Annotated in this window: 99 protein-coding genes, 1 tRNA gene and 1 pseudogene (2 of these 101 running past the window's edge); 50 read left to right on the top strand and 51 right to left on the bottom strand. The window is 68.6% G+C overall.

What is annotated here, in order from left to right; translation table 11 throughout:
- The 4 genes in view from ACQPYK_RS40060 to ACQPYK_RS40045 are tightly spaced (at most 1 nt apart) and all read left to right on the top strand, a layout consistent with a single transcriptional unit that may run on beyond the window.
- Positions 1 to 1,511, top strand: partial view of an APC family permease gene (locus ACQPYK_RS40060; protein WP_433243569.1) — the 3' portion only. The gene continues 34 nt to the left of window position 1, outside the view; the window shows 1,511 of its 1,545 coding nt (coding positions 35–1,545); its start codon lies beyond the left edge, outside the window; the stop codon is at positions 1,509 to 1,511.
- On the top strand, positions 1,508 to 2,875 hold the full coding sequence (locus ACQPYK_RS40055) for a glutamine synthetase family protein (RefSeq protein WP_433243566.1): 1,368 nt from the start codon (positions 1,508 to 1,510) through the stop codon (positions 2,873 to 2,875). The genes ACQPYK_RS40060 and ACQPYK_RS40055 overlap by 4 nt, the downstream gene beginning before the upstream one ends.
- 1 nt (position 2,876) lies before the next feature.
- Positions 2,877 to 4,160: an amidohydrolase family protein gene (locus ACQPYK_RS40050; protein WP_433243563.1), complete on the top strand. Its 1,284-nt coding sequence runs from the start codon at positions 2,877 to 2,879 to the stop codon at positions 4,158 to 4,160.
- Positions 4,157 to 5,518 carry a M20 metallopeptidase family protein gene (locus ACQPYK_RS40045; RefSeq protein WP_433243560.1) on the top strand — a complete coding sequence of 454 codons (1,362 nt, stop codon included), beginning with the start codon at positions 4,157 to 4,159 and terminating at the stop codon, positions 5,516 to 5,518. The genes ACQPYK_RS40050 and ACQPYK_RS40045 overlap by 4 nt, the downstream gene beginning before the upstream one ends.
- Positions 5,519 to 5,533: 15 nt before the next feature.
- Here ACQPYK_RS40045 and ACQPYK_RS40040 read toward each other — a convergent pair whose 3' ends face one another.
- A complete protein-coding gene (locus ACQPYK_RS40040; protein WP_433243557.1) occupies positions 5,534 to 6,073 on the bottom strand; it encodes an ATP-binding protein in 540 nt (179 codons plus the stop codon).
- Between the two features lie 189 nt (positions 6,074 to 6,262).
- Here ACQPYK_RS40040 and ACQPYK_RS40035 point away from each other — a divergent pair, with 189 nt between their 5' ends.
- Positions 6,263 to 7,117, top strand: a complete 855-nt coding sequence (locus ACQPYK_RS40035) for a PHP domain-containing protein (RefSeq protein ID WP_433243554.1) — start codon at positions 6,263 to 6,265, stop codon at positions 7,115 to 7,117.
- A 19-nt stretch (positions 7,118 to 7,136) separates the two neighbouring features.
- Here the strand turns inward: ACQPYK_RS40035 and ACQPYK_RS40030 are convergent, their stop codons facing one another.
- The 5 genes from ACQPYK_RS40030 to ACQPYK_RS40010 form a co-directional block, all read right to left on the bottom strand.
- Positions 7,137 to 8,102, bottom strand: a complete 966-nt coding sequence (locus ACQPYK_RS40030) for a D-isomer specific 2-hydroxyacid dehydrogenase family protein (RefSeq protein WP_433243551.1) — start codon at positions 8,100 to 8,102, stop codon at positions 7,137 to 7,139.
- Positions 8,103 to 8,348: 246 nt separating this feature from the next.
- Positions 8,349 to 10,595, bottom strand: coding sequence for a penicillin acylase family protein (locus tag ACQPYK_RS40025; RefSeq protein ID WP_433243548.1), 2,247 nt, complete (start codon positions 10,593 to 10,595; stop codon positions 8,349 to 8,351).
- Positions 10,596 to 10,841: 246 nt separating this feature from the next.
- Positions 10,842 to 11,501 (bottom strand): hypothetical protein, encoded by a 660-nt coding sequence (locus ACQPYK_RS40020; RefSeq protein WP_433243545.1) that lies wholly within the window; start codon positions 11,499 to 11,501, stop codon positions 10,842 to 10,844.
- A gap of 231 nt (positions 11,502 to 11,732) precedes the next feature.
- Positions 11,733 to 11,882: a hypothetical protein gene (locus ACQPYK_RS40015; RefSeq protein ID WP_433243542.1), complete on the bottom strand. Its 150-nt coding sequence runs from the start codon at positions 11,880 to 11,882 to the stop codon at positions 11,733 to 11,735.
- A gap of 135 nt (positions 11,883 to 12,017) precedes the next feature.
- On the bottom strand, positions 12,018 to 12,959 hold the full coding sequence (locus ACQPYK_RS40010; protein WP_433243540.1) for an alpha/beta fold hydrolase: 942 nt from the start codon (positions 12,957 to 12,959) through the stop codon (positions 12,018 to 12,020).
- Positions 12,960 to 13,033: 74 nt separating this feature from the next.
- Here ACQPYK_RS40010 and ACQPYK_RS40005 point away from each other — a divergent pair, with 74 nt between their 5' ends.
- Positions 13,034 to 13,723, top strand: a complete 690-nt coding sequence (locus tag ACQPYK_RS40005; protein ID WP_433243538.1) for a winged helix-turn-helix transcriptional regulator — start codon at positions 13,034 to 13,036, stop codon at positions 13,721 to 13,723.
- Positions 13,724 to 13,931: 208 nt separating this feature from the next.
- Complete coding sequence (locus ACQPYK_RS40000) at positions 13,932 to 14,246, top strand: DUF4132 domain-containing protein (RefSeq protein WP_433243536.1); 315 nt, start codon at positions 13,932 to 13,934, stop codon at positions 14,244 to 14,246.
- Positions 14,247 to 14,336: 90 nt separating this feature from the next.
- Here ACQPYK_RS40000 and ACQPYK_RS39995 read toward each other — a convergent pair whose 3' ends face one another.
- The gene (locus ACQPYK_RS39995) at positions 14,337 to 14,933 is read right to left on the bottom strand and encodes a hypothetical protein (protein ID WP_433243533.1); all 597 of its coding nucleotides are present in this window, start codon (positions 14,931 to 14,933) and stop codon (positions 14,337 to 14,339) included.
- On the bottom strand, positions 14,930 to 15,445 hold the full coding sequence (locus ACQPYK_RS39990; protein ID WP_433243530.1) for a hypothetical protein: 516 nt from the start codon (positions 15,443 to 15,445) through the stop codon (positions 14,930 to 14,932). Before ACQPYK_RS39990 ends, ACQPYK_RS39995 begins: the two co-directional genes overlap by 4 nt.
- Before the next feature lie 114 nt (positions 15,446 to 15,559).
- Between ACQPYK_RS39990 and ACQPYK_RS39985 the strand changes: the two genes are divergently transcribed.
- Positions 15,560 to 15,709, top strand: coding sequence for a hypothetical protein (locus ACQPYK_RS39985; RefSeq protein WP_433243527.1), 150 nt, complete (start codon positions 15,560 to 15,562; stop codon positions 15,707 to 15,709).
- A 193-nt stretch (positions 15,710 to 15,902) separates the two neighbouring features.
- On the opposite strand, the gene ACQPYK_RS39980 is transcribed toward ACQPYK_RS39985, so the two are convergent.
- From ACQPYK_RS39980 to ACQPYK_RS39965, 4 genes are all read right to left on the bottom strand, one after another.
- Positions 15,903 to 18,968 carry a pPIWI_RE module domain-containing protein gene (locus ACQPYK_RS39980; RefSeq protein ID WP_433243524.1) on the bottom strand — a complete coding sequence of 1,022 codons (3,066 nt, stop codon included), beginning with the start codon at positions 18,966 to 18,968 and terminating at the stop codon, positions 15,903 to 15,905.
- A gap of 26 nt (positions 18,969 to 18,994) precedes the next feature.
- Positions 18,995 to 22,711: a hypothetical protein gene (locus ACQPYK_RS39975; RefSeq protein ID WP_433243521.1), complete on the bottom strand. Its 3,717-nt coding sequence runs from the start codon at positions 22,709 to 22,711 to the stop codon at positions 18,995 to 18,997.
- A complete protein-coding gene (locus tag ACQPYK_RS39970; protein ID WP_433243518.1) occupies positions 22,704 to 23,900 on the bottom strand; it encodes a hypothetical protein in 1,197 nt (398 codons plus the stop codon). Before ACQPYK_RS39970 ends, ACQPYK_RS39975 begins: the two co-directional genes overlap by 8 nt.
- A gap of 99 nt (positions 23,901 to 23,999) precedes the next feature.
- Complete coding sequence (locus tag ACQPYK_RS39965; protein WP_433243515.1) at positions 24,000 to 25,700, bottom strand: PD-(D/E)XK nuclease family protein; 1,701 nt, start codon at positions 25,698 to 25,700, stop codon at positions 24,000 to 24,002.
- A gap of 201 nt (positions 25,701 to 25,901) precedes the next feature.
- Here ACQPYK_RS39965 and ACQPYK_RS39960 point away from each other — a divergent pair, with 201 nt between their 5' ends.
- Positions 25,902 to 27,407 carry a serine/threonine protein kinase gene (locus ACQPYK_RS39960; RefSeq protein ID WP_433243512.1) on the top strand — a complete coding sequence of 502 codons (1,506 nt, stop codon included), beginning with the start codon at positions 25,902 to 25,904 and terminating at the stop codon, positions 27,405 to 27,407.
- A gap of 92 nt (positions 27,408 to 27,499) precedes the next feature.
- Here ACQPYK_RS39960 and ACQPYK_RS39955 read toward each other — a convergent pair whose 3' ends face one another.
- Positions 27,500 to 29,581: an N-6 DNA methylase gene (locus ACQPYK_RS39955; protein ID WP_433243509.1), complete on the bottom strand. Its 2,082-nt coding sequence runs from the start codon at positions 29,579 to 29,581 to the stop codon at positions 27,500 to 27,502.
- 960 nt (positions 29,582 to 30,541) lie between these two features.
- Here ACQPYK_RS39955 and ACQPYK_RS39950 point away from each other — a divergent pair.
- The 5 genes from ACQPYK_RS39950 (at position 30,542) to ACQPYK_RS39930 (ending at position 44,540) form a co-directional block, all read left to right on the top strand.
- Entirely contained in the window at positions 30,542 to 32,098 is a 1,557-nt protein-coding gene (locus ACQPYK_RS39950) for a protein kinase domain-containing protein (RefSeq protein WP_433243506.1), read from the top strand.
- A 360-nt stretch (positions 32,099 to 32,458) separates the two neighbouring features.
- Positions 32,459 to 35,971, top strand: a complete 3,513-nt coding sequence (locus tag ACQPYK_RS39945; protein ID WP_433243503.1) for a helicase-related protein — start codon at positions 32,459 to 32,461, stop codon at positions 35,969 to 35,971.
- Positions 35,968 to 38,754 (top strand): DUF1156 domain-containing protein, encoded by a 2,787-nt coding sequence (locus tag ACQPYK_RS39940; RefSeq protein WP_433243500.1) that lies wholly within the window; start codon positions 35,968 to 35,970, stop codon positions 38,752 to 38,754. Before ACQPYK_RS39945 ends, ACQPYK_RS39940 begins: the two co-directional genes overlap by 4 nt.
- Positions 38,755 to 38,758: 4 nt before the next feature.
- Positions 38,759 to 42,139: a Swt1 family HEPN domain-containing protein gene (locus tag ACQPYK_RS39935; protein WP_433243497.1), complete on the top strand. Its 3,381-nt coding sequence runs from the start codon at positions 38,759 to 38,761 to the stop codon at positions 42,137 to 42,139.
- Between the two features lie 688 nt (positions 42,140 to 42,827).
- Entirely contained in the window at positions 42,828 to 44,540 is a 1,713-nt protein-coding gene (locus tag ACQPYK_RS39930) for a hypothetical protein (RefSeq protein WP_433243494.1), read from the top strand.
- 8 nt (positions 44,541 to 44,548) lie between these two features.
- Here ACQPYK_RS39930 and ACQPYK_RS39925 read toward each other — a convergent pair whose 3' ends face one another.
- The 6 genes from ACQPYK_RS39925 to ACQPYK_RS39900 all read right to left on the bottom strand — a co-directional run bounded on the left by ACQPYK_RS39925 (position 44,549) and on the right by ACQPYK_RS39900 (position 50,155).
- Positions 44,549 to 44,749 carry a hypothetical protein gene (locus ACQPYK_RS39925; protein ID WP_433243491.1) on the bottom strand — a complete coding sequence of 67 codons (201 nt, stop codon included), beginning with the start codon at positions 44,747 to 44,749 and terminating at the stop codon, positions 44,549 to 44,551.
- Between the two features lie 108 nt (positions 44,750 to 44,857).
- Positions 44,858 to 47,584, bottom strand: a complete 2,727-nt coding sequence (locus ACQPYK_RS39920; RefSeq protein WP_433243488.1) for a KGGVGR-motif variant AAA ATPase — start codon at positions 47,582 to 47,584, stop codon at positions 44,858 to 44,860.
- A gap of 2 nt (positions 47,585 to 47,586) precedes the next feature.
- Positions 47,587 to 48,000 (bottom strand): hypothetical protein, encoded by a 414-nt coding sequence (locus tag ACQPYK_RS39915; protein WP_433243485.1) that lies wholly within the window; start codon positions 47,998 to 48,000, stop codon positions 47,587 to 47,589.
- Between the two features lie 413 nt (positions 48,001 to 48,413).
- Positions 48,414 to 48,833 (bottom strand): PPOX class F420-dependent oxidoreductase, encoded by a 420-nt coding sequence (locus tag ACQPYK_RS39910; RefSeq protein ID WP_433243482.1) that lies wholly within the window; start codon positions 48,831 to 48,833, stop codon positions 48,414 to 48,416.
- Positions 48,834 to 49,040: 207 nt separating this feature from the next.
- Positions 49,041 to 49,247: a DUF397 domain-containing protein gene (locus tag ACQPYK_RS39905; RefSeq protein ID WP_433243479.1), complete on the bottom strand. Its 207-nt coding sequence runs from the start codon at positions 49,245 to 49,247 to the stop codon at positions 49,041 to 49,043.
- Between the two features lie 14 nt (positions 49,248 to 49,261).
- Positions 49,262 to 50,155, bottom strand: coding sequence for a helix-turn-helix domain-containing protein (locus ACQPYK_RS39900; RefSeq protein WP_433243476.1), 894 nt, complete (start codon positions 50,153 to 50,155; stop codon positions 49,262 to 49,264).
- A 359-nt stretch (positions 50,156 to 50,514) separates the two neighbouring features.
- On the opposite strand from ACQPYK_RS39900, the gene ACQPYK_RS39895 reads away from it, so the two are divergent.
- The 4 genes from ACQPYK_RS39895 to ACQPYK_RS39880 all read left to right on the top strand — a co-directional run bounded on the left by ACQPYK_RS39895 (position 50,515) and on the right by ACQPYK_RS39880 (position 54,281).
- Entirely contained in the window at positions 50,515 to 50,952 is a 438-nt protein-coding gene (locus ACQPYK_RS39895) for an ATP-binding protein (RefSeq protein WP_433243473.1), read from the top strand.
- Positions 50,953 to 51,149: 197 nt separating this feature from the next.
- Entirely contained in the window at positions 51,150 to 53,153 is a 2,004-nt protein-coding gene (locus tag ACQPYK_RS39890) for a GmrSD restriction endonuclease domain-containing protein (RefSeq protein WP_433243470.1), read from the top strand.
- 283 nt (positions 53,154 to 53,436) lie between these two features.
- Positions 53,437 to 54,162, top strand: a complete 726-nt coding sequence (locus ACQPYK_RS39885) for a hypothetical protein (RefSeq protein ID WP_433243467.1) — start codon at positions 53,437 to 53,439, stop codon at positions 54,160 to 54,162.
- Positions 54,135 to 54,281, top strand: a complete 147-nt coding sequence (locus tag ACQPYK_RS39880; protein WP_433243464.1) for a hypothetical protein — start codon at positions 54,135 to 54,137, stop codon at positions 54,279 to 54,281. The genes ACQPYK_RS39885 and ACQPYK_RS39880 overlap by 28 nt, the downstream gene beginning before the upstream one ends.
- Positions 54,282 to 54,427: 146 nt before the next feature.
- On the opposite strand, the gene ACQPYK_RS39875 is transcribed toward ACQPYK_RS39880, so the two are convergent.
- The 5 genes from ACQPYK_RS39875 to ACQPYK_RS39855 form a co-directional block, all read right to left on the bottom strand.
- Entirely contained in the window at positions 54,428 to 56,308 is a 1,881-nt protein-coding gene (locus tag ACQPYK_RS39875) for a DNA/RNA helicase domain-containing protein (RefSeq protein ID WP_433243461.1), read from the bottom strand.
- A 202-nt stretch (positions 56,309 to 56,510) separates the two neighbouring features.
- Complete coding sequence (locus ACQPYK_RS39870; RefSeq protein ID WP_433243458.1) at positions 56,511 to 58,394, bottom strand: DNA/RNA helicase domain-containing protein; 1,884 nt, start codon at positions 58,392 to 58,394, stop codon at positions 56,511 to 56,513.
- 126 nt (positions 58,395 to 58,520) lie between these two features.
- Entirely contained in the window at positions 58,521 to 58,877 is a 357-nt protein-coding gene (locus ACQPYK_RS39865; RefSeq protein ID WP_433243455.1) for a nucleotide pyrophosphohydrolase, read from the bottom strand.
- Positions 58,878 to 59,020: 143 nt separating this feature from the next.
- Positions 59,021 to 59,248: a DUF397 domain-containing protein gene (locus ACQPYK_RS39860; RefSeq protein WP_433243452.1), complete on the bottom strand. Its 228-nt coding sequence runs from the start codon at positions 59,246 to 59,248 to the stop codon at positions 59,021 to 59,023.
- A gap of 14 nt (positions 59,249 to 59,262) precedes the next feature.
- Positions 59,263 to 60,156, bottom strand: a complete 894-nt coding sequence (locus ACQPYK_RS39855; RefSeq protein WP_433243449.1) for a helix-turn-helix domain-containing protein — start codon at positions 60,154 to 60,156, stop codon at positions 59,263 to 59,265.
- Between the two features lie 362 nt (positions 60,157 to 60,518).
- On the opposite strand from ACQPYK_RS39855, the gene ACQPYK_RS39850 reads away from it, so the two are divergent.
- The 4 genes from ACQPYK_RS39850 to ACQPYK_RS39835 all read left to right on the top strand — a co-directional run bounded on the left by ACQPYK_RS39850 (position 60,519) and on the right by ACQPYK_RS39835 (position 63,799).
- Positions 60,519 to 60,959, top strand: coding sequence for an ATP-binding protein (locus ACQPYK_RS39850; RefSeq protein ID WP_433243446.1), 441 nt, complete (start codon positions 60,519 to 60,521; stop codon positions 60,957 to 60,959).
- Positions 60,960 to 61,015: 56 nt separating this feature from the next.
- On the top strand, positions 61,016 to 61,585 hold the full coding sequence (locus ACQPYK_RS39845; RefSeq protein WP_433243443.1) for a hypothetical protein: 570 nt from the start codon (positions 61,016 to 61,018) through the stop codon (positions 61,583 to 61,585).
- Between the two features lie 372 nt (positions 61,586 to 61,957).
- Positions 61,958 to 62,608: a DUF433 domain-containing protein gene (locus ACQPYK_RS39840; protein WP_433243441.1), complete on the top strand. Its 651-nt coding sequence runs from the start codon at positions 61,958 to 61,960 to the stop codon at positions 62,606 to 62,608.
- Positions 62,609 to 62,767: 159 nt separating this feature from the next.
- Positions 62,768 to 63,799, top strand: coding sequence for an endonuclease/exonuclease/phosphatase family protein (locus tag ACQPYK_RS39835; protein ID WP_433243438.1), 1,032 nt, complete (start codon positions 62,768 to 62,770; stop codon positions 63,797 to 63,799).
- An 88-nt stretch (positions 63,800 to 63,887) separates the two neighbouring features.
- Here ACQPYK_RS39835 and ACQPYK_RS39830 read toward each other — a convergent pair whose 3' ends face one another.
- Entirely contained in the window at positions 63,888 to 64,172 is a 285-nt protein-coding gene (locus tag ACQPYK_RS39830; RefSeq protein ID WP_433243435.1) for a hypothetical protein, read from the bottom strand.
- Between the two features lie 307 nt (positions 64,173 to 64,479).
- On the opposite strand from ACQPYK_RS39830, the pseudogene ACQPYK_RS39825 reads away from it, so the two are divergent.
- Positions 64,480 to 64,599, top strand: a pseudogene (locus ACQPYK_RS39825) (zinc-binding dehydrogenase); the annotation flags it as partial.
- A 6-nt stretch (positions 64,600 to 64,605) separates the two neighbouring features.
- On the opposite strand, the gene ACQPYK_RS39820 reads toward ACQPYK_RS39825, so the two are convergent.
- Complete coding sequence (locus ACQPYK_RS39820) at positions 64,606 to 65,157, bottom strand: TetR/AcrR family transcriptional regulator (RefSeq protein WP_433243432.1); 552 nt, start codon at positions 65,155 to 65,157, stop codon at positions 64,606 to 64,608.
- Between the two features lie 259 nt (positions 65,158 to 65,416).
- Positions 65,417 to 65,995 carry a sugar O-acetyltransferase gene (locus tag ACQPYK_RS39815; protein WP_433243429.1) on the bottom strand — a complete coding sequence of 193 codons (579 nt, stop codon included), beginning with the start codon at positions 65,993 to 65,995 and terminating at the stop codon, positions 65,417 to 65,419.
- A gap of 652 nt (positions 65,996 to 66,647) precedes the next feature.
- Here ACQPYK_RS39815 and ACQPYK_RS39810 point away from each other — a divergent pair.
- From ACQPYK_RS39810 to ACQPYK_RS39780, 7 genes are all read left to right on the top strand, one after another.
- Positions 66,648 to 67,688: an NrtA/SsuA/CpmA family ABC transporter substrate-binding protein gene (locus ACQPYK_RS39810; RefSeq protein WP_433243426.1), complete on the top strand. Its 1,041-nt coding sequence runs from the start codon at positions 66,648 to 66,650 to the stop codon at positions 67,686 to 67,688.
- Positions 67,685 to 68,725, top strand: a complete 1,041-nt coding sequence (locus ACQPYK_RS39805) for an ABC transporter permease subunit (RefSeq protein WP_433243423.1) — start codon at positions 67,685 to 67,687, stop codon at positions 68,723 to 68,725. Before ACQPYK_RS39810 ends, ACQPYK_RS39805 begins: the two co-directional genes overlap by 4 nt.
- On the top strand, positions 68,722 to 69,435 hold the full coding sequence (locus ACQPYK_RS39800) for an ABC transporter ATP-binding protein (protein ID WP_433243420.1): 714 nt from the start codon (positions 68,722 to 68,724) through the stop codon (positions 69,433 to 69,435). The genes ACQPYK_RS39805 and ACQPYK_RS39800 overlap by 4 nt, the downstream gene beginning before the upstream one ends.
- Before the next feature lie 175 nt (positions 69,436 to 69,610).
- A complete protein-coding gene (locus ACQPYK_RS39795; protein ID WP_433243417.1) occupies positions 69,611 to 70,705 on the top strand; it encodes an ABC transporter substrate-binding protein in 1,095 nt (364 codons plus the stop codon).
- Entirely contained in the window at positions 70,705 to 71,718 is a 1,014-nt protein-coding gene (locus ACQPYK_RS39790) for an LLM class flavin-dependent oxidoreductase (RefSeq protein ID WP_433243415.1), read from the top strand. Before ACQPYK_RS39795 ends, ACQPYK_RS39790 begins: the two co-directional genes overlap by 1 nt.
- Positions 71,708 to 72,859 carry an LLM class flavin-dependent oxidoreductase gene (locus ACQPYK_RS39785; protein WP_433243412.1) on the top strand — a complete coding sequence of 384 codons (1,152 nt, stop codon included), beginning with the start codon at positions 71,708 to 71,710 and terminating at the stop codon, positions 72,857 to 72,859. The genes ACQPYK_RS39790 and ACQPYK_RS39785 overlap by 11 nt, the downstream gene beginning before the upstream one ends.
- Positions 72,856 to 73,758 carry an ABC transporter substrate-binding protein gene (locus tag ACQPYK_RS39780; RefSeq protein WP_433243409.1) on the top strand — a complete coding sequence of 301 codons (903 nt, stop codon included), beginning with the start codon at positions 72,856 to 72,858 and terminating at the stop codon, positions 73,756 to 73,758. Before ACQPYK_RS39785 ends, ACQPYK_RS39780 begins: the two co-directional genes overlap by 4 nt.
- 306 nt (positions 73,759 to 74,064) lie before the next feature.
- On the opposite strand, the gene ACQPYK_RS39775 is transcribed toward ACQPYK_RS39780, so the two are convergent.
- The gene (locus tag ACQPYK_RS39775; protein ID WP_433243406.1) at positions 74,065 to 75,195 is read right to left on the bottom strand and encodes a hypothetical protein; all 1,131 of its coding nucleotides are present in this window, start codon (positions 75,193 to 75,195) and stop codon (positions 74,065 to 74,067) included.
- Between the two features lie 137 nt (positions 75,196 to 75,332).
- Between ACQPYK_RS39775 and ACQPYK_RS39770 the strand changes: the two genes are divergently transcribed.
- Positions 75,333 to 75,908: a hypothetical protein gene (locus tag ACQPYK_RS39770; protein ID WP_433243403.1), complete on the top strand. Its 576-nt coding sequence runs from the start codon at positions 75,333 to 75,335 to the stop codon at positions 75,906 to 75,908.
- A 118-nt stretch (positions 75,909 to 76,026) separates the two neighbouring features.
- Here the strand turns inward: ACQPYK_RS39770 and ACQPYK_RS39765 are convergent, their stop codons facing one another.
- Positions 76,027 to 76,815: an aminotransferase class IV gene (locus tag ACQPYK_RS39765; RefSeq protein WP_433243400.1), complete on the bottom strand. Its 789-nt coding sequence runs from the start codon at positions 76,813 to 76,815 to the stop codon at positions 76,027 to 76,029.
- 224 nt (positions 76,816 to 77,039) lie between these two features.
- The gene (locus ACQPYK_RS39760) at positions 77,040 to 77,831 is read right to left on the bottom strand and encodes an EamA family transporter (protein ID WP_433243397.1); all 792 of its coding nucleotides are present in this window, start codon (positions 77,829 to 77,831) and stop codon (positions 77,040 to 77,042) included.
- A gap of 145 nt (positions 77,832 to 77,976) precedes the next feature.
- On the opposite strand from ACQPYK_RS39760, the gene ACQPYK_RS39755 reads away from it, so the two are divergent.
- Complete coding sequence (locus tag ACQPYK_RS39755) at positions 77,977 to 78,861, top strand: LysR family transcriptional regulator (protein ID WP_433243394.1); 885 nt, start codon at positions 77,977 to 77,979, stop codon at positions 78,859 to 78,861.
- 250 nt (positions 78,862 to 79,111) lie between these two features.
- On the opposite strand, the gene ACQPYK_RS39750 is transcribed toward ACQPYK_RS39755, so the two are convergent.
- Complete coding sequence (locus ACQPYK_RS39750; RefSeq protein WP_433243391.1) at positions 79,112 to 79,873, bottom strand: hypothetical protein; 762 nt, start codon at positions 79,871 to 79,873, stop codon at positions 79,112 to 79,114.
- Positions 79,874 to 80,008: 135 nt separating this feature from the next.
- The gene (locus tag ACQPYK_RS39745) at positions 80,009 to 80,812 is read right to left on the bottom strand and encodes a helix-turn-helix domain-containing protein (RefSeq protein WP_433243388.1); all 804 of its coding nucleotides are present in this window, start codon (positions 80,810 to 80,812) and stop codon (positions 80,009 to 80,011) included.
- Between the two features lie 240 nt (positions 80,813 to 81,052).
- Between ACQPYK_RS39745 and ACQPYK_RS39740 the strand changes: the two genes are divergently transcribed.
- The 3 genes from ACQPYK_RS39740 (at position 81,053) to ACQPYK_RS39730 (ending at position 82,967) form a co-directional block, all read left to right on the top strand.
- Entirely contained in the window at positions 81,053 to 81,661 is a 609-nt protein-coding gene (locus ACQPYK_RS39740; protein ID WP_433243385.1) for a TetR/AcrR family transcriptional regulator, read from the top strand.
- A gap of 70 nt (positions 81,662 to 81,731) precedes the next feature.
- Complete coding sequence (locus ACQPYK_RS39735) at positions 81,732 to 82,226, top strand: cupin domain-containing protein (RefSeq protein ID WP_433243382.1); 495 nt, start codon at positions 81,732 to 81,734, stop codon at positions 82,224 to 82,226.
- 162 nt (positions 82,227 to 82,388) lie between these two features.
- Positions 82,389 to 82,967, top strand: coding sequence for a TetR/AcrR family transcriptional regulator (locus ACQPYK_RS39730; RefSeq protein WP_433243379.1), 579 nt, complete (start codon positions 82,389 to 82,391; stop codon positions 82,965 to 82,967).
- Positions 82,968 to 82,989: 22 nt separating this feature from the next.
- On the opposite strand, the gene ACQPYK_RS39725 is transcribed toward ACQPYK_RS39730, so the two are convergent.
- The 3 genes from ACQPYK_RS39725 to secA2 form a co-directional block, all read right to left on the bottom strand.
- Entirely contained in the window at positions 82,990 to 83,856 is an 867-nt protein-coding gene (locus ACQPYK_RS39725) for a glycoside hydrolase family 16 protein (RefSeq protein WP_433243376.1), read from the bottom strand.
- A 102-nt stretch (positions 83,857 to 83,958) separates the two neighbouring features.
- Positions 83,959 to 84,213, bottom strand: a complete 255-nt coding sequence (locus tag ACQPYK_RS39720; protein WP_433243373.1) for a hypothetical protein — start codon at positions 84,211 to 84,213, stop codon at positions 83,959 to 83,961.
- A 35-nt stretch (positions 84,214 to 84,248) separates the two neighbouring features.
- On the bottom strand, positions 84,249 to 86,462 hold the full coding sequence (gene secA2 / locus ACQPYK_RS39715; protein WP_433243370.1) for an accessory Sec system translocase SecA2: 2,214 nt from the start codon (positions 86,460 to 86,462) through the stop codon (positions 84,249 to 84,251).
- 254 nt (positions 86,463 to 86,716) lie between these two features.
- Between secA2 and ACQPYK_RS39710 the strand changes: the two genes are divergently transcribed.
- Positions 86,717 to 87,508: a class II aldolase/adducin family protein gene (locus ACQPYK_RS39710; protein WP_433243367.1), complete on the top strand. Its 792-nt coding sequence runs from the start codon at positions 86,717 to 86,719 to the stop codon at positions 87,506 to 87,508.
- 98 nt (positions 87,509 to 87,606) lie between these two features.
- On the opposite strand, the gene ACQPYK_RS39705 is transcribed toward ACQPYK_RS39710, so the two are convergent.
- Positions 87,607 to 87,936 carry a hypothetical protein gene (locus ACQPYK_RS39705; protein WP_433243364.1) on the bottom strand — a complete coding sequence of 110 codons (330 nt, stop codon included), beginning with the start codon at positions 87,934 to 87,936 and terminating at the stop codon, positions 87,607 to 87,609.
- 195 nt (positions 87,937 to 88,131) lie between these two features.
- Positions 88,132 to 89,025: a DMT family transporter gene (locus ACQPYK_RS39700; RefSeq protein WP_433243361.1), complete on the bottom strand. Its 894-nt coding sequence runs from the start codon at positions 89,023 to 89,025 to the stop codon at positions 88,132 to 88,134.
- A gap of 263 nt (positions 89,026 to 89,288) precedes the next feature.
- Between ACQPYK_RS39700 and ACQPYK_RS39695 the strand changes: the two genes are divergently transcribed.
- The 3 genes from ACQPYK_RS39695 (at position 89,289) to ACQPYK_RS39685 (ending at position 91,389) form a co-directional block, all read left to right on the top strand.
- A complete protein-coding gene (locus ACQPYK_RS39695) occupies positions 89,289 to 89,651 on the top strand; it encodes a VOC family protein (RefSeq protein WP_433243358.1) in 363 nt (120 codons plus the stop codon).
- A 115-nt stretch (positions 89,652 to 89,766) separates the two neighbouring features.
- On the top strand, positions 89,767 to 90,183 hold the full coding sequence (locus ACQPYK_RS39690; RefSeq protein ID WP_433243355.1) for a spore-associated protein A: 417 nt from the start codon (positions 89,767 to 89,769) through the stop codon (positions 90,181 to 90,183).
- A gap of 315 nt (positions 90,184 to 90,498) precedes the next feature.
- Positions 90,499 to 91,389 (top strand): DMT family transporter, encoded by an 891-nt coding sequence (locus tag ACQPYK_RS39685; RefSeq protein WP_433243352.1) that lies wholly within the window; start codon positions 90,499 to 90,501, stop codon positions 91,387 to 91,389.
- A 39-nt stretch (positions 91,390 to 91,428) separates the two neighbouring features.
- Here the strand turns inward: ACQPYK_RS39685 and ACQPYK_RS39680 are convergent, their stop codons facing one another.
- Positions 91,429 to 92,601, bottom strand: a complete 1,173-nt coding sequence (locus tag ACQPYK_RS39680; protein WP_433243349.1) for an FAD-dependent oxidoreductase — start codon at positions 92,599 to 92,601, stop codon at positions 91,429 to 91,431.
- Between the two features lie 73 nt (positions 92,602 to 92,674).
- Here ACQPYK_RS39680 and ACQPYK_RS39675 point away from each other — a divergent pair, with 73 nt between their 5' ends.
- Positions 92,675 to 93,268 (top strand): TetR/AcrR family transcriptional regulator, encoded by a 594-nt coding sequence (locus ACQPYK_RS39675; protein ID WP_433243346.1) that lies wholly within the window; start codon positions 92,675 to 92,677, stop codon positions 93,266 to 93,268.
- Positions 93,269 to 93,419: 151 nt separating this feature from the next.
- Here the strand turns inward: ACQPYK_RS39675 and ACQPYK_RS39670 are convergent, their stop codons facing one another.
- Positions 93,420 to 94,001, bottom strand: coding sequence for a GNAT family N-acetyltransferase (locus ACQPYK_RS39670; protein WP_433243344.1), 582 nt, complete (start codon positions 93,999 to 94,001; stop codon positions 93,420 to 93,422).
- Positions 94,002 to 94,197: 196 nt separating this feature from the next.
- Here ACQPYK_RS39670 and ACQPYK_RS39665 point away from each other — a divergent pair, with 196 nt between their 5' ends.
- From ACQPYK_RS39665 to ACQPYK_RS39645, 5 genes are all read left to right on the top strand, one after another.
- Positions 94,198 to 94,608, top strand: a complete 411-nt coding sequence (locus ACQPYK_RS39665; protein WP_433243341.1) for a YybH family protein — start codon at positions 94,198 to 94,200, stop codon at positions 94,606 to 94,608.
- A gap of 151 nt (positions 94,609 to 94,759) precedes the next feature.
- Positions 94,760 to 95,965 (top strand): acyl-CoA dehydrogenase family protein, encoded by a 1,206-nt coding sequence (locus tag ACQPYK_RS39660; RefSeq protein ID WP_433243338.1) that lies wholly within the window; start codon positions 94,760 to 94,762, stop codon positions 95,963 to 95,965.
- A gap of 196 nt (positions 95,966 to 96,161) precedes the next feature.
- Positions 96,162 to 97,337 carry an acyl-CoA dehydrogenase family protein gene (locus tag ACQPYK_RS39655; protein ID WP_433243335.1) on the top strand — a complete coding sequence of 392 codons (1,176 nt, stop codon included), beginning with the start codon at positions 96,162 to 96,164 and terminating at the stop codon, positions 97,335 to 97,337.
- Positions 97,334 to 97,486, top strand: coding sequence for a hypothetical protein (locus tag ACQPYK_RS39650; RefSeq protein ID WP_433243332.1), 153 nt, complete (start codon positions 97,334 to 97,336; stop codon positions 97,484 to 97,486). Before ACQPYK_RS39655 ends, ACQPYK_RS39650 begins: the two co-directional genes overlap by 4 nt.
- A complete protein-coding gene (locus ACQPYK_RS39645; protein ID WP_433243329.1) occupies positions 97,483 to 98,580 on the top strand; it encodes an acyl-CoA dehydrogenase family protein in 1,098 nt (365 codons plus the stop codon). Before ACQPYK_RS39650 ends, ACQPYK_RS39645 begins: the two co-directional genes overlap by 4 nt.
- Before the next feature lie 183 nt (positions 98,581 to 98,763).
- On the opposite strand, the gene ACQPYK_RS39640 is transcribed toward ACQPYK_RS39645, so the two are convergent.
- Positions 98,764 to 100,206 carry an MFS transporter gene (locus ACQPYK_RS39640; RefSeq protein ID WP_433243326.1) on the bottom strand — a complete coding sequence of 481 codons (1,443 nt, stop codon included), beginning with the start codon at positions 100,204 to 100,206 and terminating at the stop codon, positions 98,764 to 98,766.
- Positions 100,207 to 100,396: 190 nt separating this feature from the next.
- Positions 100,397 to 100,981, bottom strand: a complete 585-nt coding sequence (locus ACQPYK_RS39635) for a TetR/AcrR family transcriptional regulator (RefSeq protein WP_433243323.1) — start codon at positions 100,979 to 100,981, stop codon at positions 100,397 to 100,399.
- A 209-nt stretch (positions 100,982 to 101,190) separates the two neighbouring features.
- On the opposite strand from ACQPYK_RS39635, the gene ACQPYK_RS39630 reads away from it, so the two are divergent.
- Positions 101,191 to 101,931, top strand: a complete 741-nt coding sequence (locus tag ACQPYK_RS39630; protein WP_433243320.1) for a nuclease-related domain-containing protein — start codon at positions 101,191 to 101,193, stop codon at positions 101,929 to 101,931.
- Between the two features lie 16 nt (positions 101,932 to 101,947).
- On the opposite strand, the gene ACQPYK_RS39625 is transcribed toward ACQPYK_RS39630, so the two are convergent.
- From ACQPYK_RS39625 to ACQPYK_RS39600, 6 genes are all read right to left on the bottom strand, one after another.
- Complete coding sequence (locus ACQPYK_RS39625) at positions 101,948 to 102,802, bottom strand: cytochrome c biogenesis CcdA family protein (protein ID WP_433243317.1); 855 nt, start codon at positions 102,800 to 102,802, stop codon at positions 101,948 to 101,950.
- A gap of 30 nt (positions 102,803 to 102,832) precedes the next feature.
- Entirely contained in the window at positions 102,833 to 103,381 is a 549-nt protein-coding gene (locus ACQPYK_RS39620; RefSeq protein ID WP_433243314.1) for a TlpA family protein disulfide reductase, read from the bottom strand.
- A gap of 79 nt (positions 103,382 to 103,460) precedes the next feature.
- Positions 103,461 to 104,381: a CU044_5270 family protein gene (locus ACQPYK_RS39615; RefSeq protein WP_433243312.1), complete on the bottom strand. Its 921-nt coding sequence runs from the start codon at positions 104,379 to 104,381 to the stop codon at positions 103,461 to 103,463.
- On the bottom strand, positions 104,378 to 104,989 hold the full coding sequence (locus ACQPYK_RS39610; RefSeq protein ID WP_433243309.1) for an RNA polymerase sigma factor: 612 nt from the start codon (positions 104,987 to 104,989) through the stop codon (positions 104,378 to 104,380). Before ACQPYK_RS39610 ends, ACQPYK_RS39615 begins: the two co-directional genes overlap by 4 nt.
- Positions 104,990 to 105,201: 212 nt before the next feature.
- The gene (locus tag ACQPYK_RS39605; RefSeq protein WP_433243306.1) at positions 105,202 to 105,666 is read right to left on the bottom strand and encodes an ATP-binding protein; all 465 of its coding nucleotides are present in this window, start codon (positions 105,664 to 105,666) and stop codon (positions 105,202 to 105,204) included.
- Positions 105,663 to 106,013: a hypothetical protein gene (locus tag ACQPYK_RS39600; protein ID WP_433243303.1), complete on the bottom strand. Its 351-nt coding sequence runs from the start codon at positions 106,011 to 106,013 to the stop codon at positions 105,663 to 105,665. Before ACQPYK_RS39600 ends, ACQPYK_RS39605 begins: the two co-directional genes overlap by 4 nt.
- A 126-nt stretch (positions 106,014 to 106,139) precedes the next feature.
- Here ACQPYK_RS39600 and ACQPYK_RS39595 point away from each other — a divergent pair, with 126 nt between their 5' ends.
- From ACQPYK_RS39595 to ACQPYK_RS39585, 3 genes are all read left to right on the top strand, one after another.
- Positions 106,140 to 107,063 carry a helix-turn-helix domain-containing protein gene (locus tag ACQPYK_RS39595; RefSeq protein ID WP_433243300.1) on the top strand — a complete coding sequence of 308 codons (924 nt, stop codon included), beginning with the start codon at positions 106,140 to 106,142 and terminating at the stop codon, positions 107,061 to 107,063.
- Positions 107,054 to 107,260: a DUF397 domain-containing protein gene (locus ACQPYK_RS39590; RefSeq protein ID WP_433243297.1), complete on the top strand. Its 207-nt coding sequence runs from the start codon at positions 107,054 to 107,056 to the stop codon at positions 107,258 to 107,260. Before ACQPYK_RS39595 ends, ACQPYK_RS39590 begins: the two co-directional genes overlap by 10 nt.
- Positions 107,261 to 107,485: 225 nt before the next feature.
- Entirely contained in the window at positions 107,486 to 109,423 is a 1,938-nt protein-coding gene (locus tag ACQPYK_RS39585) for an ATP-binding protein (RefSeq protein ID WP_433243294.1), read from the top strand.
- Positions 109,424 to 109,443: 20 nt separating this feature from the next.
- Here ACQPYK_RS39585 and ACQPYK_RS39580 read toward each other — a convergent pair whose 3' ends face one another.
- The 3 genes from ACQPYK_RS39580 to ACQPYK_RS39570 form a co-directional block, all read right to left on the bottom strand.
- Positions 109,444 to 109,587 carry a hypothetical protein gene (locus ACQPYK_RS39580; protein WP_433243291.1) on the bottom strand — a complete coding sequence of 48 codons (144 nt, stop codon included), beginning with the start codon at positions 109,585 to 109,587 and terminating at the stop codon, positions 109,444 to 109,446.
- A 96-nt stretch (positions 109,588 to 109,683) separates the two neighbouring features.
- Positions 109,684 to 111,075: a vWA domain-containing protein gene (locus tag ACQPYK_RS39575; RefSeq protein ID WP_433243288.1), complete on the bottom strand. Its 1,392-nt coding sequence runs from the start codon at positions 111,073 to 111,075 to the stop codon at positions 109,684 to 109,686.
- Between the two features lie 115 nt (positions 111,076 to 111,190).
- Positions 111,191 to 112,042, bottom strand: a complete 852-nt coding sequence (locus ACQPYK_RS39570) for an AAA family ATPase (RefSeq protein WP_433243285.1) — start codon at positions 112,040 to 112,042, stop codon at positions 111,191 to 111,193.
- Between the two features lie 101 nt (positions 112,043 to 112,143).
- Here ACQPYK_RS39570 and ACQPYK_RS39565 point away from each other — a divergent pair.
- Positions 112,144 to 112,220 (top strand) — tRNA-Lys (locus ACQPYK_RS39565).
- A 277-nt stretch (positions 112,221 to 112,497) separates the two neighbouring features.
- Here ACQPYK_RS39565 and ACQPYK_RS39560 read toward each other — a convergent pair.
- Positions 112,498 to 112,965, bottom strand: the 3' end of a protein-coding gene (locus ACQPYK_RS39560) for a hypothetical protein (protein ID WP_433243282.1). Its footprint extends 1,815 nt past the window's final position; the window shows 468 of its 2,283 coding nt (coding positions 1,816–2,283); its start codon lies off the right edge, out of view; its stop codon occupies positions 112,498 to 112,500.

The raw sequence follows: 112,965 nt of genomic DNA, 5'->3' as shown, positions 1-112,965 counted from the left end.
GTCTGTGGGAGGCTCTGGCCCTGTCCGTCGGCCTCATGGGCCCCACTCTCGCCATGGCTCTGAACGGAGCCGGCGTCGCCGTCACGGTGGGCAAGGCCGTACCGTTGGTCTTCGTGCTGGGCCTGGTCGGGGTGGCACTGGTCGCCTACGGTTTCGTACGGCTGACGCGGCACTTCAACCACGCCGGATCGGTCTACGCCCTGGCCGGGGTGACCCTGGGTCCCCGGGCCGGATTCTTCGGCGGGTTCGCGCTCCTGGGAACCTACGTCTTCTTCGCCGTGTGCACGCTCGCGGCGACCGCGGTGTTCACCGAGGCGTTCGCCGCCGCGCTGGGCCTGTCCCTGCACGTGCCCTGGTTCGCCGTGGCGGCCCTGGCGTCCGTGGGCGTCTGGGCGGTCAACTCCCGCGAGTCCCGCGTCACCGCGCGGACCCTGCTGGTCGTCGAGGGCGTCGGCATCATCGGCATGCTGGTGCTCAGCGCCATCATCGTCATCCGTACCGGGACCGGGCACGCGCCCGCCGGGCAGAGGCTCGACCTGTCGGTGTTCGGGCTGGGCGGCACCACGATGAGCGCGGTGATGACCGCCACGGTGTTCGCGTTCCTGTCCTGGGCGGGGTTCGAGGCGTGCGCGTCGCTGGGCGAGGAGACCGCCGACCCCCGACGCAACGTCCCGCGCGCCCTGGCCGGAAGCGTGCTGCTCACCGGTGGCCTGTACATCTTCGTGATGTTCGCCCAGACCGTCGGCTTCGGCACCGGGGAGAAGGGGGTCGCAGCCTTCTCCGGCTCCGAGTCCTCCCTGTCGGCGCTGGCGCAGACCTACATCGGCACATGGTTCTCGCTGGTCATCGCCTTCACCGCGGTGGCCTCGGCGTTCGCGGCCTCGATCAGCTCGGCCGCCGCGGCCAGCCGGCTCATGTTCGCGCTCGCCCGGGACGGCTTCGGCCCGAAGGCCCTCGCCCGCACCGACCGCCGTACGGCGAGCCCCACCGTCGCGCTGGTCGCGGCGCTGGTCCTGGCCGTGGCCGGCGACGTGATCCTCGATCTGTCCGGCGTCTCCGCCTTCGACGCCTACTACTGGTTCGCCACACTCGGCGTACTGTGCCTGCTGGTGGCCTACGCGGTCGCCGGGGCGGGCGTGATCGCGTTCATTCTCTCCGGCCGCGGGCGGATCCCCCGGTACGAGATCGTGATCCCGGTGCTGGCGATCGTCTACCTGTGCTTCGTCTTCTACAACCAGTCGGTGGGACAGACCGGCCCGCTCGGCTACTTCCCGTGGATCGCCGCCGCCTGGTGCCTGGCGGGCATGGTGGCCGTGCTCGCCGCGCCGAAACTGGCCCACCGGATCGGCGAGCGCCTGACCGCCGAACTGACCCGGCCCGACGGACCCGCCGACGCGGCGAGCGCTCCCGTCCACGAGACGACCGCCCCGGCCCGTGCCCCCGGTGGCCCGGCCGGCTCCTCCCGCGGCCCCGAACCCGAGATCAACGACAAGGAAGCGGCCCAGGCATGACGTCGTCCCCGACCCAGTTGTCCCCGTCGTCCCCGTCGGCTCCGTCTCCGTCGGTCCCGTCCGGGGAACGGCATTCCGCCACGACCACGGCGCCCACCGTCTTCGTCGCGACCTGCGATCTGGCCGCCCAACTCCGAGGCCGCGCCGTACCCGCCTCCCGAGAGGAGGCGCTGCTGCGGACCGGGACCGGCTGGGTCCCGGCCGACCTGGCCATCACCGGATTCGGGCCGATCGCCGACAACGTGTTCGGCTCCGCGGGAGACCTGCGGCTGCTGCCCGATCCCGCCACCCGCGTCGACATCCCCGCCGACGGCGGCCTGCCGGGCACGCGGCTGTATCTGGCCGACCAGACGCTGCCCGACGGGACGCCCTGGGAGTGCTGCCCCCGCGGATTCCTCACCTCGGCCGTCGAAGAGCTTCGCGCCGAGCTCGGCCTCACCGTGATCGCCTCGTTCGAGCACGAGTTCACCCTGACGGGCCCGCCGTCCTCTCCGCCTTTCTCCTTCGAGCGGTACCGGACCGCCGAGCCGTTCGGCTCGGACCTGGTGACGCTTCTGGAACAGGCCGGGTTCGAGCCGGAGACATGGCTGCCGGAGTACGGCGAGGCCCAGCACGAGATCACGCTCAGCCCGGCCGAGGCGCTCGTCGCCGCCGACCGGGCGGTGCTGCTGCGCGAACTCGTGCGCGACCTCGCCCGGCGGCGCGGACTGAGGGCCAGCTTCGCCCCGCTCCCCGACCCGGCCGGCGCCGGTAACGGCGTGCACATCCACCTGTCGTTCCGCGACGCCGACGGGAAACCCGCCCTGCACGACCCGGCCCGGCCCGGTGGCCTGTCGGAACTGGGCACACGCTTCTCCGCCGGAATCCTGCGCCACGCCTCCGCGCTGACGGCCGTCACGGCCGCGAGCCCGATATCGTTCCTGCGTCTGACCCCGCACCGGTGGAGCGCGGGCGGGGTGTTCCTCGCCGAGCGAAACAGGGAGGCCATGCTCCGCATCTGCCCCGGGACCGGGCCGGACGCAGGCGACCAGCTCAACCTCGAATACCGCGCCGCCGACGCGACCGCCAATCCCTGGCTCGCCCTCGGCGTGCTGCTCCGGGCCGGCCTGGAGGGGATCCGGCGCGGATATCCCGAGCCCGTCGTCTGGCCGGAGTCGGCCACCGAGGCCGAGCTCGCGGCCGTGCCGCCGCTGCCGAAGACGTCGGAGGAAGCGTTGAACGAGTTGGAGAAGGACGAGGTCGTGGGCGGCTTCTTCGCGCCCGACCTGCTGGCCACCTACCTGTCGGTCAAGTGGGCCGAGCTGGCGGCGGTGGCCGGGCAGGACGACGCGGAGCGCTGCCGGAGGGTCGCCGATGTCCACTGAGATGTCCACTGAGACTTTCACCCCGCAGGCGCGTGCCGGATCCGTGGGAGCCGGCGGGTCCCCGGAGCGGGCCACGTCCGCAGACCGCGCCGGTTCCCTGGAACCGGCCGGATCCACCGCAAGGCCCGAGCACGCGGGACGGGCCGAGACGCTGGAGCGGGCGATCGAGGCGATCCCGCTGGTGGACCACCATGTGCACGGGGCCCTGGCCGGTGACGTGTCGCGCCGGGAGTTCGAGGAGCTGATCACCGAATCCGACCGGCCGGTGCCCGGCTGGATGACCCAGTTCGACTCGCAGGTCGGGTTCGCCGTTCTGCGGCACTGCGCGCCCGTGCTCGACCTGGCCCCGCACACGACCCCCGAGGTCTACCTCGCTCGCCGCGCCGAACTCGGAACCGAGGAGGTCAACCGGCGCCTGCTCGCCGCCAGCGGGATCGGCCATTTCCTGATCGAGACCGGCTACCGCGGGGACGAGATCCTCGACCCGGCGAGGATGGCCGCCGTCACCGGCCGGGCCGTCGACGAGGTCGTCCGGCTGGAGGCGGTCGCCGAGCGCGTCGTCGCCGACGGGACCGACGCCGCCGGGTTCGCCGCGGCCTTCGAGAAGGCGCTGTGGGAGCGCAGCCGTACGGCACGCGGCCTGAAGACCATCGTCGCCTACCGCCACAGGCTCGACTTCGACCCCGCCCCGCCCACCCCGGCCGAGGTGACGGCGGCGGCCGGCCGCTGGCTGCGCGCCGCCGAGCGGACCGGGACGATCCGCGTCGACGATCCGGTGCTGCTGCGCCACCTCATCTGGAAGGGGATCGAGCGCGGCCTGCCGCTGCAGTTCCACATCGGTTACGGCGACCCGGACGTCGACCTCCACCGCTCCGACCCGCTGCTGCTGCGCGGCCTCATCGAGCTGGCCGAGCCCTCGGGCGTCCCGATGCTCCTGCTGCACTGCTACCCGTTCCACCGCAACGCCGGCTTCCTCGCCCAGGTGTATCCGAACGTCTACTTCGACGTCGGGCTGGGCGTGAACTACACCGGCGCGCGCAGCGTGGCCGTGGTGGCCGAGAGCCTGGAGCTGGCGCCGTTCGCCAAGATCCTCTTCTCCTCGGACGCCTGGGGCCCCGCGGAGCTGCACCACCTGGGCGCCCTGCTCTGGCGGCGGGCGATGACCCGCGTTCTCGGGGGTTTCGTCGCGGACGGGGAGTGGAGCGAGGAGCAGGCCGTACGGGTCGCCACGATGATCGGCGCCCGCAACGCCCGCCGCGTCTACGGCCTCGGGGAGGACGCGTGACAGGCGTCCACGCCCACGACATCGCAGAGCAGGTGGCCGGCGTCCACGCCCACGACGCCGCAGAGCAAGTGGCCGACGTCCACGAGCGGCTCCGCGCCGCGCTCCACGCCGAACTGCCCGCCGCCTGCGACCTGCGACGCGAGCTGCACGCCGAGCCGTGCGTGTCCGGCAGGGAGGAGCCGACGCTCAAGCGCGTGCTGGACGCGCTGCCCGAGGGCACCACCCTGGAGCCGGTCGCCGAGACCGGCGCGATCCTGCGCATCGGCGGCGAGGGCCCGGCCGTCGGGGTGCGCGGCGAGCTGGACGCCCTGCCGATCACGGAGGAGACGGGCGTCCCCTGGGCCGCGAGCAACGGTGCCATGCACGCCTGCGGCCACGACGTCCACCTCGCCGCGCTGGTCGCGCTGGCCAGGGCGGTCGACCGGGTGGGGGCGCCCGCCCCGATGGTCGCGGTGCTGCAACCACGCGAGGAGACCTATCCCTCCGGCGCGCTCGACATCGTCGAGTCGGGCGCCCTCGACCGCCACCGGATCGGCGCGATGGTCGCGGCGCACGTGCAGCCGGTGCTCGCCGCCGGTGAGACGGCCTGCACGCCCGGCGCGGTCAACGCCTCCGCCGACGAGTTCACGCTCATCGTGCGGGGCCAGGGCGGGCACGCCGCCTACCCCCAGCTGTCCCGCGACCCGGTCCTGGCGCTCGCCCAGATCATCGTGGCCGCCCAGCAGCTCGTCAGCCGCGACTCCGACCCGATGACGCCGACCGTGGTCACCTTCGGCACGGTGTCCGCGGGCACCGCCCCCAACGCCACCCCGGCGGACGCCGTCGCCCGGGGCACGCTCCGCACGATGTCGGAGGCCTGGCGCGAGCAGCTCCACGAACGGTTCCGCGTGATCGCGGACGGTGTCGCCCGCGCCCACGGCTGCGAGGCCGAGGTGCTCATCGCCCGTGGCGAGCCGGTGCTCGTCAACGACGCCCGTCTCGCCGAGGAGACCTCCCGCCTTCTCTCCGGTCCCGGCCACGGCTCTGACCCCGGTTCCCGTTCCGGCCACGGCTCCGGTCACGGCTTCCGTTCCGGTCACGGCTCCGGCTCCGGTCGCGGCCCTGGTCACAACTCTGGTCGCGGGCCCGGTTACCACGCGCCCGCCGTCCTGCGCTCCTGCGGAGCCGACGACTTCGCCTACTACGCGTCGGCCGTGCCGTCACTGATGATGTTCGTGGGCACGGACACGACGTCGGGACTGCACAGCCCGGGATTCCTGCCGGGGGACGAGACGGTGACGGCCGTCGCCGAGAGCCTGCTCGCCGCCTACCTCGCCGCCGCGCACCTGATCGATACCGGCCGGTCATACGAGGCCTGAAGCGGACCGGAGGGGTCAGCGGCGTGCGAGGTCCAGGGCCGAGGCGCCGGGATCGGGGAAACCCGGGACCGTGGCGCCGGCACCGGCGTCGGAGTTTCCGCGCGCCGCCGGTACGGAGTACGCCGAGTGGCCGGAGCGTTCCGGGGCCTCTTTCGCCATCCGGAACCAGACCACGCGTCCCGCCGGGTCGTCGTGCCACCCCCACGCCGACGCCAGCTCCCGCACCAGCCACAACCCCCGGCCTCCACCGCTGCGCGCGTCGACATCCGGCCGGATCCGGGGCGTACGGCTGGCCGACCCCTGGTCGATCACATCGACCTGAAGCGTCCCCGCGCGGTTGGTGACGGTCACCGTCACCTGCCCGTCGGGGCGGCGTCCCGAGTCGGAGTGTCGCACCGCGTTGGTCACCAGCTCGGTGACGAGCAGGAGCGCGTCGTCCACGTAGCCGTCGCCGATGGGGCCCAGCAGATCGCGAACGTACAGCCGGGCCTGCGGAACGGATGCGACGTCTCCGGGGAGCACGACGTGCCCCAGCAGCTCCGATGTCACCGTCATCGCTTCACCGTCCCCGTGATACGCCAGGCCATGCGCTGCACTCGAACCACAGCAATGTGATGTCAGTCACATTTTTTACCGTTCGCCCAGCCTTGGTTGACCGTGTCATCACCGGTCCGTGTTCGATGCGACCCCTGATCCGACGAGGCCCGGGAGACCGGCCGGCCGGATTGCTGGGAGGCTGGCGGTATGCGGATCGACCTGCACGCCCATTCCACCGCCAGTGACGGCACCGACTCTCCCGCGGCGTTGACGGCGGAGGCGGCCGCGACGGGGCTGGACGTGGTGGCGCTCACCGACCACGACACGACCGCCGGATGGGAGGCGGCCACGGCCGCGTTGCCCGCGGGGGTGACGCTGGTGCGCGGGGCCGAGCTGTCGGGCCGGTGGTACGGCGACGAGCCGACGGTGGGGCTGCACCTGCTGGCCTATCTGTTCGATCCCGGTCACGCGCCGCTCGTCGCGGAGCTGGCCCGGGTCCGCCGATCCCGCGAGCACCGGGCGGAGAACACGGTGGCGTTGCTGAACGCCGACGGCATCGACGTCACGGTCCCCGAGATACGCCGATACGCGGCCGGCGGCACGATCGGACGCCCCCATCTCGCCCAGGCGCTCATCCGCCGCGGTCTGGTCGCGACCGTGGACGAGGCCTTCAAGCCCGAATGGCTGGGCCGCCGCTACCGCCTGGCCAAGACCGACATCGACGTGTTCACCGCGGTCCGGCTGGTGAACGATGCCGGTGGCGTCACGGTGCTGGCACACCCGCGGGCGAGCGGCCGGGGCCACATCGTGCCCGACACGCTGATCGCCGAGCTCGCGGCGGCGGGCCTGTGGGGCGTCGAGGCGGACCACACGGACCACTCGGCGGCCGACCGCGCGCGCACCCGCCTGCTCGCTCGCGACCTGGGCCTGCGGGTCACCGGCTCCAGCGACTACCACGGCACCAACAAGACCGTCCGCCTCGGCGCGTTCACCACCGACCCGCTCGTCTACCAGGACATGATCTCCACAGCGACGGGCGCCGCGCCCGTCACCGGATCGTGACGGCCACCCGTCGGGGTGGTCAGTAGCCCGTGGCGGGGTCGATCACACCCTCCAGCGGCAGGCCCGCACGCAACTGCCGTACATTCCGCTCGACCCGCTCGCAGAGCATCCGCATGACGTATTCGGCGGAGTCCGCGCAGTGCGAGGTGATGAGGACCCTGGGGTCGTCCCACAATGGGTGCCCCTCGGCAAGCGGCTCGGGGTCCGTCACGTCCAACCCGGCGGCGGAGATCGTTCCGTCCCGGAGGGCCTCGACGAGCGCGTCCGTCTCGATGTGCGCACCGCGTGCGACGTTGACCACGACGGCGTCCGCGGGCAGCAGCGCCAGCTCGGCGGCGCCGATGACGTGCCGCGTCTCCGGAGTCAGGGCGAGGGCCAGCACCAAGACGTCGGTCTCGGGGAGTACGGCGTGCAGCGCCGTGGGCGGCAGCGTCTCCTCGGCGCCCTCGACCTTCTCGGGCCGGCGGCGGAGCACCCGGATCCGGCAGTCGAACGGTTGCAGGAGACGGACCAGCTCGGTGGCTACGCCGCCGCCGCCGAGGATCGTCACCCGCCGGCCGTGCAGGGACCGGGGATCCACCGGCGACCAGCGCGGCGTCCGGGCCTGCCGTACGACACCGCGCAGACAGGCCAGCGTCAGCATGAGCGCGTGCTCGCCGACCTGCTCGGCGAACGATCCCTTCGCGCAGGTGAAGATCACCGGCCGCTGGAACACCCCGGACGTCGCGAACCTCTCCACCCCCGCCCAGGGGAACTGCACCCACCCGATCCCCGGATGGCCGTCCAGCACCAGCCGCAGCCGCTCCGGCTCCCCGGGGATGAGCCACACCAGCCCGTTGGCCTCGCCCAGCGGGACGTTGGCACCGCCGCCGCCGAACACGGCCTTCTCGATGTTGGTACGAAGGTGGTCGAGATCGGGGGAGTTGGCACGGACGTAGGCCGCTCCCACCTCCGCCGAGGGGGCGATCGCGATACGGGCTTCCATGGACGACATTCTGTCGCGGTCCGCCGGCCGGGGACCGGCCAGGCGCGTCGCTGCCACCCGGTTTCATGCTCACCGCAGCCGTCACCGGACGAAAGGCACGAAGCCGTATGCGGCTTCGCCCGGGGACGCGAGAGCGACACGGCCCCTCGGTGAGGGTGTCAGGCGACAAGCACGAGCAGGAAGGGCCGGTGTCACCGTCTCGGATTTCGAGGAGCGCCTCGCCGAGGGGTTTCCCTTGGTGACTGATCACTCGCCCGGCCTGTAGCTCCGCTCGATATGGCCCTTGAGGTCATCGGGATGGAAGTAGACGGGCCGGAGGTCGCCGCTCGCGTAGCGTTCGGCCTGGTCGTTGAAGTGCGGCGAGCCGGGATGCCCGCTCGCGCCCCCCGCCGTCACCGCCCAGGCGCGCACCCTCGGCCCGAACTCCACGATCGCCACGAAGCTGGTGCCGCCGGTGCCGTAACAGCGCTTCGTTCCCGGCCGGCGGTTCGCCTCGAACGAGGCGAGGGAGCCCCATCGCGCGGAGGTGAAAGGCACCGGGATGCTCGGCTTGGCATCCTCGAACTTCTGGACGATCGCGCCGTCGTTGCGTTGGAAGCGGTTGATCTCGCCCCAGGGCACTTGCCAGCCGCCGAAAATTCGCGTCAGCCGCTCCGCCGCAGTTTCGAGCGCCGCGAGCCGCTGCGCGTCGGTGACGTGGTCGGCCAGGTAATCCCACACCGGCAAGCCCGCATCCTTCGCCGGCCGAGCCGAGGGCGCCCAGAGCGCCTCACCCCAGAACACGGCCAGCGAAGTCGCGGTCGAATTCGCGCCCCAGCGATGGTCCCAGCCGCGCAGCAGGCGGACCGGGCCGACGAGCTTCGCCTTTCGCCGGTCGCCCTCGGGCAGCCTGTCCCACGCCGCGATCAGCCCCGGCACGAGCCGGGCGAAGGCGGTGAGGTAGGGATCGAAGGCGGCTTCGATCAGTGTCCGCGGGGTGAAGTCGCTGCGCGCGTTCAGCACCCGGATCGCCTGCGGCCCGCGCGGGTTCTCGCCGGCCTGGTCGAAATAGCGCGGGTAGGCGGCGGCCTTGGGGCTGTCCGCGCCGGCCGCCGTCCAGGGCCAGTTATTCGTGTTGAACACCCAGCCGTTCCTCGGGTTCACTGCCTGGGGCAGGCTCTCGAGGCGGTGCAGCCCGCGCCAGTCGGTCGCCGGATCGCTGCCGTCGACGGGCTTGCGATAGTCGAAGCGATCGTTGCGGACCGGCACGAACTGTGGCGTCAGGAAGGCGATCTCGCCCTTCGAGTCCGCGAACAGCGTGTTGTTGGAGCTGTTGGCCCTCAATCCCGCCACCTCGATGAAGCCCGCGTAATCCCGCGCCTTGGTGCGCAGGAAGCTCTGCCGCAGCGCCTCGACGGGCCTGTTCATCAGCGCGAACGCGATCCACTTGCCGTCCGCCTCGCGCACGATCGGGCCGTGATGCGTGCCGAAGGTGGTGAAGCGGCGTTGCCCCCGCCGGCCATCCGCGGTGCGATAGGACAACGTGATCGTCTTCGTCCTCACCGGTCGCAGCGCGTTGCCGTAGCGGTAGGAGCGGCTGCCATCGGCCCCGGTCACGATCGTCTCGGCGAACTCATCGACGTTGTCGACGCCGCTCGATGTGTGCATCCAGCCCGCGTTCGCGTTGAAGCCCTGGTAGACGAAGAACTGCCCCCAGGTGGCCGCGCCGTAGACGTTGAGCCCTTCGCCGCTTGTCACCTGCTGCTCGGAGCGGAAGAAGAAGCCGGTGTGCGGGTTGATCAGCAGCAGCGCATGGCCGTTTCGCGTGTGGCCCGGTGCGATCGCCATGCCGTTCGAGCCCTTGAGCTCGTGGAACAGTGGCTCGCGCTCCCCATCGGCCATCGCCACCGCGCGGTTGCCGTAGAAGGCCTCGAGCCGGGTGAGCGGCACCCGCTCGATGTCGCCGCCGATGCTGCCTTCGGAGAAGCTCAGCGCCATCCAGGGCTCGAACCGCTTGATCACGCGCGGATGCGCCTCGGGGTGCGTCGCGAGATAATAGTTCAGCCCGTCCGCCCAGGCCCGCATCAGCTCGCGCAACCAGGCCGGGCTCTTCGCGCAATCCCCCTTCAGCGCTTCGGGATCGACGAACAGCCGCCGGCGCAGGTCCTGCCAGATCGCACTCTCGCCCTCGGCCTCGGCGAGGCGGCCGAGGCCGACCAGATAGTTGGTCTCGATCCGGCCGAAGTCGTCCTCGGCCTGGGCGTAGATCATCCCGAACACCGCATCGGCGTCGGTCTCGCCCACCACGTGCGGGATGCCCCAGTCATCGCGGGTGATCGTCACGTGCGCCGCTTGCTCGCGCCAGCGGGCGAGATCGGGCACGGTTCGCGTGGAAGCGACGGACACGTCACCGGACGGCAGCCCCACCGCGACGGCCGCGGCTCCAGCGGCCAGTCCGGCTGCTCCACCCAGGAAGCGGCGCCGGCTCAGCCCTTCGTCCCGCGGGTGGCCCATGAGCCGGTCCCCCTCTCGGAGGTCAAGGGGCCTTCCTCCTCGGTCAGCCGACGCACCCATACTCGCTTCGCCATCTGCCGCATCTCGCCTTCGGGTTCTCGATCTGATCGATAACCCGAAGGCGAGATCGGCACACCTCACATCGACCGTACCCGGCACCAACCCGGCCAACGTATGCGGAATCCCGGGATGTCCCAGGTCACAGCCTTTCGGTGATGCCGGGCAGAGCCCAGGAAGGCCCGTGGGCTAATTCCACACGGTGATGTCGACCAGAACGCCTTCCTCGGTTTTCTCGACGATTCTTATGTAGGCCACCCGGTCGATGTTCGTGCGCATGCAGAACGCCGTCCCGGGCGCGGCGTCGCCGAAGCGGTGGCCGGGCCGCCAAGTCCCCGCCTCCAGGGCCTTCTCACACTGGGCGTGTGACGGCGCGCTTCCCGCCGTCCACGGGGCGGACGCCGAAGCCGGTCCGACGAACACCCCGGCGCCGGAGCGGTCGTCGTACCGCAGGTCTTCCCAGCTGGGGTCAGGAGTCCGGTGGTCGAGGTCGAACCCGCTCCTGGTGAGCAGCAGTGTGCCGTGGTAGCGCACGGTCCTGTCGCCCTTCGTCCCGTTCGGAGAGCTCGTGACCCCGGTCGGGGAGACGGTGGTCGGCGGGGATGCGGTGGTCCCGGCAGCGGGGGAGGCGGAGAGAGCTCTTGTGGAGGACGCCGGGGTGGCCGCCGGACCGGACTCCCCGCCGTTCTTGCCGGCCTGCGCGCCGATCACGGCTGAGATCACCCCGATCGCGGCGGCGACGATCGTGGCGATCCCGGTGATGATCGCTACGATCACGGCCGTCCGGTGCCCGGCGTCCTTGGTCTTCGACGTGGCCGTCTGCCCCTCGGATTCCTCGTCGCCTGCCACAGTCGGACGTCCTTTCGGGCCTCGGGTCACGTCGATGTTCGGTGAACGGGACATTCGGCAGGCTTTCGCCCGCATGGTCAGGCGCGCTGGGAGGAGGGGTGAACGCATGCGGTTCGGTCTATTCGGATGCGCCAAAAGCGGGACATCCGGTGTTTGAATTTTACATGCTCCGGATTGAGGGGCCAAGAATGTGCGTGGTAAGCATGCTTCGCGAATTTGGCCTTATGTCTACTACGCGTATTTATGTGATTGATAGAGAAGCTCGTAGACGCCGCAGACGGACACCGCGATCGTCGGGCGCGCGTCGTGCGGAGGGAAGTCCGGACTCACCTCGTGGTCCGTCCCGGTCGCGCACCACTCGTAGCCGTCGGGCCGTCGCACGGTTCGGTGTGGAAACCCCGCTGTCCTGGCGTCAGCCCACGGTCCGATTCTCGAGTCCGGTGTGTCACGGCCGCGCGGCGGAAGCGAAGCCCGGGACGCGCGATCCCGCGGTGACCGCGGTGCCGAAGGCCTGGCTCACCGCGCGCCGGGCTCGGTGTGCGCGACGATCGCCGGGATGACCGTGTCCCATACCTGGCGCGGCGGCATCTGGTGGCCCATGCCGGGCAGCGGGACCAGCGAGGCGCCGGGGATCTCGCGGGCCAGGGCCTCGGCGTGGCCGTAGGGGAAGAGCGGGTCCTGGGTGCCGTGCAGGACCAGGGTCGGTGCGGTGATCGCGCCGAGGCGGGAGCGGATCGGCTCGCCGCCCTCGATCATCCAGTGGTTCGACGCGGCGGCCGGGACCGGGCTGCGATCGAAGGCGCGCCCGGCGGTGCGGCGTACACCTTCCTCGTCGACCGGGATCGTGCCGGAGAAGGCGTGCTCGGCGGCGAGGAAGTACGCGATGACCGCGTCGCGGTCGGACCAGTCGGGGCCGGGGGCCGGCTCCTCGAACATCTTGGCCAGCGCCTCGCTCATCGGCGGCAGGTCGGGATTGTCCGGACCGCCGGGCCCGCCGGGGCTGGTGGACATCAGGGTGAGCGACAGGACCCGTTCGGGGTGGTCGAGGCCGAGTCGCTGTGCGAGGCCCCCGCCCATTGAGACGCCCACGATGTGCGCTGCGGCCAGGCCGTACGCGTCGAGCACGCCGACCGCGTCGGCCAGCAGGTCGTCCTGCGTGTAGGTCGGCGCGCCGATCGGGAACGTGGTGGAGCGGCCGGTGTCGCGGGTGTCGTAACGGATCACGTAGCGGCCGGATGCGGCGAGTCGGGCGGCGAAGTCGTCCTCCCACCAGTCCATCGACGCCTCCGCGCCCGAGATGAGCAGGATCGCGGGGGCGGCCGGGTCGCCGAAGGCCTGTACGGCCAGGTCGACACCGTTGGCGTGCACCGTCTCCTGGGGCGAGGCTGGGGACGGGCTCGTGGTGGACGTGCTGTCGTGCATGGTGTCTCCCGGGTAGGGGTGGGTACGTCGCATCATGACTCTACTTCGATTGTCGAAGTAAATGCTACTATTTTCATAGTTAAGGCTGGCCGACGGCGAACGAGGTGGCGATGGCAAGCGCGAAGACCCCCGAGAAGACCCCCGAGAAGACCGGGAAGCGGACGTACGGGCAGGCATGTCCCATCGCCCACGCGCTCGACATGATCGGCGAGCGCTGGGCGCTGCTGGTGGTGCGCGAGCTGCGCCTGGGGCCACGCCGCTATGCCGACCTGCAGGCCGCCCTGCCCGGCCTCGGCCCCAGCGTGCTCGCGCAACGGCTGCGTGATCTCGAGGCGGTCGGCGTGCTGCGCAGGCGTACGCTGCCACCGCCCGCCGCCAGCAGAACGTACGAACTCACCGAATGGGGTGCCGAGTTGGAGCCGGTGTTCGCGGCGCTTCGGACCTGGGGCATGCGCTCACCGGTCGTACCACTGACCGGAGAGATCAGCGCCGACACCGTACTGCTCGGCCTGCGCGCCTTCTTCGTACCGCAGCCTGACGAGCCGTGGACCGCGACGTACCGGATCGCCCTGGAACGCGACGTCTACCGCGTCGAGGTCGTCGACGGCGAACTGGCCGCCGTCGCGCGCGGCCAGGACTCCGGCCCGGCGGACGCCTACCTCGAGAGCGATCACCTCACACTGCAGTCCGTACTGACCCACGAACGCTCACTGGCCTCGGCGATCGACGACGGCGCGCTCACGGTGACCGGCGACGTCGAGGCGGTCGGGCGACTGGTCGGCGCAGTCCCGCCACGCTGACGGCGACCAGCACGCCCCCGGCGGGCTTCGTCTCATCCGCTCCCGAGCCTGCAGGCGAGGCCCGAGCAGCGGGCGTTCCAGCGTCTCGACTCGCCGCGGTCCGACGACTGGACTACGGAGAACGCCGCCGCACCCCGGGGAGACACCACAATGGTTCCTCCGGTATCACCGGCCTGTTCGAGACGCCCCGCACGACCGGCTGGAGGACGTGCTGACCGAACCCGCCGAGCACGGCCCGGCCGGGCTCCCCATCCGAAACGACAGCGGCTGGGAGCTCACCGATCCGCGGGGCCGTAGGATCCAGCCGAACCCCGATACCCCGATCCAGCTGTGGCATCCGATCCGCGAGACGGCCGAGGACGTGCGGGCCTGGCGCGACCATCTGCTGGAGCACGGGATCCCAGCCGTACAAGCAGGCGTTCCGCGAGGTCTACCCGCTGGCCCCGGCCGAGGAACGGGCCGGCACCTTGCCGACCTGGCCGGGGGCGTCGCCGCGGCGTCTTCCTCTCACCCGTCGATATGATCGCCGACCGTTTCGACGTGGTGCCGCCCGTGCGGAACGCGCCTGACCCGGCACTGGTGGCGTACGGGTGGTGACCCGATGAAGGGCTGGTCAGATCGGAATGCGACACAGCAGCCGAGTGGCGTCGAGGTACTGCTCATCGATGAAACGTCCCGAGATGCGGCCCGCCAGGATGAGCCAGTTGTCCAGCCACAGTCCCAGACTGCCCACCGGCCTGGCCGGCCTTCCGGAGAACATGTCGATCAGGCCGGGGTGGTTTGGCGCGAGGCCTTCGGCGTACTCGTGGAGGGGCCAGCCGGGGTCGGCGATGTCGACCGGGCTGTGCTGCCCGGCCGTGATTCCGTCTGAGTAGTACAGATCGTGCACGCCCAAACCGTGGGCGTGCCACACTACCTGGACGAACCTGCGCCCGTCGGCGGCCAGCAGGTCGGTGCGCAGGCGCGGCCCGGCGATGGTGATGGCGTGGGTCCAGCCGGGGGCGTGCTCGCCGAGCCAGACGAGTTCCTTGAACGCATACGGCTCGTACTCCCGCATCGCCTCGTCGAGCCCGCAGCGCACCGCCGTCGCCGGCTCGGAGCCCAGGACGCGGGCGATCTGATCGAGGTCGTCGCCCTCGATCCAGGTTCCGGCGAACATGTCACCGAACCCGCGCGCCGACAGTCGGGTCCACTGTTCCTCGTATGTCATGAGGTCCTCGCTCCGGCCGGGACCCGGCACAGGGTCCGTCGTTCGGCGAGCCAGTCCCGGTCGATGAACCGGCCGGTGACCCGCCCGACGGCGATCAGGTGGGGATCGAGGTCGTCCTCGTCGCCTTGGTCGTCGTTGAGTTCCAGGTCGTCCAGCCCTTCCTCGTCGTAAAGGTTGCCGACGCCATAGAACTCGTCGATCTCCCGCAGGTAGCAGAAGTCGAAGACCCGCCGGTCCGGCAGTCTCAGGTCGGCCGCCGAACCGGCGACCACCAGAGCGAACGTCCAGCCAGGCGCGTGCTCGCCCATCCAGAGGATGGGGGTGCGCGCGCCCGCGCTGCTCCAGCGCAGCGCGGTGGCCAGGTCGCATTCGAGCGTTGTGGTGGGATCGACCTTCAACTCGTCGGCGATCGCGTTGATGTCGTCGCCTTCGATCCACACGGCCTGGAAATCCTCCCGCATTCCTGTGGCGGCCAGCAGCTCCCACTGACTCTCTTCAGGAAACAGCTCCATTTAGCACCTTGATTTAGGAAATAGCGGAAGGAATCGTATACCGATCAAGAAAGGCGGGCGCGACGTAGCGCGAGGGTCTTTCTGTGCAAGGTTTCCCTGGTGGCAGCTTGACGGATGAGGTACTCCGATAGAAGCGGGGGACTGCCCGCAACCGAGTGGGAGCGGCGGCAGCGGCTGCGCGCTTGGGCCGCGGAGATGTTCGCCGGGAATATCGCCCCGCCCCGGATCTCTCACCTGCTGGGCGGCATCCACAAGTCCGCCTAGGAGTGGCATACGCTGCGGCGCCGCGGAGGTAAGGCCGCGCCGGCGTCCAAAGACACCGCCGGGACCGGCCGCAAGTTCACAGACAAGCGGAACGGCTCCCGGCGTGTACGCCGTACCGCGCAGAGGAAGGCACGTTCCTCGATCTCCTGTGATTCGAACTGGAATCGGACGCCTCGGAGTCGCGATCACAAAGTCAGGTGAAAAGCGAGAGTTGTTCTTCATGTTCTGAAGTCCGTACGAGGCTGGAGGCGGCCAGCTCGGGATCTGGATCGGAGGATTCGTCGACAGCCGGAAACGCCTCCACACCCAGCAATCCTGCGATGTCATCGGTGGCAGTCGGATCACCGTCCGTGCCGTCGTCGTCTCCATCGGTGATGGTGGGCAGTACGTACTCCTGGGCGAGTGCCGCCAGGTGCATGGGCAGCGGCAGGGACAGTGAGTCGAGGTAGTCGGGCGCCTGGCGCAGCTGGTGTACGGCCAGGGCCAGGGCTTCGGGACTGTCTCCTTCCTCGTCGGCGGAAGCCGGGTGGCAGCCCAGGACGGTGATTTCCATGAGGGCGGGGTTCCAAGCGGGTATCTCGGTGTCGATGGTCAGCTCGCCTTTGCGTTTTCCTCTCCGGAGGGGGCGTGGGGCGAGCTTGTCTGCCTCCACCGCGGAAGCACGGAAGGTCGCGGCCTTGTCGGTGGTGCTGTAGAAGACTCGCCCGGCGGCTGTGGCAGGGGAGGCGGGTTCGGTCCACAGCCCTGCGGCGAGACCATTGACCCCGGAGGGGTTGCCGACGCCCCACCACTGGGGTGTCTCGCGGCCGTCCGCGCCACGCACCCTGACCAGCCGCAGGTCAGGGCTGAGCCGGGCGGCCGCATGACCGGTCCTGATCAAGTCTGGTACGGCCTGACCGTCCTGGAGCCAGGGCCAGTGCATCCGGCTGTTCTGGGAGTGGGCGAGAAGCAGAGTGGGACGGCCGTGCAGGGAGCGGATCATCTTCTGGAGGTAGCGGGTGGTCGCCGCGCGCTGTTCCTCCATGTTCCGCCGCCGAACCTGGGAGGTGACGCGGGAGCGTGGCCGCCCGTTGTCGGCCGGAGATGACAAGGGCACCTCCGCGTCGGGTGCGGCGTCCACTTCAGTTCCGTCCGATGTTCCGGGGACCTCAGCGATCCGGGTCAACCGGAGCAGGAACTTCGGGTAGGGGATCCAGGTGCTCTGTTTCGGATCCCAGCCGCGGATCACGGCCTGACCCGATCCGGGCTCCATGGGACTGACCAGGACGGTGACCGGGGTGTGCTGGGCCTGCCGGGTGGGACCGTCGGAGCGGCGCTTCACCATCCGCACGGCCGCGTAGTGGAGGTCGGCGGGTAGCCGGTCTCCCAGTGTGTGTTCGGGGACGACCCGCACGCCGAGCTGACGGAGCCCGTCCAGCCACGCGGAATACGCCCGGTAGGCCGCGTTCTTCTCTGAGTTGTAGCCCTTGGCCTTTCTGGGCACGGCGGTGAACTGGGTGACCACCCCGGCATCGGCGCAACCCAGCCGCAGAGCGAACTTGGGATCGTCGAGAGGGGTCTGGAAATCCGCGCGGCGGTCGATCTCCACCAGGGCGAGGGTGGGGATATCCGGATCGCTGCCGTCCCTGGTCAGGAAATCCGCGACGGCGGTCCTGCGGGTCGCGATGGCCCTGGCAAGGGTCTCTCCCCCGGGGTGACGGTCGGAGGCGATGCCGAGCCCGTCGGCGAGACCGCCGGAGAGCACCAGGCATCGCAGCCGGACGCTCAGCTCCGGGGTGCTCCAGCGGAGAATCACAGGATCTCCCGGCTTGGCCGTGTCGAAGACCTCGGATGCGGGGGCGCCACCGTCGCCTTCCAGGGCGAGAACCTCGGTCAGGGCGGTGATGGCGATGTCGCGCATGGCGGCGGTCTGCCACAGCAGGCGGCTTTCCATGACCGGTGTGCCGGCGGAAACCGGTTCCTCGTCCGCAAGGGCGCGTATGGCCGCCGCAAGCGCGGCGCGGCGGGCGCGGGCCGCCCGGATCTCCTCAGCTTTCTTGGCGTCTTCCTGCGGCTTGGGCCGAGGATTGGCGGGAGCGTTGGAAGAGATCTTGCTGCGCTTCAGGTCGGGAGCGCGCACAAGTCCCTCCGGGAGCGCCTGCTCGACCCATTCGATGATCTGGGAGCGCTGATGCGACATTAGGCCAGGCTTGACACCGTGCTGGCCCATGTGGGTGCTGTGGACCACGGCGGCTCGCACGCCGGGGCCGTCGCCGATCCACAGTTCGGGCACGGCGAGTAGCTCCGCCGGGTTAGGGAAGGGCTGGCCGAGAGTGATGTCCCGGAGTATCCCGGCGGGGCCGGCTTCACGCCAGCCATGTGCCCGCTGGGTACGGTCCCAGGTGAGCCGGGCCACCGCGTAACGCTCACTGGCGGGACTCCCGGGAAGCCACGGGACCGGCGGGCGCAGGTAGACCGAAGTGTCACGGCGGAAGGGCAGGTGGAGGCGGCCGTTCGCGCCGGGATGGGTGGCCCATCGCCTTATGCCCGTGTGGATGTGCAATCGGGGCTGCGGCGAGAACGGGACGGTGTGCAATGAGATGTTGACAACGACGGAGAACCACCAGGTGCGGTCCTTGACCTCGTGTGACAGGGGTTGTGACATCAGCTCCGCGCCCTGCTGGCGCGGGCCGCGCGGGACGGCCCGGAACCGCAGGAGATCCGCGCCCGTGTCGTAGAGGGCAAGCGCGAGGATGCGGCGCGCCAGGTGGTCGGTGGCGAGCTGGAACTGCCTGCCGAGGGGGATCGCGGTGCCACCGTCGGTGCTGTCGCAGCCCAGCAGATCCACCTCCACCTCTTTCCACCGTGGTGGATCGGTGTGCAGCTCGGCGAGGGTTTCGGCGACCTGCCGGGGGTGTGCCGGCTCTGGGCGCAGTTTCCGCACCCAGGCGGTGAGCAGCCTCTCGAACACCGCGTCCGGCAGCGGATGAGGGAAGTCCGCAGGAGCGTACAGCCAGAAGTCCTCATCTCCGGGCTTCTCCGAGCCTCGTCCCCGCACGACCAGGTCGGGAGCGAGACTCTGCAGCACGCCGTCCATGCGGTAGGTGGGGACGGTGCAGTACGGCTTCGCGTCGCGGTCCCGGCCGGTGTTGCACAGTGCGAGCAGACTGTCGCGCCAGTGTTCGGGGAAGGGCAGGGCGCGATATCGCGCGGTCAGCGGCGCGGCGCCGGGATCGAGGAGGTAGGCGGCGCGACGGATCTCGTCGTAGGTGAATCCCATTGGGGGCTCCAGTCGTGAGGGCCATGTCAGTGACGGGTGGTGCCGGTTGCCATGCCGCACAATGCGTCGTACAGCGGCTGGTAGAGCATCCGGACGAGAGTGGGGTCAGCGGGGTCGATGAAAAGGGCGGGGTCGGCGTCGGGAGCGAAGTAGGGGGCGAGGACGGCCCGTAGTCCGGCCAGCAGGCCGTCGTCCGGACCGCTGAGACGGGCCGACTGCGCCGTGCCGGCTCCGGGCGCGGTCGCCGCCGCGTACCTGGGGGCGAACCTGGCATCCACGAAGACCACCCTCGCCGGGACGCCACCGCGCACCAGGCGCCCGATGACCTGCCAGATCGTCACCAGCTGATCCCATGCGAAGGACCTTTTCTCTGTGGGGCTCAATCGGGAGTAGACGTAGCGGCGGGAGAGCAGCCGGCGCCACTCACGACGGGCCTCGTGGCGGAAGGCGAGCCCCGCCGCGTCGAGGTCGTCGGCCTTGGCCACCAGCTCGCTGAAGGTGATCCCTCCCGGAACGGGGAGGTCGCGCACGAACCGGGCTGTCCAGTCGTTGACCGCGAAGACCGCCAAGGACAGATCGTCGGGGCGTGGGTGCGGGCGGGCGAGGAACAGCACGGTGCCGAAGGCGGCGGTGCGCTGCGTGTTGAGGATGTTGTGGCCGCGTTCGATCGCCATCAGGGGAGCGACCAGCAGTTCGGCGTCCGGATCCTCGGCGAAGGAGGCCAGGTCTCCCCGGCGTACGGCGGTGGCATGGGTGCGGCCGTCGGCGCCGAGGCCTCCTCCCCGTACGGCCTGCTCCAGGTCGGCGTCGTCGGCGGAGAGCACCCGGACCCGGCCGCGCCAGCGCTCCATCTCCTGCAGGGCGTCGGCGGCGGCGTTCGCCTCCCGGTAGCTGCCCACCAGCAGCAGGGCTCGACGACGGTGATCGTCGCTGATCTGAGCCAGCTCCTGTTCGAGCGGGCTGGGCAGTCCACCCCGGGTGGGACGTCCCAGGCGTGCGATCATTCGGCGCAGCACCGCAGGGCGCACACTCTGATCCTGACCGGACAGGCTCAGCGGCGTGTTGTCGTCGTCGTAGAGGAAGTGCGTGTGGAAGACGGTGTCCCGGATGGCGTCGAGTGCCCGGGCGTCTGGTTTGAGCACCGCTTCGACGGGTGCCAGGACATGAGCGCGCGTGGAGGTGCCCGCCCAGCTGGTGCCTGACATGAGCAGCACGTTGGGGCCCGGACGCCCTGCGGAGGGGCCAGCGCCCAGTCCGGGCAGGGACAGCAGCAGTTCCCGGCCGACCCCGGCGCAGCGGAAGAACCGCAGAGTGCCACTGCGGCGACCTTCGGAGTCGTGTCCGTGTTCCTCGGGAAGATACTGGAAGCCGATGACATTGCCCATAGGGGCTTCGGGGACGACCGGGGCGTAGTCGAGCGGCGGCCGCCTGGAAAGCTCGTTGTCGGTCGAATCGAGGTTGAGGGCGGCCTCGACCTGGGGCCACAGAAAGGTGAGCCGGTCGAGCCGCTGGTGCAGTGCGGCGAGCAGGAGCGTGAATTCGAGCCGTTTGGTGGTGCGGTCGTACCAGGGGACGCTGCCGGGGACGTCGGCCGGGTCGGGCTCGCCGGTGTGCCGGCGAGTGGGCGCCGGCGGGGAGCCGTCCAGGAGAGGTGAGCCTTGGAGGAGTAGATCCAGGACCGCGCGTACTCGCTGCCGTGTGCCTTTTTCGTTCAGAGTGTGCAGCAGGTCGTGAGCGGCTTGGACGAGGCGGTCGGTGTCGGTCCCGTAGGGACCGCGGTCACCGAGCGGATCGTCGCGGAAGGCGTCCAGGACGGCGGTGACCTCCTGTCTGCGGTCGGCCCCGGGGAAGGCTTCATACGAGCAGGACGGTGTCGCGGCCTCGGTCTGCGCGAGTCGCTCCTCGTCTTCGTAGAGAGCTGTTTCGTCGGGTACGCCGTCGGCGAGGTCGGAGGCGGCTGGGGATCCGGAGGCGCTCTGGAAACTCTCGCCGGGAGCCGGATACCAGCCGGCGATCAGCTTCTCCTGCAGGGTCCATGCGCTGAAGTACTCGATGTCGGCCCAGGTACGCAGGTCCTCGTCGCTCATGAGCATCGCGTACAGCCGGTCGGTGGCGACGCTCACCACGTTGAGTGAGACGGCCCAGCGCTCGACGTCACGTTCGGAGAGCGGCAGGCGACCCTGTCGCGCCAGCTCATCGATCTTGTGGGTGTGAAGCTTGTCGAGCCAGGATTCGGGTCCCCGGGTCACCAGGGTCGCCGATGGGGCGAACATGGTGTCCAGCTGCATCTGCACCCGGTCGGCCTCGTCCACGATCACGATGTCGCTGCGCAGGCAGGCCAGTTCCAGATAGCGCAGCCGTTCCTCGTTGAGGTGGTTCGGCACCGGGCTCTGCACGAGGCTGGCCGGATTCGCCACCCAGATCAGGGCGTCGACGAGTTCCCGGGCGGCACTGTGCCGGGGGCAGGCGCTCCAGATCGGGCAGCCGTGCGCCCGGCCCAGGGGTTCCGGCCGCTCCTCGCCCGGGGTCGGCATACCGGCCTGGTAGGGGTCCGGCAACGGCACTCGGCCGGAGGTGGGCTTCGACGTCTTACGGGCGGGATGAAGGCCCGTACACGGGGCGTCCGCGTAGCGCAGCGGCTCACCGGCCTCGGTGCCGCGCAGGGCGTCGACGACGCAGACGGTGCTCAGATCGTCGAAGCCCGGGTCGTCGTGGGTCAGCAGGGACCCGGGGGCGCGGGCGGCCAGACGGCGGTGCAGCCGCTGCACGTGGGTCTCCCGGGTGGTCATGCCCAGCACGGGGGCCGCGGCCAGGCCGAGCCCTCGGAAGAGCGCGGTGAGCGTGAGCTGCTCGGCGACGTCGCCGACCACCAGTGTGGTGCGCAGTCCCCCTCCGGCGGCCCAGACCGCGATCAGTGACATCAGGGTGCTCTTGCCCGCTCCGACCATGCCGACCAGGTGGAGTAGCCCGTCCAGATCGAGCGCTTCGGCGGGCGCGAAGCCGAGGCCGTCGGCCGTGCGGGTGTCCAGCTCCAGGTCGTTGAGGCGCCGTTCCCAGTTGCCGGGACGGCGGCCGAGCCGTTGTTCGGCGTCGAGCCGCTGCTCGGTGTCGTCCATCCGGCGGGCGGTCTCCGCGAGCTCCGCCAGAGGCACATGCAGCGGCCGGCCCTCCCGCATGGCCGTTGTGGTGAGCTCGTGGCCGGGAGCGGGCGCGGGGCGCAGGGACTCGGGCAGGGTGACGGAGGTGATCCGGCGGCGCTCGATGAAACGGCTCGGACCGGGTTCCGCGAGGGGCAGCTCGCGCCGGGCGAAATCCGGTGTGCCCTCCAGGGCGGCGTCGTATGTCGCGAAGCGGTCGGCCGCGACGATGGGCTCCACCCGCTGGGCGGGACCGTCGGCCGAGGGCAGGCGGTAACCGCGCAGCCGCTCGGGAAGGTCCTGGTAGGTCTCCAGGCACTGCAGCCACATACGGCGACGGCGCAGGGTCCACAGCAGGTGCCGGGCCGAGACGAGCAGCCGCTCCTCGTCTTCGGTGGAGGTGAGGCCGCGGGCACGGGCGAACGGGTAGCCGCCGAGGAGCACCCACACGCCGTCGGCGGGACGCTCGGGGTCGAGGCGTTCCAGAAGCCGCAGGCCGAGCTCGACCTGAAACAGCAGGGACGGCTTGGTCCCGGCCTGTTCCGGTGGCCAGAACCCCGAGACGCCGGAGACGAGAGGCCGGTACCAGCTTTCGGCGTCACGCATCGGAGGCTCCGTTCCCAGACGGGTCGTCGCCCGGCTGCACGAGGCGGGCGGCCGAACCGGTGTCGCCGCGCAGCCGGGCACGCGCGGCCGAGACCAGCCGCCGGTCGGTGAGCAGGGGGAGGCCGTTCGCGACGTGTGCACGGTTGCGGGCGTACACCTCCAGATAGTCCTGGCGGGCGTCGACGCGATATTGGGGGACCACCCAGCACGCCTCGTCGTATGGCGGCTCCGGCCGGACCGTGGTGGCGGCCCGGCCGAGAAGACCCGGGTGGGCCCAGTCCTTGACGTCGACGGCCCAGACCCAGCCGTCGGGGAAGGTGATCCGCAGGTCGTAGGCGTCGAAGCCGGGCCACATCTCTACGGACAGGCGCAGGGACCTGAGCTCTCTTTCCAGATCGGCCTCAGCCCGGCCGGGACCGGTGACGAACTGCCGCAGCGGTCGCTTGAGCTGCGACAGCGATCCGACCTCGTCGGCGCGCAGCCTTCGTCCGGGGGGCGGCTGCCCCTGGCGACGGCAGCGGTCGCGCTCGCACCACCAGCCGCCGTCGGTGAGGGGAACGAGCAGCGTCAGGCAACGGGCGCAGGTGACGTACACACCGTCCTGGCAGAAGCTGTCCGGGACGTGGTCGTAGATCTGCCCGATGATCTCGAGGACCGGTCCGAAGGCCAGGTCCGTGACGACCTCGAACATGTCGTTGCCGGTGAGGACGGGCCTTTCCACCAGCAGACGGCGGAAGGCGGTGTAGGACTCGGGGTCCTCGCTCTCCCGGCACAGCCGCATCGCGGCGCGGATCACCGCACGGTCGTACTGCTCCGCCGCGCTGTCACGGGCACGGACCCACCACTCGTGGCACAGCTGGGTGGGTCTGTCGGAGTCGAGGTCGATGAGGAAGTCGTCCGGGCCGAAGGCGTCCCTGGGCAGCTCCAGAGGCCAGTCCTCGATCGGGCGGGTGCGACACCAGATGAGGAGTTCCGGCAGGCTCCCGGGAGGCTCGGCGCCCCGCAGCAGGCAGGCGAGCACCGTGCGGTCCAGGGCACGCTGGGCCTCGGCGGGGTAGGGCAGAGCGAACGCCTCCAGGTCGGTGATCTCGGCGAGCCGGACCACGGCCGTCGCGATCGTGTGCAGGAGCGTGACACCAGTGTGCGTGGACCAGTCCGTGAGGGACGCGGAAGACGGGGGCGACGGCATGGACGGCCTCCTGGCGGGGGTTTCTCGGGAAGGGTTCGGGCGGGTCGGATCCGGGAGGGGCGGTCCGGGGGAAAGGGGGTTTTGCCGGGGCCGGTGCTCTCAGCGGAGCGGGGCAGGCGGCGTGGCGAGGTGCTCGCGGCCGGGGCGGCACCAGTCGAGGGCTTCGCAGTCGCCGCAGCGCCGGCCGGGATTCGGGGCGTAGGAGGTGTCCCGCAGCCAGGGCCCGGCCATCTCGGCGATCACTGTGCGGGCCTCGTCGACGATGGAGGGAAGGCCGGGATCCAGCTCCTCCAAGCCGCCGTCGTCCGGATAGAGCATCTCCAGCTCAATCCGGGATCGGCGGGTGTCTCCGCCGAGCACTCCGGAGGCCATCATGAGGACGGCGAGGGCGAGCTGGGGATAGGTGCGCATCAATGACCTCCCTTCCCGCAGATGGTTGCCCGTGGTCTTCGTCTCCCGCCAGATCCATCCACCCGCGCGGGTGTGGAGCAGATCGGGGGTGGCGATGACGACGACGTCGAGCTCAGGGTCATAGCAGGTCAGCTGAGGCTGCACCCGCACCCGCTCGCTGGGACCGAGCCCGTCGAGCGGGCACAGGGCCGCATGTTCGGCGATCATGCGGGCGCCGGTCCGGGCCTCGTCACCGGTGAGGACATGACCTCCGGCGGACCAGTCGCCCGGATCCTCGGGTCCCGCCGCGTGTCGGCATCCCCGGAGGGGAAGGGCGGCGTGCCGCTCGTTCAGCCAGGCATCGACGGCACGGCCCCGCAGGATCGCGGCACTCTCCGGACGTGAGGATCTCAACTTCAGCTGGCGGGTGAGGTGGAACCGGGCGGGGCACTCGTCGTGAGTTCGCAGGTCGCTGGCGGACACACTACGCCGAGGACGTGGTCTGCCGGGGAGCAGGGCCAGCAGGCCGGGAGCCTCGTGCAAGGCCGTACACCCGCCCAGGGCCTTGCAGTCGACGCAACTGGAGCCGGGGACGTGCGTGGTTCCGTCCACCGCTCGGCCCAGGGCCGGTACGGCATGCTCGGTGTAGCGTCTGCCGACCTCCTCCAGGTCCCAGTCGAGCAGAACGGCGCTGCTGCCGTCGCCGCAGCCGACGCCCACGATCCGAACCTGCCGGGGACGGTTCATGCGAGCGGCGGGCAGCCCCTTCACGGGCCGGTAGGGCTTGCCGTACCGCGCCGTGCTCGGGATGCCGAAGGCGACGGTGTGGGCCGCCGCCGCCAGTTCCGAGTCGGAGCGTTCCTTCTTGACGGCGCCGAAGGACAGCAGCCACAGCTCGCGGACGCTTCCGTCGGAGGAAAGGTATCGGCGTCCCCAGGCGGTCTGCTCATAGCGGGTGGCGCCGCGACGGTCGGGTGATCTGAGGGTTCGTCCCACCACCCATTCGTCCCGGACGGGGTGGGTGCGAGCCGCCCTCCCGGCCTCCTCGGCGGTGCGGGCGGCAAGATAACGGGGCACCGCGGCGGCGGTCCACTCGACCAGCCCGGGATGAGCGGGAGAGCGGCCTTCCCGGTCGAAGGTGCCACGAGTCCGGCGAAGTTCCTCTATCGCCTGCGCGACCGTCAATCTCTGATGTTCAATCAGGTCAAGCGTGTCCATTAGCGGTTTCAGGGTGAAGCCCTGCAGTTCCTCGCGGCGGCGGGGCGGTTCGGGGTCCGCCTGGATCCAGGGACGGCTCTTGACGGCGACGGCGACGGGGCAGTCGCGGGAGTCCTCCCGCGCTATGGGCAGTCCGGTGCGCACGAGCGAACCGTCGCCGGCGGTACCGGGGGGCGGAATCCAGGCGGTCATCGGACCCCCTCTGTTGGGTCGGGTCATATGGGTGGGGCTGATGCGGCAGAGCGGCAGCGGCCAGTCTTAGGAGAGCATCTACTGTGAACTGAGTCAAGAGATGAATAACTTGTCATTAGGTTCACGTACACTGCTCCTGTCGTTACGGAGGCGACATGAGCGATTTGTGGGACATGTGTGAACACCGTCCGGAAGGTGAACATGGAGCCTGGAGACGAGCTGGACGGCCGCTACCGGCTGGTGAGGCTTCTCGGCCAAGGCGGCATGGCCGAGGTGTGGGAGGCCTTCGACATGGGAGGAGACCGTGAGGTCGCCGTCAAGGTCGTCCGCCCCGCCCGGGACCTCGTCGGCCAGTGGTTCGACACCGAGCACATGAACCAGGGCCGGATGGAGCTGCACGGCCGCTTCCGTCGGGAGGGGGTGGTCCTGGCCGGCCTGAGTCACCCCGGCATTCCGGAGCTGTACGGCAGGGGTACCCACGGAGACCGCCCCTACATCGCGATGCGGCTGGTGAGGGGCAAGTCACTCCACCGGTTCCTGGAGACCCAGTGGCCGTTCGCGCGGTCCGTGGTGGTCGCGATAGCCTGCCAGATCGCCGACGCCCTCGCCTGCGCGCACGCGGCCCGGCTGATCCATCGCGACCTCAAGCCGTACAACGTGGTCATCGACCGTGACGGGACCGTCGTCCTCATCGACTTCGGTATCGCCCTGCCTCTGAGTCCCGGTGTCACCCGCTACACGGCGCAGGGGGCGACGCTCGGCAGCAAGGGATACATGGCGCCCGAGCAGATCAGGGAGGAGCCGCTCACCCTGCGCACCGATCTGTATGCCTACGGGTGCGTGATCTTCGAGCTGTTCACCGGACGACGGCCGTTCGGGACCGAGAGGGGGCTGAGCATCGTCCGCCAGCACCTGGAGAGTGCTCCGCCGTCGGTTCAGGAGTTCGCGCCCTGGGTGCCGGACGACATCGCCGAGCTCATCCTTAGGCTTCTCGCCAAGGAGCCGGGCGACAGGCCCCCCGACGTCCAGACCGTCCTGAAGATACTGAGGCCTTACCTTCCCGTCCCCGGCGACCCGGCTCCGGACCCCCGGGTCGACCCCGACCCGACGCGCGGGTTCAGGGAGCCGGACGGATCTCCCGCCGGGGGCGCCGACGCCGCGCGCCACCCCGTGGCGGCTCTGCGGGCCGCCCGCTCACGCCGGGCGGGCACCTGGATCAGCCGCCGGAGCGTCGAGGAGGTTCTGGCCGAGGTCGGCAAGGAACTGGCCGAAGGGCAGGCCGGTCCTGCCACCGAGCGTCTCGCCGAACTCCTGCCCGCCGCGCGGCGTCAGTTCGGCGCCGACCCGCTCGTCCGGAGGGCGCGGACGGCCTGCGCCGACAGCCTGCGCATCGCGGGGGACTGCGTCCGGGCCGGCGACCTCTATCGGCAGCAGGTCGACGACATCGGGGGATCGGCCGATCCGGTGGTCAGGGCCGAGAGACTGACCGCTCTGCTGGGAGTCGCCGAGTGCCGCATCCCGTCCGGGGAGCTCGACGCGGCGTTGGAAGGCCTGCGCGACGTGGTGGGCGCGGCCGGTGCACTGCCCGTCGGGCTCGCCGAGCGGATCGTCGTCCGCTGTGAGGACCTCGGCGTCGAGCTGTCCGAGCTGGGGCGCGACACGGAGGTGAATGAGATCCTCACGCCGCTCAGGCGCCGCAGGCCGTGACCGTCGCCGGGTAGACCGTCACCCTGGCGGGGTGCCCGGGCACGGATGCCGCCCGTGTCCGGTCGCGACGGCCCGGACGGGCGGGTCGTCGTTCACATTCGGTCCCCGGGCAGTCTTCCGGCGGACAGGCCGTCGGTCAGCCCCTTCACCAGTTCCCTGCCCACCGTCCCCGCCTCCCGCAGTGACCGCTCGAAGGCCGACAACCGTCTGAAGGCCTCGCCGTAGAGGCGTTGCTCCTCCAGCGGCAGACGCAGCACCTGGAGCCTGCGGACGTCGATGCGGGAGGAGGTGGAGGCGTGGGTTCCCGCTCTCCGCGCGTTGGCCGGGGCGCGCAGGCAGCCCGCCAGGAACCATGGGTCGAGCAGTGCGGGATCCACCCGCAGGGCGAACAGCTGTGGACCCAGCACTGTGGGGGCGTCGGTGTCCACCCAGGCGTCGAACGCCCGGTAGGCGCCGACGATCACCACCTCGTCCGGAGCGGTCACCGTGAGGGTCCCCGCCGCCTCGCCCGTTGCGGATTCCCGCGCCGGCAGCCAGCCGGCCGGTCTGCCCGCAGCCAGCACGTCCGAAACGGTCAGCACGGGCAGGGCGTCCGCCGGGGCGTCGCCGGTGCGCACCGCGCCGTCCGGTGGTTGCTGTCCGGACCGCAGCGTCAGCGTCCCCGCCCGGATCAGGTCGCCCACGGTCACCGCACCCTGGCCGCCCTGCTCCTCCGCGCTCAGTTCGAGTTTGGACAGTGTGACGGTCAGGTCCCGCAATTCATGAAGAAGGGTGCCGAACCGACTCCACGAGCGCCGCAGGCTCAGGCCCTCCGACGCCGCCCCGGGCACGTGCCGGGCCGGGGTGAGATCCACCTCATCGTCCAGCAGGTCGATCACCGGCACCGAGGCGTAGGCGCACGGCCGATCCTCGCCGTCGTCTCCCGCCTGTACGGCCGACAGCACGCTCCTGCGCAGAAGCGGCCAGTCGATCCCTGCCCGGCCCGTCCGCTGCGCCGAGCCGGTCGTCTCCGGTTGCGTGTCGGCGGCGTCCACCAGTAGGACTTCCGAACTCGGATCGGGTCTTCCCTCGTCGGGTGCCCGCAGCACCCACAGGTGCAACGCGACACTGTGGGGAGGCGCGCAGCCCGGCGGCAGCGCGACGACCGCACGTAGCACGCCCGCGCGCAGCAGTGCGGCCCGGATCCGGCGGCCCGCCTTGCGGGAGGCGACCGCGGGAGGCAGCAGCAACACCGCCGTCCCGCCGGGCGCCAGGCGGGCAAGAGCATGCTGCACCCAGGCCAGCTCGGACTCGGTGCGAGGCGGCAGGCCGTACGTCCAGCGCGGATCGGTTGCGAGCTCTTCGTATCCCCAGTCGCGTTCGTTGAACGGCGGGTTGCACAGCACCACGTCGGCGTGGACGTCCGCGTGCGGGTCGGCGCGCAGCGTGGCCCCGGGCAGGACGTCGCTCTCCCAGGCGACTGCGCGCCCCGAGGCTTGTCCGGCGAGCAGGAGGCGTACGGCGGCCAGAGCCGCCTGAACCGGGTCGGTGTCCTGGCCGAGCAGTCTCAGCGGGCTGTCCGGAGTGCGTGCGCCCACCGGATCACCCCACCGCCGGGCGGCGGCGAGCAGAAGTCCGCCGGTGCCGCACGCCGGGTCCAGCACGGTGTGGGCGTTGCCGTACCCGCCGTCGCGAGCCGCCTCGGCGAGCTCGGCCATCAGGTCCGCCAGCGGGGGCGGGGCGACACCGATCTGCCGCACATGCGTGTCGAGCCAGCGGCCGAGCAGGAAGTCGAAGACGTCGTAGGCGCCGTGTTTCCTCGCCAGTTCCACGGCCCTGTCCACCAGTGACCGCTGGGTGCCGGACAGCCCGGCTTCGATCCGGGGGTCCTCCGCCGCGCCGAGCCTGGCGCCGGTCGCGGCGATCGCCGTTCCCATCGCGTCGCGGTCCCCAAGCGCCTCGAACTCCGGCCACAGCCGTTCCCGGCTGCCGACCTCCTTGAGCTTTCCCTGCCGCCGCAGCCACTCCTCCACCTGCGACAGCGCGAACTGCGGACTGGTGTCCGTGCCGCCGACCGGTGTGGGAAAGCTCTCGTGACGGCGACGCCAGTTGCTGACGGCCGCGCGGCCGACACCGGCGATCCTTGCTATTTCCGCCAGGGTGACGGAGACGGACGGGTCAGCGGAGGGAGGCATGGTGTCTCCGAGTAAGGGACAGGAGGGTGGCGACCTGCCACCGAGAGACGCGGGGCGGAATCCGCCTGCGAAGGCAAGCACCACCGCGGCACCTTTGGCAAGGCCCTCTGGAAGCCTATCCATGGACTGAGTTCACCCAAGGGCCGGCTCTGCCGTCGGCAGGCAACATCACCACTAAAACCAGAGCGAGGTGCCGTAAACGGGCAACTGGGCCAAGGGGTGCGTGTGCATCCCGCTACAGTCTCCTCAGTTTCCTTGATCGAGGAGAAGACCGCATGCGGCATGGGGTGAGTCACGACTCGCGGACGCTATGTGCCATCTTGCTGAATCCCGCACTCCGTCCTGCTGCCGAGACGATCTCATTCCGTAACCTCGGTTGCGTCCTTCCCCTGGTCCAGTGCGGTCGCTTCCATCTGGCCAACCTCTTGGATGTTCCTTCGAAGGATCAGACTCAGCTCGGCGCTACTGTGATCAAAGAATCGGAGATAGCCCGTTCTCGAGCCTTGCTCGCGGAGGCAGTCCTTGGAGCTGACGAGGTCCTGTTCGCGTGGGGTTCGAATCGGGTGTCGGGACAGACGGGTGCCGTGCTGCGGCAGCAGGTGTCCTGGCTGGGTCAGCACCTTAGAGATGCCGGTGTCCGCCAGGTATGGATGGTGGCAGGCGCGCCGCGGCATCCTTCCCGATGGCGGCAATACGTGGGGCCGGAGAAGGCTCGAGTGGAAGGCAGCACCTTTGAGGAGCGCATAGCGAAGGTGCTGGCTGCTCACTCCCTCGAATAGCAATGAGGCGGACAGTGCTTTGGCGCGTGTACCTCACGAGGGAGATTGTCTGGAAATATCTACAAATAGGACATCGGGGCAGCCTCGAGACCTGGCGAACGAACTCCTGTAGCGCGGGTCATAACCGGTGTAACTTTGCCCGGTAATGCAGCTCTTCGGAGGGCTAGTGGAGGCGGGTCGGATGATCATCGGCGACCGCTATGAGCTGGACGATCTCCCGCTCGGCCGAGGCGGCATGGGCGAGGTTTACGGAGGCTACGACCAGAAGCTGGACCGCAGGGTCGCTGTCAAGCTGATCCGTTTTCCCTATGGCCGGTCCGACGAGACTCTGGTGAAGCGCTTCATCCATGAATCGCGAATCATGGCAAAACTGGAGCATCCCGGCGCGCCCGCCCTCTATGAGGCGGACGTCTACGAGGATCCGAGCTTCGGCCCCCGGCCGTTCATGGTGATGCAGTTCGTCGAAGGTGCCACGCTGGATCACATCCTGGGAGAGCATGGCGCGCTTCCCCTCGGTTGGGCTGCGGGAATTGCCGCCCAAGTCGCGGCCGTGCTGTGTGCCGCCCACGAGCGGGGCATATTCCACCGTGACCTCAAGCCGTCGAACCTCATGGTCTGTCATGAGGGCACGGTCAAGGTGCTGGACTTCGGCCTGGCCATGTTCCACGATCCTGAGCTGCCCAGGCTCACTCGGACCGGGGCCATCATGGGCACACCCGCCTACATGTCGCCGGAGCAGGTCCGGGGCGCGGCGGTGGGTCCCCAGAGTGATCTTTATTCCCTCGGACTCGTCCTCCACGAGATGCTCACCGGGCAGCGGGTGTTCGACGGGTCGACGGAGTATCACCTCTTCGAGATGCAGGTCCACGAACCCGCACCTTCGGTGCGGGTTCACCGTTCTGATGTGCCTGAAGAGCTGGACCGGCTCGTGCAGCGACTGCTGGCGAAACGCGCGGAGGACCGACCTGCCCAGGCCAAGGCGGTTCACGACGCTCTGCTGCCCTTTGTGAACGAGGTGAGACCTCTCCTTGGCGTCATGAGCCCTGGCCTCAGCCCGGTGCGCATGTACGCGGAAGTCGTCAGCCGCATCGCAGGCGGGGCGGATGCGCGTTCCGAGCCTGTTCCGCGGACGGCGACCTCGCCAGAACCGTTCCAGCAGGCCACATCCGGGGGCTTCGACTTCAGCCATGGTGACCTCGCCCGGGCCTGCAGCCAGGCCGAGGCGCTGGCGAAGGCGTCGCGTTACGGTCAGGCGGTCGAAGTGCTCAGTGCCGTCGTGGTCCCCGCTGATCGGATGCTGGGTCCTCTCGATGACGAGGTGCTCGCTCTCCGCCTGCGCCTGGCGGAAGTGCTCTTCGAGGGTGGGGACTATCGCCGGGCGGCTCCGGCCTTCGGCGAGTTGCACCGGGACAGGGCGCGTAAGCACGGCCCCTATGACGAGAGGGTGCTCCACTGCCGCCGCCAGGAGGCGACCTGTCAGGCCCTGATGGGGGAGACGGGGAAAGCCCTGAGCATGCTGAAGGGTCTGCTGGCCGATGAACAGGCCGTCTATGGCGGAAACGATCCCCGGCCGCTGGAGTTGAGACGGCAGATCGGGCTCCTCGAGCTCGGCGCGGGCGACACCGAACGCGCCCGTCTGACCTTGTCCGCCCTGCTGGACGATCTAACTCGGCTACACGGACCGGAGCACCCAGACGTGACCAAGGTCCGTAACAGTCTCATCCGACTCACCATGTGACCAGTCCGTCACTATTTGCGGTGACCGCAACTCAAATCGGGTGAGCTTAGTTCACAAATTCTTCTTGTGTGGACTCGTTCTTTGTGTGTACATTTTACGAGCGCTTGAGGAATTCTAGTGCGACCTATGGGCGCACAAAACCTTAGAGCCCTATTAGCAACATGAGTAGTTTGTTAACGCGTGTCCGATTTAAGTAATTATGTCTAATACTCCAGGCTTGTCGCGTGAGGTGCGTCAGGCCTATTAAAGCTGGGTGAAACCCATCAGCATCGTAGATCGGGTATTTGGCTCCGTGCGGACTGACCGAAAAGGCTTTAATGCCGCGACATATCTCCCCTGTCTTGTGGGTGGGGACTCGCGGTGACAGGAGTCAGGCTTGAGGATCTGACTCCTGGGGCCGTCGTCGGTGGGGTGACGCCGAGCGGTGACGTCTCCGTGGTCGCGATCAAATGGTATGGATCCAACGCGGTCAACCTCACCTACAAGTCCGGCGACGGCCAGGTGGCCGACCAGCTCCTCTACAGGGACCACGAATCCCGGCTGAGCCTGCGCAAAGCTTCCGCCGCCTACGGGTTCGACGGCGACGGCGCCTTCTTCAAGCTCGCCGCAGAGGCGCTCCGCATCCGCATGGCCGCCCGATTCGATCCGATGCTGGCGGTGACCACCAGCGATCTAGAGCCACTGCCGCACCAGATTCAGGCGGTGTACGGCGAACTGCTCGACCGCACTCCGCTCCGCTTCGTCCTCGCAGACGACCCCGGCGCCGGAAAGACGATTATGGCTGGGCTCTATATCAAGGAGCTCATGCTCCGTGGCGACTTGGAACGATGCATGATCGTCGCGCCGGGCGGGCTGGTCGAGCAGTGGCAGGAGGAGCTGCTGGAGAAGTTCGGCCTCCGGTTCGAGCAGCTTACCCGCCAGCTCATCGATGCCCAGCTCGACCAGAGTGTCTTCGAACGCTACCCGCTGCTTCTCGTCCGCATGGACCAGCTCTCCCGGAGTGAGGAGCTGCAGGCGCAGCTCCAGCGGAGCGACTGGGACCTCGTCGTGGTCGACGAGGCCCACCGAATGTCCGCTCGCTACTTCGGCGACGAGCTGAAGAAGACCAAGCGCTACCTACTCGGCGAGCTCCTCGGCAGGCACGCCCGCCACCTGTTGCTGATGACCGCGACCCCGCACGCCGGCAACGAGGCCGACTTCCAGCTCTTCATGGGCCTGCTCGACTCCGACCGCTTCGAGGGCAAATACCGAGAGGGCATCAGCTCCGCCGACACCGACGGCCTCATGCGCCGCATGGTGAAGGAAGACCTGCTCACCTTCGAGGGCAAGCCGCTCTTTCCCGAGCGCCGCGCCTACACGGTGCCGTACGACCTGTCACCCGCCGAGCGCGAGCTGTACGAGGTCGTCACCGACTACGTCCGCGAGCAGATGGGCAGGGCCCAGCAGCTCGCCGCCCAGGGCGAAGGCCGCCGCGGCAACACCGTCGGCTTCGCGCTCACCGTCCTCCAGCGCCGCCTCGCCTCCAGTCCCGAGGCGATCCTCCAGTCCCTGGTCCGCCGCCACAAGCGTCTCCAGCAGCTCCGCCACGAGCTGGCCACCGGCGGAAGCCCCCTGGAGACCCGGCTCAGGGAGCGGCTCGCGAGCGCACTCGGCAAGGCCCCCGAAGACCTCGACGCCGAGCTCGACGACCTGTCCAGCACCGAGGTCGAAGAGCTCGAGGACGACGTCGTCGACGCCGCGACCACCGCGCAGACCCTCGCCGAGCTCGACAAGGAGCTCGAGATCCTCGTCGACCTGGTCGAGCTCGCCCGCCGGGTGCGCAACTCCGGCACCGACCGCAAGTGGAGCGAGCTGTCCGAACTGCTGTACGGCAATGTCCTGATCCGCGACACCGACGGCGCTCCGCGCAAGCTCATCGTGTTCACCGAGCACAAGGACACCCTCGACTACCTCGTCGAGCGGATCCGCGGACTGATCGGCCGGGAGGAGGCCGTGGTCGCCATCCACGGCGGCGTCTCCCGCGACCAGCGCCGCCGAATCAAGGAGCTGTTCACCCAGGACAGGGAGTGCCGGGTCCTCGTCGCCACCGACGCGGCGGGCGAAGGCCTGAACCTCCAGCGAGCCCATCTCATGGTCAACTACGACCTGCCGTGGAACCCCAACCGGATCGAGCAGCGCTTCGGCCGCATCCACCGCATCGGCCAGACCGAGGTCTGCCACCTATGGAACCTCGTCGCCGCCGATACCCGCGAAGGCGCCGTCTTCCTGCGTCTGCTCGACAAGATCGACGAGCAGCGCCGTGCCTACAAGGGCAAGGTCTTCGACGTCCTCGGCGAGGCCTTCCATGGCGAGCCGCTGCGCAAACTGCTCATGGAGGCCATCCAGTACGGTGACCGGCCGGAGGTCCGTGACCGGCTCAACCAGGTCATCGACGCCTCGGTCGGCGAGGGCCTCGACAAGTTGATGACCGAGCGCGCGCTGGCCCACCAGAGGCTGGGCGAGACCGACGTCGCCCAGTGGCGGCTGCGTATGGAGGAGGCCCAGGCCCGCCGCCTGCAGCCGCACTACGTCAAGGCGTTCTTCCTCGCCGCGTTCAAGCTGTTCGGCGGGCGCGTCTCCGAGCGTGAGTCCGGCCGCTACGAGATCACCCACGTGCCCGGCGACCTGGTCGAGCACGACCGCCAGATCAGGGTGGGCGTCCCGGTGCTGCGCCGCTACGAGCGCGTCGCCTTCGACCGCGAGCTCGTCCGGCCCGCCGGCCGGCCCCGGGCGGACCTGCTCGCCCCCGGCCACCCGCTGCTCGACACGGTGGTCTCACTGGTCATCGAGCGGTACGGCACGCAGCTCAAGCAGGGCGCGGTGCTGGTCGACCGACGGGACGTGGCCGAGGAGCCGCACGTGCTGGCCGCCGTCTCCCAGGAGATCGCCGACGGCCACGGCCGGGCCGTCAGCAAGCGCTTCGACTTCGTGGAGGTCGGCCGGTCCACGGCCCGCACGGCCGGCGCCGCACCCTACCTCGACTACGCGCCCGCCTCGGAAGAGGAGCGGCGGCTCGTGGCCGGAGTGCTGGAGGAGAGCTGGCTGGCGAGCGGTGTGGAGGACGTCGCCGTCGGCTGGGCGATCGGGAACGGCCTGGCCTCGTTCGTTGACGAGCTCCGGGCGCGGCTGGCGGGGGAGACCGCCCGCACCCGGGCTCTCGTCCGGCAGCGCCTCCTCCAGGAGATCAACTACTGGGACACCCGCCACGCCGACCTGCTGGACGCCGAGCTGACCGGCAAGACGCTGAAGATCCGCCCGGAGACCGCCGCCAAACGGGCCCGGGACCTGGAAGCGCGGCTCAACCGCCGGATGGCGGAGCTCGACCGGGGCGAGCTGCTCCAGGTCCGGCCCCCGCTGGTGGCGGGGGGCGCGCTGGTAGTCCCGCAGGGCCTGCTGGACCGGCTGGCCGGGCTGCGCGACGGCCCGCCGGAGGCGTACGCGCGGGAGACGGCCGAGGTGGAGCGGCGTGCGGTGGATCGCGTGCTGGCCGAGGAACGCAAGCTCGGGCGTCTGCCGGAGGAGATGGCGCACAACAACCCCGGCTACGACATCCGCTCCCGGACGGTGGACGACCACTGGGTCTTCATCGAAGTCAAAGGCCGAGTAGACGGCGCAAGGGACTTCCACGTCACACGTACGGAAGTCCTGACAGGTAAGAACACCGGTCCGAACTTCCGGCTCGCGCTGGTCAGCGTGCACCCGGACGGTACGACACATGACGAGGTCCGCTACCTCGTCGATCCCTTCCGGGATGTGAACTTCGGCGATTTCGCCGCCACCGACCTCGGTGGCGACTGGAACAAGGAATGGGCACGAGGAGGAGCACCGGTATGAGCACTGGTACGGGTTCGGGTGGATACCGGCGCAAGCTGATCGAGGTGGCACTTCCTCTGGAAGCCATCAATGAGCAGTCGGCTCGCGAGAAGTCGATCCGCCACGGTCACCCGTCGACCCTGCACCTGTGGTGGGCCCGCCGACCGCTGGCCGCCTGCCGGGCGGTGCTCTTCGCCCAGCTCGTGGACGACCCGTCCTCGCACCCGGAGGAGTTTCCCACAGAGGAAGACCAGGCGCTGGAGCGTAAGCGCCTCTTCAATATCATCGAGCGGCTCGTCGACTGGGACAACATCAACGACAAGGCCCTCTATGAGGAGGCCAAGACCGAGATCTGGAAGTCCTGCGACGGCAATCCGCCGCCGATCCTCGACCCGTTCGCCGGGGGCGGCTCGATCCCTCTGGAGGCCCAGCGCCTCGGTCTGGAGGCGCATGCCTCGGACCTGAACCCGGTGCCGGTGCTCATCAACAAGGCGCTGATCGAGATCCCGCCGAAGTGGGCGGGGCGCCCTCCAGTCTTTCCCGGTGTGGCCGAGTCCCGAATGGGGGACTGGCCCAGCGCGACCGGCCTTGCTGAGGATGTCCGCCGATACGGCCAGTGGATGCGGGACGAGGCCGAAAAAAAGATCGGCCACCTCTATCCCAAGGCCAAGCTTGAGGATGGTACCGAAGTCAATGTCATCGCGTGGATCTGGGCCCGCACTGTCACCTGCTCCAACCCGGCCTGTGGCGGAACTATGCCGCTGGTCCGGTCTTTCTGGCTCAGTCAGAAGAAGGGAAAAGAGTGCTACGTCGAGCCGATTATTAAAGAAAAGCGCGTCCGTTTCGAAATTCAGAGGGCCAAAGGTCGGCCTCAAGAAGGCACTGTCGGCCGTGCTGGCGCCATCTGCCTAATCTGTAACACTCCTACCCCTCTGTCCTATATTCGTGCGGAGGGGAAAGCCAAACGGATGGGCGCTCAGCTGATGGCTGTCGTTGCGGAGGGTCCGCGGACGCGCTATTACCTCGCCCCTGCGGAGGAACACGAGCAGGCTGCAGACATCCCTCGCCCTGCCGATGCGCCTGAAGGAGAGCTTCCGGAGCAGGCTCTTGGCTTCCGAATCCAGGGTTATGGAATGACCACGTGGGCAGACCTGTTCACCAACCGGCAACTTGTGGCACTCACTACGGTCAGTGATCTAGTGGCCGAGGTGCGAAAACAAGTTCTCGCCGATGCTCTTGCTGCTGGTCTTGTGCAGGGGGCGCCGCTCGCTCAAGGAGACACTGGTGCAGTGGCTTACGCAGATTCAGTTGTAATCTACTTGGCCCTGGCTTTTAGTCGGACTGCGGATCTTAATAATAGAATTGTGACGTGGTCGAGCAGTCGCGATCAGGCGAGAAATCTATTCGCCCGACAGGCGATACCTATGTCCTGGGATTTTGTCGAAGTAAGTCCTTTTGCGGGAGCGGCGGGAGATTTTGGCGTTTCTCTTGAAACTGCTCGCAAGGTGCTTGGAAACGTTCCTGCCCGACTGTCGGGATCGGCGCATCAAATTAGCGCTACTGATCGTTCTTATAAAGAAGTCGTCGTCTCTACCGATCCGCCATACTATGACAACATTGGTTATGCAGATTTGGCGGACTTCTTCTATGTCTGGTTGCGACGATCGCTTGGTCCTACCTTCCCTGATCTGCTCGGTACTCTGTTGACACCCAAAGTTGATGAACTTGTGGCTGATCCGTTCCGCCGTGGCGGCAAGGACGAAGCAACGAAATTCTTCGAAAATGGGTTTCAACGGGTCTTCGCTCTAATTCGGCAAGATGCGCCGGAACACTTTCCGATCGCGGTTTTCTATGCGTTCAAACAGTCTGAGATGGATGAGAGTGGTGAGGCGTCGACCGGTTGGGAAACACTACTCGAAGGCATGATCAGAAGTGGCTGGACGATCACTGCTACATGGCCTATCCGTACCGAGCGTGCAGGTCGATCACGTGAAATCGGCAGCAACGCGCTTGCGTCCTCGGTGGTGCTGGCGTGTAAGCCACGCCGCGAGACCGCTGGGGTGACCGACAGGCGAGGGCTGATCAACGCGCTCAAGGCAAAGCTTCCGGGCGCGCTCCGGGACCTGCAGCAGGGCGGTATCGCTCCGGTGGACTTGGCGCAGGCGGCGATCGGGCCGGGGATGGCGGTGTTCTCTCGGTACGCCCAGGTGGCCGAGGCCAATGGCTCTCCGATGCGGGTCCGGACGGCGCTCATCCTGATCAACCAGATCCTCGCCGACGTGCTCTCGGAGCAGGAGGGCGACTTCGACGCCGACACCCGCTTTTGCATCAAATGGTTCGAGACCTACGGCTTCGACGAGGGGAAATTCGGCCAGGCCGAGACGCTCTCCAGAGCCATGGACACCACTGTGGCCGGTCTCGACCGCTCAGGGGTGCTCAAGTCTCGCGGCGGGATCGTCCAGCTCCTCAGCCCGCATGAGCTTCCTTCGGATTACGACCCGCAAGCCGATGACCGGATCTCGGTCTGGGAGGTGGTCATGCACCTGGCCAGGCGACTGGACGAGAAGGGCATTGGCAAGGCCGGTCAGCTCATGGCCGCCGCGAAGCTCAGGATTGACCTCGACACGGCCAAGGAACTCGCCTACCTGCTCTTCTCGATCTGCGAGCGCCGTAACTGGGCCAAGACGGCGTTGCTGTTCAACGCGCTCGGCTCGGCGTGGTCAGAGATCGAGAAGGTGGCACGCACCGCTTCACCTGCCGCGATGACGCAGGGAACGTTCGACTTCACCCCCGAAGAGGACTGACGAGATGGCGCTGAGCAACAGGGACAGGATTGGCCGCGGTCTCGAGATTCTCGGGGTGGGGCTGGAGCCGTTCGTCGAGATGATGATGAGCATGGCCACGCCCGGGAGCCAGGACTGGGCGAAGGTCATCGAAGCACGGGATGCGGCGAAGCATGGCACCAACAAGGTCTACGAGAAGACCGACGTGCGCTTTCTGCTCAGAATCATCATCGAGGAGTGGCGGGTCTTCAAGGATCGGCTCTCCCGAGTGGAGCAGAACTTCGCCGGCGAGTTGAAGGAGGTCGGCAACAAATGGGCGCACACTAAGCCGTTCTCCGGTGACGACACCTACCGTGCCCTCGACACGATGGAGCGGCTGCTGGTCGCGGTCGGCGCCATGGACCGAGCCGACGAGGTGCGTAAGCTCCGCCTCGACCAGCAGCGGAGCCTCTACGACAGCGAGACTCGCAAGGCCGCCCAGTCGGTGACCTCCATGCCCAGTATCGAGGCCAATGGGCTGAAGCCGTGGCGGGAGGTCATCACCCCGCATCAGGATGTCGCCACGGGCACGCTGGACTCGGCTGAGTTCGCCGCTGACCTGCACATGGTCTCCATCGGGGAGAGCAACAGCGAGGAATACTCCGACCCGGTCCAGTTCTTCCGCCGCACCTATCTCACCGACGGCCTGAAGGACCTGCTGAAGCGGGCCGTCGCCCGGGTCGGTGGGGACATGAACGCCACCCCGGTCTGGAACCTGCAGACCAACTTCGGTGGCGGCAAGACCCACTCCATGCTCGCCCTGTGGCATGTCTTCTCCGGTACCCCCCTGCACGTGTTCCCGCAGGAGGTCGTCGATCTGCTGCAGGGGATCGACACCAACGCGGTTGGTGCGAAGGTCAACCGGGCCGCGCTCGTCGGCAACCACATCGACCCGGCGGCCGGAAAGGTCAAGGAGGACGGCACGCACGTCCGCACGATCTGGGGCGAGCTGGCCTGGCAACTCGGCGGCCGGGAGGCGTACGAGATCGTCAGGGAGGCCGACCAGGCGCACACCAACCCGGGTGACGCGCTGCGTAGGCTTCTGGCGGCGTACTCGCCGTGCCTGGTCCTCATCGACGAGTGGGTCGCCTACGCCCGGCAGCTCTACGGGCGTGACGACCTCGAGGCCGGAACGTTCGACACCCAGTTCACTTTCGCGCAGACCATCACCGAGGCGGTCAGGGCCGTGCCCGGCGCGCTGCTCGTCGTCTCCATCCCCGCTTCCAGCCAGGGCGAGGCGGAGAACGGGATCATGGGCAGCGCGCTGGAGGTCGGCGGCGTCAACGGCCAGGCCGCCCTGGATCGGCTGCAGAACGTGATCCGCCGCATCGCGGAGCAGTGGCAGCCCGCCCAGGCCCACGAGTCCTTCGAGATCGTCCGGCGCCGTCTGTTCGAGGAGCCCGACGCGAAGGCCAAGGCCGAGATCGGGGCCATCGCCAAGCAGTTCTGGAAGTTCTACAACGACCACAAGGGCGAGTTCCCGCGCGAGTGCTCCGAGGTCTCCTACGAGAAGCGGATCATCGACGCCTACCCGATCCATCCGGAGCTCTTCGACCGGCTGTACGAGGACTGGTCCACCCTGGACAGGTTCCAGCGCACCCGTGGTGTGCTGCGGCTGATGAGCGTCGTCATCCAGAAGCTCTGGCAGTCCCAGGACGCCGGACCGCTGATCATGCCGGGTTCGGTGCCGCTCAACAACCCGGCCGTGGTGAGTGAGCTGACGCAATACCTCCAGGACAACTGGAAGGCCATCATCGAGACCGACGTCGACAGCGAGACGGCCACGCCGGTCCAGATCGACAGGGAGCGGACCGTCTTCGGCAAGCGGGCGCTCACCCGCCGGCTGGCCAGGACGCTCTTCTTCGGCGCCGCGCCGACGCTGACCAAGCAGCACAAGGGCATCGAGCACCAGAACATCTGGCTCGGTGTGGCCATCCCCGGCGACGTCGTCGGCAACTTCGGCTCCGCATTGCACGTGCTCACCGACCGGGCCACCTTCCTCTACGTGGACGGTGCCCGCTACTGGTACGACACGCAGGCATCGGTGGCCCGCACGGCCAAGGACTACGCCGAGCGGCTGCACAAGGAGGACGTCTGGCTGGAGATCGTCACGCGGCTGCGGGCCAAGGAGCTCAGATCGCGGGGGGACTTCTCCGCAGTGCACGTTACCGACGACAGCGCGGACGTGCCGGACACAGGCGATGCGCGCCTGGTCATCCTGCACCCGAGCGTCGTCCACTCGAAGAACGACGACGGCTCCTCGGCCCGGGACCTCGCCCAGCGGATCCTCGACAGGAAGAGCAGTGCCCAGCGGATCAACCGCAACATGCTCGTCTTCCTCGCCGGTGACGCCAAGCGGATGGAGGAGTTGGCGGAGGCCGTACGGGAGTATCTCGCCTGGAAGCACATCGCGGGACGCGAGGAGGAGCTGGACCTCACCAAACAGCAGGCGAAGCAGGTCACGACCCGGCTCGCCAACGCCGACCAGGCCGTGGAGCTGCGTATCCGGGAGACCTACTACTGGGCGTTCGTCCCCGCGCAGTTGCCTGGCGGCCACATCACCTGGCAGACCGAGAAGGCCGACGGTGGCAGGGACCGGCTGGCCGAGCGGGTCAGCGCCAAGCTGCGCCAGATCGATGCGCTCCGCATCATCCAGGCCGCCTCCGTCATTCGGGGGAATCTGGACAACGAGCTCGCCAGCGTTTGGCAGAAGGGCCACATCTCCGTCAAGGAGCTGTGGGACTACTACTGCCGCTATCCCTATCTCCCGAGGCTCCGTGGCCGCGAGGTGCTGGACGACGGGATCGCCGCCGGACTCGACGAGATGGACTGGGAGCGCACCGGCTTCGCCCTCGCCACGGGCTTCGACGGCGAGCGGTTCGAGGGACTGGCCATGCCGCCTCGGGGGCACTTCGGGCAGATCACCGACAACACCCTGTTGGTCCGGCCTGACCTCGCCCTGGCCCAGCGCGATGCAGAGGAAAGGGCAAGGACCGAGGCTGAGGCCGCCCAGCGAACCCAGCCGGCTGACGGAGGCGTCAGCGCCGCCGGGGCGGGCACCGGCTCGGGCGAGGTCTCGATCACCATTCCGAAGCCCGGGAAGCCGGCTCCGACCCCGCCGCCCGGCCCCAAGAACGTCAGGTTCTTCGGGGCCGCCAAGCTGGATCCGGAGTTCTACCAGAAGAGCTTCACGAAGATGGTCCAGGAGGTCATCCAGCACCTGGCCGCGGCGGAAGGGGCGGAGCTGGAGCTCAGCATCGAGATCACCGCGCGCAAGGCGGACGGCTTCCCCGAGGACAAGGTCCGCATCGTCTCGGAGAACGCTCGCGTGCTGAAGTTCGACCAGTTCGGCTTCGAGGACCGCTGAGGCGCCTGACGTGCCCGCTCGCCGCAGCCGAGCGGGCACGTCTCCCTATCCGGAGCAGAAATAGCGCTAATTTATCGTATTTGCCCAAATAATACTATTTGCTATCTCGCTGCAAAGTGATCTCAATCTATCTAATCGTTGGAGAAAACAACTTTTCTAACTAAAGTAAAAATTCACGCGGTACCCTCGTCTGATCGCACGGAGCCCGCATGGCGGTGGAGAAAGCAGAGCGCGACGTCCCAGACCCTGGTGGGACGTCTCCTCAGTGGAGAAGTCAAGCTTCCCGAGATCCGACGCGGTTACGTTTGGAAACTCGCCCAGGCCGCCAAGCTGATCGAGTTGCTCTATCAGGGCTGCCCCAGTGGATCGCCCCTCTTCTGGCGCACGCTGGAGAAGCCCACCACGCGAGGCGTCGCGATCGGCAGCACGCAGGCCATGCCGCCGTGCCCATCTGGGTCACGAGCGACACCGCGACGATGCCCGTCAAGCCGCTCCTGCCTCCGCCGCCATCGACGCTTGGCGCGAGACGCTCGAATGCGAGAGGGCCGACCCCTGGCCTGCCCCATCATTGTGCCGCAGCCCTGGGAGAGCGAGCAGATCTCGTTCTCCAACACCAGCGTCGAATAGTGTCCGCTGTTTCCCCGAAGGCTCCCCACATGAAAATTCGGCAATTCTACAGATAGGAGAAATGGTGACATTCGGCCGCTATCGTACCGTCTTCCATGCTGCCCAGGAACCGGCTGACGCATTCACCGATGCCACTAGAGAATTACGTTCCTGGCTGGTCGACAAAGCCAAGCATAAAGATATTGATATCTCCGCTTATGACGCCGGACGGGTGCGGTTGGGTAGCGGAATCATATTTCTTCATAATGCTCGCTCGGATGAAGATGGTGCGCAGACTCGGCAGTGGCAGCTGCGCGAGCATCAGGACGGTGGATATTGGCTCAGCTCATTGGTCGTTCACGCGCCGCCGAAGCCCAAGAACGCGGAACCGCGCACCTGGTTCTGGCTCGACGTCGAGTACGTGCGAACCGCTCACGATACGGATGATGATCGCAAGCCTATACAGGCTGCGATCCCTGGTATCGCTCGTAAACTTTTGGCGGCTGTCCATGCTCGCGATCACTGGGCCGAGCTGTCCCCGACGCCTATTCTCATCAGACCTGACAGAGTTGAAGATCTATTGGAAATCCTCACCGATGAGGAGCGGCGACTTCCCGCCGTGGTGGCGTCACCACACAGTCGAATTCCTTTTGATGTGTGGCGCGGAAAAGTTGAGGAGGTGACGAAATTCCTGCCTGGCCTCGCGAGCCTTTACATCCTCGACCCATTGGCAGAAGCCGATTTCAACAAAGCCATGGGCGGTGCTTTCGGAGTTTGGGGAGGCGCAGTTCGGACCTATCTTCCTGACTTGGATCCGGCGGTTGACGAGGATGCGGTCCGCCACAGGGTGCTGTCCGAACCGCGTATTCAGGCCGACGCTCGCCGGGCCACTCAGCTTCTCGCGGGGCTTCCTCGGAGGTTGGCGGCCGACGGACGTCTACCTGGGCCGCTGAGTAAGTTGTCTCGTACGGTCGTCTCCGTAACCTCCAGCCTGCCCAAGCCGCCTTCCCTGTCGGAGGAGGACACCGGCTCGTCTCTTGTGGCCTTCCAGCGGGAAATCAAAGATCTTCGCCAAGAGAATGGTGAACTCCGAGAACTATTCGAAATGGCAGGACACGAGGAGAAGAAGCTTCGAGAGGAAATCGCTGACTCGCAAAGCGATCTGGTAGACGTCTCGGCAGACCTTGAAGCAGCCAATGAAAAGATCGCCGAACTGGCAGACTGGGTTCGTGTACTGCGAAGGCGACTCAAGGAAGCCGGGCGTGCGGCTGAGGCATACGTACCGGCCGAGGGGCCGACCAACCTTCCTACGCAGTTGCCGGAGGTTCTGGATCGGCTCGATGGTCTCGACCGTGTCGAGTTCACCGGAGACATCGACGTAGTGTGGAAACTTGAAGAGAAGGCACAGTCGTCGACATGGGCCCAGACCGCCTGGCAGGTCGTCCTCGCGTTTCAGGAGTATGCCGACGCTGTGGCTGAAGGAAAATTTAAGGGTGACTTCCGGCACTGGTGTGTCGAGCCACCCTCTGGAGTTGCTGCTATTTCCGCTGGAAAGGTTAAATCAGATGAGTCTGAGACGGTGCGTAACAATATCAAGATGCGTCGTCAGCGAAATCTTCCCGTTCCGCTTGAGGTGAATTTTTTGGGGCGTGTTCATATGTGGGCGCATATTCGTATCGGCGGAGGCGCGGGAATGAGCTCGCCTCGCCTGCATTTCTACGACGACGTGCACGGGACCGGAAAAATATATATCGGATACCTGGGCCCTCACCTGGACGTCAAATCGACCAACTGAGTGGGCTGCTAGAGGAACAGCTCTTTCTCTGCGATCGGCAGCCGCTCCTGCCCGCGCGCGATCCGCACGATGACATTCTCGGTCGTGAGCCGGTAGATGGCGTTCTCTCCCAGCCGTACCAACTTGGCCCCTGCTGGATCCAGCCCCGCCGTACGGCAGGCAGATCTCATGACATCGGTGAGCTTTTCCGGGGTGAAGTCAGCTGCCATGTGATCAGCCTCATCTGCCCCCGCAACGCCGTCAAACCAAGGCGTGATGGCTCTTCTGACCACAGAGGACGAGCTTCAGGCGCGGAACATCAGCCGGTGTGCCGCATATCAGTCGAGGTTGTTCTGCTGACGCACCAGGTTCGCGATCGCCAGGATCTTCGGCCGGCCGGTGGCCTTGAAGGAGAGACCGTGGCGGAAGATCTCGGGGATCCAATATTGATCCTCCTCGCGGAAGACGACGCCGTTGGCCGCGAGGATCTCCAGGTCCTGGTTCGACAGCTCGACCGTCCCGGGGCTGAAGGGGATTCTCTTCTTCTCCGAGGCAAGGCCGTCGAGATGGTTGAGGAGCTCGCCTACCTGGGGGCTTTCTTCCGTGATCGCGCGGATCTTGACCAGACTGCACTGAACGAGGGCCTTCCTCATCGCGGCCGGGGCGAGAAGGCGGGTCGGCCAGCGGCTGTCCTCCACCGAGAAGGTGGCCGACTCCCTAATGAAGATCACGATGTCGCGTGCCTGGATCTGCTCGTTGAAGTCGGAGAGCGCAGCCAGGAACCACCCGTCCGATCGAGCCTCACGGGATTTGGGGGAGCCCATCTTCTCTCCCCAGAGCGGATGGAGCATCGTGCTGAGATCCTGAGGTTTCGTCGCGGCCACCTCCTTGGGGGTGAGGCCCGGAAGGGCTCCGGAACGCTGCGCGACCCACAGGGCCAGCCGCAGGGCTTCGGAATGGTTCCACTTGAGTTCGTAATCTCTGTACCGGGCGAAGAACTGCGCGTAGTTCTGCCGGATGGCCGACTGGACGAGATCGCGCCGGACGAAGATCACCAGACCGAGCGGCCGGCCGCGAAGGCTGCGCAGCCAGTCGAGACAGTCGATGAGCAGGACGCGGAGCGCCTGTCGCTGGACGTCGTTGTCGAGAAGGTCCTGAAGAAGATCCTCAAGCCCGTCGAACAGGAAGATCCGGGTGTTCGTGGAGCCGAAGTCGACCAGTTTCTCCTCGACGTCCTCGGGGGAGGCGTCGATCCCCACGGCCCGGGCCATGCAGGTCAGCCAGATCCGGCGCCACTGCACGTTGGTCAGTTCTGAACGCAGGGCGCCGTCGATCAGGTCGAGCAGTTCGAGTTGCGTCGCGGGCTCGGCATCCGGGGAGGCGGAGGCGTCTCGCTGGATCTTGCTGATCCGTTCACGTGCGGAGTCGCTGAGGTTCTTGGAGACGAGCACCGGCGCCAGGAGGGCGTCCAGGGCCACGCTCTCGACGCCGACGTCTCGCGCGTAGTCACGCCATGTCTTCCGGAAGCACATCTGGAGTTGGGTGAAGGTCTTTCCCGATCCCTTGGCTCCGGTGACCACGCACAGCGGCGGCTCGGTCCGATGGGAGACGAGCATGTTCCGCAGCGACTCGGTAGGCAGGAAGTCCGTGTCATCCGCCGTTTCGGCATACGCCAGCCGACCAGCGAACTCGCTCAGGATTCCGCGCCGGTAGGCGAGGTCGTCGGGTTTCGCCACGGAGATCACCTCCGTGGCAAGTGCTCCGTCGGTGAGGACCACCTCATTCGGAGGGGTGAGCCCTTCGACGAGCGGTGCGAGCGTCTGCGTGAGTTGCTGGCGCCGGACCACGTCCACGACGGCCTCCCAGGAGGCGGGAAGCGCCAGAAGTCGATCCTGGAACACGCTGAAGATGGGCTCCAGCATGACGTCACGGTCAACGATCCGGTCCTCGTCTTCAGGGGTGGCCTGTTCGAGCGTCCCGGAGATCGCGTCGCGGAGCATGGTCGCGGCCGAGGTCGCCAGCTCCCAGTGGCCCTCCTGGCGGAACTGGGTGATGACGGCCACGCTCGCCGGATCGTCGGCCCGCGTCGGCGCACGCCGGCCGAGCTCCTGGATGGTGCGGACGATGCCGTACAACGCCTGGTCGCTGACGGTGGTGACGAAGATCCGCTGAACGCGCGGGTCGAGAAGAACGGGAGCCGCGAGTTCGCTGCTTCCCGCGCGCAGGTCGATCAGAACCGTCTGGGCTCCGAGCCGGTCGGCTAACTCGGCGAGGGATTCGGTCAGGTAGTAGATCGATCGGTCTGGGGTCAGCAGGTCGGTGGGTTCGAGTCGCGGCGGGGCGATGTCCTGTAGCGAGCGCCGGGTAGGCATGACGATCACGTTGCCGATCATCTGGTTCGGCAGGTAGGCCGCGCCCAGTGTCACCGCGTCGCCGGGACGGCCGTCCTCGGAGGAGTGGAGCAGCGCGAGGAAGTCCTCGTAGCCGAAGTCGACACGCCTGCCGTGTGCGCCGAACATCCAGGTGATTCCCGGAGCCTCCAGGTCGGCGTCGACCAGAAGCACCCGATTGCCGCGCTGGGCGACGGCGTCGGCGAGAGCCACCCCGTGGAGGGTCCGTCCTACCCCGCCCTTGAATGAGTGCAGTGCTGCGATCCGTACGTTGCCTGGGAACGGGGCCTCTGGACGGGGAAGCGGCTCGCCGAGGCCGCGGACGATGCGCCGCTCCCTCCACCGCGGCTCCCGCCGGGGCGTTTCGAACTCGCGCTGACGCACCGAGATCGGGAGCAGCCTGGCAGAAGGGTGTCCGGGAACATCGTCGAGTCGGAGAACGGTCTCCCCCTCATGCGACATTGTCGAGCCCACCCCGAACGCGTCGCTCAGCCACGCCAGGGCCTCCTGCGGCAACGCGTGCGGAGCGATCGTCACTTCGAGGCCGTCCCAAAAGGCATCGCACTCGTGGAGCCAGTCCGGCCATTGGCCGTCGGCTGCCATAGCCGCGAGATGGGCGTCGACATCGATCCAGGTGTAGATGTGCTCGGGGGCCTTGATCTCCTGCTCAGGCATGATCACACTCTCAATTCTCGCTGACACCAGCTCAGAAGCTCGCGCAACACGGCAAGAGCTTTCTCCTCACCCTTTTTCTCCAGGGCGCGGCCGTATCTCCAAGCCTGGTGAAGCTCTCCGAAAGCCACCTGTTCCCCCGGATCCTTCCGGCTCGCGCAGTAGGCCATCCGGTCGCAGAGAGGCAAGGGGAGAAGAAGTTCTTTGGCGAGGCCATCCAGGTTGTGGCTTTTGAGATGCTTCGGCAACTGGGAGGTGGACCGCCATCCATGGCGATCGAGGAGCACCGCCTTCAGCCCACACTCGACGCTGTAGAAGAGGAGCAGCGCCGTTGAGGCGCCTTCCTCCAAGGCTTGTGAGGCATCCCGGTGGGTCGTGAAACTTGCGCGGAGCTGGTTTCTGCCAACGTCTACGGACACGGTGCGTGATCGTAACGGAGCTTTCCATTTTTTATCGGCCCTTTAATGGAATCGCCCGTTAATGATCATGATGGGGGATCGTGCGCCTCCACGGTGAAGACCGGCGAGTTCACCATTCGCTCTGAGGGGGCGAGGCCCGGTTCGCCGATCAGGGTCCGCAGATGTGCGCGCTTTCGCAACCCCTTGAATACACCCGCTCTCGCGGTGATCCACCGAGTTCTCGGTGAGGTTCAGCCAGGAGAGGCCGGCCCCGCCGGGTCCTGGATCAGATGATGGCGGCATTTCCGATGATCTGGCGCGCCAGGCGGCCCATGCACTTGTCGACGCCCGTTCTCGGTAGGCAGGTTCTGCCGATCCGGTGATGCCGTCGAAGCCGCCGCTCTTAGATGCCGCCGCCTGGGCGGATGTGGGCGTCAGCCCACCTGGCTGTTGTCCTTGAGCGTGCCCCAGCCGTGCCAGCTGTCGATCTCGATCCAGGCGCTGAGCCGGCCGCGATCCCGCCTTGGGTACGGCTTCCCGAGGTACTGCTGGGCCAGCCTGTCGATGTCGGTCAGGTCCTTGTCGTCGCGCACTTTGGAGATGTGGCCGATGACGCTGATGTGTGTGTACCAGTCGTCCTTGCCGAGCACGGTGAGGGTGATGCGGGGGTCGTCGCGTATGTGGTCCAGCCGCTTGCGGCCCTCATCCATGTTGACCAGAATCCGGCCGTCGTCCCAGAGATACCAGGTGGCCGTGGACGCCGGCTGACCGTCGGAACGGAGCGTCGCGATGACGGCGGGATTCGGCTTCTTCAGCATGGCGACTGCTTCCTCGGGAAGCGGCGGCTTCGACATGATCTCTCCTCTTCGCGTCGGCGTCCCCTGCGGTTCACGAGACGTACGTCCACGGTGTCACACACCAAATGGTGACGGTTCCGCGACTCTCTGTATGTGACTCGCCCCCTGGCCGAGCGCCGGTGGAACGCCTGTCGAGGCGGTCGGAACCCCTGGCCCCGCACAGCCGGCCGCAGGCCCTTGTCCCTGGTGGACAAGCCCTGTCGATCAGGTGAGGTTGTCGAAGTCGCCGTTCTTGATGCCGCCGATGAAGGCCGTCCACTCGTCGCGGCGGAACACGAGTGTGCCGCCGTCGCGGTCCTTGGTGTCGCGGACGGCGACGGCGTCGTCGACGAACGCCACCTCGACGCAGCTCGCCCCGCTTCCGCTGAGGCTGCTCTTGCGCCAGCGCGCATTGGAGAGGTCAGGCTGCATCCTGCTTCCTTCCGCTAGTGATCTCCGCGTAGGGATGTGAGTAGCGCAGCCGTGTCATTGGGACTGAGCGCTATCGCGCGAAGATGCTCACAAATATCGTTATACCGCTGAATGTCTGTCTCCTTCTCAAGGAACAGATCGCCGGCCATGCTGTCGATGTAGATCACGTCAGGGTCGTCCGCAGGGAACTTCAGGAGGATGAAGCTACCGGGCATTCCCGGGTGGGCCCCGGCCGAGAACGGGATGACTTGAATGGTGATGTGCGGGCGCTGGGCCTGCTGGATGAGGTGTGCGAGCTGGGCGCGCATGACGGTGTCGCCGCCGACCGTCCGGCATAGAGCGGCCTGGTCCATGATCGCCCACAGTCTCAGGGGCGCCTCGTTCTCCAAGAGGGCCTGGCGCTGCATCCTGGCGGTGACGAAACTCTCCACCTCCGTATCGGTGGCGGTCGGCAGCACGCCTCGGATCACCGCCCGCGCGTAGTCCTCGGTCTGCAGCAGGCCGGGGATGAACAGCGACTCGTAGTTGATGGCCTGCTGAGCCTCGGCCTCCAGGCTGATGAGAGCGGTGTACTGGTCGGGGAGATCGGCGTCGAAACTCTGCAACCAGCCGCGCTGCTTGGCCTCTTTCTGCAAGGCCATCAGGTCGGTGCGACTGCTGCCGGTGACACCGTAGGCGTCGAGCAGGGCGATGAGCGTCCGGAGCTGCGGCTTGGTCTTGGCCGTCTCGATCCGGTAGAGCGTGACGATGTTGACGTTGGTCTTCTCCGCGACATCTTCCTGGGACAGCCCGGCGGCTTGGCGAAGTTGGCGTAGCTCGGCTGCCAGGCGACGCAGGCGGACTGTTGGGGGTTGACGTCTGATCGACGGCCCAGCCGCATTTTCGCTCATTCCCTGCTTCTCCCGCATTTCGGCACCTTTCCGAATTATGTAGGCGCTACAAATGTAGCCCTTGCATTTACTTAGCGTGATGCTGCATGCTCTGAGAGTCAAGCCCTCCGGGCCGGTTCCCTTCCGGAGGGCGAAACGTGTGATTTCCCAGTCAGCCGGGCGGGCGATCTTCCCCCCTGACACGGCTCACCCCCTGTCGGGTGTCCGTCCGGCGTAAGCGGCACGACCGACGGCACTTCCCTGCCGCTTCCGGGTTGTGCCTCCCGTAGGACCGGCACCGTGCCCCTGTCCCCGTGGGGGAGAGCAGCCGCCCCCGTCTGCGAACGGTGCCGGTCCTATGCCCTGACACCTGATGTGCCGACCAGGATCGAGGGAAAATGGCCGACGTCACCCCCGGAAAGCACCACCTGGAGCTCTCCGTCTTCCCGACCTCGCCCTACTACGCCCGCGTGCACGTCCAGCGCGTGCTGGAGGGCTGGCGGCGAGACGACCTGGTCGAGACGGCCCAACTCGTCATCTCCGAGCTGGTGTCCAACGCGATCAAGGCGCACGTCTCGCCCTTCGCCGTCACGGAGGCGGTGGCACACGCGCGTCCGGACCACATCTGGATGGACCTGTATCCGGCAGGAGGAGGGATCGTGCTACGAGTCTGGGACGCCTGCCGTACCCCGCCCGTCCTCAGAGTCCCCAGCCTGGACGACGAGGGCGGACGCGGCCTCTGTCTCGTCGATCTGCTCGCGAGGAGCTGGGGCTACTACCGGCCGGCGTGGAGCGGGAAGATCGTGTGGTGCACGTTGGCGGCCCCGCCACCGTGATGCCCGGACGTCAATGAACCCGGGAATGGGAAGACATGAGTGGATTAATCAGGAGATAAAGGACGAATCTTTCTGGCTGGACCGATGTGCTGTTCACTCCTGACAGGGACGGTGAATGCGAAACTTCAAAACTGTCGGAATGAAAGGTTAAAGTGATCGACTAGTCCCGTTGCCGCAGCTATCGCCGAGGTCGCCTCATGCCGGTCGAGAAGTTGGAGAACGACATCCAGACGCTGGTCGGGAAGGTCTCCCGGGGAGAGATCAAGCTCCCGGAGATCCAGCGCGGCTACGTCTGGAAGCCAACGCAGGTGGCGAAGCTGATCGAGTCGCTCTATCGGGGATATCCGTCGGGCTCGCTGCTGCTGTGGCGGACGGACGACATGCCGGAGACCCGCCCGATCGCGATCGGCGGGGACGGCGGTGCCCAGCCCGCGGTCCCGCCGCTGTTCCTGCTCGACGGCCAGCAGCGGCTCACGTCCCTCCACCGGGTGATCAGCGATCATCCCGAGGCCCAGATCGTCTTCAACGTCGAGACCGAGGCGTTCCAGAACCAGAGTGCCGCGACGGCGAAGGACGCCCGCTGGATGAAGGTCGCCGACGTGCTCCGGCCGGGCGCCAAGCAGTTCCCGATCATCGCCCGGATGAGCACCGCGCTGCCCGAGATGGACCCGGACCTGATCGGAGAGCGGATCAGCCGCCTGGCCCTGATCCGGGACCGCAGGTTCCACATGGAGGTCCTCACTGAGTTCCCCTACGAGGAGATCGCCCAGATCTTCGTGCGGGTCAACAGCGGGCGGCCGCTCAAGACCAGTGACCTCGCGCTGGCCACCCTCTCCGCCCGTTGGCCGGGAATCGTGGACAAGCTCGAGACCGAGGCCGCGCACTGGGCCAAGAACGACTTCGGCGACCTGGACGCCACCTTCCTCACCCGCGCGCTCACCGGCACGGTCCTAGGCCGGGGCCTGTCCACCTGGTCGCACAGCCGGTTGATCGCCGCGACCGACGAGCAGCTCGAGCAGGGCTGGGCCACGGTGCAGCGGGGGCTGCGGCACCTCGTCCCGCTGCTCAAGGAGAACCTGAAGATCACCAGCAGCGGCCTGCTGCCCTCGCACATGGTCCTGCTGCCGCTGATCGTGCTGCTGGGCGAGCGGCCCGACGAGTCGCTGGACGCCGAGACGACCAGAGGCCTGCTCTACTGGTTCCTCGTCGCGACCATCCGCAACCGCTACAGCACCTCCACCGACACCCGTCTCAGCCAGGACATCCCGGTGACCCGCGAGTCTGAGCCGGTCAGGCGGCTGCTCACCAATCTCGGCATCGTGGGCACCCAGGTCGAGGTGACCTCCCAGGCACTGGCCGGGCGCACGGTCGGCAGCCCCTACTTCTTCCTGAGCTACCTCGCCGCCAAGGAGTCGGGGGCCACCGACTGGTGGTACGGCACGCAGATCAGCGCCACCGCCGAAGGCGGCCAGAAGCTGGAATACCACCACATCCACCCGCAGGCGACGCTGAAGAACCATCCCGCGAAATACACCAAGACCGAGATCAACGACCTGGCCAACCTCGCGTTCATCTCGGCCAAGGCCAATCGGAAGATCAGCGACCGTTCCCCGCGCGAGTATTTCGTCGACGCCAAGTTCTCCCTGCTCACCGAGGCCGAGCTGGCGGCGCACTCCGTCCCCTACGACGAGGCGCTGCGCGAGGCCGGCGCCTACCGGGAGTTCCTCGTGGCCCGCCGTCGGCGGCTGGCCGTGGCGATGACCGAGCTGCTGGACCGGTTCCGGCCCGCTTGGATGGACGAGGCGCCGCCCGCCGCCGATCCGCTCGCCGACTGCTCCCTGGAGTTCGTCCTTTACCACAGCACATGGGACGCCGGTCGGATCGTCGCCGTCGCCCAGCGGGACGGCTCGTCCTGGACCGGCTCTTTCGGTCTGACCGACCTGGTGTCGGCGCTCGGCGCCGCCGACGGAGGGCTGGACAGCGACCTTGAGATCTCCGGCGAGACCTGCCCCCTGCGGGTGGAGGGAGACTCGGTGAACCTGACAATCGGGCCCTTCACGGTCTCGGGAACTTTGGACGAGTGGCGTCAGATGGTCGAGCGGGAGAAGGGCGACGCGCTGCCGCTGTCCCAGTGTCCCCAAGTCGCAGCGGTTTCCTGGGAAGGGGATCAGGCTGTTTTTCCGGTGACAAGCATCGAATAACTATTCATACCTTTCTATTCCGAATGAGATAACCGGTCATTATCTTTTCCGGCATGGAAGGCTCCACAGGTGCGAAGTCCACGAAAAAGGTCGGCCCTCTGGAGCTGCTCGACATTCGTGAAAGCGCCTGGTCCAGACGCTTGCGCGGGTCGTCACTGATCGCGGAGGTCGACGTCAAGGACGTCTACAGCGAGCAGGTGGCGTCGGTCCTCGGCAAGGTCTACGCGAAATGGGTCGCGGCCAGGCGGCGGCCCGGTGACTTCTTCGTGCCTGGCCTTCCTGCGTGGCGGTCGCCCTCACCGGGGTCGCCGCCCGCGGCTACCGCCAGGGGACATTCTGGCCCGAGCTCTGGAAGGCCGTCCGTTACCAGGGCCTTCCGGAGGACCAGACCGTCTGGGGGCAGGGGTTCGTGGCGGCGGTCGACAGCCTCGGCATGCCGACGCTCCCCGACATGCCGATGCCATATCTCGGCCCGATCCTGATGCACACCGGCATCCCGACCTTCTGCCTGGAGGACTACTTCCGGCTGATCACTCAGCGCAGGACGACCGACAGGGGGCTGGACGCCGAGGGTTTCCTCACCTGGGCGACTGCACCGGGGCGGGAGAAGCGCATCCAGGAGCTGGACGTGCCCGCGCGCCGCTTCCTGCAGCACGGCACCGAGTTCGCCCTGGACTTCGTCGAGCGCAGTTTCGACCTGCTCGACCGGCTGCGTGACTCCGCCCCGGATCTCGACGGCGCCGGGCTGCCGGCCCGGGTGCTCGGCCGCGCCCAGGAGCTGGCGGCCGAGGGCCGGCTCGACCTGAGCGTCTCGCGGTCGCCCACCGGAGGCCGCACCCGGACCGAACGGCCCACCTCGACGGCATCGTGGTGTCAGGCCAGCGCATCGATGAGGCGTCTATCCGTCTTCGGAGCGATCTCACCCCCGAGATGTGGAAAGCCGGCACCGCCGACGCCAGCGATCGGCTCTGCCTCCCCGACGTGGACGAGAAGGCTCTGCACGGCCTGAAGTTCAGCGTCGCGCTTCCCGAACGCCTCGCCGTCGCGACCGTGGCCGCCCGCCTGGCCGACCTCGACGGCGCCGCCGCCGTACTCGGCGAACCGGTGCGCTGGACGGCGATGCGATAAGGGCCGCGTCTTGTCGACTCCAGGCGGCCCGCTGGATCTGGATCTCATGTCGGGGTTCGGGCGGCAGGCGGAGCACGTCACCGGTTTCTACGGTGGTGACCGCCTGTGCTCGTCCGCCTCGCAGGAGGCGGACGTCACGCGTGGCCTTACCTCTCGGCGGGGGGACCGTCGATCAGCTCGGACAGGAACCCCTGGGTTTCCGGATCGACGGCGTAGATGACGACGCCCCGAAGGCCGCGGGTGAGCAGGACCTTGTAGGTGTTACGGATCAGGCGGTCGAACCGTTCGTGGGTGACCCCGTTCTTCGTCAGCTCAGCGTCCCCGCATCCTTCGCGTTCGGTCACGAGCTTCCCGCCACGTGCGACGAGGTCACGACCGATGATCACGCCTGCCCAGTCGAACTCCATGCCCTGAGCGGTGTAGATGCAGCCGATCTGCTCGAAACCACCTTCTTCGGTCGCCCACAACGCTTTGGGCGGAGCCTCGCCCACCCAGGCCGCAGAGTTGGCGTTCCAGGGACGGGCCCATTCTCCGATCTTGACGTCAGGGGTGAGGGTCTTGGCATCGGTGTCCGGCTTGGTCCATGGCCAGCAGAATCCTGCAGTCATGCGGGCTGACCATCCATCGGTGATCTTTTCCCGAAGGGTCCGCTCCATCTCCTCGGGGGATGTGGCCAGGACCACTTCGAAGGCGGGGTCCTTCATCCACTGCTCCGGTCCGGCGCCGTCCCATGCGCTATCCTCAGTCCCCAACCCCAGCAACCGCCGAACCCACTCGTCATAGTCGGCACTGCCGCCGCAACGCCACTGCCCCTCCAGTGAGATGTGCGTGAAACGCACGTCGAGCTGCTGAGCCTGTGCCTTGATCGCCGCGATCGTGCCGACTTCTCCGGGACGGACCACCTGGTGCTCGTCCAACAGGAAAACCGGGACCCGGCAGGACTCGATGATGTCCTCGATCTGCGGCCTGTCACTCCCGAGCGCCGGCTGACGCCAGTTGAGTGTCTTGCTCCGCAGGCGATGTGACTCATCGGCGATGATCACGTCGAGATAGCGATGTCTCCGGGTGAAGGCACTGAAGTAGACGAAGAGGTCTTTGATCGCTTTGCTGCGCCATCCGGCGTGGCGGCGCAGCGTCTCTGTGAGAGCTTGGGAGCCCGTGGCGAAGAGCACCTTGTGGTTTTCGCGGCTCAGTGCCGCCAGGAGTTCGATGGCGATGGCGCTCTTGCCGCTGCCCGGGCCGCCGGTGATGACGACGACCCGTTTGGTGTTGGCCCGGTAGGACTGCTCGACTTCGTGCATGACCCGCCTGAAGGCGTCGTTCTGGCGGCCGAGGAGAACGAAGTGGTTGCGGCCTTTGAGGGAGTCGGCGGCCTGGGCGAGGAGATGCCTGCTCGGCCGTGCGGTCCCGCTCAGAAGCCGGTCCGCTGCCTTGGCCCCCGGCTCTTTTGCGAAGCGGCTCCCAAGGTATTCGAGGAACGCGCCGCGCTCGCTGAGGGTGAACAGCTGAACGTCCCTCTCACCGGCGAGGTCGAAAAGCCTCCTGACGTTCTCGCGTGGCGCGTTGTGCAAATAGACCACACCGCTTAAAGCCTGAGGCGTCTCCTGCAGGGCGCCACAGTGGTTCTTTAGGTGTTCGCAGTATCTTTCGGTTTGGAGGACAGGATGGGTTACCGGTTCGCGGTACTGGGTCGAGGGAACGACCATGCCGGGGTCGTCCTCGAAGAGATCGGCGCTTCTCCACTGCTTCAGCTCGATCGCCAGATAGGTGTCCCCGCCCGTGTCGTGATCGACTCCGGCCAGGACGACGTCGGCCTGTGTGATCTTGTTTCCGGGCATCGGAACCTCTATGAGGGCCTCCACCTCCCCAAGCCCTGCCTCCATCAGATCATCGAAGAGCACCGGCAGGCTGTTGCGCCAAGCCGCCCTCTGCCCCGGCGTGCTTCCCCGACCCGTCTCCTTTTTTAGATTCGTGGCGATGGCTTCCAGAAGCCTTTTCTCCATCACCGACCCGGGGGTGGAGAGCATTTCTGCGATTCTTTCGACCGATGCCCGGAAGGCGGGAAGCGGCATTTTGGCCATGAAGTTTCCCCAAGTGACACGAGAGTCTCGTGCGGTGTGGGGGCGTGTCCATGTCCGAGTGAACGGTGGAAGCCCGTCGGGCCGCGTCCTGTGAATTTTTGTCCGGCAATCGGAAGCTGTGTTCGGTGGAGCGCGCTGATCGCCGTGCTCAGGTCCTCAAGCTCAGAAGGCGGGCAAGGAATTCCTGGGTTTCCGGGTCAGTGGAGAAGACGAGGGTGCCGACCATTCCACGGGTGAGCAGAACCTTGTAGGTGTTCCTGATCAACCGGTCGGCCTGTGCGTCGGTGGTTCCGCGGGTGAGCGCGGGGTCCTTGCTGGCGCCTCTGACCGTGGCGAACCTGCCGTTACGGATGACCAGGTCCGGGCCGAGGATCACGCCGTTCCAGTCGTACTCGAAACCCTGCGCGGTGTAGACGCAGCCGACCTGTTCGAAGCCGCCTTCCTGCGTCGCCCACAGGGCGCTCGCCGGGGCATCGCCCACGGCCCGGTCACTCTTGACGTTCCACGGGCGGGACCAGTCGCCGATCCGGATGTCATGGACAAGAGTGTCGTCCTTGCGGGAGTCGCTCCAGGGCCAGCAGAAGCCGGCCGTCATACGGGCGGAGCGGCCCTCGTCCTGCTTGGCTCGCAGGAGCGCTTCGAGCTCATGGGGCGAGTCGGTCAGGGACACGGTGAAGTGGTCGTCGCCCGTCCACGGCTCGGGGGAGCCGCCGTCCAGGCCGAGGAGTCGCAGCACCCACTCCTCGTAGGCGCGGCTGCCGCCGCAGCGGAACTGCCCGTCGAGGGAGACCTCGTGAACACGGAGTCCACGTGCCTCCGCGTGGTTCCTGATCTCGGCGACGGTGCCCATCTCGCCGGGCCGTACGACCTGGTGCTCGTCCAGCAGGAAGACCGGCACCCGCGCGGCGTCGATCAGCTCGTTCACCTGGTGGCGGTCGCTGCGGAGGCGCGCGGGGGTGTAGCGGTTCTGTGAGGTCTCGCGGATGCGATGGGCCTCGTCGCAGATGAGAACGTCGAGGCCGTTCCGCTCGGCCTGCATGAAGCTGTTGAAGTACTTGAAAAGGTTCTTCACCTTGGAGGAACCCTTGCCCGGGACCTTGCGCAGCGTCTCGGTGAACGAGCGGGAGCCTGTGGCGTGCAGGACCTTCCGTCCCTGGCGTGACAGCTCGCCCAGCAAGGACAGTGCGATGACGCTCTTTCCGCTTCCCGGGCCGCCGGAGACGATGACGACCTCCTTCGAGTCCGCTTTGCGCGCACGGTCCACGGTGTTCAGAACGATCTCGTAGGCCAGCCGCTGCTCCGCGAGGAGTACGAACTGCTCGCGGTTCCTGATCTCCTCGGCGGCGAGCTTGAGAAGCTGCTTGGAAGGACGGACGGCGCTGCTCAACAGCCGGTCGGCCACATCCACGCCCGGCTGGGGAGCGAACCGGTCTTTGAGGTAGTCGAGGAAGGCGCCACGTCGTGTCTTGGTGAACAGGCGGGTGCGCTCGTCCTGAACACGGACGTAGAGGTCGTCGACATCGAGATCGGCCGCGTTGTGAAGGTAGGCCACGCCCCTGATCGAGTCGCTCTGACCGTCCAGGACTCCGACGAAGTCGGCGATGTAATCGCAGTAGCCTCGCACCTGGAGCAGCGGGTGCAGCTTCGGCCCTCCCGGAGCGCCCTCCACCAGCACGAGATCAGGATCGTCCTCGAACAGCTCCGCCCGGCTCCACTGCTTGAGCTCCACGACGACATAGGCGTCGCCGGCCGTACGGCGGTCCACACCCGCGAGCACGACGTCGGCGCGCTTGCTGGTCAGCGGGAGCCGGTATTCGACCAGCATCTCGACGCCGCCGAGTCCGGCGTCGACCAGGTCGCGGGCGAGCACGGGAAGGCTGCGGTCCCAGGACCTTCGTTCGGCGAGGGACGGGTTGATGCGCGCGGTCCTTCTGAGATGCTCGGCAATGGCCTCACTGAGCCGGTTTTCGAGGACCGAATCGTCGGTCGCGAGTTTGGCCAGACTTTCGGCGGAATGCCGAAATGCCGTCACGGACCTACCCCCAGGCAGCACGAGAGACTCGTGCGGTATGGGGGCGTGTCCGTGATCAGTCGATCAGCGGAAGCCCGTCGGGCCGCATCACTACGCCAGGCACATTACAGCGATCACCCGACGAAATCAGACGAGTGGGGGTGCCTTTCTGGCCGACCCGCGGTAGGCCTCCACGGTGTAGCGCTTTTCACTCTGATCAAGCTTGGTATGGGCGACGTCGACGAGGTCGACGCCCAACACGTCGGCGAGCCGGGTCAGATAGATCGTGACGTCGGCCAGCTCGGACCTGAGCCGCTTGGCGGCTTCGGGATCGTCCATGACGTTCGCCGTCTCCTCGGGCGTCAGCCACTGGAGCTCGGAGAGCAACTCACCGACCTCGCCGGCCAAGGCCATGGCGAGATTTTTCGGGGTGTGGAACTGCTCCCAGTCCCTGTCCTGAGCGAATCGCCGCAATCTGTCGGCCAATGCTTCAAGCTCCGTCATGGAGGCAAGCTACAAGGGGCGGAAGGCCGATTTCCAAGCGAGCTCCGAGTCGCCCCCCGGCTGCGAGGTCGCCAATGCTGTTTTCCGGGAAGCGCGCGTCTCTCGCGACGCGAAGGCGCGCCTCCCGGAGAGCGACCGCGTTCTCAGTGGGCAGGTTTCGCTGCTCGGGAGGGGCCGTCGAAGTCTCCGCTCTTGATGCCGCCGATGAAGGCGACCCACTCGTCGCGGTGGAAGACGAGCGTGCCGCCCTCGCGGTCCTTGGTGTCGCGGACGGCGACGACGTCGTTGACGAAGGCCACCTCGACGCAGCTCGGGCCGTCACCGCTAAGGCTGCTCTTACGCCACTGCGCGCCGGAGAGGTCAGGCTGCATCCTGCTTCCTTCCGCTAGTGAACTTCGCTATGAGATGTGATGAGCGTGATTGTTTCGGCGGGACTGAGGGCTATCGCGCGGAGATGCTCGCAAATGCCGTTGTATCGCCGTAGATCTGCCTCTTTTTCAAGAAACAGGCCGCGGGCCATGCTGTCAATGTGGATCACGTCCGGGCCGTCCGCATCGAATTTCAGCATGATGAAACTGCCCGGCATCCCAGGGTGAGCCCCAGCCGAGAACGGGATGACCTGGACAGTGATGTGCGGACGCTTTGCCTGTTGAGCGAGGTGGGTGAACTGTTCGTGCATGATGGCGTTGCTACCGACCGTCCGGCATAGGGCGGCCTGATCCAGGATCGCCCACAACCGTAGAGGGCTGTCCCCCTCCAGGAGGGCTTGCCGCTGCATCCTTGCGGTGAAGCGATTCGCGACTTCCTCGTCGGTGGCGGCCGGCAGTACGCCTCGGATCACCGCTCGTGCATAGTCCTCTGTCTGCAGCAGGCCGGGGATGAACAGTGACTCGTAGTTGATGGCCTCGCGAGCCTCCGCTTCCAGACCGATGTACGCGCTGTACGGATCGGGGAGATCCACCTCGAAACCGTGCAGCCAGCCACGCTGCTTGGCTTCCTTCTGTAGAGCCACCAGGTCGGCGCGGCGGTCACCCGTGACGCCGTAGGTGTCGAGCAGAGCGTTGAGGGTTCGGAGCTGTGGCTTGGCCTTGGCTGTCTCGATCCGGTGGAGCGTGGCGAGGTTGACGTCGGTCTTCTCGGTCACCTCGGTCTGGGAAAGTCCAGCCTCCTCGCGGAGGCGACGCAGCTCTGCCGCCAGACGGCGAAGGCGCACCGTGGGTGGCTGGCGCCTGGTCCGTGGCAGGGGCGCGACTGTACCCAAATCGGGCTTGTCCTGCATCTTTAACACCTCTCCGGATTATGCGGGCAGTGTGAACGCCTATATTGCGTTCACCCATTGTGATGATGCATGCTCTCAGCGTAAAGCTTTCCGGAAAGCCTTCTTTCTGGATGGTGAAACGTGTGATTTCCCTAGTCAGCCGGGCGGACGATCTTCCCTCCCGACGCGGCCCACCCCCTGTCGGGTGTTCCGCCCGGCGCAAGCGGTACGACCGACGGCAGCCCCCTGCCGCTTCCCGGTCGTGCCTCCCGTAGGACCGGCATCGTGCCCCCGCCGCCCCCGTGGGGGAGAGCAGCCCCCGTCTGCGAACGGTGCCGGTCCTACGCCCTGACACCTGATGCGCCGACCGGGATCGAGGGAAAATGACCGACGTCACCCCCGGAAAGCACCACCTGGAGCTCTCCGTCTTCCCGACCTCGCCCTACTACGCCCGCGTGCACGTCCAACGCGTGCTGGAGGGCTGGCGGCGAGACGACCTGGTCGAGACGGCCCAACTCGTCATCTCCGAGCTGGTGTCCAACGCGATCAAGGCGCACGCCTCGTCTTCCGCCGCCACGGAGGCGGCGGCGCACGCGAGCCCGGAGCACATCTGGGTGGATCTGTATCCAGTTGAGGAGGCGGTCGTACTGCGGGTCTGGGACGCCAGCCGTACCCCGCCCGTCCTGCGAGTCCCCGACCTGGACGACGAGGGCGGACGCGGCCTCTGCCTCGTCGACCTGCTCGCACGAAGCTGGGGCTACTACCGGCCGGCCTCGGGCGGAAAGATCGTGTGGTGCAAGCTGGTGAGCATTTCCATGGAATAGCGGAATGTAATTACATGAACCCTCAGGGTTAGGAATCATGGGGTGTCGTGCCCCCTGTGACCACTGGCCGTGTTGGCTACATCGACGAGTCGATTCACGACCGTCCCGGTTTGTATCTCATCGCGGTGGTGCTCGCCGAGCCTGATACCTCCGAGCGCGTACGGCGCGAACTATCGGCGCTGATTCCGGTGTCACGCCGGGTGCACTGGCACGCAGAAGATGACCGAACCCGTGCCGGCTTGGCGAAGACGGTCTCCATGCTGCCGGTGAGCGCGCAGGTGTATGCCTGCCCGTTCGACGCTCCTGGCCGTAAGGAGGCGGCTCGGGCGAGGGTGCTGAGATGGATGGTGCTGGAACTGGACGGCGGGGTCCGCCACCTGGTTCTCGACCGCCGCCAGGAGGCGCAGAACGCCGTGGACCGGCGGGTTCTTGGCGGGCTGGCCGGGAGACCACCCCGATTCACCCTGGAGCATCGAGGTTCGGCGGATGAGTCTTTGCTCTGGGTGGCGGACATCGTGGTGGGAGCGGTGGCGGGCCAGGTGCTGGGCCGTACCTCCGCCTATGTGGAGGCGCTGGGGGAGGTTCTGAGGCAGGTGAGCATCGACAGGCCCGAAGAATGCGGCTGAAAACGCGACGGCCGGGTGCCCGTCATGCGGCGGGAAGCCCGGCCTCACTTCGCGGTTCGTACCCGACCGCGCACTACTCATAGTAGTTATGTCGTCGCACATGTCAATCACTATCGCTGTACAACGGCTTCTCATACGCGGTGGCGACCGTGCTTCATCTGTGGGCTGCCGGGCCGTCTTGGTTTCCGGGCGGATTCCGGCCTGATGGGTCAACGCCGCACGGCCGAAGGCGGGACCTTCGCCGGGATGGACCGGATCTCCTCGGTGTCCGAACCGATGGAGGACAAGATCGCGTAGCGCCTGACCAGCACAGAGATTCGCGATGATGACCGGGCAGGGATGCGGATCACAGAGCATGGGAGGGGTGAGGTGATGGCTTATGACTCGAAACTGGCTGCGGCGCTCTCGGGCGCCACACTGCGCCAGCTCGCACATTGGCGCAAGGCCGGCGTGAGTCGTGGCGCGGTGTTGATACCGGAGATCTCCAGCACGCGCCCCGTCCTCTACTCCTTCCGCGACGTGGTGTCGCTGCGGACCTGCGTCAAGTTGCGTAACGACGCCTCACTGCAGAAGATCAGACGGGCGCTCGACACTCTCCGTGATGATCTGAAGGAAAGCGACCATCTGTCGTCCTACACATTGGTCGCCGACGGCAGCAGCATCTACCTGCCCGCGCCTGATCAGGCGGTCGACTTGGTGCGGAAGAAGGCCAACGTGGTCATCCACGAGCTGATCGACGTCCTGCAGCCGTTCTATCGTGACGGCAGGCACATCCCGGCGTTGCTGCAGCCTCGCGCACACGTGACGGTGGACCCGGCGGTTCGCGGCGGGATTCCCGTGATCAAGGGCACCCGCGTCCCCTGTGACGAGGTTGCCGCACTGCTCCGGGACGGGATTCCGGCGGAACGGATCTCCGACTACTACCCGAGCGTCACCGCTACGGCGGCCCTGGATGCCGCCGATTTCGCCGACTACGTCAACAGTTACGATCCCCTGCTCCGCCCAAATACTGGCCGGACCTGAATTAATCCTTCCGCTCGTTTGGACGTCGCCTCTGCCTCGATGGCTTTCAGGAGGCGTGCTGCGTCGTTCATGCCGTGGCTGTACGGCTATCGTCCCGAGCCGCGTCGTGAAGTGTCCGATCGGCCGCCGCAGCCGTCATCCGTACAGCAAGATTGGATCATGCATGACGAGGAGATCACCCGGGTGACGACGATCTCAGCGGTGAGTGCCGAGCCGGCCATCGCCCCGCAGGGCCGGAGGCGGCGTCGGGTGAGCGTGCTCGCCTGGCTGGTGGTGTCGCCGTTCGCGGTGTGGGCGGCGCTCCGGCTGATCCCTGCCGACGTGCACTTCCGGTGGGTGCAGCTCGTGGCGTTCACGCCCTATGTGGCCCTCGCCTCGGCCGTCGCCCCGCTCGTCGCGCTGGCGTCGAGGCGGTGGGCCGCGCTGGCCGCGAGCCTGGTGGTGACCGTGACACTGGCGGCGTGCGTCGTCCCGCGTGCGCTGCCGGACGGCGGCCGGATGCCATCAGGTCCGGCGTTACGGATCCTCTCCTCCAACCTGGAGGTCGGGGCGGTCCCTTCATCGGCTCTCGTCGATCTCGTACGGAGGCTCCGCCCCGATGTCCTCGTCCTCCAGGAGCTGACGCCATCGGCCGCCGAGGGGCTCCAGAAGGCGGGGCTGGCGACGCTCCTGCCGTACAAGGCGGAACTGGCCCTGGAGGGGCCGCGTGGGTCAGGCGTCTACGCCCGGCACGCGATCACGGCGGGGCAGGCCATCAAGTACGGCTTCGGCCAGATGGTGGCCACTGTGGAGCTGCCGGGAGCGGGGCCCGTCGGCATCGTGTCCGTGCATCCCTGCGCCCCGAGTGACGAGACGGGTCTCCCGTGCTGGGCGGACGGCCTGGCGGCGCTGCCCCGGCCTGGCGGTGCCATACAGGTGCTGGCCGGGGACTTCAACGCCACCCTTGACCACGCCCGGATTCGCGACCTGCTGGGCGCGGGCTACCAGGACGCCGCCGATGTGACGGGCGACGGCCTCACGACCACGTGGCCGTTCCGGCTGCGGCAGTTCAACGGCTTCGACATCCCCACCGTGACGATCGACCACATCCTGGCCGACCGGCGCGTGGGCGTCCGCTCATTCGGCGTGCACCGGCTTCCGGAGACCGACCACCGGGCCATCTTCGCTGAACTGGTCCTCCCACGTCGCTGACCCTCTCCCACCGCGGCCTACGCACCAGGCCCGTTGATCCACTTCCAACCCTCGAATGCCGTATCCGCCCCCTTCTGATGGGTCAGGATCATACGGCGGAAGGCGGGACCTTCGGCGGGATGGAGCGGAGCTCGTCTTCGAGTGCGTCGACGAGTGCCCTGGTGGCCTGGCGCAGCCGTACGCGGCGGGCGCTGAGGTCCTCGGCGAAGCGCCGGGCCGTCGGTCCCACCCACACCGGCCGGCCGGTGAACTGGCCGTGGGCGGGGTCGAGCGCCGCCTCTGGGATGGCGACCCGCGCCTTGACCTCCACCAATGTCTGTTCCAACACCTGACGCCGAGGGTTGGGCACCAGGTCCTCCGGATGAGGATTCATACTGAGATCGAGATCGCCCAGCACCGTCTCGGTCAGTTCGATTACCGCTGAGCGCTACCCAGTCATGACACCCGTGAAGTAGTCACCGAAGAGCTGGACGGTCGGAAACGATTGCGTCCGGTTCTGGCCGAGGGGCACCGGAAAAAGGCCTGTAGGCACGCACCGTGCCAGTGGCATACCAGTAATTGAAAACGACAGGTGAAGTTCATTCATGAGCGGGAATGGCGGTCTCGGCCGATATTTATCGTCGTGGCGTGCGTGAACAGAGACGGGCCCGTCTTCATCGGCGGCGAGTGCTGCGCAGGCGGTCGCGGGCCGGATCAGGCCGGTCATCGGGGCGACCTTCCCTCTGGAGCAGACCGCCGACGCCCACCGCCTCAGCGAGGAGGGCCACCTCCGCGGCAAGATCGTGATCACCGTCCCATGAAGGGGGTCAGGTGATCCTGGAGATCGCGGCTCTGACGTCCTCGGTGCTCATGGGGGTGGGGTCAAGAGCACTGTGGATGGCCAGGCCTTCGATGAGGGCGTCGAGGTATCGGGCGGTCGCCGGGTCGAAGTGCCGTTCGAGAGCGCGCCGGCTGCGTGCCATCCAAGCCCGTGTCACCTCGCGCAGGGCCGGGTTGCGGGCGGCGAGCGTGTAGAGCTCGTATGTCAGCACCACCTCCCGCGGCGAGCCGATCAGGTCCTCGGTGATGAGGCGGACGACCGCCTCGCGGGCCTCGCCGGCGTCGGTGGCGGCGCCCATCCGGGCGTCGAACCGGTCGGCGATGCGATCGGCGAGGCGGGTGAAGGCGAGGGTGAGCAGCTCGTCCATGCCCTTGAAGTGGTAGGTCATCGACCCCAGCGGGACGTCCGCGGCTTCGGCGATCCTGCGGTGTGACGTGCCCGCCACACCGTTGGCGGCGATGACGTCGAGGGTGACGTCGATGATCCTGTCCCGGCGTCCCGGGTCGAAGCGGCGAGTCGGCGGTGGCGTCCGGCGCATCGAGGTCGTCTCCCTGAACTGATTGCGGCGCGTGGCGGACCACGCGGAACCGAGTGCGGCGGACCGCGCGAGCGGGCTGGAGGTGGCGGGTCGTCGGAGCGGGTGCATGAGTGGGCTGGAGGTGGCGGGTCGTCGGAGCGGGTGCATGAGTGGGCTGGAGGTGGCGGGTCGTCGGAGCGGGCACACGAGCGGGCTGGAGATGGCGGGTCGCCCGAGTGGGCACACGAGTGGGCTGGAGGCGGCGGGTCGCCGGAGCGGGCTAGATGCGGCGGATCACCCGCGCCGGGTTTCCGACGGCGACGACGTCGGCCGGAATGTCCTTGGTGACGACGGATCCCGCGCCGATGACGCTGTTGTCACCGATGGTGACGCCGGGAAGGACGATCACGCCGCCGCCGAGCCATACGTTGTCGCCGATCACGATCGGCTTGGCCGCCTCCAGCTTGGCGCGCCGCTGTCGCGGGTCGATGGGGTGGGTGGGGGTGAGGAGCTGCACGTTCGGGCCGATCTGCACGTCGTCGCCGATCGTGATGGGGGCGACGTCGAGGGCGGTCAGCCCGTAGTTGACGAACGTGCCGGAGCCGATGGTGATGTGGCCGCCGTAGTCGACGTACAGGGGCGGCCGGATGTGGGCGTCCGCCGCGATCGAGCCGATCAGCTCGTCGAGGATGGGGCGGGCGGCCTCCGGATCGGCCGCGTAGGCCTCGCCGTACCGGTTGGCCAGGCGGACGGCGCGCTTGGCGGCGGCCACCAGGTCCGGGTCATCGGCGATGTAGAGGTCGCCGGCCAGCATGCGCTCCCGGTTGGTACGGGTGTCACCAGGGAAGAGTTCTGCCATGCGTACGATCGTACATTCCAAGTGTACGGTCGTACGCAACACCGTCTTTTCCCTGATCGTCTCGGTCGAGAATCGGGCGCCGGCTCGTCGACCGGTACGTGGGCGGGAGCCGGGGCGGGGCATCGGGCTCGGGTCGGAGTGTCAGGCTCGGGCCAGAGTGCGCTCTGCGGGGCGTCTCGCCGGGCGGGCGGCGCATGCTCGACTCCGCGCCTGCCACGCGGGCCGTACGGAAGATCCTTTGTGTCAGTATGCGAATCAGGGCTTGACTTGGACTAAACCTACCTGAAATATAGGAAATGTGCCGCATGTCCATCTGACCCTCCGGCGGGTCGTCGACTTCATGCGCCTGGACAGCAGCCTCTGTCCGTGAGGGCGCTCCGTCACCGCGCCGAGCCTCCGCTCCCGTTCTCCCACGTTTCCGCACGTGTCCCGCGTTTCCGGCGCGTCATGAACGCGCCGCCTGCGCGTCATGAATGCGCGGTCAACGGGGCGGATGCGTCCGTCGGCGTGCACCCGGCGCGGGTCGCACCCGTCTCCCGGCTGTTCCCGATCCTCTCCCTCTCCTCCGCTCTCTTTCGTATGCCTCGCCACGCCGGCACCGTCCCAGGCGTGCGCGCATCTCCGCTCTCAGATCTGTAAGGGGCCAATCATCATGTGGACATCTCGTCGACGGACGCGTGTCGCCGTCGCGGTCGCGGCACTCTCGCTCGCAGCGCTCACCGCCGCCTGCGGAGGCGCCGACGCCGCCAAGTCGACGGCCGCGGCGGCAGCGGGAGGCAAGGGCGGCGGGGCCGTACTCAAGATCAAGGATCCGGGGAACGCGGGGCCGCTCGCGGTGGCGAAGAAGGAGGGAATCCTCGAGAAGCGGCTGGCCGAGGTGGGAGCCACGGTGGAGTGGGGCGGGTCGTACGCATCGTTCACGGCCACGATCGACGCGGTCCGCTCCGGATCGGTCAACGTGCTGGAGGGGGCCATCTCACCGGTCCTGGGCTACCTCGCCAACAGCAAGGACATCAAGATCTTCGCGTTCACCGACCCGGTGACCGACCCGGCCGCGCCGCAGACCGACGGGCTGGTCGTCAGGCCGGACAGCCCGGTCAAGAGCGTCAAGGACCTGGTCGGCAAGCAGGTCGCGGTCAACAAGGGCGGGCGCGGGGAGTATCTGCTGCTGCTGGCCCTGCAGGAGGCCGGAATCCCCGCCGACCAGGTCAAGCGGGTCTACCTCAACCCCGACCAGGGCGCCTCGGCCTTCGCCACCGGCAAGGTCGACGCCTGGTGGGCGATCGTGCGGGCCTACCCCGAGGCGGTGGCCAAGGGGGCGAGGGTCATCGTGCACGGCCGGGACCTGCCGGACAAGGACCTCAACATGCAGGCCGCCCGGGTCGAGCTGCTCAAGGAGCATCCCGAGGTGGTCCGCGTCTACCTCAAGGTCCTGCAGGAGCTGACCACCGAGGCCAAGCAGAACCCGGAGAGGTTCCAGAACGTCTTCCTCACCCAGGGGCCGACCGCAGTGTCCGGCCCCCGGCTGGCCGAGGAGGTCGCCAAGGCGAAGTACGCCGCCGTGCCGCGCTTCGCCACCGTCGCCGACGGCGCGTTCGTGACCGACGTGGCCGGGATCTTCCAGAAGTACGGCGTGCTGCCCGGCACGGTGAATCCCGACGACGTCATCTTCGACCTCAAGCAGGCGGCATGACGCTCGAAAAGGTCGTCGAGGCGGCCCCCGCCGAACCGCTCGCCTCCGCCGAACCGCTCGCCTCCGCCGAACCGCTCGCCTCCGCCGAACCGCTCGCCTCCGGATCGTCCGCCCCCGGATCGCCGGTCGCCGCGGCGCCGGTTCCCGGATCGTCGTTTCCCGGGCCGTCCGTCCCCGAACCGTCCATCCCCGCCGCACCGCTCGCCTCCGGATCGCCGGTCGCCGCGGCGTCCATCCTCGAACCGCCCCGCTATCTGGGCTCCCGCCGCCGCCACCCCGCCGTCTCCACGGCCGTCAGGCTCGCGGTCCCGCTGATCCTGCTCGCCGCCTGGTGGTACGGCACGGCCAACGGAGCCGTCCCCGCCGACGTGCTCGCCGGTCCCGGTGCCGTCGTCGGCGCCCTCGCCGAGCTGATCGCCACCGGGCAGCTCGGCGACTACCTGCTGGCCTCCGGGCAGCGGGCAGGGCTGGGCGTCCTGGCCGGCGGCGGCGTCGGCCTGCTGCTCGGGGTGGTCGCGGGACTGTCGGCGCTCGGCGAGGAACTGGTCGACCCGACCATGCAGATGAAGCGGGCCGTGCCGTTCCTGGCGCTGGTCCCGCTGTTCATCTCCTGGTTCGGTGTCGAGGAGACGTTCAAGGTCGTCCTGATCGCGGTCGCGGCGGCCAGCCCGATGTACGCCTACTCCTACCTCGGCGTCCGCGGTGTGGACCGCAAGATCATAGAAGCCGCGCGGGGGTTCGGGCTCACCGGTCCCCGGCTGGCTCTCGGGGTGATCATTCCGACCGCGCTGCCGAACATCCTCATGGCCCTGCGGATCTGCCTGTCGGTCTCGCTCACCGGTCTGATCGCGGCCGAGCAGATCGGCGCCACCGAGGGCATCGGCTACCTTGTCACCCTGGCTCAGCAGTACTACCGCAGCGACTACATGGTCCTGTGCATCCTGATCTACGCGGTGCTCGGCCTGGCGATCGACCTGGCCATCCGGGGCGTCGAGCGGCTGGCCATGCCGTGGCGCGGGCATGTGACGGCACGATGAGCACCGTCACCGGCGGCGCCGTCAGCATCAGGGGGCTGCGCAAGGCCTTCGGCCCCAAGACCGTCCTGGACGGGATCGACCTGGAGATCGGGCGCGGGGAGTTCTTCGTCCTGCTCGGTCCGAGCGGCACCGGCAAGACCACGCTGTTGCGGATCCTCGCCGGCCTCGAACTGCCCGACGCGGGAACCGTCCTGGCCCCGCGCCGCCGTACGACCGTCTACCAGGAGCCGCGCCTGGTCCAGGCGCGCCGGGTGCTCGCCAACGTCACCCTCGGGCTGCCCCGGTCGGCCCGTGAGGCGGGTCTCGCCGCGCTGGCCGAGGTCGGTCTCGAAGGGTACGGCGGAGCATGGCCGGCCACGCTCTCCGGTGGGGAGGCCCAGCGGGTCGCCCTGGCCAGGGCGCTGGTGCGGGACCCGGAGCTGCTGCTGCTCGACGAGCCGTTCGCCGCGCTCGACGCGCTGACCCGGCTGCAGATGCAGGAACTGGTCGCCGAGCTGTGCGGACGGCACCGTCCCGCCGTCGTGCTGGTCACCCATGACGTGGACGAGGCCGTACGGCTGGCCGACCGGGTCGTGGTGCTGCGAGAGGGCTCCTTCGCGGTGGAGCAGCCGATCGACCTGCCGCACCCCCGCGACCGTAACGATCCCGCTTTCATCGCCCACCGGCGTCTTTTTCTGTCCCACCTCGGCGTCGCCGCCGCCTCCCACTGAAGCCCCCGATCACTGAAGCCCCCGATCACCGAAGCCCCCGATCACCGAAACACCCGATCACCGAAACACCCGATCACCGAAGTCTCCGATCGACCGAGTTCACCGATCGAGCTCACCGATCACCGAAACACCTCCGAAGCATCGCAACACCTCTCAAGAACGACAGAGGAGTCACGTGTCAGCAATCGACAAGATCTGGTTCACCCGCTGCCCGGTGCCCACCGCCAGCGGTCTGGCCTACAACCTGGGCTGGCTCGACGAGCAGTTCGGCGAGGTCGGGGTCCTGCAGGAGGCCGGTCCCGAGCTGGCCGAGCACCACTTCGACCACGGGCTCCTCGGGCTGTTCCGCGAGGGCGGCAACGTTCCCGCGCTGGCCGCGCGCTCGGAGGGGGCGAAGACCCGGCTGATCGGGCTGACCTGGATCGAGGAGTGGCAGTCCATCCTGGTCCGCCCGGACTCGGGGATCACCGACGCGGCCGGGTTGCGCGGCGCGCGCATCGCGCTGCCCGGCTGGGCGCGGACGCGGGCGCGGAGCTTCCCCCGGGCGATGGCCCTGCACGGGGTCAAGGGGGCGCTGTCGACGGCCGGGCTCACCTTCGACGACGTGAGGTTCGTCGAGGTTGACCAGCCCACCTCCGATGTCGGGCGGGACGGAGCCGGCCGGACCCGGCCCTGGCCGGGAATCCAGGAACTGGCGGACGGCCTGGTCGACGCGGTCTACGTCAAGGGTGCCCGCTCGGCCGAGCAGGCCAGGGAGATCGGCGCCGTGGTCGCGGTGGACCTGGACGCCCATCCGGACCTCCGTACCCGCGTCAACAACGGCACCCCGCGGCCGATCACCGTGCACGAGGACCTCCTCGCCGACCATCCGGACCTGGTCGTGGGCTTCCTGACCCAGACCCTGCGCGCCGCCGACTGGGCGGCCGGCAACCGGGAGGCGGTCCGGGACATCCTGGCGGCGGAGACCCGTTCCGGCGCCGCGGGCGTGAGCACCGCCTACCGAGGCGACTTCCACCGCGACCTCCACCCGGACCTCTCGCCGGAGCGGCTCGACCTGCTGAAGGTCCAGAAGGACTTCCTGCTGATCCACGGGTTCCTCGCGGCCGACGTGGACGTCGATGCCTGGGCGGCGCACGAGCCGCTGGCCGCCGCCCGGGAGCGGTTGGCGCAGCTGCCGCAGGCGCTCCCCGGGGCCGCGCCGGCCGGGCTCGCGAGCGGAAGCGACCGGAGCTCCTCGGCGGCTCCGGAACTCGACGGGGCGGCGGTCTGATGGCCAAGTTCCTGATCACGCTGCCGGGCCGGGCGGACGGCGGGCGCGGTGCGAGGCCGGACTTCCCGGGTTTCGTCACCGACCTCCGGCAGGCCTTCGGCCCGTTCGACCACCTGGCCCAGATCGGCAGGGCCGTGGAGATCGCGGCCTTCCACGGGGCGCTGGTCCCCTTCGACCCCGAGGGGGAGGAGTCCCTGGTCGTCACGGCGGGACTGCTGCGGCAGTCCCGCCGACTGCGGGCGGTGGCCGGGTTCCACCCCGGCATCGCCACACCCGTCTACGCGGCCAAGGTCTCCGCCTCCCTGCAGCGCTTCTCCGGCGACCGCCTCGACTGGCGGCTCGTCGTCGACCTCGATCCGGCGGTGGCCCGCGCGCAGGGCGACTTCCTGGAGGGGGCGGACCGCTATGCGCGGGCCGAGGAGTTCCTCACCGTGGCCAAGGGCGTCTGGTCCGAGGAGGGCTACACCTACGAGGGGCGTTTCTACCAGGTGCTCGCGGGCGGGTTCCAGTCGCCGCTCGCCGGGCGGCCGTTCCCCCGAATCCACCTGTCCGGGACCTCGAAGGAGGCCCTGGAGCTGTCCGCCCGCCACGCCGACGTGCACGTCTTCGATCCCGAGGACGACATCGAGGCCGCCCGGCTGCCCGGCGTCGCCTACGGCCTGCGGCTCCCGGTCCTCGCGCGGGACGACGACGGCGAGGCGTGGGAGGCGGCCCGCCGCCTGTGGGTGCGGGGCGGAGGGACGGCGCAGACCCTGCCGGACCCGGACCCGCGCACCCGGCTGTGGCCGGGGTTCGCGCCGTCCGGGTGGGCGGGTGCCCTCCGGCCGGGCTCCGGTTCCTTCCGGGCGGGGCTGGTGGGGTCGTTCGAGACCGTCGCCGCCGGAATCCGGGACTACATCGACCGGGGTGTCGGCGTCTTCTTCCTGGAGGCCGCGCCGTACATCGAGGAGACCTACCGCCTGGGTGAGCGGCTGCTGCCGCTGCTCGCGAAGGAGACGACCCATGTCCGTTGACGTCTACTGGCGTATCGGGACGCACGGCGACCAGCCCTCGCTCCGGCGCAGGATCGCCAGCCGGGGGGAGTGGGCGCCGGTGGTGCCGGGCAGCCTGGCTCCCGGCGTCCGGGACGGGCGGCGTGACGACTACAGCTACGTCGAGCACATGGGCGACGTCGCCCGGGCCTCGGAACTGTCCGGGTTCGTCGGCGGGCTGCTGCCCTCGTTCCCCAACACCGACGACCCGTGGGCGGCGGCGGCCACCCTGGCCAGGGAGACGACCACCTACCGGTTCATGATCGCTTTTCAGCCCGGGTTCCTCCACCCGGTGCAGGCCGCGCGCATGTCGGCCAGCCTGCAGCGGGCCACCGGGGGGCGGGTCGTCTACAACATCATCTCCGGTGGCGGCGGGCCCGACCAGCTCTGGTGGGGTGACAAGGTCGACCACGACGACCGCTACGCGCGGACCTCGGAATTCCTCGACGTGCTCAAGGGCGTCTGGAACGGCGGGCCGTTCGACTTCGACGGGCGCTTCTACCGGGTCGAGGGCGCGGGGCTGCCGGAGGAACTGGCCGGGCAGCCGTTCCCGGAGATCTACTTCTCCGGCTCGTCCAAGGCGGCCATCGAGGCCGCCGGGCGGCACGCGGACTACTACCTGTCCTGGCTGGAGCCGTTCCACGCGCTGGGCGAGAAGTTCGACCAGGTCAGGGCGAACAGCGACCGCGCACCGAAATTCGCCGTCCGCATCGACGTGCTCGCCCGGGAGACCGAGGAGGAGGCCTGGGACGAGATCCGCCGGGGCTGGGACAACATCGACCCCACCGTGCTCCGCGGCGCCACGGGCGACTCCATCGGCTGGCAGCGCAGCCAGTCGTTCGTCACCGGGGCGATCAACGGCTACCGGGACCTGGAGGTCACGCCCAACGTGTGGGGCGGCTTCCACCTGCTGCGCGGCGGTCCGGCCTTCGGACTGGTCGGCAGCTACGAGCAGGTCGCGGAACGGCTGGACGAGCTGATCAACCTCGGCGTCGACGCCTTCGTCCTCGCGGGCGTGCCGCATCTGGAGGAGGCCTACCGCGTCGGCGAGAACGTGCTTCCGCTGCTGCGCGGCCACGACATCCGTATTGGTTCACCACTTTTGGAAGGAACGTCTTCATGAGCATTCGAGTCGGGTATTTCCCTCACAACAACTCCCTGTGGGTGCTGCGTCACCGCGGCATCCTGGAGCGCGCCATCCCGGACGTGGAGTGGGTGGACCTGCGCAGCCTCCCCGCCGGTGACCGGCCCGCGCCGACCGACGGGCTGCCCTCGGTCCACGGCGACCACCTGTTCGACGGCGGCTACGACTTCATCGGCACCGGTTCCACCCCGCCGGTCACCGCCCAGGGCAAGGGGCACGACATCGTCTACGTCGCGGTCTCCGGCTCCCGGCACGAGAACGGCCGGCTGGTCGTGCTGGAGGACTCGCCGATCGCCTCCCCGCAGGACCTGAAGGGCAGGAGGGTGGCGCTCGGGCACGGCTCCTGGCAGACCACGCTGCTGCTGTTCGCACTCGATAAGGCGGGTCTGAGCTGGAAGGACATCGTTCCCGTGGACGCCGGCACCGACGCGGGAGCCCTGCTCCTCAACGGCGAGGTGGACGCGTGGGTCGGCTCCTACCCGTCGCTCAGCAAGGTCGAGGCGCAAAGGGCCGTCCGGGAGCTGGTCGCCACCGACGGGCTGTTCAGCCACCGCTCGCTCTGGTTCACCCGGCGTGACTTCGCCGCCGAGCACCCCGAGCGGCTCGCCGCGATCGTCGCCGCCCTCCAGGAGTCCGACGCCTGGATCCAGGACAACTACCGCGAGGCGGCGGAGCTGTTCGCGGCCGACGACGGCGGCGACGTCGACCACTGGGAGAACGCCCTGCGCAAGCGCCCCTTCGGGCTCAACCCGGTGACCGAGGAGTTCGTCGCCGAGCAGCAGCGCGCCGCCGACCTCTTCCACGCCAACGGCCTCATCGACCGCAAGGTCACCGTCGCCGACGCCGTCGACCCGGAGCTGGCCAAGCTGATCGAGTGACACGAACAGGCGGATGAGCCGGCGGGGAGGGCGGCGACGGCGGTCATCTCGAAGAGCCTTTCCGGGTGAGCGGACGGAGGGTGGGGGTGCGGGGCAGACCGTCAGAGGGTGGCGGGGACCTGGTCGAGGAAGCCGTGGACGGTCTGGATGTCGAGCGGGCGCCATCGGCGCACACCGTCGCCTTCCCTCCGGCGCGAGACCCCGGGGCGGAAACCACGGCGTCTCGGCCGGTAAGGCTGGCGCAGTGCCGTCTTCGACGGTGATCCGGGCTCTGGTCATGATCCGGGCGCTGGGACTCAGGGGTCGTCAACCGGCCGCGAGGCCGTCCGACGGTCCGCCGATCTCGGTCCACTGGGCGTCGGCGCCGTTCCATTGCCATACGGTGCCGCGGTCTTCGGCGAGGCGGTAGAGGTGGTCGCCGACCGCGAACTCGGCGCCGGGGTCACCGATGCGAATCCAACGATGGCCGATGCCGTCATACCGGAAGATGTCCCCGTTGCCGGAAGCCGTCGCGAAGAGCCCGGCCTCACCGGCGTAGATCCGCCCGACCGGACCGCCGATCCTCGTCCAGCGAGTGCCGGAGCCGCTCCACCGGTCGACACCGTGGTCCTTGGCCAGCCGATACAGGTGGCGTTCGCCGTCTGGTCGAACGGATTCCCGGGAGAGAGCGTGCGCACTCGTCTCCGGTGCGTCCGTCACGGCGCCGGCCTCTGCGACACCGTCCGTCCTGTCGGCGAAGGCGTTGACATCCGTGGTGGAGGCGGTGACCTGTGAGGTCCGATGGTCGATCGTTATCGCGGTGCCACCGGCCGCCACCAGTACGGATATCGCCACGACGAAGAAGACCCGGCGCCTGGACCATCGCCCGTCGGGCGCGCCCCGGCGAGCGATGCCCGATGCGCCGCCGTCGCTTGCGGCGCCGTGAACCTCATCGCCGCTGCCGTCACCGCCTCCCGAATTGTCCGCGCGTCGTGCCGGTCCGCCGCGGACAATTCCCTGACCGGTGGGAATGTGGGCGACCGCGCTGTCCTGCTCGCTGTCCTGCCCGGGGTGCCGTTCGCCGGGCGCGGCACGCACGGGCTTCCCCGGGGCGCCGGAGACCTGCGCCTCTCCTTCCGCCACGCGGGGTTCGGGGGTGGTGCGAAGACCCTTCCCGGCGGTCTCGGCCGCGTCGTGCAGATGCTTGCCTCTGGCCAGGAGAGCAGTGCGGGCGTCGGGGTCGCGTACGTGATCGTTGATTATCCGTTCCAGCAGATGGAAGGGGATGACTTTGGCGCCGGACCGGTATTCACTCCAGCTGGTCTTGCCGGTCCTGTACCGTTCGCCCAGCTGCCGGATGGTGACTCCACCGGTGAGCTCACGAAGAAATTCCGCCAGCGCGTTGGCCTGTTCCGTCTCGCCCTTAAGGCTTCCCTGTGGACGCCCCGGACCACCCATGCGCTTTGCCCCCTTGATCGGCTGCGGAAAATGTATTGTCCGTCATTTGGACGCGATTACGAACGAAATCGTTGATGGACAATCACCCGGGGCGCAGCGTGTTCTCCACAGGTTCCCGAATCCTCCTGGAGGCCGCTGTGAGCTCCCTTTCCCCGAACCGTCGTGTCCCGGCCGGACACCGTGCGCGCATCTGGGCGCACCGCGCCGCGGCCCTGGCCGGCGCCACCGTGCTGGCCGCCACCGGAGTGACCGCGTTCTCCCCGGTGGGAGCGGGCGCCGCTACGGAGCCGAACCACTGCGGAAGCTCCTATGGCCTCGTCAAGTCCTGGCCGATCCGGAGCCAGGGGGCCGAGGTCGGTGCCATCGACGTCTACTACAGCAACTCCACCGGACAGAATTGCATCGTGGTGTATCCGAGCCCCGCCTACCCGCAGGGCACGTTCCACCACATCACCGCGGCACTGAGCAAGAGCGGGTCCGACGACTGGAAGTGGGACGGGACCGGCCGGAACTACACCTACTACGCGGGTCCGGTCTACGTATACGCGAAGGGCAGTTGCATCGACTTCTACGGTGAGATGCGGTCTTCCGGAACGGGGGCGGGGGTAGGAAGGGGTTCCGGCGTCGTGGGCAGGGTCAGCAAGAGCGTGAAGAGATTCCTGGAGAGTGAGGCCCGCGTGTCGGAGTATCAGACCAACCGGCACTGCGGCTGAGGTCCTCCCCGCCGAGATCGCGGCTGCTCGCCGGCGTCGCGGATGTACGGGGGCGAGGATTTCGCGCGGCGGGCCGTCGGTGAGGCGGCCCGCTTTTCCTCGGTGGCCGGCGCAACGCTCAGATCGGATCCCAGGGGACGGACTCGTAGATCCGCGTGACCGTCTTCATGAGCTCCCCCTCGACGGGGAAGGACAGGTCGTCGATGCGGGCGACGGGGGCGATTCCCTGGGAGTTGGTGACGAAGGCGGCGCCGAAGGAGTCCAGGTCGGCCAGGCGCACCGGGCTCCGCCGGGTCGGCAGGCCGCCGCCGGGCAGCCTCGGTTCGAGCAGCTGCATGGTGATCCCCCGCAGGGCGGGCGCGTCGGGCCAGACGACCGCGGACCCGTCGAAGAAGGCGATGTTGGTGATCCCGCCCTCGGACACCACCCCGCCGGGACCGGTCAGCAGCACCTCGTCGAAGCCGTCGCGTCCCGCCAGGAGCCTGTGGTGGGCCTGCCCGAAGCCCCCGACGTGCTTGATATGCGGGACCGGCCGTTGGTAGGGGACGGACCGGAGGCTCTGCGGGGTGCCCGGCATCTCGGCGGGCGGCCGTACGGTGACCATGGCGGAGACCCTGTCCTCCGCCTCCGCCCGGGAGACGTAGACCCGGACCGACGCGTCGGTGACGTCGCCGGCGAGCGCGTGCCGGATGTGGCGGCGGATCCGGTCGCGGTCCAGGCCGGCGTCGAACAGCTCCCGGGTGGCCGTGTCCAGCCTGTCGAGGTGGAGATCCAGGCCGCGGACCTTCCCGCTTCTGACCTGCATGGCGGTGAAGTGCCCGTAGGTGAGGAAGGGGGACAGCAGCAGCTGCTCGGCGGTGGCGGTACGGCCGTCGATCTCGATGCGTAGGACGGGCGGACTGGTCATGATCCCTACCATAGTCATCGATTTCCTCGCCCCGCCGTACCCGTCCGTCCCGCGCGGTGCCGGCGCGTCCGGCGTGAGGTCGGTGTTCGCCTCCGGCGCGTCCGGCGTGAGGTCGGTGTTCGCCTCCGGCGCGTCCGGCGTGAGGTCAGTGTTCGCCCCCGGCGCGGCCGGTGTGAGGTCAGCGTTTCCCTTCTCGGGCGGCGCCGACCGAGGCTGGTGTGAGGTCAGCGCTTCCCCTCCCGGGCGGCGCCGACCGCGGCCAGCGTGACGAGGCCGATCGCCGCCATCTGCGTCGGGCCGGCCGCCTGGCCGAGGAACACCATGCCCATGATGAGCGCCACCACGGGTTCCAGGCTCATGAGGGTCCCGAAGGCGGCGGTCGTCAGCCGCCTCAGGGCCAGCAGTTCCAGCGCGTACGGCAGGACCGGCACCAGCACCGCCAGGCCCGCGCACGCCAGGACCACGCCCCAGGACAGCTCGCCCACGGCCTGCGGCGCGCCGACGACCGTCAGGGCGAGCGCCGAGACCGGCAGGGAGACCGCGAGCCCCCCAAGTCCCTGGAAGCGGTCCCCGATCCGCTGGGTGAGCAGGATGTAGCCGGCCCAGGACGCTCCCGATCCGAACGCGAACACGACGCCCAGGCCGTCGATCGCGCCCTGCCAGGGCTGGGTCAGCAGCAGCACACCGGCCAGGGCCAGCAATGGCCAGACCAGACCCCACCGGCCCGACCTTCGCGCCACCGCGAGGGACAGCGGCCCGAGAAGGCTGATCGCCACCTCGGTGGCCAGCGGGATTCTGGCGATCGCCTCGAAGGTGCACAGGGCCGTTCCCGCGCTCACCAGGCCCAGCGCGCCCGCCGCCGCGAGGTCGCCGAGCGGCCTGCCCCGCAGCCGGGGCCGGGCGATCACCAGGAAGATGAGCGCGGCGAAGGAGTTGCGCAGCCACACCGTCCCCGCCGGTCCGATCACCGCGAACAGCGGCACTGACAGGGCGACGCCGGTGTACAGGCTGGTCATGGAGCCGATCGCGAGAGCCGCCGCACCGTTCTGAAGAACCGGCCGTGATTTTTCCTGGTGAACCGTCACGGTGTCCATCGCACAGGCGATCGACCATCCGCGTCCACCGCGAGATGGCGGACAGAACATCCGCTAATAATGGACTATGGAAACTCGCCTGCTCCGCACCCTGGTCGAGCTGAACCGGCGGGGCACCATGCGGGCCGTCGCGGCGGCCACCGGATACGGCACCTCGGCGATCTCCCAGCAGCTCGCCGCGCTCGAAAGAGAGGTGGGCGCCGCGCTCACCGAGCGGACCGGCCGTACGGTCCGGCTCACCTGGGCGGGGCGCCGCCTGGCCGAGCATGCGGAGCGGATCCTCGCCGCCGAGGCGGAGGCCCGCGCGGCGTTGGACACCGGCACCGAGCCCAGCGGCGTGCTGAAGATCGCGGCCTTCGCCGCCGCCATCTCCGCCGACATCCTCCCGATCGCCAGGCGGCTCGCCGTCTCCCATCCCGGACTCCTGCTGGAGGTGCAGGAGCGCGAGCCGGCCGAGGTGGTGGAGCTGCTGGCCGACGGGCAGGTGGACCTGGGCTTCGGCTACGACTACAGCCTGGTCAGGCGCTTCCAGGACGATGGCGGCGCGGTGCGGTTGATGTGCGAGACCCCGCTCATGCTCGCGGTCCCCGCGGCCATGCGCGCACCCGCCCGCATCACCTCCCCGGACGACCTGCGGGCGTTCGCCGACGCCCCCTGGGTGGTGAACTCGCGGGGGGAGGACGACGGGGAGCTGGTTCGCAGGATGTGCGCGACGGCCAAGGTCGCGCATCGGGCCGACAGCCTGGGACTGGTCCTCGACATCGTCGCCGCCGACTTCGGGGTCGCCCTGGTCCCGATCTTCGCCCCACCGCGCGACGGGGTCGTCTTCGTGCCGATGCCGGGACTGGACGTCCGGCGTCGCATGTTCGCCCTCACCCGCCCCGGTGAGCAGGGGCGGCCGGCGATCGCCCTGGTGAGCGAGCTCGTCTCGGCCCACGTGGGAGTCGACTGATGCTCACGGCTCCGAGGCGGACACCGGTCGCCCGACGTTCGGGGACTGTTCTGCTCCGCGGCGGAGATGTCGGCCAGGGCCGAGTCGGAGTCGCGTTCGATGGCCAGGTCCCCGATGCTCACGATGCCGACGGCCCGATCGTTCTCGACCACCGATGTCCGCCGGACGGCGTTGGCGCGCATCAGCCCCACCACCTGGTCGGATGCCCGTGTCGGGAGCGACCGTGACGATGTCGCCGCTGACGGCGTGTTCACCGGCGGATCGAGGGGCGGCCGGCCACGAAGTTCTGGAAGCCGACCTTGACCCGCTCGATCGGGTCCCGGATCCGCTTCTCCCGCCACTCGGCCCTGCGCAGCTTCCGGGAGCCCGGCCGGTAACGGTGCCGCGCCCAGGGTGAGCCGGGACGGGCCAGCCGGATCGCGCCGATCAGGGCCAGCGGGGTGATGTAGATCCCGAGCAGGCCGGTCCAGATCTTTCCTTTGATCAGGGTGATGAGCGACAGCAGCGTGTTGGTGCCGATGATCAGGGCGATCTCGGTGCGGGACAGGATCTGGCCGTTCGCCCCGGGGTTGAGCGCGTCACCGAGCTCCAGGGGGCTCGCGCCGAGCAGGGCCAGGCCGCACAGCGCGGCGGCGACGAACACGGCGTCCACCGACAGACGCCCCTGCTGCGTCCAGTAGACGTCGTCGAGATGGAGGACCAGCGCGAACTCGTCCAGCACGAGCGAGGTTCCGGCGCCGAAGAGCGCGGCGAGAAGCCCGGCCGAGATCGAGGTGTTGTCCACCACCGCCAGCCCGCTGATCCCGCCCACGCACATGAAGACCAGGCCGAACACGACGTGGTGGATGTGCATGCCGCCCGGGGCGACGTTTCCCGGCCACCATCTCACCTGGGCTCGGATCAGGCGCACGCTGATCCGGATGAACAGGAAGGTGGCGATGAAGGAGACGAAGAAGCAGAACAGCCGGAGCTTTCCCGCCGCCACGATCTCCGTCGTGAACCACGACCCCACACACGCCCCCGCAGTCAGGTGAAAGGGGGATCTCGGCAGGCTATCAACCGCCCCGGCGCCCCGGCTCGACGGAGTCTCAGTGTGCCGGTGAGGGTCTGTCGGCGGCTGATTCCGGACCGGGCGAATCCGGTGTGGTCAGTCCGGGTGATGCTGGTGCTGCAGGTAGGCGGCGGTCTCGGGGTTCGCCGGGAAATAGGCCTCGATGGCCAGTTCGGCGACGGTGATGTCCAGCGGGGTGCCGAAGGTGGTCATCGTGCTGAAGAAGACGAGCTCCCGGTAGCCGCGGCGCAGGCGCAGGGGGATCACTATGTCACTGTGCCCCAGTCGTTCTATTTCGGGTTCCGGTTGGTCACAGGGGTAGTCGTCGAGCTCGCGCCAGAGCTCGGTCAGGCTGGGGGCGGCGGTGAGGCTGATCTGGCGGCGCAGCCGGTGCAGCAGGTGGGCGCGCCACTCGCCCAGGTTGATGATCCGCTGGGCCATCCCCTTGGGATGCAGGCTCAGCCGGAGCACGTTGACCGGCGGGACGAGCAGCTCCGGTGCGACGCCGCGCAGCAGCACACCGGTGGCGGCGTTGCGATCCACCAGGTTCCAGCACTGGTCCACGACCACCGCCGGATGCGGCTCGTGCCCGCTCAGCACCTGTCCGATCGCTTCCCTGACCGACGCCATCTGCGGCGAGTTGAGCGGCGTCTCAGCGTAAACCGGCGCGAATCCACCGGAAAGCAGCAGATGGTTGCGCTCACGAAGGGGAATGTCCAGCTCCTCGGCGAGGCGCAGGATCATGTCCCGGCTCGGCTTGGACCGGCCGGTCTCCACGAAACTCAGATGTCGGGTGGAGATGTCGGCCTGGATGGCGAGGTCCATCTGGCTCATCCGCCTGCGCTCCCGCCACTGGCGCAGAAGTTCGCCGACTGGCCGGGCCGCGCTGGTCGTGGTCACAAATTACACGATAACCGGCAAAGTTTGGTCAAACCATTACTGTCCACGTAATGCGTGTCGTGATGTGTCCCCGGCCCGACACGCCATGGAAAGCGCGTCGAAGGCCGCCGAGCGAGGCTCGGACGGGGGCGGAAGGACGGCATCGGGTCGTGCCGAAGGATTACGAAACATGGGTTGCGTAAATCCATGAGTGACGAGTAATCTCATTTTCGCTACCCAGGTAGCGGAAACGAGGTTCCCATGGCTGACGTCAGACGAGGACGGCCCCGCGACACCGAGGTCGACGAGCGCGTCCTGAGGGCGGCCACCGACATGCTCCTGGAGCGCGGTTATGGCGGGCTGTCCACCGAGGAGGTGGCCGAGCGGGCGGGGGTCGCCAAGACCACGCTCTACCGTCGCTGGCCGACCAAGGATCATCTGGCCATCGCGGTGATAGCCAGGCTGCAGAGCGACGACGCCATCACCGACACCGGCGACATCCGGCGGGATCTGACCGACTACATGGAGAAGATCGCCGACGCGCTCAACCGCATGCGGTCCGCCGGAAGGCCGCCCGGGCACGACGACCCGTCGGCGGGCGTCGTGGCCGAGCTGGTCGCCGCCGCGGCGCGCCACGACGACATCGGGCAGATGGGACGCCTCCTCTTCACCCGGCGCAACGCCCTCGCGCTCGACCTGATCGAACGGGCGCGCCGGCGCGGCGCGCTCCGCCCGGAGCTCGACCCCGGTGTGCTCCTCGACCAGCTCGCCGGAGCCCTCTACTACCGCGTGCTGATCACCGGATCCCCGGTGAACCGCGCCTACGCCGAAACCCTGGTGGCCGCCGCGCTCGCCGGCGCCGAAAACTGAGACCGACCCTGGTGGCCGCCGCGCTCGCCGGCGCCGAGAACCGAGACCCAGAACCGAGACAAGGACGACCATGTCACTGATCACCCCGCAGAGCCCCCAGACCGCCGTCATCCGCTCCGTGGACGCCGAGGTCGTGCTGGGGCCGCCGGCCACGGGACGGCTCCTCCTCGACTCCAGCTCCACCGGCGGCGCGCTGAGCAGCGTCCGCATGACCCTCGGAGAGGGTGCCGACGGAGCCACGCCGCACCATCACACCTCGGCCAGCGAGCTGTTCTACGTCCTCGGCGGCAGGCTGCAGGTGCTCGCCGGGGAGGAGGTCCTCACTCTCGACGAGGGAGACATGGCCGTCGTCCCCCCGAACGTCGCGCACGCCTTCGGCGCCGCTCCCGGCTCCGAGGCCGACCTGCTGATCGTCGTCACTCCCGGGATCGAGCGTTTCGACTACTTCCGGCTGCTGGCGCGGCTGCAGAAGGGCGAGGCGACCCTTGAGGAGCTCCTCGACTCCCAGGAGCTCTACGACAACCACTTCGTGGACAGCCCGAAGTGGAAGCAGACCCGGGGGTGACCGCCGGCCTCGTGAGGCCGTACGAAAATGATGTGCGACGCGGTGGCGGGTAGATGTCCGGAGCGGGCCGTACGCCGAGACCCAGGAGGTCCTGGCCGGCTACCACCTGTAGATTAGGCATATACCTAGGGTGCCTAGGAAGTGTGGTCGTGGAGGTGGTGTATGGCTCGTGCGGGACTGACGACCGACCGGGTGACGAGGGCGGCGGCGGATCTGGCCGACGAGATCGGGTTCGACAAGGTCACGGTGTCCGCGCTGGCGCGGGGCTTCGGAGTCAAGGACGCCAGCCTGTACTCCCACGTCAAGAACGTGTCGGACCTGCGGGCGCGGGTGGCGCTGCTCGCCGCGGGCGAGCTCGCCGACCGCATCGGCGAGGCGGTGGCGGGCCGGGCCGGCAAGGACGCCATGGCCGCGTTCGCCCACGCCTACCGGGATTTCGCGAAGGAGCATCCCGGCCGCTACGCGGCGACCCAGATCCAGCTCGATCCCGAGATCCTCGCCGGGTCCGCGGCCTACCACCGCAACGTCGAGCTCACCTACGCGATGCTGCGCGCCTACGGGCTGGTCGAGCCGGACCTGACCGACGCGGGACGCCTGCTGCGCAGCGCGTTCCACGGCTACATCAGCATCGAGGCCAGCGGCGGGTTCGGCCATCCCCGCGACGTGCAGGCGTCCTGGGAACGGGCGATCGACGCCCTCCACATCCTGCTGGAGCGCTGGCCCTCCTCATCCGCCGGATAGGTCGCCTTCGTGTTCGCCGCGGTCAGTGCGACGCCGCTGACGGTGTGGGCGTGGGTGTCCGGCTGACTTTGAACGCGGAGTAGCGGTAGGTCCGGACGTAGTCGATCAGGAACGCCGACGGCAGATAGGCGTCGTTCGGCTGGCCGAGGTGACCTTCCAGGCTCAACACCATGTGCCGCGCCATGTCGACGTACGCCGGGTCCGGCGGGACCACGTCCCAGGCGAGCTTGCCGTCGGCGAAGAAGCGCAGCCTGCCGTTCCTGCGTTCCAGGCCGTACACGTGGTAACCGGTACTGGTGTCGGCGACTCCGAAGTCGAAACGCTTGTCGCCGTCGACGTGGTGGTTCTCCGCCGAGTACGGCCAGACCCACCTGTGCAGGGTGGACACAATCCGGCTGTAGCTGAACGTCTCATGGATGTCGATCTCAGGGTTGGGGTTGTGCTCCACCGACAGCGGTGAGGACTGCAGCCAGATGGCACTGAGCACGTTCGCGCGAGAGTCGAGGACCTTGGCGCGCACCTCCACATAGCTGTCACCGGGCACGTCGAACTTCGACTCGACGGCCCCGAACGTGTACGGGGAGCCGTTGTAGCTCTCCTTCTTCGCGGTGAGCAGCAGGTTGCCGTCGGCCACGCTCACGTTCGAGGGATTGAACGCCCCCACACCCGACTTGGCGTACCAAAGGCCTGTCCGCCACTTGGCGGCGTCGAGGCCGGTGCCGGTGAACTCGTCGCTGGCCGCGCTGACGAGCGTCCGCTGTAAGATCGGCTTTGACGTTATCGGGCCTGCGGCGTCCGCGGTGCTCGTGGCGCTCATGGCGGCTGTGAGGGCGAGCGCCGCGGCGCCCGTGAAGAGCGCGCGTCGCCGACGGGCTTGCTGTTCGTTCACGTCATGTCCGTTTCATATGCGATCGGCGCGACCTTCATGATCTTGGTCGTGTCGTCAGCTTAGTGGTCATCAATGTCGAGAGGAAACGGCTCCCGCGGTCCTTCACAGCCGCCTGTACGCCACGCGAGAAGGCCGGTCGTCCATCCAGGCCCCGCGATCATTTCCGGTCGCGATGCCAGCCATGTTGATCAGCGGCATCGGCGTCGCCAGCCCGTTGAAGACCCTGTTCCCGACGACCGAGACGATCGTGCGGACGGCGGGGACGACACCGCTCAACGCCAGGGAGGTCGCCACGCCGAGGCCCAGGGCCTGGTGCAGTAGGTAGTAGTAGGCGCCGAGCGGCAGCGCCACGTCCACCAGCAGCGGCTTCAGCGCCGCGCCTAGGCCCGCGGTCAGCGGCGGCTGCGGACCTTGGTGGTCAGGCGGTTGAGGATGCGCTCCCACTCGGTGCCGAAGGGGTTGTCCTGGACGAGGTAGGTCCAGGTGGCGGTGGGACGTTTGAGGCCGGCGCCGGCGAGGTCGAGGCCCTCGGAGGTGATCGTGGCGGTCTCGAACGTGGCGATCGAGCGGGACTCGATCTCGGCCAGCATGCGCTCGTAGGCGGGCTTGGCCTCCTTGTTGAACTCGTCGATCGGGCTGAGGCGACCCAGGGCGCGCAGATGGATGCCTTCACGGAGCTCGCCCAGGTAGGCCAGATGGTCGGCCCAGCAGCGGTCGAGGTGGAACAGGACGATCTGCCGGGCGGCCTCGCCGAGCGTCTCCTCGCCGACGGCCTCCGCCAGCTCCGACCACCGCTCGGGAGCCGCCCCGGCCAGCGCGTCGCCGGCCGAGTCGCCACGCAGGACCTTTTCCCGGAGGCCGAGGATCATGCTCCGGTGGTGTTCGAGGAGACGGGTGTAGCGCCAGGTGTTGCGGTGGATCTCCATGTTGACGCCCTCGGCGACGCGCTGGGCGTGACCCACGAGATCGCGGTCGGGCACGCCCTTGGCGTACTCGTCGGCCACGTAGTGGGTGATCAGGTCGTCCTCGCCGCTCACGTAGAAGACCGAGCCCCCGGGGTCGCCCTGACGGCCCGCCCGGCCGCGGAGCTGGTCGTCCAGGCGGCTGCTGGTGTGCCGGCCGGAGCCGATGACGTACAGCCCGCCGAGCTCGTCCACCCCCTCCCCGAGACGGATGTCGGTGCCGCGCCCGGCCATCTGGGTGGAGACCGTGATCGCGCCGCGCTCCCCGGCCCTGGCGATGATCGACGCCTCTTCGGCGTCGTTCTTGGCGTTGAGGACCACGCACTCCAGGCCGCGCCCGGCCAGCGTCAGGGAGAGCCGCTCGGACTCGGCCACGTCGAGGGTGCCGATCAGGATCGGCCGCCCGGTCGCGTGCACCTCGACGATCGCCTCGACCAGCGCGTGGTCCTTGTCCATCGCGTACTCGAAGAGCCGGTCGGGCTCGTCCGTCCGTACACACGGCCGGTTGGACGGGACCACGGCCACCTTGAGGTCGTAGAACTCGCGGAGCTGGTCCCCGACCGCGACCGCCGTGCCGGTCATGCCGCACTTCTCGGGATAGCGGGTGATCAGACCCTGGACGGTGATCGAGTCGAGGATCTCGCCGGTCTCGGAGGGGGACAGCGCCTCCTTGGCCTCGACCGCGGCCTGTAGGCCGTCCGGCCAGCGCTGCAGCAGGGCCACCCGGCCCCGGGACGGGTTGATCAGGTGGACCTTGCCGTCACGCACGATGTAGTCGACGTCCTTGGTCAGCAGGGCGTGCGCGTGCAGGGCGAGGTTGACCTCGGTCAGCGTGGCGGCGTCGTGGTAGAGCTCCAGGCCCAGCGCCTGCTCGACGGTGTCGATGCCCTTGGTGGTCAGGTGGACGTTGCGTGCCTGGTCGTCGAGCTCGTAGTGGTAGCCCTTGACCAGCTGGCGGACGAGCGCGGCCATCTCCGGCACGGAGCCGCCCGGGTCGGCGGCCCCCGCCAGCACCAGCGGCACCCTGGCCTCGTCCACCAGCACCGAGTCGGCCTCGTCCACCAACGCCACGTTCGGCTCGGGCACGACCAAGTCGGCCACGTCGGTGCGGGTCCGGTCGCGGAGCACGTCGAAGCCGATCTCGCTGACCGATCCGTACGTCACGTCCTTGGCGTAGGCCGCCCGCCGCTCCTGCGGCGTGGAGGTCTCCGCGATCCAGCCGACCGAAACGCCCAACGATTCGTACAGCGGGCCCATCCACTCGGCGTCCCGCTGCGCGAGGTAGTCGTTGACCGAGATCACGTGCACCCGCTTGCCCTGCAGGGCGTATCCGGCGGCGGCCATGGCCCCGGACAGGGTCTTGCCCTCGCCGGTGGCCATCTCGGCGACGTTTCCCGACAGCATGGCGAGCATGCCCACGAGCTGCACGTCGTACGGCCGCAGGCCCAGCGTGCGGTGCGCGGCCTCCCGGAGGATCGCGCAGAACTCGGCCAGGTCGTCCACCGAAGGCCGCGGCAGCTCGGTGAGCGCGCCGATGCGCTTCTCCCGGGCGCCGGCGTCGGCCACGGTCCGTTCGAACGGCGCCAGGTCGATCGAGCCGGGACGCTCCAGGAAGCGCCTGATGAGCTGAGTTATCGAGGCCACGTTCCCTCCAACGCCCGTTTCCGGGTCCACGTTCCCGCTGTCGGATCACCGTACCGACCCGATGGATCCTCCGTCTCCGAAGACGGCGCGGTAATGGGCGGCGCGAGGCGGTCCGGCCGGCCGGACGACCTTGGATCCCTGCCCGCCGGCCGACTCCGGAATCAAATTCTGTTCGATGTGGACACGCCTGTCCGTACGGGACAGGCTTGGTCCGTGGCATCCTCCACCCTCGGCCCTTCCGCTCTGGAGACACGATGAGCCTGTCCGACCTGCAGCCGATCCCCACCGACCAGCTCGTCTTCCGGCTGCCGCAGAAGTTCGACAGCGTGCGGCAGGAGCGCCGGCATCGTCAGGAACGCCTGGTGGCCGCGCTGCGGCTGTTCGGCCGGTTCGGCTTCGAGGAGGGCGTGGCCGGGCACATCACCGCTCGCGACCCCGAGCACACCGACCACTTCTGGGTGAACCCGTTCGGCGTGTCGTTCAAGAGGATCCGCGTCAGCGATCTCATCCTCGTCAACCACCAGGGGCAGGTGGTCGAGGGGCGCTACCACGTCAACCAGGCCGCGTTCGCGATCCATGCGATGGTCCACCAGGCCAGGCCGGACGCGGTCGCCGCCGCGCACAGCCACTCGGTGTACGGCAAGGCCCTGTCGTCGCTGGGCACGCTCCTGGAGCCGCTGACCCAGGACGCCTGCGCGTTCTACGAGGACCACGGGCTGTTCGACGACTACACCGGTGTGGTCGTCGAGACGGAGGAGGGCCGTCGCATCGCCCGGGCGCTCGGCTCCTGCAAAGCGGTCATCCTGCGCAACCACGGCCTGCTCACCGTCGGCGACACCGTGGACGCCGCCGCCTGGTGGTTCATCACGATGGAACGCTCGTGCCAGGCCCAGCTCCTGGCCAAGGCCGCCGGTCCGACCGTGCCGATCGACCATGAGAACGCCAAGCTCACCCACGGCCAGATCGGCAACGACCTGGTCGGCTGGATCAACTTCCAGCCCCTGTACGACCAGATCGTCACCGCCGAGCCCGACATGTTCGACTGACGGTGCAGGCGGAGGGGGTGTCTCCCCGCCGGTGGGGCCCGGAGTCTCCGAAACCCCGGGCCCGCTTTTCTCCGACCGCTTTTCCGGGCGGCGGAGATTCAGCCGGTGTTCTCGCAGAAGGCGACGTGGCCGGCGTTGTATCCGTCGACCCAGCCCTTTCTGTCCCAGTCCGCTGATTCGTCGTAGGAGAAGCTCGTGCCCTTGTCGCAGCCCTTGGCGTCCATGAAGCCCTTGCGGTAGGCCTTCCAGTACGCCTCGGGTTTCGCGCCGGCGGTCGGTTCCGTGGCCGACGCGCCCGGCGGGACGCTCGCCACGATCGTCTGTGCCGAGGCGGGGACGGCGGAGAACTGGGACATCGCGGCCGCTCCGAGGACGGAGGCCGTGAGAAGTGCCGAGCTGATCAGCGTCAAGCGCCGCTTGTCGTTCATGGCGTTCCCCTCTGATCGGGCCGCCGGCGGAGACCGTCCGGCGGCCGGTTCACTATGGCCACGATATGAGCGGAATTGTTAAGAGAAAAGGCGATTATTTGATTGTTGTCTTATCCTTGAATCAAATATGGGCGATGGATTTTCCATTCCCGTTCGGTTTATTTCTGCGACATGAGGAAAGTCATGAATTCGCCGCTATAATGTGGCGGCCGGGTCCGCGCTCCCGCGCTTCTCGTCGAGGGCCGGCAGGGCGACGGCGGCCAGCAGCAGGACCGCGCCCGCGACCGACTGCGCGGTGAGCCGCTCACCGAGGACGAACACCCCGATGACCGCCGCGCCGACCGGTTCCACCAGGCTGATCACAGCGGCCGTCGTGGCCCGCACCGCGGCCAGCCCGGTGAAGAAGAGGCCGTAGGCCAGGGCCGTCGGAACCGCGCCGAGGTAGGCGATGATCACCGAGGAGGTGAGCAGGTCGCCCCGGGGCAACAGGCCCTGGGCCAGCGCCAGGGGAAGCAGGCAGAGGCCTCCCACGACGAACCCGCCCATGGCGGTGGCGTACGGCTCGCCGGCGCGGGCCCGGTTGAGCAGGGTCACGCCCGCGTAGCCGGCCGCCGACAGCAGCGACCAAGCGGTCCCGGCCACCGAGAAGGCGGCCGATCCGCCGTCGAGGGTCAGCATGGCCAGACCGGTCAGGGCGACCGCCACCGCGCCCAGCCCCGCCACGCCCAGTCGCTCGCCCAACAGCAGGCGCGCGCCGGCGGCCACCAGGACCGGTGTGGCGCCTATCGTGATCACTGTGGCCACGGCCAGACCGGATTCGGCGATCGCCGCGAAATAGGCCGTCTGGTAGACGGCCATCGCCCCGCCGGTGACCACGATCCGCCCCAGACCGGCGGGACGTCCGAGACCGAACAGGCGTGCCGCCAGCAGGAGCATCACCGCGCCGGAGGCGAAGCGCCAGAACGAGGTCGAGACGGGGCCGAGGCCGCCCGCCCGGTAGAGCAGCGCTCCGGCGGCGCCGCCGGAGCCCCAGGCGGTCGCCGCGATGGACACGTACAGCAGACCCCGCCGTACGGAAACGTGCGTCATGGATGTCTCTCCAGATGAGGTGGTCGTCGTCGGATGCGCACGTATGCAGGCGGCAGCCACCGACCGGATCACCCGGATCCGGTTGTCAGGAGAGAGGAGCGCCCGTTAGCGGGCGCGCGGCGGGGAAATGATGAGCGTCGGCACAGGGCGACCCTAACCGGGCCGCCGCCGCCCCGGCCAGCGGTTATCCGGCCGGACCGGAATTCATGATCCGCCCGCAATCCTGACGTCACTTGACAGGTATAGGCGAAAAGGTGAGGTTCATGACGACGACCGCGAAACTCATCGCCGTGACCATCGACTGCGCCGACCCCAAGCGGCTGGCGGAGTTCTACGCGGCTGTCCTGGGCTACGAGGTCCAGTACGCCGAGGACACCTACGCCGGCATCGGCGACGGCACCATGAGCATCTACTTCCAGCAGAACCTCGAGCGCAAGCCTGCCGCCTGGCCGGGTTCGGACAAGCAGTTCCACCTCGACGTCCGGGTGCCCGACGTGGACAAGGCCGTCCACGACTACCTGGAGCTCGGGGCCACCAAGCCCGACTTCCAGCCTGGCGAGGGGGGCTGGGTCGTGCTCGCCGACCCCGACGGGCACCTCTTCTGCGTCTGCCCGACCCGCGACTAGATCCCGGTTCCCGGCTCAGGCCACGCAGCCCCGGATCCGCCGCATCGACCCCGGGACGTCACGTAGTCGATCATTCCCCTAGACTCACGCGACGAAGATCAACGAAAGGAAGCACATGGGTGCTCGTGGCAAGCTGGCCGCTCTGGCAGTTGCGGTGACGGTCTCTTCGGGGCTGGTCGCCACGGCCGCGCCGGCGAGTGCGGCCGGCCCCTGCGGCAGCGGTTACAACCTGGTCGGCACCTACGACATCGCCTACGAGAGCGGCACGAAGACAGGCACTCTCGAAGTCCGCTGGAACTCCAGCACGGGAATGAACTGCGCTCTCGCCTACGGGTACGGCGACCACTACGGTGCCGAGACCTCCAAGTGGGTGGAAATCAGGCCTTCCGGTAGCAACTCGTGGGACTCGGATCATGGCGTCTACAAGTACTACGCGGGCCCGGTGTACGCCTCCGCTCGGGGCCGGTGTATCGACATCTTCGCCCTCGTGAGCGACGCCACCATAAGTCTAAGTAACGTTCACTGCGGCTGATCTCGACCGTCGGATTCCCGGGAACCGTCACGGTCGCGGGACCGGTCATCCGGCCCGGCACCTGAGCCGGGAAGCAGGCGCGGACCCGCTCCTCCAGGTGGTGTGCGTCGGCCGGCGTGCCGGCCTGCAGACGGGGGCGAGCCGAGTGCGGGGGGGACGATACTCGGCCGCAGGCCGCCCTCCTGAACGATCCCGTGAAGCCGGCGGCCGTGGGCGCGGCGGCGGAATAGGGGTTTGATCCCACTTGGGAGACCCGTTACCTACTCACCGGGCGCTCTAAGCTTGCGGGATGACCCAACTGCCGTTTCTTTACCTATGCCCGATCACCCCTGGCGGGTGGCGATGACATGGGTCGGGATGTCGATCGCTCTGATCGGCGCGCTGGGCTACGCGCTGGGCGCCGCGCTCCAGCAGTTCGAGGCGGTCTCCGCGGGGGCATCGCTCAAACTGATGAGGCGGCCCCGCTGGTGGCTGGGCGGCGTGATCGGGTTCGCCGGGGCATCTTTGCACGCCGTCGCGCTGAGCTTCGCGCCGCTGGTCGCGGTGCAGCCGATCAGCGTGGCGACGCTGGTGTTCGCCGTGCCGCTCGCCGCGATGCTGCACGGCAGGCGCCCGCGCAGGGCGGAGATCATCGGGTCGATCGCGGTGGCCGTCGGCCTGCTCGGCCTGATGCTGCTCGTGCCCGCGCACGCCGTGACGCCGCACATGACGAACCCGGAGGCGTTCGGTTTCCTGGGCTGCGTCGGACTGGTGGTGCTGCTGGCGCACCTGGCCGGGCGGAAGGCGACGGGCGCGGCCAAGGCGCTGTTGCTGTCGATCGGCGCGGGCGCGGTGACGGCCAGCGTGTCCACTTTCGTGCGAGTGGTGGGCGGCGGTCTCGACGGTGACCTGAGCAGGCTGCTGACCTGGTTCACCGTCGCGATCCCCGTGTTGCTGGTCTGCGCGGTGGTGCTGCTGCAGAAATCCTACGAGGTCGGCTACTTCGGCATCGCCTACGCGACGGTGCAGGTGGTCGACCCGATCACCTCGATCCTCGCCGGGGCACTGCTGCTCGACGAGGCGATGCCGACCGGCCTGTCGAACATGATCCCCGCGCTCTTCGCCGCCGCTCTGCTGATCTGGGGAACCGTCACGCTGGGGCGGCTCTCTCCGGACCACGGCGGCAGCCACGCCCCCGCCCGCGAGACGGCTCCGCTCTCGTCGTAGCCCGTTTCCGGGGCGCGCTCCCGCCGGGACACGGACCGATCAGGCGGTGGGCGGTCGCCAGGCGAGCACCTCGTCCAGTGCGCCGGTAAGCCGCTTCGGCGACAGCCGCCAGGCGAGTGCGATCCCCAGGTCGCGCAGCGATACGGCCAGCGGGTTGCGGATCTGGGTGGCGCGGGAGATCGCGGCGGACCGGGCCACGATCTTCGAGGTCCGCTCCAGCCGGGCGGCGGTGTATTCGGCCAGTCCGGCGTCCTTCCCCGCCACATGGGCCAGCACCACCGCGTCCTCGATCGCCTGGCAGCCGCCCTGTCCCATGTTCGGGGGCATGGCGTGGGCCGCGTCGCCCAGCAGCGCGATCTTTCCCCTGTGCATGGAGGGCAACGGGGTGGGGAGGTAGTAGACGTCGTTCCTGAGGATGTTCTCCGGCGGGGTGGCGTCGATCAGCGCGGGAATCGGAGCGTGCCACCTCCTGAACCGGCGCATCAGTTCGGCTCGCTGGTCCCCGCCGCCTCCGCCTGCGGGGACGGCATCGGTGCCGTAGCAGTAGGCCAGGCCCCCGGCGAGCGCCATGAAACCGAAGATCTTGCCGTCGCCCCAGGTCTCGAAGGTCTGACCGGGAATCCCCTCGCCAGGGACGAGCATCCGCCAGGCCGTGACCCCGGAGTAACGCGGTCCGGGGTGGCCGGGGAACAGTGCCGTCCTGATGGGGGAGTGGATGCCGTCGGCGGCCACCACCAGGTCGGCCTCCATCTCGTCCGTCACGGCACTCGCCGGTTCGGCCTCTGGACCCTCGGACCGGAAGGTCACCCGGCCGCTGATCGGATCCGCCCCCGTCACCGTGATGTTCAGTCGGACCGTGTCGGGGGCCAGGCGCGCCGAGAGCGCGTCGACCAGGTCGGCGCGGCGCAGCAGCACCACGGAGTCTCCGTGCTGGGCGGAGGTGTCCTCCTCGGCGGCCTTCAGCAACCACTGGCCGCTCATCGCCCGCCGTATGCCGCCCTCGCCCTGGATCGCCGACAGCCTGCGAACCTCGTCACCGATGCCGAGCGTGTCCAGGGCCCTGATCGCGTTGGCGAAAACGGACAGCCCGGAGCCGACCGGCTCCAGCGACGGGGCGCGCTCGAACACCGTCACATCCCAGCCCCGCTGCTGCAGCGCCACCGCCGCCGTCAGCCCGCCGATCCCCGCTCCGATCACCACTGCACGCGCCATGTCCCTCTCCCTTACTACGAATGTAGTGGACGCTACTACGATAGTAGTTAAACTACAAATGTAGTATCAATGGATGAAGTCCCAACGTGCCGAACTCGTCGCGGAGACCGCCATCACGCTGCTGGCCGAGCGGGGCGTGCACGGCCTGACCCACCGGGCGGTGGACGAGGCGGCCGGGTTGCCGCCGGGCTCCACCTCCAACCTGGCGCGCACCCGCTCGGCGCTCCTGGAACTGGCACTCGAGCGGCTCACCGAGCTGGAGACCGCCGCGTTCGGTTCCGTCCTCGGCGGCGCGGAACCGGCCATGCCCGACGGGGTGGACAGGGCGGCCATGCTGGACATGCTCGTCGAGACGACGGCCAAGGTGCTGTGGAAGCAGCTCACCGTCGACCGCCGCCGGACGGTCGCCCGCTACGAGCTGGCCATGGAGGCCACCCGCCGTCCCGAGCTCCGCGCGGTCTACGACGAGGCGGGACGCCGCTTCCGCGACCCCGCCGTCGCGATGCTCGTCGCCCTGGGGTCGCCGGATCCGGTACGGCACGGCCGCCAGATGGTCGCTTTCAGCGAGGGCGTGATGTTCGATGCCCTCATCGGGGCAGGGACGCCGCCGACCCTGGAGGACCTCCGCCTCGGGATCGGCGAACTGCTCCGGGGGATGCTGGCGTAGCCGCCGTGCGCCCGGCTGTCATCGTGCCCGTCGTGTCCGCCGTGCGCCGGGCTGTCATCGTGCCCGTCGTGTCCGCCGTGCGTGCCGCGTCCGCTGGTCCGTCGTGTCCGCCATGTTCACTGTGTCTGTCGCGTCCGCTGGTCCGCCGCGCTCACCGTGCCAGCAGGCGGGCGCGGTGGGCGGGCCATTCGTCGTCGAGGATGCTGAAGTAGGTGGTGTCACGCCAGGTGCCGTCCGTGCGGCGGCGCTGGCGACGCAGGACCCCTTCGTGGACGCCGCCGATGCGCCGGATCGCGGCCTGGGAGCGGGTGTTGAGGATGTCGGTCTTGAGCTGGACGCGGTTGAAGCCGAGCTTGCCGAAGGCGTGGTCGATCAGCAGGACCTTGCACTCGGTGTTCACCGCGGAGCGCCACACGGCCCTGCCGTACCAGGTCCAGCCGATCTCGATGCTGTCGGCGTATCCCGGGGTGGCGATGTAGGTGGTCCAGCCGACCGCTCGGCCCGTCTCGCGGGAGATCACCGCGAACGGCACGCTCTCGGGATCACCGATCAGCTGCTCCGCCGTCCTCTCCAGGTCACTCTCCTCACGCGGGGTGGAGATCGGGAGCCAGCGCCACACCTCCTCGTCGCCGCCGCCGGCCAGGAACAGGTCGGGGACGTGGGCGAGGGTGAGCGGTTCGAGCCGTACGGCATCGCCTTCGAGCGTGATGGGGGCGGGCATGAGCGCGGTCATGGAGGAGACCCTAGGACAGGTGGCGGGACGGTCAGAAGGTCCACTCCGGGGCGCGTCCCGGCGACCACTTCGCGACCGGCTTCGCCGGCAGGCGCCACCGGTGGTGCGGTCGCGGCTGGCGTTGTCACCGACGTCAATGTTTAACATCGGAGCCCTTCCCCGAGGGAATCCCTCCCTCCTCATCGATTGGACACCGATGACCGTCACGGCCGGCCCCGACGACCGCGCGCTCCTGCTCGACCACGACCGGCGCTTCTTCGACGCTCTGATGGCGGCCGACGTCGCAGGCCTGGACTCCCTGCTGGCCGACGACTTCGTCCTGGTCGCCGTCAACGACGGCGCGATCGCGACCAGAGCCGACCTGCTCGACCTGGTGTCGTCCGGAACCCTCCGGTTTCCCGCGGTGGAGTCCTTCCCGGATGAGGCCGTCGTCCGCCGGATCGGAGACGTCGGCGTCGTCGTGGGGCGGACCGGCATGAGCTTCACCGGCGCCGACGGCACCGCCTTCACCTCCGGCAGCCGGTACACCCACGTCTTCGCCGCCGACTCCGGCACGGGATGGCGGCTCCTGTCCGCGCAGGGCACGGAGATCAAGCCCGGCTCGTGACGCCGTCTCCCTCCGGTTCCGATGGCGTGGTGCCTCTTCGGGGCGGGGTCGAGGTCTTCTACGGGCTCGAAGGGCACGGGTTCGGCCAGGAGGTGTGTCGACATCCATACCGTCCGGTCGGTACGCTCCAGGGAGACCGTGAGGAGAGCCCATGGATTTCGCCTTCGACGCCACCACCGAGGAGCTGCGGGAGCGGCTGCTCGGCTTCATGGACGAGTGCGTCTATCCGGCCGAGGAGGCCTTCGAGGCCCAGGGGGCCGAGAGCGGCTGGGCCAGCCCCCCGCTGATGGAGGACCTCAAGCAGGAAGCGCGCAGGCGGGGCCTGTGGAACCTCTTCCTGCCGGGTGAGCATGGGGCGGGGCTGACCAACCTGCAATACGCCCCGCTGGCGGAGATCATGGGCCGCTCGCCCCGGATCGCCCCCACCGCGACCAACTGCGCCGCCCCGGACACCGGCAACATGGAAGTGCTGTCCATGTTCGGCAACGACTGGCAGCGCAAGGAGTGGCTGGAGCCGCTGCTGCGCGGGGAGATCCGGTCGGCGTTCGCGATGACCGAGCCGGACTCCGCGTCCTCGGACGCCACGAACATCGCGCTGTCGATCGTCCGGGACGGCTCCGAATACGTGATCAACGGCCGCAAGTGGTTCGCCTCGGGGGCGATGAACCCGAACTGCAAGATCCTCATCGTCATGGGCAAGACCGACCCGGAGGCCTCCTCGCACCGGCAGCAGTCCATGGTCCTGGTGCCGCGTGACACGCCCGGCGTGGACATCCGGCGGGGCATGCACGTGTTCGGCTACTCCGACGCCGACCACGGCGGCCACGCCGAGATCGTGTTCGACGACGCCAGGGTGCCGGTGGACAACCTGATCGGCGAGGAGGGCGGCGGCTTCGCGATCGCCCAGGCGCGTCTGGGGCCGGGGCGGATCCACCATTGCATGCGGTTGATCGGCATGGCCGAGCGGGCCGTCGAGTTGATGTGCACGCGGACCCTGTCGCGAAGCACGTTCGGAAAGCCGATCGCCCGGCAGGGAGTCGTCCAGGACTGGATCGCCGAGTCGCGGGTGAGGATCGAGCAGCTCCGCCTGCTGGTGCTGAAGACCGCCTGGCTGATGGACACCGTCGGCAACCGCGGCGCCCACACCGAGATCCAGGCCATCAAGATAGCCACCCCGCGCGATGTGGAGTGGATCCTGGACAAGGCCATCCAGGCGCACGGCGCCGGAGGCGTCAGCCAGGACTTCCCGCTGGCGGGCCTGTGGGCGGGCGCGCGGTCCCTGCGGCTCGCCGACGGGCCTGACGAGGTGCACAAGCGCTCCCTGGCCTACCGCGAGCTCAAAAAGCACATGACCTGAACCCGCGTCCCTCCCCGCCTCCACCGCGGAAAGACGTTCCCATGAGTGGAAAGACGTTCCCATGAAGGGACGTTCCCGTGTCCGGGCGCGTTCCCATGAAGGGACGTTCCCGTGTTCGGGCGCGTTCCCGTGTTCGGGCGCGACCGGGACCAGATATCCGATGAAGCCAGACACCCGATGAAGGGAGTGTCCGTTCGTGGCGTTGGACGAGGAGACGATCAGGGAGCGCGCCGTCGCGTTCCTGGCCGCGCACGACCCCGCCGGAGACCGGCTGGAGTTCCTGGAAGCCCGGTTCGATGCCGGGCTGGCCTGGGTGCACTTCCCCGAGGGGCTCGGTGGTCTCGGCGCTCCACGGGAGCTGCAGAACGTGGTGGAGCAGGAGCTGGCGGGGACCCCGCAGCTCGACACCGGGGTGCAGGCGATCGGGCTGGGCATGGCCGCACCGACGATCCTGACATTCGGCACCGACGAGCAGCGCAGGAGGTTCCTGCGCCCGCTGTGGACGGGCGAGGAGATCTGGTGTCAGCTCTTCAGCGAGCCCGGCGCCGGATCGGACCTGGCGACGCTCGGCACACGGGCGGTCCGCGACGGCGACGAGTGGGTCGTGGACGGGCAGAAGGTGTGGACCTCCGGCGCCCACCACGCCCGCTGGGCGATCCTGGTCGCCAGGACCGACGCGGACGTGCCCAAGCACCGGGGACTGACCTACTTCGTGTGCGACATGCACGCCCCCGGCGTCGACGTCCGGCCGCTGCGACAGATCACCGGTGAGGCCGAGTTCAACGAGGTCTTCCTCACGGGCGTGCGGCTCGACGACTCCCTGCGGCTGGGCGAGGTGGGCGACGGGTGGCGGGTGGCGCAGACCACGCTCATGAACGAGCGGGTGGCGATCGGCGGCGCGCCGGTCCGACGGGGCGGCGGCATGGTCGGCGTGGTCGCCGAGACCTGGCGGGCCCGGCCCGAGCTGCGCACCCACGACCTGCACCAGCGGCTGCTGCGGCTGTGGGTGGAGGCGGAGGCCACCCGGCTGGCCGGAGCACGGCTGCGCGAGCAGCTCTCCGCCGGGCAGCCGGGCCCGGAGGGCTCGGGCATGAAGCTATCCTTCGCCTCGCTCAACCAGGCGCTGTCCGGGCTGGATGTGGAGCTGCGCGGGGAGGAGGGACTCGGCTACGACGACTGGACGTTCCGCCGCTCCGACAGCGTGGACTTCTTCGGCCGCGGCCCCGGATACCGCTACCTGCGGGCCAAGGGCAACTCGATCGAGGGCGGCACCTCCGAGATCCTGCGCAACATCGTCGCCGAGCGGGTGCTCGGCCTGCCGTCGGAACCCCGCGTCGACAAGGACGCGCCCTGGAAGGACCTGCCCCGGTGACGGCTCCCGGCCCGATGACGGCTCCCGGCCCGGTGAGCGGAGCGGGGGGCGCGGCGGTCCGCATGACGAACGAGGAAGCGGCGGTCCGCATGACGAACGAGGAAGTGGCGGTCCGCATGACGAACGAGGAAGTGGTGAGCGACCAGTGACGCTTCTGTACACCGAGGTCGAGGAAGAGCTGCGGGCCTCCGTGCGGGACCTGCTCGCCGACCGTAGCGGTCCCGACGCCGTGCTGAGGCGGCTCGAGTCCGCCTCGCCGTACGACATGGACCTGTGGAAGACGCTGTCACGGGAGATCGGGGTGGCGGGCCTGCTCGTGCCGGAGGAGTACGGCGGGGCGGGGGCGTCGGCGCGTGAGGTCGCGGTGGTGCTGGAAGAGCTGGGGCGGGCGGTGGCGCCGGTGCCTTTCCTCACCAGCTCGGTGCTCGCGACGAAGGCCCTGCTGGCGGTGGGGGAGGAGGACCTGATCCAGGAACTCGCCTCCGGTGAGACCACGGCGGCGCTCGCGGTGTCGCTGGCGGCCTCGCCGTACAGGCCGCTGCCGCAGAGCGTCACGGTCACCGACCGGGGGACACTGAGCGGGGAGGTCAGGGCGGTGGCCGGCGCGGACGTGGCCGACGTGCTGCTCGTCCCGGTCGGCCAGGCGCTGTACCGGGTGGAGGCCGGGCACGTCCGGGTCGACGTGGTGCCGTCGCTGGACCTGACCCGGCCGATCGCCACCGTCACGTTCTCCGACGCCCCGGGTGAGGTGATCGGCTCCTTCGACGCCCGCCGGGTGCTGGGCTTCGGAGCGGGTCTGCTCGCCTCCGAGCAGCTCGGGGTCGCGCAGTGGTGCCTGGACACGACGCTCGCCTACATCAAGGAGCGCCACCAGTTCGCCCGGCCGATCGGCTCCTTCCAGGCGATCAAGCACCGGATGGCCGACCTCTGGCTGGATGTGGTGCGTGCCCGCGCGGCGGCCAGGAACGCCGCCGACACGCTGGCGTCGGCGTCGGCGTCGGCGTCGGCCGAGGCGATCGAGGCGGCCGAACTCGCGGTGGCGGTCGCCAAGTCCTGGTGTTCCGAGGTGGCCCTGCACGTCGCCGAGGAGACGGTGCAGCTCCACGGCGGGATCGGGATGACCTGGGAGCACCCGGTGCACCTGTATCTCAAGCGCGCCAAGTCCACCGGGATCGCGCTCGGCACCCCCGGCGCCCACCGGGACGCGCTCGCGGTCCTCGCGGATCTGCCCGCTCCCGTCTGACCCACGTCGGCACGACGGCGACGGCGGCATGAGGGCGACGGCGGCGTGAGGGCGACGGCGGCGTGAGGGCGACGGCGACAAGATGACACGACGGCGGCGACACGACGGCGGCATGAGGGCGGCACGACGACGGCCCCCGGCGCGGAGCCGGGGGCCGTCGTCGTGCCGGACGATGCGGGAAGGTCAGTGAACCGGGTCGCCCTCCTCGCGGGCGTGCCGGGGGAGGAGGAAGCCGACCAGGAAGGTCAGCGCGACCATCCCCGCGACCACCCAGAAGGTGCTCCGCGCGGCGGCGGTGGGGTCGCCGCCCATCGCGCCGAAGAAGACGGTGCCGAGCAGGGCCACCCCGAGCGCCGCTCCGACCTGCTGGAGCGCGGTGAGAGTGCCGGAGGCGGAGCCGGTCTCGTGCGGCTCGACGCCGGCCAGCGCGATCTCGAAGTACGGGCCCATGATCAGGCCTGACCCCAGGCCGGTGACGAGCAGCGCGGGGGTGAGCTGCCAGGGGCTCACTCCGGGTTCGAGGAGCAGCAGCAGGGCGACGACGCCGGCCGTCATGATCACGGCACCCGCGTGCAGCACCCGGCGGCCGTGCTTCCTGACCGCCTGCACCACGCCCATGCCGACGATCATGCCCACGGAGAGCGGGACGCCGGCCAGACCGGCCTTCAGCGGGGTGTAGCCGAGGCCGAGCTGGGTGTAGAGATTGAAGACCAGGCCGAACCCGCTGAAGGCGGAGAAGTAGATCGTTCCGGTGAACATGCCGCCGACGAACGCGCGCTTGCGGAACAGGCTCGGCGCGACCAGCGGGTCGCCGCCCTTGCGGTTCTTGCGCGATTCGTACCAGCCGAAGAACGCGAACACCGCCGCGGAGCTGGCCATCATCACGAACGTCCAGGCCGGCCAGTCGTACTCGCGGCCCTGGACCAGCGGGAAGACGATCAGCAGCGAGCCGAGGGAGGCCAGGAGCGCGCCGGGAAGGTCGAGCCTGACCGCCCGGGTCAGCCGGGTGGCGGGCAGGAACCTCATCGCGGCCAGCACCGTGACCAGGCCGACCGGCAGGTTGATCAGGAAGACCATGCGCCAGCCGGTGCCGAAGAAGTCGGCGTCGACCAACCAGCCCGACAGGATCGGGCCGCCGATCGCGGACAGTCCCATGATCGGGCCGAACGCGCCGAACGCCGCCTGAAGCTCCTTCGGCGGGAACATCTCCTTCATCATGCCGAGCCCCTGCGGGACCATCGCGGCGCCGAACAGACCCTGGATCACCCGGGCGGCGATCACGGTCTCCGGCGAGACGGAGATCGCGCAGAGCAGCGAGCCGACCACGAAGCCGGTCGCGCCGATGAGGAACATCCGCTTGCGGCCGACGATGTCGCCCAGCCGGCCGCCGGTGAGCAGTCCGGCCGTCATGGCCAGCGTGTACGCCGCGCCCAACCACTGGATCATCGAGGTGCCGCCGCCGAGGTCGGCCTGCATCGTCGGGCCGGCGATGTTGGTGACGGTGGCGTCGAGGAGCTCCATCACGGAGCCGGCGAGGATCACGAAGAGGGCGGGCCAGCGCCATTTGTACGGCGCGGACCCGGCGGCTTCCTGTGCCTCCACCGGGCGGATGTCGAGGGTGGTCATCGCTCCTCCAGAGCCTGTCGTTCGGGGGTAAGTGAACGTTACGAGGCATTGCGGAAAGGTTGGTTCCGCAATCGGACGCGAAGCGTGGATCTTCTGCGGAGCGGTGTGATTTTTCGTGAGGACGGCCTCTTCGAGGGCGATGAGTTCCTCTCGGAGGCGGCCGGGCGTCGTGAAGAAGTGAAAGAGGGGGCTATTTCGGCCGCAGGGAGGTGAGGAGCAGGTCGGCGAAGTGCTCTCCGACCTCGGCGCCCGACAGCGGGCCCTCCGCGCTGTACCAGGTGCCCAGGTGGTGGACCGAGCCGAAGAAGAAGTCGACGACCATCTCGGCGGGAGTGTCGTCCCGGAAGGTGCCCTCGCGCTGCCCTTCGATGACGAGGTCGCGGAAGCGCTCGTGGTAACGGCGGCGTTCGGCGCGGACGTTCTTGCGGGTGTCGGGGGCGAGCAGGTGCATGGAGCGGAAGAAGATCTTGGAGTCGTCCAGGTTCTCCACCGTGGTCCGCACGACGTCGGCGGCGGCGGCGTGCAGGCGCCCGGCCACCGGGCCGGGGCCGTCGGCGAGGCGGGTCAGCCGCTCCATCTGCATGCGCAGCACGCGCCCGTAGATCTCGTGGAGCAGGTCGTCCTTGGAGTCGAAGTAGTGGTACATGGCGCCCTTGGTGACGCCGGCCGCCGCGACGATCTCCTGCACCGAGGTGCTCTCGAAGCCCCGCTCGGCGAACAGGCGGGTGGCCTCGCCGAGCAGGCGCTGCCGTACCGGCTCCTGATCCTGAGTCATTTGTCCCCCTGATGTCGTGCGGCAAGCATACCGACTGGTCGGTCAAACTGGCGGGCAGGTATCGAGGTTGTGTTACTTCCATCACCTTTGGATGCCTGGGGCCCCCGCCCGGGTATTTCATAGCTGAGGGATCTTCAGCGTCGCAGATCCGCCTCCTTCCATCTCTCGTCGACCCCGGAGGGTTCGCTGTGCCCGGCGGATCAATCTACGTGACGCCTGATGACCAGGTTCACGGCCTGTCGCCCCAGGTCATGTACGAGCAGTTCTGGATCAAGGACGCCGAGCACCGCCGGAAGGCGCGTTGGGTCAAGGCGGCCGCCGGACTGGTCGTGGGCGTCCTGCTCGCCTACCGCTTCGACCTGCCCTCGCCCCCGGTGGTCGGGGTCGTGACCGGTCTGCTGGCCGCCGCCGCCGACATGTTCTGGGCCTGGCACTCCTACGAGGCCACCGCGGTCTGGCGGGGCAGGCGCCGGGGCGAGGTCATCACCGGCAAGCTGCTGCGCCGTAAGCTCCGCAGGCACGGCTACAACGTCCTCGACGGCCGTGCCGTGCCCGGACAGGCCTCGATCGACCACCTCGTCATCGGCCCCGGCGGTATCTGGGTGGTCGACAACGAGGCCTGGCACCCCGAGACCGAGATCGCCAGGTACGGCGAGCGGCTGTTCCTCGGCGAGAAGTACGGCTCCAAGGTGGCCAAGGCGCTCGTCGACGCCTCCGACTCCCTGGCCGAGGTCCTCTCCCGGGAGTCGGGCATCTCCGTCACGATCGAGCCGCTGCTCGCCGTGCACGGCGGAGAGCTCCGCCGGACGGTCACCGCCGAGGGGCTCACGCTGCTCAAGCCGCGTCTGGTGGCCCGCTGGATCCTGCGCGGGCCGCGCGCGGAGTTCGACGAGAATCAGGTGGAGCTGCTCTCCCGGACCGCCGCCCGGGTGCTGCGCCGGATGGGCTGAGCCGGGCATGCCGTGCTCATTTCCCGCGCGATCCGGTATGGCTCCGCCCCAGCCCGAACGCGGCGAGCACGGCCACGGCCACGGCCACGGCGACGGCGATCCAGCCGGCGCCCATGACCGCGACCCATCCGGCCACCGTTCGCTGTACGGTTCTCGCGGCGCCGACGATCGGATCACCGGTCGAGGCTCCCGCGAAAACGCGCAGTTCGTACCAGCCGTAGTAGACGACGTACAGCCCGGCGAGCAGGAGCAGGCCGCCGCCGATCCGTGACGCGTACGGCAGGATCCGCCGCAGACCACCCACGACCGCGCCCCTGGCCAGCGCGACGGCCAGCGACAGAAGGACGACGACCAGCCCCATGCCGAGCGCGTAGGCCACGAAGACCGCCAGCCCGCCGAGCACCCCGCCGCCGACCATGGCGGCGGAGACGACCGCGAGGAACGGTCCGACCGTGCACGACAGCGAGGCCACCGCGTAGGACAGCCCGTACCCGTACAGCGATCTCACCGACATCGCCGGGCGGCCGGTGGCGAGCTTCGGGGTGCGCGGCGACAACTCCCCGCCGCTCAGTAGCCACAGCCCCAGTGCGGCGAGGGCGACGCCGATCACGATCGTCAGCCAGGGGAGGTACTTCCCGACGGATATGGTCAGCGGGGTGAGGACCAGGCCGGACAGGCCGAAGACGGTGACGAACCCGCCCGTCATCGCGGCCGAGAGCTTGAGCGCCCGCGGCACCGGGCCGGAGCGAGCGCCCGTGTCGTCGGCGAGGAGCATGGTCAGGTAGGCCGGGAGCAGAGCGAAGCCGCACGGGTTGAACGCGGCCAGAGTGCCCGCGGTGAGGGCCAGCGCGAGCGGCAGGTCGGCGTTCACCGCCGTAGCGATCCCGGCGGAGACGTCGTGCTAGCCGGCCAGTAGCTTCGTGACATAACCGGTCAGCTCTTCGGTGGTGAGCGGCCCCAACGTCCGTCTGTTCCAGCCGTTCGGCCTCATGAACACGTAAGTGGACTGCTCGCTGACCCCCAGCTTGGTCCAGACCACGCCCTTGTCGTCGGAGAGCTGCACGATGGTGCCGGTCTTGGTGCGCTGGACGAACTCCTTCATCGCCGCCTCGGTGTCGAGGCCCGCGACACCGATGAAGGCGACGTCATGGAACTTCGCCGAGGCCGCCCTGACCGCCGGCGCCTCGTCATGGCAGTCCACGCACCACGGCGCCCAGAACCAGAAGACCACATACTTTCCCGCCAGGCTCTCGCCCTTGAAAACCTTGCCGTCCAGAGTTCTGGCGGTGAACTTCAGCGCGTCGGGAACGGTCACCGCCGCGGCGGAAGACGACGCGGCCGAAGGCGACGGCTCGGCGCGGAGCGCACCGACTGAGCCGTACCCCCGCGCTCCGCACGCGGTCGTCAGCAACGCGGCGGTCATGAGGACCGCCGCCGTACGGGTCCTCACCACCACTCCAGCATAACCAGATCCCTATCCTGCGCTCACCTGCCGGGCGGGCGGCGCCCGTCGCGACCGGGCGGCGGCTTCAGGGCGTCTGGCCGGGCTTGTCGACGATGCCGGAGTCCAGCACGGACATGGCGCTCGTCTGGCCGTCGTTCACGACCTTCACACCGAGGTAGTGGTAGTCGCCGGGGTCGAGGATGTAGTAACCCTTGCCTGCCGCGCCCAGGTCGAGGACGACGCCGATGCCCTTGCGCCCGTCCCCGTCCGTGGCGTTCTCCTCGATCGTGACATTCGGGATCTTCGCCAGGGCCCGGTACATCCCCGCGGCCGTGTCCGGAGGGATTATGGGCCCGAACTTCATGTACCACCCGATCGCCCCGAAGGCCTTGACGTCCTTCTCGGTCCCCGCGGGGCACTCCGGCTCGCAGATCGACATCGGCGTCAGCTCCTGCGGGAGGTTGCGGAAGTGCTCGAGCAGCGCGTCCGGATCCGTGGGGAAGCCCTCCAACTCCCGCTGGGTCTTGGCGGGGTATGTCGGGCCCTTCTCCTTGCCCATCTTCAGCCTGCCGCCCTCGCGGACGGCGTTCCCCTCTCCGTCCATCCGGGCCCAGTGCTCGAACGTCGGGAGATCCCCCCTCAAGTGCTGCGACTCCTTCATGTAGATCCACTGGTCCGGGCGGATGTCGGCGGCCTCGGTGCTGGCGGCGACGAGCGCGGCGCGCTCCAGCACCGATGCCGCGGAAGGCGGCCGGACCGCGACCGGACGCTCCACCGGTTCCACGGTTCCCCCGAACCGGGTCGCGGCCAGGACGGCGACGGCCAGCGCGCCGGCCCCGGCCAGGGAGAGCCCCCAATGTAGGCGCGGCGCGGACCGCGCCGACCGGCGGCGGGGCGCGGAGGAGTCCGCCCGGATCTCGGCGAGCAGCCGGTGTTCCTCGGCCCGCACATCGGGCTTTTCCGGAACCTCGTCCCGCAGCTTCTTGAGAAGTTCGAGCTCGCTCACGTGTTCATCCCTTCGAATACGGTCGGATCGATGTCACCGAGTGCCCGGCGAAGTCTGCTTCGAGCCCGGCTGACCCGCGAACGCACGGTCCCCACCGGTACGCCGAGCGCCTCCGTGGTCTGCTCGTACGTGAGATCTGCCCACGTCACAAGCAGCAGCGCGTCCCTGTTTCCCCGAGGGAGCCCCGCCAGCGCCGCGGCGAGCCTGCGCCGCGCGCCGTTCGCCACCACTCTCTCGTCGACCTGGTCGGTGAACGGCTCGGTCACTGAATCCGCCCCCGTGCGGCTCAGCGCCCGATACAGGGCGATCTCGCGGCGGCGGTGCCGCCCGATGAGGTTGGTGGTGATGCCGTAGAGCCATGACCGCGCGTCGCCGCGAGCCGGGTCGTACGAGTCCCGGTTCTGGAAGGCCGCCGCGAAGGTCTCGGCGACGACGTCCTCGGCGGGGTCCTGGCCCAGCCGCCTGATGACATAGCGCTTGAGCGCCGGCGCGTGGCGGGTGAACAGCGTGGCGAATCGTTCAGGCTCATCCCGGGACCACGCGATCACCGTGGCGTCGTCGGCCGCGTCCGTGCCCATGTCCGGGTAGAGGTCCGTGTACGTGGCCACGAGTGGAGGCGGTAGGTCCGTCCGGCTCTGTTGTCGCATCTCATGCCTCTCGGGTCTCTGCTGTGACACCGGTAATTGCCGCCGGGCGGACCTGCGGTTCCCACGATTTCAGGAAAAATCAGGGTTCGATCGCGTAGCGGACGGCGCTGCCGCTGTCGGTCGTCGGATTCGCTCCCGAGCTGGATCAGAACAACACCGCGCCCGTCCATCCGTCACCGTTCCGCCACCTCGAACCAGACCGACCTGCCCGCCTCGTCGTCGTGACGGGACGATCCCCAGGCGGTCGCGAGCAGATCGACCAGCCACAGGCCCCGGCCGCCGTCGGCGTCGGCTTCCGGCACGTGCACGGTGGGGGCGCTGGTGGCCGAGCCGTCGTCGGTCACCTCCACGTGGACCACTCCGGGGTCGAATGTCATGTGGACCGTCACCCGGCCGCCCGCCGTACGGCCGGAGTCGGAGTGGGCGACCGCGTTGGTGACCACCTCGCTCAGCAGCAGCAGGACGTCGTCGAACGCTGGAGGCGCGAGCCGTACGGCCAGCAATCCATGTGCCCAGGCGCGGGCCGCCGGTACGGACGCCACCTCGCCGGGGAACTCCCTGCGCCACGAGCCGTGTCGCGCGTCCGTGCAAGGGATCTCCGGGACAGCGTGGGGCCTGATCCGCTCCTCCGATCTCATGCGCCCACCTCCGCCATGACGATGTCGGCCGCGTTGTCGGCCGTCGCCAGCACCCATTCGCTCCGCGGCCACAGGCGCGCCCACCACGGCCGCCAAGTGAACACCCAGCCGCAGTAACGCCGGATGACCGTGATCCGGGCCAGGGTTCCCGCCGCCGAGTGGACCTCCAGGATCGGCTGCCCGCTCACCGGCAGGACCAGCGAGGTGCGGACTCCGAGAGCGCGCAGGTCCCAGCCGAGCCGTACCAGGTGGACGAACCGTTCCCGCTGCTCCGTGGTGGTGGTGGGGTCCGGGGGTTTCCGCTGGGCACGTGCGGAACGGGAAAGGCCATATTCCTGATCGCGCATCACTCGTCTCGATCCTGTTCGGCGGGAATTCAGATCGCTTTCTTTTCCTTCCTGTCGGAAAGAGAAAGCGTGTGCTTAGATTGCCCTTGAGCAGGTTAAACAATGGCGATATCCGCAGGCCGGAGGATGGCTGGTGATGACGGTCCACGGTTTGTCCAAACCGGCTTCTGGCATTTCCGTCGTAGCAGGAAGTCCGTTTTTCTCTTTTTGGGGATGAATGCGATGAGTGTCGAGCCTTTTCCCGACCCCGGGTCCCCCCGCGTGCGGTTCGGCGCCGAGATGCGTCGCCTGCGAGAGGAGGCCCAGCTCTCCCAGGCCGCCGTGGCCTCCCGTCTGGGATGCACCCAGACCCAGGTGAGTCGTCTGGAGGCCGCCACCCGGACCCCGTCGAAGTCCGACGCCGAGCGGCTGGACCGGCTCTTCGGCTCGGACGGCAGCGCGTTCTTCGCCGGGATGCACCGGCGCATCGTCGCCCGCCCGGGCAGCCCTGCCTGGTTCGCGAACTGGGTCGAGGAGATCGAGCCCAACGCCCTCGTTCTACGGTCGTGGGACCCACTGCTGATCCCGGGCTTGCTACAGACGGAGTCCTATGCCCGGCACCTTTTCAGCCACGGCCCCCGAGCTACTCCCGACGAGGTGGAGGAACGTGTCCAAGCCCGTATGCGCCGTCGGCGAATCCTCGACAAGGAGCATTCTCCTCTTCTCCTGGTTCTCATCGACGAGGGAGTGCTACGCCGTAAGGTCAGCGGCTCGCAAGTGATGGGCGAGCAGCTCGCCTATCTATTGGAAGTCGCTCAGCGGCCCGAAATCTCCATTCAGGTCGTTGATCCAGAGTGCATGGCCGGACTGGCCGGTCCTTTTATGATCGCTGAGCTTCCGAACGGGCAGCCGGACACCGTTCACGCGGACTCTCCGGTGGAGGGGCAGGTTACGGCCGACCCTATTTATGTGGCTTCGATATGGAACCGCTATGAGGCGATACGCCGGTGGGCTTACCCTGACCGTATGTCCCTCAAAATGATCGAGGAAGCGAGGCGGGAATGGACCTGAGCGCCGCCGTGTGGCGGAAGTCCTCACGTTCTTCGGACAACGGAGGTCAGTGCGTCGAGGTCGCCGACAACCTGCCGGGCGTGGTCGCGGTCCGCGACAGCAAGGATCCCGATGGTCCCAGGCTGCTCTTCACCCCCGCCGAGTGGCGCTCCTTCGTCGGCGGCGTCAAGGCCGGAGATTTCGACCGTCTGACCTGATCGCCTGGGACACAGGCCGCCGGGGGCAGGTCCCGCCCGGCATAGGTGGCCAGGAAATGGAAGGAGGACCGGGGACGCCGCCGGATGTCGAGGTGCATTACGTCTGCAGACCGGGTGAGGCGTTCACACGCGCGTACCGCCCTGCCCCGCCGTTGCCGACGGCGGCTTCAGACATGTTTCCGGTGATCCCACGTGTTTCCGCAGGTGGTCTGGGATAGTGACTGCGTGCGTAAGGTACACATCGAGGCCAAACCAGATCACCTCCTCCGTCTTGCCCGCCTGAAGGACCCGGTGGGCGCGGTCGTGGAGATGATTTGGAACGCGCTGGATGCCGAAGCGTGTCAGATCAGCGTCGCCATCGACATCAACGAACTGGGCGGAGTCGAGTCGGTCAGCGTCACCGACAACGGCCACGGAATGCCCAATGCCTCCTGCGGAGGATTATTTGGCGGCCTGGGCGGCTCATGGAAGATCAAGGCCAAGGTCTCGCCCGAGCTGAAACGTGGCCTGCACGGCCGCAGCGGGCAAGGGAGGCTCCGCGCGTTCGCCCTGGGTGAGCAGGTGCGCTGGATCACGGTCGCGCAGGCGCTCGACGGTCGCGTCGAGCGCACGGTCATCAGCGGGGCGATCGATCGGCCGGCGGATTTCGACATTTCCGAGCCGGATCATGTGAACGACTCGCCTGGAACGCGAGTTGAGGCGCTGGTCCCGGCGGACTTCGTCACCCGCTTGGTCCAGGACGACACGGCTCAGCAGCTCGCCTCGACCTTCGCTCCGTTTCTCGCTGCGAATCCCGATGTGAGCATCACTTACCAGGGGAAGCTGCTCGACCCGGCCACTGTCTGGGCTGACATGGCGCAGTATCCAGTGCCGTGGCCGGACCTTAGCGGACATGCGGATCCGCTGCTCCGCGTCATCGAATGGCCCAAGGACGTCGGCCGGGTTCTCGCCCTCTGTGATGCCAGCGGCGTCGTGCTGGATGAGGTTCCGCCGGGGATTCAGGCGCCGGGATATCACTTCACGGCTTATCTCCTGTGGGACGGGTTCGTCGAGCGGCGGAGCGATCTTCCGCTGGCGGAGATGGATGAGATCGCGGGCCTTCTTGAGGCCGCACGGGAAACGCTACGGGGGCACTTCAAGGAGCGTGACCGGGAGCGCCGAGCCCGGCTGATCCAGGAGTGGAAGCGCGAGGAGGTCTATCCCTATCCGAAGGAGCCTACTGAGCCCGCACAGGCGGTCGAACGCCAGATGTTCGACGAGGTCGCGACCACGATCGCACGCCGTCTCCCTGGTTCGCAGCAGAGCCGGAAGACTACTCTCCGGCTCCTCCGGGAGATCATCTCCCATGACCCCAACGGTCTGTATCCGATGTTGGACGAACTGTTCCGTCTGCCGCAGTCAGAGCAGGAAGAGCTCAAGCGTCTTCTCCAGCGGACGAGTCTCTCCGAAGTGATCAAAGCGACCGGGCAGGTGGCCGACCGGCTGGATTTCGTCGCCGCGCTAAAGAAGCTCGTCTTCGAACCGGAGATCAGCAGAACGGTCAAGGAGCGGAGCGAACTACACAAAATCCTTGAGCGCGAGACATGGATCTTCGGGGACGCGTACGGGCTGATGGTCAGCGACCAGAGCCTGGACGCCGTGCTCGACCGTCATCTGAAGGCTTTGGGCCGGGAGCCGGAGGGCGGCCAGTCCGATCCGGTGCGTAGAGAGGACGGCCGGCAGGGGATCGTCGACCTCCTGCTGGGCAGGGCTCATCGCGGAAGTTCCGGCAGGGAACACCTGGTGGTCGAGCTCAAGGCTCCCAAGGTGAAGATCGGCCAGACCGAGGTCGGCCAGATCAAGAGTTATGCCCAGGCCGTTGTCAGTGATCCCCAGTTCAGGGATGCCCGGGTCGCTTGGGATTTCTGGGTTCTCTCCACAGAGATGGACGACGTCGTCCGGCGAGATGCCACAGCCCCGAACCGCCCACCGGGTTGCATCGCCGAGTGGGAGGGCGGCGTCCGCATCTGGGCGAGGACTTGGAGCGAGATCATCGACGACTGTGAGGATCGCCTCCACTTCTACCGCGACAGGTTGAATCATGACCCTGCGACCGAACATGCGATGGAGTATCTCCGGCGGGTTCACGGCACCGTGATGCCTGAGGTGACCACACAGGCGTAGCCTCATCCAAGACTTGGAGGTCAGGCTGAGCGTTTGTCATGATGCACGCCGAGATCTGATGGTCCGTGAAGCGCACCTACGAGCGCCGCGAGGTGCCTGGGAAGCCGGGGCTCGTCGAGGTGCTCTCCGGAAGCACTGTCCAAGGCGTCGTCGTCGAACTTCATGGCTCCAGTGTAGAAGGCCGCCCTTTGCCGACAACGGGACTTGCCCGAAAGACATCGCGCTGAGCCGGGCGTCGGAGAACACCTCGTTCTTCGATATCAGGCGAGTTCCTCGATGAAGGCCGCGAGCTGGACGATGTTGCGGCATTCGTGCATCGGGACGATCGCGCCGTAGGCCGTGGCCAGCGAGTCGCCGGTGTCCCACTGGCTCACCGGCTCCGGGTTGAGCCAGTAGGCGTGCCGAGCCTCCCCGCTCAGGCGTCTCAGCGTCTCCAGCGCGGGCGGCTGGTAGTTGGAACGCGCGTCGCCCAGGATCAGCAGAGACGTCTTGGGCCCGATGGCGTCGCCGTAGCGCTCGGCGAACCGTTCGAGCGCGTTGCCGTAGTTGGTCCGGCCGAACCGCACCATGTCGGCCTCCCGGGTCAGCCGGGTCATCGCCTCCACCACGTCGGCGCCGGGGACGAAGAACCGGGTGATCTCGTCCACGGTGTCCACGAAGCCGAACGCCCTGACCCTGGTGAACTGCTCGCGCAGCGCGTAGGTCAGCAGCAGCGTGAAGTGGGCGAAGGAGGCGACCGAGTCGCTGGCGTCGCAGAGGACGACCAGCTCGGGCTTGTGCGGGCGGCGCGGCTTGTTGAAGGTGGTCAGCGGCACCCCGCCGCTGGACAGCGAGGCCCGCACGGTCCGGCGGAAGTCCAGGCGGCCCCGGTGGCCGTGCCGGTGTTTGACGGTCAACCGGGCGGCCAGGCGGCGGGCCAGCGGGTGGACCTCCCTGCGCAGCCTGGCCAGGTCGGCCTTCGTCACCCGGAGGAAGTCGAGCTGCTCCAGCGGAGGCCGTACGGCGGAGCGCGCGATCCGTTCGATCCCGGAGTCCTCGGCGATGCGGCGGCGCACGTCGGTGGAGACGGCGTCCTCGAACCGCCGGGTGTTCTCGCCGATCCGCTGCCGGGCCACCTTCTCCGCCAGGCCTCCGCGCTCCTGGCCGGCCAGCACCTCGGCGAGCAGCCGGGCCATGAGCGTCTCGGGGGACAGCGCCCGCAGCACCGAGTAGGAGAACCAGTTCTGCCGCCCGGGGCCGGCGGGCTGACGGCCGAAGCGCTCCACCATCGCCCGGGCGAACTCGTTCATCCCGTCGGCGCCCAGCAACAGCTCGGCCAGCCGGTCCCGCAGCTCGCGGAGCTCGGCGACCCCGGCGGTCTCCAGGTCCGGGACGTTCGGGCCGTCCGGGCCGTCTTCCGGGTCTTCCGGGTGCGAGCCATACAGGCCGGTGGTCGAGGCGGGGAACCACAGATCGAAGAGCGTGTCGAAGCCGGGCCGGTGTGAGGGCCGTTTGACCAGGGTCGCGGCGTAGGCGGCGCGCAGTGACTCCCGCTCGCCCAGATCGATCACCTGTAGCGCCCGCGCCGCGTCCAGCCCCTCGGCGAGCGACACGGGCAAACCGGCCCCGCGCAGCGCGTGCACGAACGCGACGTGCCGGTCGAGGAGGCTCATGTCCGGCCTCCCGCCCCACCGGTCCGACCGCTCGCGGTATGGACCATGCCACAGACCACGGCGCGGATCACGGCGCTCACCGGGCGGGTCACGGGGTTTCCGGTGCGGGTCACGCTCACAGCGCGAGCTCCTTGCGCGCGCGGGTCTGGTCGGAGGCGTGCTTGAGGACCACCCCGAGGGTGGCGCCGACCGTCGCCTCGTCCAGCTCGGTACGGCCCAGCGCGAGCAGCGTGTTGGCCCAGTCGACGGTCTCGGCGATCGAGGGCGCCTTCTTCAACTCCAGGGTGCGCATCGTGGCGACCGTGCGCGCGAGCTGCTCGGCCAGGCTCGCCTCGATCGCGGGCACCTGCGCCAGCACGATGTCGCGCTCGCGCTCCGGCGTCGGATACTCCAGGTGCAGGTAGAGGCAGCGCCGCTTGAGCGCCTCCGACAGCTCGCGGGTCGCGTTGGAGGTCAGCACCACGTACGGCCTGCGCACGGCGGTGATCGTGCCGAGCTCGGGGATCGTGACCTGGTAGTCGGAGAGGATCTCCAGCAGCAGTCCCTCCACCTCGACGTCGGCCTTGTCGGTCTCGTCGATCAGCAGGACCGTCGGGGTCTCGGACCGGATCGCCCGCAGCAGGGGCCGCTCCAGCAGGAACTCCTCGGTGAAGATGTCGTCGTGGGTGGCGTCCCAGTCCTGGCCGTTGCCGGCCTGGATCCGCAGGAGCTGCTTTTTGTAGTTCCACTCGTACAGCGCCCGAGCCTCATCGAGCCCCTCGTAGCATTGCAGCCGGACGAGCGAGGCCCCGGTCGCCGCCGCCACGGCCTTGGCGAGCTGGGTCTTGCCCACCCCGGCCGGCCCTTCGGCGAGCAGCGGCTTGCCCAGCGCCCCGGCCAGGAACACCGAGGTCGCGATGGAGTCGTCGGCGAGGTAGTCCACGGCGTCGAGCCGCTCCCGGACGTCGGCGGGCGAGGCGAACCACATGTGCACTCCCAGTGCAGGACCGAATGTTGTTCTACCTTAACGGTTCGACGTTCTTCGTTTCGAAGCCGTCCGGGAAGTGCGCTATTCTTCAAGGGCTTCACGCGCCGCTAGCTCAGTTGGTTAGAGCAGCTGACTCTTAATCAGCGGGTCCGGGGTTCGAGTCCCTGGCGGCGCACCAGCGAAAGAGCCCAGGTCGGCACAGCCGACCTGGGCTCTTTTTCATTGGACTTTCATTGGACGACCTCAAGGTCGTGCCCGGCGGCGAGGACGAGGGTCGCCGCTCCATGGCGGAGGTCGTGCAGCCTTACGGGCGACAGGGCGACAGGGCGACAGGGCGACAGGGCGACAGGGCGACAGGGCGACAGGGCGACAGGGCGACAGGGCGACAGGGCGACAGGGCGACAGGGCGACAGGGCGGCGCGCGGTCAGGAGCCGCGTGGGCAGCAGCCGCTTGGTCAGGGGCCGGGCGAGGCCGGCGCGGACGGCGGGGGCGGCTCGATCCTGGCCGGTAGCCGTATCGCCAGCAGGAGGGCCAGGAACCCGGCGGCGCCCCCGACGGCGACCAGGGAGAGGGCGGGCCAGAGGGAGTCCTGCCCCCGGTCGCTTTCCTGGTCCCCGGCTTGGGGGACGGCGCCGGATGGTGGTGGCAGGGCCGACTCGACCAGCCGGACGGCCGCCGTCACCGGGGAGTCGAAGTCCTCCGACGCCAGCCTGCCGGGGTCGATGGATCGGGCGACCGTGTCCAGCGCGTCGCACAGCTTGCGGCCATCGGCCTGGTTGCACAGAACGAGCAGCGAGCGGCTCGGCAGCCCGGCGAGCGCTTCCGATCGGGGATAACCGCTGTCGCGGGTGGCCTCGCGGGGCACGATGGCGGCCTGCACCGTCTTGTCCCGGAGGGCGCGCAGCGGGTCGAGCGCCGGGAC

The organism is Streptosporangium sp. CA-135522 (genome assembly GCF_050949235.1).
GTDB lineage: Bacteria > Actinomycetota > Actinomycetes > Streptosporangiales > Streptosporangiaceae > Streptosporangium.
This window is presented reverse-complemented; position numbering and strand designations above follow the sequence as displayed.

Bases quoted from the DNA above. Each gene is read 5' to 3' on its own strand.
- ACQPYK_RS40055 (WP_433243566.1), top strand. From the start codon at position 1,508: ATGACGTCGTCCCCGACCCAGTTGTCCCCGTCGTCCCCGTCGGCTCCG.
- ACQPYK_RS40050 (WP_433243563.1), top strand. From the start codon at position 2,877: ATGTCCACTGAGACTTTCACCCCGCAGGCGCGTGCCGGATCCGTGGGA.
- ACQPYK_RS40040 (WP_433243557.1), bottom strand. From the start codon at position 6,073: ATGACGGTGACATCGGAGCTGCTGGGGCACGTCGTGCTCCCCGGAGAC.
- ACQPYK_RS40035 (WP_433243554.1), top strand. From the start codon at position 6,263: ATGCGGATCGACCTGCACGCCCATTCCACCGCCAGTGACGGCACCGAC.
- ACQPYK_RS40030 (WP_433243551.1), bottom strand. From the start codon at position 8,102: ATGGAAGCCCGTATCGCGATCGCCCCCTCGGCGGAGGTGGGAGCGGCC.
- ACQPYK_RS40025 (WP_433243548.1), bottom strand. From the start codon at position 10,595: ATGGGCCACCCGCGGGACGAAGGGCTGAGCCGGCGCCGCTTCCTGGGT.
- ACQPYK_RS40010 (WP_433243540.1), bottom strand. From the start codon at position 12,959: ATGATGCGACGTACCCACCCCTACCCGGGAGACACCATGCACGACAGC.
- ACQPYK_RS40005 (WP_433243538.1), top strand. From the start codon at position 13,034: ATGGCAAGCGCGAAGACCCCCGAGAAGACCCCCGAGAAGACCGGGAAG.
- ACQPYK_RS39995 (WP_433243533.1), bottom strand. From the start codon at position 14,933: ATGACATACGAGGAACAGTGGACCCGACTGTCGGCGCGCGGGTTCGGT.
- ACQPYK_RS39990 (WP_433243530.1), bottom strand. From the start codon at position 15,445: ATGGAGCTGTTTCCTGAAGAGAGTCAGTGGGAGCTGCTGGCCGCCACA.
- ACQPYK_RS39985 (WP_433243527.1), top strand. From the start codon at position 15,560: ATGAGGTACTCCGATAGAAGCGGGGGACTGCCCGCAACCGAGTGGGAG.
- ACQPYK_RS39980 (WP_433243524.1), bottom strand. From the start codon at position 18,968: ATGGGATTCACCTACGACGAGATCCGTCGCGCCGCCTACCTCCTCGAT.
- ACQPYK_RS39975 (WP_433243521.1), bottom strand. From the start codon at position 22,711: ATGCGTGACGCCGAAAGCTGGTACCGGCCTCTCGTCTCCGGCGTCTCG.
- ACQPYK_RS39970 (WP_433243518.1), bottom strand. From the start codon at position 23,900: ATGCCGTCGCCCCCGTCTTCCGCGTCCCTCACGGACTGGTCCACGCAC.
- ACQPYK_RS39965 (WP_433243515.1), bottom strand. From the start codon at position 25,700: ATGACCGCCTGGATTCCGCCCCCCGGTACCGCCGGCGACGGTTCGCTC.
- ACQPYK_RS39960 (WP_433243512.1), top strand. From the start codon at position 25,902: ATGGAGCCTGGAGACGAGCTGGACGGCCGCTACCGGCTGGTGAGGCTT.
- ACQPYK_RS39955 (WP_433243509.1), bottom strand. From the start codon at position 29,581: ATGCCTCCCTCCGCTGACCCGTCCGTCTCCGTCACCCTGGCGGAAATA.
- ACQPYK_RS39950 (WP_433243506.1), top strand. From the start codon at position 30,542: ATGATCATCGGCGACCGCTATGAGCTGGACGATCTCCCGCTCGGCCGA.
- ACQPYK_RS39940 (WP_433243500.1), top strand. From the start codon at position 35,968: ATGAGCACTGGTACGGGTTCGGGTGGATACCGGCGCAAGCTGATCGAG.
- ACQPYK_RS39935 (WP_433243497.1), top strand. From the start codon at position 38,759: ATGGCGCTGAGCAACAGGGACAGGATTGGCCGCGGTCTCGAGATTCTC.
- ACQPYK_RS39930 (WP_433243494.1), top strand. From the start codon at position 42,828: ATGGTGACATTCGGCCGCTATCGTACCGTCTTCCATGCTGCCCAGGAA.
- ACQPYK_RS39925 (WP_433243491.1), bottom strand. From the start codon at position 44,749: ATGGCAGCTGACTTCACCCCGGAAAAGCTCACCGATGTCATGAGATCT.
- ACQPYK_RS39920 (WP_433243488.1), bottom strand. From the start codon at position 47,584: ATGCCTGAGCAGGAGATCAAGGCCCCCGAGCACATCTACACCTGGATC.
- ACQPYK_RS39910 (WP_433243482.1), bottom strand. From the start codon at position 48,833: ATGTCGAAGCCGCCGCTTCCCGAGGAAGCAGTCGCCATGCTGAAGAAG.
- ACQPYK_RS39905 (WP_433243479.1), bottom strand. From the start codon at position 49,247: ATGCAGCCTGACCTCTCCAATGCGCGCTGGCGCAAGAGCAGCCTCAGC.
- ACQPYK_RS39900 (WP_433243476.1), bottom strand. From the start codon at position 50,155: ATGCGGGAGAAGCAGGGAATGAGCGAAAATGCGGCTGGGCCGTCGATC.
- ACQPYK_RS39895 (WP_433243473.1), top strand. From the start codon at position 50,515: ATGGCCGACGTCACCCCCGGAAAGCACCACCTGGAGCTCTCCGTCTTC.
- ACQPYK_RS39890 (WP_433243470.1), top strand. From the start codon at position 51,150: ATGCCGGTCGAGAAGTTGGAGAACGACATCCAGACGCTGGTCGGGAAG.
- ACQPYK_RS39875 (WP_433243461.1), bottom strand. From the start codon at position 56,308: ATGCTCTCCACCCCCGGGTCGGTGATGGAGAAAAGGCTTCTGGAAGCC.
- ACQPYK_RS39865 (WP_433243455.1), bottom strand. From the start codon at position 58,877: ATGACGGAGCTTGAAGCATTGGCCGACAGATTGCGGCGATTCGCTCAG.
- ACQPYK_RS39860 (WP_433243452.1), bottom strand. From the start codon at position 59,248: ATGCAGCCTGACCTCTCCGGCGCGCAGTGGCGTAAGAGCAGCCTTAGC.
- ACQPYK_RS39855 (WP_433243449.1), bottom strand. From the start codon at position 60,156: ATGCAGGACAAGCCCGATTTGGGTACAGTCGCGCCCCTGCCACGGACC.
- ACQPYK_RS39850 (WP_433243446.1), top strand. From the start codon at position 60,519: ATGACCGACGTCACCCCCGGAAAGCACCACCTGGAGCTCTCCGTCTTC.
- ACQPYK_RS39840 (WP_433243441.1), top strand. From the start codon at position 61,958: ATGGCTTATGACTCGAAACTGGCTGCGGCGCTCTCGGGCGCCACACTG.
- ACQPYK_RS39835 (WP_433243438.1), top strand. From the start codon at position 62,768: ATGCATGACGAGGAGATCACCCGGGTGACGACGATCTCAGCGGTGAGT.
- ACQPYK_RS39830 (WP_433243435.1), bottom strand. From the start codon at position 64,172: ATGAATCCTCATCCGGAGGACCTGGTGCCCAACCCTCGGCGTCAGGTG.
- ACQPYK_RS39820 (WP_433243432.1), bottom strand. From the start codon at position 65,157: ATGCGCCGGACGCCACCGCCGACTCGCCGCTTCGACCCGGGACGCCGG.
- ACQPYK_RS39815 (WP_433243429.1), bottom strand. From the start codon at position 65,995: ATGGCAGAACTCTTCCCTGGTGACACCCGTACCAACCGGGAGCGCATG.
- ACQPYK_RS39810 (WP_433243426.1), top strand. From the start codon at position 66,648: ATGTGGACATCTCGTCGACGGACGCGTGTCGCCGTCGCGGTCGCGGCA.
- ACQPYK_RS39805 (WP_433243423.1), top strand. From the start codon at position 67,685: ATGACGCTCGAAAAGGTCGTCGAGGCGGCCCCCGCCGAACCGCTCGCC.
- ACQPYK_RS39800 (WP_433243420.1), top strand. From the start codon at position 68,722: ATGAGCACCGTCACCGGCGGCGCCGTCAGCATCAGGGGGCTGCGCAAG.
- ACQPYK_RS39790 (WP_433243415.1), top strand. From the start codon at position 70,705: ATGGCCAAGTTCCTGATCACGCTGCCGGGCCGGGCGGACGGCGGGCGC.
- ACQPYK_RS39785 (WP_433243412.1), top strand. From the start codon at position 71,708: ATGTCCGTTGACGTCTACTGGCGTATCGGGACGCACGGCGACCAGCCC.
- ACQPYK_RS39780 (WP_433243409.1), top strand. From the start codon at position 72,856: ATGAGCATTCGAGTCGGGTATTTCCCTCACAACAACTCCCTGTGGGTG.
- ACQPYK_RS39775 (WP_433243406.1), bottom strand. From the start codon at position 75,195: ATGGGTGGTCCGGGGCGTCCACAGGGAAGCCTTAAGGGCGAGACGGAA.
- ACQPYK_RS39765 (WP_433243400.1), bottom strand. From the start codon at position 76,815: ATGACCAGTCCGCCCGTCCTACGCATCGAGATCGACGGCCGTACCGCC.
- ACQPYK_RS39760 (WP_433243397.1), bottom strand. From the start codon at position 77,831: ATGACCAGCCTGTACACCGGCGTCGCCCTGTCAGTGCCGCTGTTCGCG.
- ACQPYK_RS39755 (WP_433243394.1), top strand. From the start codon at position 77,977: ATGGAAACTCGCCTGCTCCGCACCCTGGTCGAGCTGAACCGGCGGGGC.
- ACQPYK_RS39740 (WP_433243385.1), top strand. From the start codon at position 81,053: ATGGCTGACGTCAGACGAGGACGGCCCCGCGACACCGAGGTCGACGAG.
- ACQPYK_RS39735 (WP_433243382.1), top strand. From the start codon at position 81,732: ATGTCACTGATCACCCCGCAGAGCCCCCAGACCGCCGTCATCCGCTCC.
- ACQPYK_RS39730 (WP_433243379.1), top strand. From the start codon at position 82,389: ATGGCTCGTGCGGGACTGACGACCGACCGGGTGACGAGGGCGGCGGCG.
- ACQPYK_RS39710 (WP_433243367.1), top strand. From the start codon at position 86,717: ATGAGCCTGTCCGACCTGCAGCCGATCCCCACCGACCAGCTCGTCTTC.
- ACQPYK_RS39705 (WP_433243364.1), bottom strand. From the start codon at position 87,936: ATGAACGACAAGCGGCGCTTGACGCTGATCAGCTCGGCACTTCTCACG.
- ACQPYK_RS39700 (WP_433243361.1), bottom strand. From the start codon at position 89,025: ATGACGCACGTTTCCGTACGGCGGGGTCTGCTGTACGTGTCCATCGCG.
- ACQPYK_RS39695 (WP_433243358.1), top strand. From the start codon at position 89,289: ATGACGACGACCGCGAAACTCATCGCCGTGACCATCGACTGCGCCGAC.
- ACQPYK_RS39690 (WP_433243355.1), top strand. From the start codon at position 89,767: ATGGGTGCTCGTGGCAAGCTGGCCGCTCTGGCAGTTGCGGTGACGGTC.
- ACQPYK_RS39685 (WP_433243352.1), top strand. From the start codon at position 90,499: ATGCCCGATCACCCCTGGCGGGTGGCGATGACATGGGTCGGGATGTCG.
- ACQPYK_RS39680 (WP_433243349.1), bottom strand. From the start codon at position 92,601: ATGGCGCGTGCAGTGGTGATCGGAGCGGGGATCGGCGGGCTGACGGCG.
- ACQPYK_RS39675 (WP_433243346.1), top strand. From the start codon at position 92,675: ATGAAGTCCCAACGTGCCGAACTCGTCGCGGAGACCGCCATCACGCTG.
- ACQPYK_RS39670 (WP_433243344.1), bottom strand. From the start codon at position 94,001: ATGACCGCGCTCATGCCCGCCCCCATCACGCTCGAAGGCGATGCCGTA.
- ACQPYK_RS39665 (WP_433243341.1), top strand. From the start codon at position 94,198: ATGACCGTCACGGCCGGCCCCGACGACCGCGCGCTCCTGCTCGACCAC.
- ACQPYK_RS39660 (WP_433243338.1), top strand. From the start codon at position 94,760: ATGGATTTCGCCTTCGACGCCACCACCGAGGAGCTGCGGGAGCGGCTG.
- ACQPYK_RS39640 (WP_433243326.1), bottom strand. From the start codon at position 100,206: ATGACCACCCTCGACATCCGCCCGGTGGAGGCACAGGAAGCCGCCGGG.
- ACQPYK_RS39635 (WP_433243323.1), bottom strand. From the start codon at position 100,981: ATGACTCAGGATCAGGAGCCGGTACGGCAGCGCCTGCTCGGCGAGGCC.
- ACQPYK_RS39605 (WP_433243306.1), bottom strand. From the start codon at position 105,666: ATGAGATCGGAGGAGCGGATCAGGCCCCACGCTGTCCCGGAGATCCCT.
- ACQPYK_RS39600 (WP_433243303.1), bottom strand. From the start codon at position 106,013: ATGCGCGATCAGGAATATGGCCTTTCCCGTTCCGCACGTGCCCAGCGG.
- ACQPYK_RS39595 (WP_433243300.1), top strand. From the start codon at position 106,140: ATGGCTGGTGATGACGGTCCACGGTTTGTCCAAACCGGCTTCTGGCAT.
- ACQPYK_RS39590 (WP_433243297.1), top strand. From the start codon at position 107,054: ATGGACCTGAGCGCCGCCGTGTGGCGGAAGTCCTCACGTTCTTCGGAC.
- ACQPYK_RS39580 (WP_433243291.1), bottom strand. From the start codon at position 109,587: ATGAAGTTCGACGACGACGCCTTGGACAGTGCTTCCGGAGAGCACCTC.
- ACQPYK_RS39575 (WP_433243288.1), bottom strand. From the start codon at position 111,075: ATGAGCCTCCTCGACCGGCACGTCGCGTTCGTGCACGCGCTGCGCGGG.
- ACQPYK_RS39570 (WP_433243285.1), bottom strand. From the start codon at position 112,042: ATGTGGTTCGCCTCGCCCGCCGACGTCCGGGAGCGGCTCGACGCCGTG.